Raw genomic sequence first — 113069 nt, forward strand, 5'->3', positions numbered from 1 at the left:
GGTACCGTAAGGTGCGGGGTTTTTTGCTTTTGTTTTCTCCCTCTCCCTAGGGGAGAGGGACGAGGTGAGGGCATCAAACCGCACCATCCCCTCCTTGAAACTTTCTCACCTTCGACTTGCAGACTCGACATTTATACCGTTTCTGGGTATCGTTAGCTGTCTGGATGTCTAAACGTTTATACGTATGCTGTGAGGATTTAAGGTTATGCCGATTCGGGTGCAGGACGAGCTACCAGCCGTCAATTTCTTACGTGAAGAAAACGTCTTCGTGATGACGGCTTCACGCGCCACAGGTCAGGAAATTCGCCCGCTGAAGGTGCTTATTCTCAATCTGATGCCTAAGAAGATCGAAACAGAGAACCAGTTCCTGCGTCTTCTGTCGAACTCCCCTCTGCAGGTTGATATTCAGCTGCTGCGGATCGATGCCCGAGAGTCACGCAATACCCCGTCTGAGCATCTGAATAACTTCTACTGTAACTTTGACGATATCCGTGATGAGAACTTCGATGGCCTGATCGTCACCGGTGCGCCGCTCGGCCTGGTTGAATTCAACGATGTGGCCTACTGGCCGCAGATCAAACAGGTGCTGGAGTGGGCAAAAGATCACGTCACATCCACATTGTTTGTCTGTTGGGCGGTACAAGCCGCACTGAATATTCTTTATGGCATTCCCAAACAAACCCGCAGCGACAAGCTTTCAGGCGTATACGAACATAACATTCTGCATCCCCATGCGCTGCTGACGCGCGGTTTTGATGATTCTTTCCTGGCCCCGCATTCTCGCTATGCCGATTTCCCGGCCCAGCTGATTCGTGATTACACCGACCTCGAGATTCTGGCTGAAACGGAAGATGGCGACGCCTACCTGTTTGCCAGTAAAGACAAACGCATCGCGTTCGTGACCGGACATCCTGAGTACGATCCGCATACCCTTGCGTCAGAGTATTTTCGTGATGTCGAAGCGGGTCTCAATCCCGATGTTCCGTACAACTATTTTCCGAAAAACGATCCGCAAAACACGCCTCGGGCAACCTGGCGCAGCCACGGAAATCTGCTGTTCACCAACTGGCTCAACTATTACGTCTACCAGATTACGCCATACGATCTTCGCCACATGAATCCTACGCTGGAATAATCGTCTGCACTAAACGATCCTAAAGCGTTTCAGCTGTTCACATCAGGCACCTTCGGGTGCCTTTTTTATTTCCGAAATTCCGCTCAACATCCGATAAAACTTTAATTTCTTATTAATCATAATGTTGCATTTCAATTGTCATTAAAATGGAAATTGTTTTTGATTTTGGAAAAATTATGGATAGTCTTAATTCTGCTGAGCGAAAACTACACAACGATCTTTCGCTCGCATCGGGGGCGTGATTTTGGATCTTTGATGAGGAGCAGAGTAATGACTCAACAGGCAACGACGGTCGATGAACTGGCCTTTACCAAGCCGTACGGCGAGCAAGAACAGCAAGTTTTGACGGCGGAAGCGGTAGAGTTTCTGACTGAACTGGTGACACGCTTTACGCCGCAGCGCAACAAGCTGCTGGCGGCACGCATTCATCAGCAGCAGGAAATTGACGATGGCAAGTTGCCTGGTTTCATTTCGGAAACCGCTTCCATTCGTCGTGGTGAATGGAAAATCCGCGGCATCCCTGAAGATTTACAGGATCGTCGCGTTGAGATCACCGGTCCGGTAGAGCGCAAAATGGTGATCAACGCCATGAATGCCAACGTTAAGGTCTTTATGGCGGACTTTGAAGACTCGCTGGCGCCGGACTGGAACAAAGTTATCGACGGACAGATCAACCTGCGCGATGCCGTGAACGGCACCATCAGCTACACCAACGAAGCCGGCAAAATTTACCAGCTCAAACCCAATCCGGCGGTGCTGATCTGTCGCGTGCGCGGCCTGCACCTGCCTGAAAAACATGTCACCTGGCGTGGGGAAGCTATTCCGGGCAGCCTGTTTGATTTCGCACTCTATTTCTTCCACAACCATAAAAGCCTGCTGGCAAAAGGCAGCGGTCCCTATTTTTACCTGCCAAAAACGCAGTCCTGGCAGGAAGCGGCCTGGTGGAGTGAAGTGTTCAGCTACGCCGAAGATCGCTTTGACCTGCCGCGCGGCACCATCAAGGCCACGCTGCTGATTGAAACGCTCCCCGCGGTATTCCAGATGCATGAAATCCTGCATGCCCTGCGCGACCACATTGTAGGTCTGAACTGCGGACGCTGGGATTACATCTTCAGCTACATCAAGACCCTGAAAAATCACGCCGATCGCGTGCTCCCGGATCGTCAGGTTGTGACCATGGACAAGCCGTTCCTGAGCGCCTACTCGCGTCTGCTGATTAAAACCTGCCACAAGCGCGGTGCGTTCGCGATGGGCGGCATGGCGGCCTTTATCCCGAGCAAAGACGCTGAGCGCAACAATCAGGTGCTCAACAAGGTAAAAGCCGACAAAGAGCTTGAAGCACTTAACGGCCACGACGGCACGTGGATTGCCCATCCCGGCCTGGCCGATACGGCGATGGAGGTCTTCAACCGCGCACTCGGCGACAGCAAAAACCAGTTATCCGTCACTCGCGAGGACGATGCGCCAATCGCAGAAGAACAGCTGCTGGCACCGTGTACGGGGGAGCGTACGGAAGAGGGCATGCGTGCCAATATCCGCGTTGCGGTTCAGTACATCGAAGCGTGGATCTCTGGGAACGGCTGCGTACCGATTTACGGGCTGATGGAAGATGCCGCGACGGCGGAGATCTCTCGCACCTCCATCTGGCAGTGGATCCACCATCAAAAAACGCTCAGCAACGGCAAGCCGGTGACCAAATCTCTGTTCCGCCAGATGCTGGCCGAAGAGATGCGCGTGATCCAGGACGAACTGGGCGAACACCGCTTCAGCAGCGGACGTTTTGACGACGCTGCGCGCCTGATGGAGCAAATCACCACATCAGATGACTTAATCGACTTCCTGACCCTGCCGGGCTACCGCTTCCTGGCGTAACTCACCACATAACAATATGGAGCATCTGCACATGAAAACCCGTACCCAACAAATCGAAGAGTTAAAGAAAGAGTGGACACAGCCGCGCTGGGAAGGCATTCGTCGTCCGTACAGCGCAGAGGAAGTGGTGAAATTACGCGGCTCGGTCAACCCGGAATGCACGCTGGCACAGAACGGTGCGGCGAAAATGTGGAAGCTGCTGCACGGTGGCTCCAAAAAGGGCTACATCAACAGCCTCGGCGCGCTGACCGGCGGTCAGGCGCTGCAGCAGGCGAAGGCCGGAATTGAGGCTATTTACCTCTCCGGCTGGCAGGTCGCGGCGGACGCCAACCTGGCCTCCAGCATGTACCCGGATCAGTCGCTCTATCCGGCCAACTCCGTGCCGTCGGTGGTGGATCGGATCAACAACACCTTCCGCCGTGCGGATCAGATCCAGTGGGCCGCCGGTATCGAACCCAACGATCCGCGCTTTACGGACTATTTCCTGCCGATCGTCGCGGATGCGGAAGCGGGCTTCGGCGGCGTGCTGAACGCCTTCGAGCTGATGAAATCGATGATTGAGGCCGGTGCAGCGGCCGTACACTTCGAAGACCAGCTGGCGTCAGTGAAAAAATGCGGACACATGGGCGGTAAGGTGCTCGTTCCGACTCAGGAAGCGATTCAGAAGCTGGTTGCCGCGCGTCTGGCTGCTGACGTGCTCGGCGTGCCGACGCTGGTGATTGCCCGTACCGATGCGGACGCGGCGGACCTGATCACCTCTGACTGCGACCCGTACGACAGCGAGTTCATTACCGGCGAGCGTACCAGCGAAGGCTTCTACCGCACCCATGCCGGCATTGAACAGGCGATCAGCCGCGGGCTGGCGTACGCGCCTTACGCGGACCTGGTCTGGTGTGAAACCTCCACGCCGGATCTGGCGCTGGCAAAACGCTTTGCCGACGCCATCCACGCGAAATACCCGGGCAAGCTGCTGGCCTACAACTGCTCGCCGTCCTTCAACTGGCAGAAAAAGCTGGATGACAAAACCATCGCCAGCTTCCAGCAGCAGCTGTCCGACATGGGCTACAAATACCAGTTCATTACCCTGGCAGGCATCCACAGTATGTGGTTCAACATGTTCGACCTGGCGCACGCCTACGCGCAGGGTGAGGGCATGAAGCACTACGTTGAGAAGGTGCAGCAGCCGGAGTTTGCCGCGGGCAAAGACGGCTATACCTTCGTGTCTCACCAGCAGGAGGTGGGAACTGGCTACTTCGATAACGTGACGACCATCATTCAGGGTGGCACATCCTCCGTCACCGCCTTAACGGGTTCAACGGAAGAAGCACAGTTCTAATCTTTTCCCCCTCTCCCCCCTCGGGGAGAGGGTTGGGGTGAGGGGGAATATATGTCGCGTGGCCTGGAATTACTGATTGCCCAAACTATTTTGCAGGGCTTCGACGCCCAGTATGGTCGTTTTCTTGAAGTGACATCCGGCGCGCAGCAGCGCTTCGAACACGCCGACTGGCATGCGGTTCAGCAGGCCATGAAGCAGCGTATCCATCTCTATGACCATCACGTGGGCCTGGTGGTGGAGCAGCTGCGCTGCATTACCGACGGTAAAAGCCCGGACGCGGATTTTTTACTGCGCGTGAAAGAGCATTACACTCATCTGTTACCCGACTACCCTCGCTTCGAGATTGCGGAGAGCTTTTTCAACTCCGTCTATTGCCGGTTATTTGACCACCGCTCGTTATCTCCTGAGCGGTTATTTATCTTCAGCTCCCAGCCCGAGCGACGCTTTCGAACCATTCCGCGTCCGCTGGCGAAGGATTTCTTTCCCGATCGCGGATGGGAAAAGCTCCTGCACCGCGTGCTAACGGATCTGCCGCTGCGCCTGCCCTGGGAGAATAAAGCCCGGGATATCGGCTATATTCACGCGCATCTCAACGAAACCTTCGGCGCGGAGGTGCTCAACCACAGCCACCTGCAGGTTGCCAACGAGCTTTTCTACCGTAATAAAGCCGCCTGGCTGGTGGGCAAACTGGTGACGCCATCGGCCGTTGTGCCGTTTCTGCTGCCCATTCACCGCACCGACGACGGGGAACTGTTTGTCGATACCTGCCTGACCACCAGCGCCGAGGCCAGCATCGTGTTTGGCTTCGCCCGCTCTTACTTCATGGTGTACGCCCCGCTGCCTGCCGCATTGGTGGAGTGGCTGCGCGAGATCCTGCCGGGTAAAACCACTGCCGAACTGTATATGGCGATTGGCTGCCAGAAGCACGCCAAGACGGAAAGCTACCGGGAGTACCTGCGCTATGTCACCACGGCCGATGAGCAGTTTATCGAAGCACCAGGCATTCGCGGTATGGTGATGCTGGTCTTTACGCTGCCGGGCTTCGACCGGGTCTTTAAGGTGATTAAAGACAGATTCGCGCCGCAGAAAGAGATGACCGCCGCGCACGTTCGCGCCTGCTATCAGCTGGTGAAAGAACACGATCGCGTCGGGCGCATGGCAGATACCCAGGAATTCGAAAACTTTGTGCTGGAGAAGCAGCAGATCGACCCGGCGCTCATGGCGCTTTTGTTGCAGGAAGCGCCGGCGAAAATCACCGATCTTGGCGACAAAATCGCGATTAGCCATCTTTACATTGAACGCCGCATGGTGCCGCTGAATATCTGGCTGGAGCAGTCCGACGGTCAGGCTTTAAGAGATGCTATTGAAGAATACGGCAACGCGATTCGTCAGCTTGCCGCCGCCAATATTTTCCCGGGCGATATGCTGTTTAAAAACTTTGGCGTGACCCGCCACGGGCGGGTGGTGTTCTACGATTACGATGAAATTTGCTACATGACCGAGGTGAACTTCCGCGATATCCCACAGCCCCGCTACCCGGAGGATGAGCTGTCCAGCGAGCCGTGGTACAGCGTCTCGCCGGGCGATGTGTTTCCGGAGGAGTTTCGCCACTGGCTGTGCGCCGACCCGCGCATCGGGCCATTATTTGAAGAGATGCATGAGGATCTGTTCCGTGCCAGCTACTGGCGCGAACTACAAACGCGGATCAAAAATGGGCATGTCGAAGATGTGTATGCCTACCGCCGCAAGCAGCGTTTTTGCATAAGATTTTCTCCCTCTCCCTGTGGGAGAGGGCCGGGGTGAGGGCATCAGGCCGCAATCAACCTTAACGGATCCCACCATACGCCAGCGTCACCTCTTTCGCCGCCTTAATCACCAGCGCGCCCAGCTCGGTCACGCGGTCGTCGGTCATGCGCGAAATCGGCCCGGAGATGGAGATAGCCGCGAACGGCTCGCGGTGCTCGTCAAAAATACAGGACGCCAGGCAGCGCAGGCCCAGGGCATGTTCTTCATCATCAAACGAATAGCCGCGCTTGCGGGTCAGGGCCAGGTCTTCTTTCAGATGCACGGGCGACACCAGCGTGGCGTGGGTATAGGCATGCAGCCCTTTACGGTGCAGCAGCCCCGTCACCTGCTCCTCGCTCAGCTGTGAGAGAAACGCTTTCCCCGCCCCGGAGGCGTGCATCGGCAGCTTGCCGCCAATCGGCGCCGACATGCGCATCAGCTGCGTGCACTGCACCTGGTCGATAATAATCGCCTGGTGGTCGCTCTGGTCCAGCACCGCCAGGTTTACCGTCTCGCCGGAATCTTCCATCAGCTTGCGCAGAATCGGGTGCACAATCGCCAGCAGGTTGCGGCTCTGCAGGAAGCTGCTGCCAACGATAAACGCGTGCGCGCCCACCGCCCAGTGCCCCAGCTCGCCGACCTGGCGGACAAAGCCCAGCTGCTGCATGGTGGTCAGCAGGCGGTGCGTCGTGGAGTTCGGCAGGCCAGCCTGCTGGGCCAGCTCCGTCAGGGCCACGCTGCCGTGCGATTCGGCTATCCACTCCAGCAGCTTCAAACCGCGCGTGAGCGATTGAACCTGTCCGCCAGGCTGTGCAGCGGTGGTGGCAGCAGGTTTTCTGCCGCGTTTGGCGGGAACGGTTGCGACCATGACGATCTCCTTTTTCTGTATCGTGGAAATCATTTTCGTTTTATTTGGTGAATTTGCAACCGCTTTCATGACTGATCGGAGGAGTGATGGTGAACATGTCTCATGTTACCGCCGTGTGACTTTTCCACCCAGCGAGATTGTGCCAGTATGGAACGCAGCCTTTTGGCCTTGTTGAGCGTTGTCGGGAGCAAGTGTGAGCAGCAAAGTAGAGCAACTGCGTGCGCAGTTAAATGAACGAATTCTGGTGCTGGACGGCGGCATGGGCACCATGATCCAGGGCTATCGTCTCAGTGAAGACGATTTCCGAGGCGAGCGTTTTGCCGACTGGCCCTGCGACCTGAAGGGTAACAACGACCTGCTGGTGCTCAGCAAGCCGTCCGTTATTAAGGATATCCACAACGCCTACTTCGAAGCGGGTGCGGATATCGTTGAGACCAACACCTTTAACTCGACAACCATCGCCATGGCGGATTACCAGATGGAATCCCTGTCGGCGGAAATCAACCTGGAAGCCGCGAAGCTGGCGCGCGCCTGCGCCGACGAGTGGACGGCCCGCACGCCGGACAAGCCGCGCTACGTTGCCGGGGTGCTTGGCCCGACGAACCGCACCGCGTCGATTTCACCGGACGTCAATGACCCGGCGTTCCGCAATATCACCTTTGACCAGCTGGTGGCCGCGTATCGTGAGTCCACTAAAGCGCTGGTGGAAGGCGGTTCCGACCTGATCCTAATTGAAACCGTATTCGACACCCTCAACGCCAAAGCCGCCATTTACGCGGTGAAAGAGGAGTTCGAGGCGCTGGGCGTTGACCTGCCGATCATGATTTCCGGCACCATCACCGATGCCTCGGGCCGCACACTGTCCGGCCAGACAACCGAAGCGTTTTATAACTCCCTGCGCCACGCCGAAGCCCTCTCCTTTGGCCTGAACTGCGCGCTGGGGCCGGATGAACTGCGCCAGTACGTGCAGGAGCTTTCCCGTATCGCGGAATGCTACGTCACCGCACACCCGAACGCCGGCCTGCCAAACGCGTTCGGTGAATACGATCTCGATGCTGACACCATGGCGGCGCAAATCCGCGAGTGGGCCGAGTCTGGCTTCCTGAACATCGTCGGCGGCTGCTGCGGCACCACGCCGGAGCACATCGCGGCCATGAGCAACGCCGTCGCCGGGCTGCCGCCGCGCAAGCTGCCCGAGCTTCCGGTTGCCTGCCGCCTTTCCGGCCTTGAGCCGTTGACCATCGGCGACGACAGCCTGTTTGTGAACGTGGGTGAGCGTACTAACGTCACCGGTTCGGCAAAGTTCAAGCGCCTGATCAAAGAAGAGAAGTACAACGAAGCGCTGGACGTCGCCCGCCAGCAGGTGGAAAGCGGCGCGCAGATAATCGATATCAACATGGATGAAGGGATGCTCGACGCCGAAGCGGCGATGGTGCGTTTCCTCAACCTGATTGCCGGTGAGCCGGACATCGCTCGCGTGCCGATCATGATCGACTCCTCCAAGTGGGAAGTCATTGAAAAAGGGCTGAAGTGCATCCAGGGCAAAGGCATCGTTAACTCCATCTCGATGAAAGAGGGCGTTGATATCTTTATCCACCACGCGAAGATGGTCCGCCGCTACGGTGCTGCCGTGGTGGTGATGGCCTTTGACGAAGTGGGCCAGGCCGATACCCGCGAGCGCAAAATCGAGATTTGCCGCCGCGCGTACAAAATTTTGACCGAAGAGGTGGGCTTCCCGCCGGAAGACATCATCTTCGACCCGAACATCTTTGCCGTCGCGACCGGTATCGAAGAGCACAACAACTATGCCCAGGACTTTATCGGGGCATGTGAAGACATCAAGCGCGAGCTGCCGCATGCGCTGATCTCCGGCGGCGTGTCGAACGTGTCGTTCTCGTTCCGCGGCAACGACCCGGTGCGTGAAGCCATACACGCCGTGTTCCTCTACTACGCCATCCGCAACGGCATGGACATGGGGATCGTTAACGCCGGGCAGCTGGCGATTTACGACGACCTCCCGGCCGAGCTGCGCGATGCCGTCGAGGACGTGATCCTTAACCGCCGCGACGACGCCACCGAGCGCATGCTGGACCTGGCGGAGAAATACCGCGGCAGCAAGTCGGATGAGGCGGCAAACGTTCAGCAGGCCGAGTGGCGTTCCTGGGACGTGAAAAAGCGTCTGGAATACTCGCTGGTTAAAGGCATCACCGAATTTATCGAGCTCGATACCGAAGAGGCGCGTCAGCAGGCCGCCCGCCCGATTGAGGTGATTGAAGGCCCGCTGATGGACGGCATGAACGTGGTCGGCGATCTGTTCGGTGAGGGCAAAATGTTCCTGCCGCAGGTGGTAAAATCCGCCCGCGTGATGAAGCAGGCGGTGGCGTATCTCGAACCCTACATCGAAGCCAGCAAGGAGAAAGGCTCCAGCAACGGCAAAATGGTCATCGCCACCGTGAAGGGTGACGTTCACGACATCGGCAAAAACATCGTCGGCGTGGTGCTGCAGTGCAATAACTACGAAATTATCGACCTTGGCGTGATGGTCCCGGCGGATAAAATCCTCAAGACCGCGCGCGAGGTGAACGCTGACCTGATTGGCCTTTCCGGGCTGATCACCCCGTCCCTGGACGAAATGGTCAACGTGGCAAAAGAGATGGAGCGTCAGGGCTTTACCATTCCGCTGCTGATTGGCGGGGCGACCACCTCGAAAGCGCACACGGCGGTGAAAATCGAGCAGAACTACAGCGGCCCGACGGTGTACGTGCAGAACGCCTCGCGCACCGTGGGCGTGGTCTCCGCGCTGCTCTCCGACACCCAGCGCGACGATTTTGTGGCGCGCACCCGTAAAGAGTACGAAACCGTCCGCATCCAGCACGGCCGCAAGAAGCCGCGCACCCCGCCTGTTTCGCTTCAGGCGGCGCGCGACAACGATCTGGCCTTCGACTGGTCCAGCTACACGCCGCCGGTGGCGCACCGTCTGGGCGTGCAGGACGTGACGGCCAGCATCGAGACGCTGCGCAACTACATCGACTGGACGCCGTTCTTTATGACCTGGTCGCTGGCGGGCAAATATCCGCGCATCCTGGAGGATGAGGTGGTAGGCGAGGAGGCAAAGCGCCTGTTCAAGGATGCCAACGACATGCTCGACGCGCTGAGCGCAGAGAAAACCCTTAACCCGCGCGGCGTGGTGGGGCTGTTCCCGGCTAACCGCGTGGGCGACGACGTAGAAATCTACCGCGATGAAACCCGCACCCACGTGCTGGCGGTCAGCCGCCATCTGCGCCAGCAAACGGAGAAAGTGGGCTTTGCCAACTACTGCCTGGCCGATTTCGTCGCGCCGAAGCTAAGCGGTAAAGCCGACTATATCGGTGCCTTCGCCGTGACCGGCGGCCTGGAAGAAGATGCGCTGGCGGACGCGTTCGAAGCGCAGCACGACGATTACAACAAAATTATGATCAAAGCGCTTGCCGACCGCCTGGCGGAAGCCTTCGCCGAGTACCTCCACGAGCGCGTGCGCAAGGTCCACTGGGGCTACGCGGCGAATGAAAACCTCAGCAACGAGGATCTGATCCGCGAAAACTACCAGGGCATTCGCCCGGCGCCGGGCTATCCGGCCTGCCCGGAACACACCGAGAAAGGCACCATCTGGCAGCTGCTGGACGTGGAAGCGCATACCGGGATGAAGCTCACCGAGTCGTTCGCCATGTGGCCAGGCGCGTCCGTCTCCGGCTGGTACTTCAGCCATCCGGACAGCAAGTATTTTGCCGTGGCGCAGCTGCAGCGGGATCAGATCGAAGATTACACCCTGCGCAAAGGGATGAGCGTGTCTGAAGTGGAGCGCTGGCTGGCGCCGAATTTAGGCTACGACGCCGACTAAAATCACTTTTCCTTACAACAAACAGGGCGCTCATGGGGCGCCCTGTCTCTTTCTTACGTTTAAACCCTTATACTGGAAGAAGGTTATTGCCATTTTGCCCGGCGGCGCTGCGCTTGCCGGGCCTACGCGTAGGCCGGATAAGGCACCGCCGCCATCCGGCAGGACAACGCGCAACAAGCCTCAGGAATACACATAACGATAAGGAGGAAAACCTTCCGTGCTGACCCTGTTACACCTGCTTTCTGCAGTCGCACTGCTGGTATGGGGCACCCATATTGTCCGTACTGGCGTGATGCGCGTTTACGGCGCGCGTTTACGTACCGTCCTCAGCAGCAGCGTTGAGAAGAAGCCGCTCGCCTTCTGCGCGGGCATCGGCGTCACGGCGCTGGTGCAAAGCAGTAACGCGACCACCATGCTCGTCACCTCGTTCGTGGCGCAGGATCTGGTCGCGCTCGCGCCGGCGCTGGTGATCGTTCTCGGCGCTGACGTGGGGACCGCGCTGATGGCGCGCGTCCTGACCTTCGACCTCTCCTGGCTGTCGCCGCTGCTCATCTTCATCGGCGTTATCTTCTTCCTTGGCCGCAAGCAGACGCGTGCCGGGCAGCTGGGCCGCGTCGGCATCGGCCTTGGCCTCATCCTGCTGGCGCTTGAGCTGATCGTGCAGGCAGTCACGCCGATCACCCAGGCCAACGGCGTGCAGGTCATTTTTGCCTCGCTGACCGGCGATATTATGCTGGATGCGCTGATCGGCGCGGTGTTTGCCATCATCAGCTACTCCAGCCTGGCGGCGGTCCTGCTGACGGCGACCTTAACCGCCGCGGGGGCGATCTCCTTCCCGGTGGCGCTGTGCCTGGTGATCGGTGCTAACCTCGGCTCCGGCCTGCTGGCAATGCTCAACAACAGCGCCGCCAACGCAGCGGCCCGCCGCGTGGCGCTCGGCAGCCTGCTGTTTAAGCTGGTGGGCAGCCTGATTATTCTGCCGTTCGTTCACCCGCTGGCGAACCTCATGGACAATCTCCCGCTGGCGAAGGCGGAGCTGGTGATCTATTTCCACGTCTTCTACAACCTGGTGCGCTGCCTGGCGATGGTGCCGTTTGCCGCGCCGATGGCCCGCTTCTGTGAGCGCCTCATCCGCGACGAACCGGAGCTTGATGCGCGCCTGAAACCGAAGCATCTGGACACCTCAGTGCTCGACACCCCGGCGCTGGCCATCGCCAATGCCGCACGCGAAACGCTGCGCATGGGCGATGCGATGGAAACCATGCTTGAAGGGCTGCAGAAGGTGATGCACGGCGAGCCGCGCGAAGAGAAAGAGCTGCGCAGGCTGGCGGACGATATCAACGTGCTGTACACCGCCATTAAGCTTTATCTGGCGCGTATCCCCCAGGACGAGCTGGCGGAAGAGGAGTCCCGCCGCTGGGCGGAGATTATCGAGATGTCGCTTAACCTTGAGCAGGCCTCGGATATCGTTGAGCGCATGGGGAGCGAAATCGCCGACAAATCCCTGGCCGCGCGTCGTGCGTTTTCAGGTGAAGGCCTCAAGGAGCTGGAAGCGCTGCATGAACAGCTGGTCAGCAACCTGAAGCTGGCGATGTCGGTCTTTTTCTCCAGCGACGTGCCGAGCGCGCGCCGCCTGCGCCGCAACAAGCATCGTTTCCGCATTCTGAACCGCCGCTACTCGCACGCCCACGTTGAGCGTCTGCACCAGCAGAACGTGCAGAGTATCGAAACCAGCTCCCTGCACCTGGGGCTGCTGGGGGATATGAAGCGTCTCAACTCGTTGTTCTGTGCGGTGGCGTACAGCGTGATGGAACAGCCGGATGAAGACGACGAGCGGGACGAGTATTAATCTCCGGCGTGTTTGATTGTTAGCCCAAGACCCAATGCTTTCATGACCGCCAGCGTGGTTTTGAGCGTTGGGTTCCCCTTATCGCTGAATGAACGATAAAGCTGTTCTCGTGATAGGCCAGTTTGCTGTGAAATGGCCGACATTCCTTTCGCGCGCGCGATGACGCCCAGAGCTTTAGCAATATACGCAGAGTCGCCCGTTTCTAATGCATCAGCCATAAACACGGCGATTTCCTCGTCATCCACCAGCGCGTTGGCTGGATCGTAGGGTGTTAATTTATGCATGCTCATTCACTCCTGCCATTGGGATACATTGCTCAGCATTTTTGCCATAAGTATGTCTCTGGCCTGGCTGCTTTTGTCACCACCACACAACAGCACGATGATGCAATTGCCCTGGTCTTTAAAATAGATTCTGTAGCCCGGACCATAGTGGATCCTCAGCTCACTTATACCTTCCCCAACGGGTTTAATGTCCCCCGCTAAACCATTTGCCAACCGAAAGAGGCGGGAAGCGATAATGGTTTTCGCTCGCCGATCTTTTAAATTTTGCTCCCAGCGTTGGAAGGATTCTGTCTGAACAATCTCCTTCATATTACTCCCTGTAATTTATAAACTACAAATTAATTGTTTCTGGAGAGTAAACTAAAAGGAGTTAGCACAAGGATAAATGGCCTGACGCTAAATCCTGAAAGCGTCTCGCAAACTAAAAAACCCGCTTCAGTTACCGTCGGCTAACCTTTTTTTTCGGCCCAAACCTAAGGTATATTTCGCCCTTCACAGGAGAAACTATGCTGCTAACTCAATCAACCCGATTAAACAAATACATTAGCGAGAGCGGGATCTGCTCACGTCGCGAGGCTGACCGTTACATTGAACAAGGTAACGTGTTTCTTAACGGCAAACGCGCCACCATCGGCGATCAGGTGGCCCCTGGCGATGTGGTTAAAGTGAATGGTCAGGTCATCGAACCGCGTGATGCTGAAGACCTGGTGTTTATCGCGTTGAACAAACCGGTTGGCATTGTCAGCACCACGGAAGACGGTGAGCGGGACAACATCGTTGATTTCGTGAACCACAGCAGCCGCATTTTCCCGATTGGCCGTCTGGATAAAGATTCTCAGGGTCTGATTTTCCTCACCAACCACGGCGATCTGGTCAACAAAATTCTGCGTGCCGGTAACGATCACGAGAAAGAGTACATTGTGACGGTGAACAAGCCGGTCACGGACGAATTTATTCGTGGCATGGGCGCAGGCGTTCCCATTCTTGGTACCGTCACGAAGAAGTGTAAGGTCAAAAAAGAGGCGCCGTTCGCGTTCCGCATAACGCTGGTGCAGGGCCTAAACCGCCAGATCCGCCGTATGTGCGAGCACTTCGGCTATGAGGTGACGAAGCTGGAACGCACGCGCATCATGAACGTCAGCCTGTCGGGCATTCCGCTGGGCGAGTGGCGTGATTTAACGGGCGACGAGCTGATCGAGCTGTTCAAGCTTATCGAGAACTCATCCTCTGAAGCGAAGCCGAAGGCAAAAGCCAAACCGAAAACCCAGGCAATCAAGCGCCCGGTAGTCAAAGCGCCGCAGGCGGAAGAGAAAGGACGGGGCAAACCGGCCAACGGGAAGCGCTTTGCCCAGCCGGGGCGCAAAAAGAAAGGGCGCTGATTAGCGCCTTCCACGGGTAGAGGTAGTGGCTGACCAGGAGAAGGTCGCCTCTGCATCCGGTTTATAAGCCTGCTCTTTTTTCAGCTTGCGGGCTTTTTTCGCCGCAGCCTCACGCTGCGCCATCAGTTTGTCGATGTACTCTTTTTTCACCTGATTGGTTTCGGCGTTCGTCAGCGTGCGGCCATGCGCGATGCGGGCGCGGTCGAGAAGCGTTTTCAGTTCGCGCTGCTCGGCTTCGGTCATGTCTTTCTGGGTCAATCGTGGTATAGCCATTGCTGAAGCCTCCTGATAGGGAGGCTTCAGTGTAAAGCAAGCCGCGTAAATTAACCCTGCTTCACCGCATCTTTTTTCGCTTGCTCATCAATCGGTTTGCCGGACCAGTAGCCTGCCAGCAGCGAGCCGGACAGGTTATGCCAGACGGAGAACAGCGCGCCCGGCAGGGCCGCCAGCGGTGAGAAGTAGATTTTACCGAGCGCCGCCGCCAGGCCGGAGTTCTGCATGCCCACCTCAATCGCCAGCGTGCGGCAGGTAGATTCGTCAAAGCCAAACAGCTTCCCGCCCCAGTAGCCGCCCAACAGGCCGATGGTGTTATGCAGCACCACCGCGATGATGACGACAAAGCCCACGGAGGCAATGTGCGATGCGGAACCGGCCACCACGGCGCTGATGATTGCCAGAATACAGACCATCGAAAACGCCGGCAGGTAAGGCTCAACGGCCTTCACCACGCGCGGGAACAGGTGATGGATCACAAGCCCCAGCGCAATCGGGATCACCACGATTTGCAGAATGCTCAGCAGCATCCCCATCACGTCCACCTGGATATGTGCGTCGACGTACAGGCGGGTTAACAGCGGCGTGGCGACCACGCCCACCAGCGTGGAAACGGACGAGATGGTGACTGAGAGCGCCACGTCGCCTTTCGCCAGGTAGATCATGACGTTGGACGCGGTGCCGCTGGCGACACTGCCCACCAGCACCATCCCGGCGGAGAGGTCCGGCGGCATCTTAAAGGCCATCGCCAGCAGCCACGCCGCGAGCGGCATCACCAGATAGTGCAGAAAAATCCCTGCCGCGACGGGCGCAGGGCGAGACAGCACGCGTTTAAAGTCGTCGATCTTCAGGTGTACGCCCATGCCGAGCATGATCAGCATCAGCAGCGTGGTGACCCACGGCCCGATGCCGGTGAAGGTGGTGGGGGTGTAATACGCGAGTACGGAGAGCAGCAGCGCCCATAGCGGGAACAGCCGGGTGATGGCGGATAACATAGGTAGTCCTTGCGATTGTGTTGTGTTTAGTTATGAAAAAGCCGGGTCTGTGCCCGGCTTATAGGTATTGTTTATCGTGCTAACGAATTTTATTCAAACAAATTCTGATGAAGTTTCTGCACGACCTTCTCGGCCTGATCGGCAGGGACCAGGAAGCAGAGGTTATAGCTGGACGCGCCGTAGCAAATCATGCGGATGCTGAACGGGTCGAGCACGCCGAACACCTCTTTACCCACGCCGCAGGCGCGCGACAGCTTGTTGCCGATAATGGCGACCAGCGCCAGATCTTCTTCCACCTCAACGCGGCACAGTTCGGACAGCTCAATCAGCAGCGACTGCGTCAGCAGGGTATCGCCGGTGGAGGTAGAGCCGGTCGTATCCAGCGTCAGCGCAATGCTCACTTCCGACGTGGTGATCAGATCTACGGAGATATTGTGGCGCGCCAGAATGCCAAACACTTCCGCCAGGAAGCCGCGAGAGTGCAGCATATTATGGCTGTGCAGCGTCACCAGCGTCTGCTTGCGGCGCAGGGCCAGCGCGCGGAACAGCGGCGGATTCTCGGTTTTCTTGCAGACCAGCGTCCCGCCCGCTTGCGGATCTTTACTGGAGCCGACGAACACCGGAATGTCGCTGCGTACCGCCGGCAGCAGCGTGGCCGGGTGCAGCACTTTGGCACCGAAGGTAGCCATTTCAGCCGCTTCTTCGAAGGCTATCACGTCAATACGTTTTGCCGCAGACACCACGCGCGGGTCGGTGGTGTAGATGCCCGGCACGTCCGTCCAGATATCCACGCGGGTGGCGTGCAGGGCTTCGCCCAGCAGCGCAGCGGTGTAATCGCTGCCGCCACGGCCCAGCGTCGTCGTGCGTCCTTTGGCTTCGCTGCCGATAAAGCCCTGGGTGATCACGATGCCTTCTTCCAGGCGCGGCGCCAGCTGCTGGTTGGTCAGCTCGGCCAGCGCTTCCACGTCCGGCTCGGCGCGGCCAAAGCGGTCGCTGGTGCGCATCACTTTGCGTACGTCAAACCACTGCGCCTGAATGTTACGCTCGCGCATGATCTCGACAAACAGCAGGGTCGACATCAGCTCGCCGTGGCTGACCAGCTCGTCGGTCAGGGCGGTGGAGGTTGCCAGCGAAGCGGCTTCTGCGAGGGTGGTGATATTTTCCAGCAGACGTTCCACTTCCTCACGGATCACGTTCGGGTTTTGCAGACGCTCAAGGATGTCGAACTGAATTTTGCGCAGTGCGTCCAGCTTTACGAAACGTTCTGTCGCTTCCAGTCCTTCAGACAGAGAAACCAGCAGGTTCGTCACGCCCGCGGATGCAGACAGCACCACCAGGCGGGTATTCGGATCGGCCAGCACCACATCGGCGCTGCGGTTCATGGCATCGTAGTCTGCCACACTGGTGCCGCCAAACTTGGCGACCACAAAACTCGTCATAACAACCTCGTGTCAGGGAATGAATAAGCGACCATGGCACAAGAGTGAAGCGAGAACAGGTGCAGGCGCAAAATACGGCCCTATAAATAAAATGTGGGGGAGGTCCTGTCAATGCTGGGATTATGCGGATTTTTCATGGGGGGGTACCCCTGAGAAACAGGACTTATAACAGGCCCATATTTTATGCTCCTTTTTAGCCTGTTTTGACCCACATTTCGCCACCGCAGGAGGCCACGTCAGCAGCTATACTTTTCGGGTCTTTTCACCTGCGTTTGATGCAGGCCAGGGCAATGGCATAAAAACCATCACAATTTTTATTTGCAGGCGCTACAATCGACCGCAGTCACAATTCTCAAATCAGAAGAGTATTGCTAATGAAAAACATCAACCCAACGCAGACCGCTGCCTGGCAGGCACTACAGAAACATTTTGATGAAATGCAAGACGTCACCATCGCGGACCTGTTCGCGAAAGATGCCGATCGTTTCGCTAAATTCTCCGCGACCTTCGATGACCTGATGCTGGTGGATTTCTCCAAAAACCGCATTACCGAAGAGACGCTGGCAAAACTGCAGGATCTGGCGAAAGAGACTGAGCTGGCCGACGCCATCAAATCCATGTTCTCCGGTGAGAAGATCAACCGCACCGAAGACCGCGCCGTACTGCACGTCGCGCTGCGTAACCGTAGCAATACCCCAATTATCGTTGACGGCAAAGACGTGATGCCGGAAGTGAACGCGGTGCTGGAAAAGATGAAAACCTTCTCTGAGGCGATCATCTCCGGGAGCTGGAAAGGCTATACCGGCAAAGCGATCACCGACGTGGTAAACATCGGTATCGGCGGCTCTGACCTCGGCCCGTTCATGGTGACCGAAGCGCTGCGCCCGTACAAAAACCACCTGAACATGCACTTTGTGTCTAACGTCGATGGTACCCACATCGCCGAAGTGCTGAAAAAAGTGAACCCGGAAACCACCCTGTTCCTGGTCGCGTCCAAAACCTTCACCACCCAGGAAACCATGACCAACGCCCACAGCGCGCGCGACTGGTTCCTGAAAACGGCTGGCGACAACAAGCACGTGGCGAAGCACTTCGCGGCCCTGTCCACCAACGGTAAAGCGGTGGGCGAGTTCGGCATCGACACCGCGAACATGTTTGAGTTCTGGGACTGGGTTGGCGGCCGCTACTCACTGTGGTCTGCGATTGGCCTGTCCATCATCCTCTCCGTGGGCTTCGACAACTTCGTTGAGCTGCTTTCCGGCGCGCACGCGATGGATAAACACTTCTCCACCACCGCACCAGAGAAAAACCTGCCGGTGCTGCTGGCGCTGATCGGTATCTGGTACAACAACTTCTTCGGCGCTGAAACCGAAGCAATTCTGCCGTACGACCAGTACATGCATCGCTTTGCTGCCTACTTCCAGCAGGGCAACATGGAATCTAACGGTAAATACGTTGACCGTAACGGCAACGCCGTGGACTACCAGACCGGCCCAATCATCTGGGGCGAGCCGGGCACCAACGGCCAGCACGCGTTCTACCAGCTGATCCACCAGGGCACCAAAATGGTACCGTGCGATTTCATCGCGCCGGCTATCACGCACAACGCCCTGTCCGATCACCATCCGAAGCTGCTGTCTAACTTCTTCGCTCAGACCGAAGCGCTGGCGTTCGGTAAGTCTCGCGAGGTGGTTGAGCAGGAATACCGCGACCAGGGTAAAGATCCGGCCACGCTGGATCACGTTGTGCCGTTCAAAGTGTTCGAAGGCAACCGTCCAACCAACTCCATCCTGCTGCGTGAAATCACGCCGTTCAGCCTGGGCGCGCTGATTGCCCTTTATGAGCACAAGATCTTCACTCAGGGCGCTATCCTGAACATCTTCACCTTTGACCAGTGGGGCGTTGAGCTGGGCAAACAGCTGGCAAACCGCATTCTGCCAGAGCTGGGTGATGATAAGGCGATCGACAGCCACGACAGCTCGACAAACGGTTTGATTAACCGCTATAAAGCATGGCGTGCGTAATTAATATGTCATGAAAAATGCCGGCTATATGCCGGCATTTTTTTATCGGATAATTCCTGATGTCTGTTAGTTAACTCAAATTCCGGTTATGAGTTTTATCTGAAAAAGGCGCTTAACCCGTTAATCACTGCGGTTTATTTTAGGAATATACGGATAAGCCTCTTATTGCCATTTAATTTTATCTTGTTGATTTTAATTGGTTATATATTTATTTAATTATTCTTATATTTCAATTTTATCCAATAGTCTGAAAACCCTTCCTCTATTTCTCAGCACGGCAATCCCGCTGCTTTAGTTGTGTATACTCGATTCCGCCTGAAATTCTTTTTAGGCAAATCTCCATTCATTCATTGAAGGGAAATTGTTATGAAGAAAGTACTGTATGGCATTTTTGCCATATCTGCGCTTGCGGCGTCGTCTGTCTATGCAGCTCCGGTTCAGGTCGGAGAAGCGGCAGGTTCGGCGGCTACGTCTGCGTCTGCGGGGAGTTCTACCGCAGCCAGCACCAGCACCGTAAGCTCAGCCGTGGGTGTCGCGCTGGCGGCAACCGGTGGCGGTGATGGCTCCAATACCGGAACCACGACCACTACGACGACCAGCACCCAGTAATACCGGGTGTTTTAATCATAACCACACTTCGGTGTGGTTATTTCGCCCCTTCGGAGAAGAGTCGTGAAGCGACCTGCAATCATCCTGATTTGCCTGCTGCTGCAGGCGTGCTCAGCCACCACTAAAGGGCTGGGAAACTCACTGTGGGACAGCCTGTTCGGCACGCCGGGCGTACACCTGACCGATGACGAACTGCAGAACATGCCGTATGCCAGCCAGTACATGCAGCTCAACGATGGCCCGCAGCTGTTTGTGGTGCTCGCTTTCGACGAAAACGGGCAGCAGAAATGGGTGACGCAGGATCAGGCCACCATCGTGACGCAGCATGGCCGCATTGTGAAAACCCTGCTCGGCGGTGACAACCTGCTTGAGGTGAACAACCTCGCCGAAGACCCGCTTATCAAACCGAATCAAATTACCGACGGCGCAAGCTGGACGCGCACCCTGGGCTGGACAGAGCACAACCAGGTGCGCTACGCCACGGCGCGTTCCACGTTCCGCTGGGACGGCACCGACAGCGTCAGCGTAGGTAGCGATGAAACTCAGGTTCGGGTGCTGGATGAAGAGATCGTCACCGACCAGGCGACCTGGCATAACCGCTATTGGATCGACGAGGAAGGGCAGATCCGCCAGTCCCTGCAGTATCTCGGTGCTGGTTTCTTCCCGATGAAAACCACCCTGATCAAGGCGGCGAAATCATGAAAACGCTCATCCACGTTGCGCTTCTTGCCAGCCTTACCGCGCCGCTGGCGTGGTCTGCAGGGACGGTAAAGGTCTACACGCCGGACGATGAAAAACCGAAAACCCTGACCAATGCCGGGCACCTGCTCGATCTTGTCGGCCAGCCACGGCTGGCTAACAGCTGGTGGCCGGGAGCGGTTATCAGCGAGCGCCAGTCAACGGTGGCGGCAGAACAAAAACATAAGGCGCTGCTCGCCCGGCTGACGGGGTTAGCCGCGCAGGAAGACGGCGACGATGCGGCGGCCATTAACAGCGTTCGCCAGCAGCTTCAGGCAGTGAAAGTGACAGGGCGTCAGAAGGTGAATCTGGACCCGGACGATGTCCGCGTGGCAGAAAATGGCAATCCGACTCTGGAAGGCGACTACACGCTCTGGCTTCCCGCCCGGCCCGCTACCGTTACCGTGATGGGGCTTATCAGCAGTCCGGGTAAAAAGTCCTTCACGCCCGGCCGCGATGTGGCGAGCTATCTCGACGAACAGAGCCTGCTGAGCGGGGCGGATAACAGCTACGCCTGGGTGGTTTATCCTGACGGGCGTACGCAAAAAGCACCGGTAGCGTACTGGAATAAACGCCATATCGAACCCATGCCTGGCAGCATCATTTTTGTCGGTTTTGCCGACCATTTCTGGACGAAGGCATATGACGGGCTTAACGCCGATATCCTTCTCTCCCTGATACAGCGGATACCGGATTGATGAAAAGAACCTATCTCTACAGCATGCTGGCGCTGTGCGTCAGCGCTGCCTGCCACGCAGAAACCTATCCGGCACCCATTGGCCCGTCTCAGTCAGACTTTGGCGGCGTCGGTTTACTGCAAACGCCCACCGCGCGCATGGCGCGGGAAGGGGAGTTGAGCCTTAACTATCGCGACAACGATCAGTACCGCTACTACTCCGCCTCCGTTCAGCTGTTCCCGTGGCTTGAAACCACGCTGCGCTATACCGACGTGCGTACCAAAGCGTACAGCAGCGTCGACGCCTTCTCCGGCGACCAGACCTACAAAGATAAAGCCTTCGATCTTAAGCTGCGCCTGTGGGAAGAGAGCTACTGGATGCCGCAGGTGTCCGTCGGGGCGAAGGATATCGGCGGGACCGGCCTGTTTGACGCGGAATATATCGTGGCCAGCAAAGCCTGGGGACCGTTTGACTTCTCGCTCGGCCTGGGATGGGGCTATCTCGGCACCAGCGGTAACGTGAAAAACCCGTTCTGCTCCTACAGCGACAAATACTGCTATCGCGATAACAGCTACCAGAAAGCCGGTTCCATCAACGGCGACCAGATGTTCCACGGTCCCGCCTCGCTGTTTGGCGGCGTGGAGTATCAGACCCCGTGGCAGCCGCTGCGCCTGAAGCTGGAGTATGAAGGCAACGACTACTCGCAGGACTTCGCCGGTAAGATTGAGCAGAAGAGCAAGTTTAACGTCGGCGCCATTTACCGCGTCACCGATTGGGCCGACGTTAACCTCAGCTACGAGCGCGGCAATACCGTGATGTTTGGCTTCACGCTGCGCACCAACTTCAACGACATGCGTCCGCACTATAACGACAACGCGCGGCCAAAATACCAGCCGGAGCCGCAGGATGCGATCATCCAGCACTCCGTGGTGGCGAATCAGCTGACGCTGCTGAAATACAACGCGGGCCTTGCCGATCCGAAAATTCAGACCAAGGGCGATACGCTGTACGTCACCGGCGAGCAGGTGAAATACCGCGACTCCCGCGAAGGGATCGAGCGCGCCAACCGGATCGTGATGAACGATCTGCCGGAGGGGATCCGCACGATCCGCGTGACGGAGAACCGCCTCAACCTGCCGCAAGTCACCACCGAAACGGACGTCGCCAGCCTCAAGCGCCACCTTGAAGGCGAACCGCTTGGGCATGAAACCGAGCTGGTGCAAAAACGGATTGAGCCCGTGGTGCCGGACTCTACCGAGCAGGGCTGGTATATCGACAAATCGCGCTTCGATTTCCACATCGATCCGGTGCTGAACCAGTCCGTCGGCGGGCCGGAAAACTTCTACATGTATCAGCTGGGCGTGATGGCGACGGCGGATCTGTGGGTCACCGACCACCTGCTGACCACCGGCAGCCTGTTCGGCAACATCGCCAACAACTACGACAAATTTAACTACACCAACCCGCCGAACGACTCGAAGCTGCCGCGCGTGCGTACCCGCGTGCGTGAATACGTGCAGAACAACGCCTACGTGAACAACCTGCAGGCCAACTACTTCCAGTACTTCGGCAACGGCTTCTACGGCCAGGCGTACGGTGGCTATCTGGAGACCATGTACGGCGGCGCGGGTGCGGAGGTGCTTTACCGCCCTGTCGACAGCAACTGGGCGTTTGGGATTGACGCCAACTACGTGAAACAGCGTGACTGGCGCAGCGCGCAGGACATGATGAAATTCACCGATTACAGCGTCAAAACCGGCCACCTGACCGCCTACTGGACGCCGTCGTTCGCGCAGGACGTGCTGGTGAAAGCCAGCGTCGGCCAGTACCTGGCAGGCGATAAGGGCGGTACGCTGGACATCTCCAAACACTTCGACAGCGGCGTCGTTGTGGGCGGCTACGCCACCATCACCAACGTCTCGCCGGACGAGTACGGGGAAGGGGACTTCACCAAGGGCGTATACGTGTCGATTCCGCTGGATCTGTTCTCGTCAGGCGCAACCCGCAGCCGTGCGGCGATTGGCTGGACGCCGCTGACGCGCGACGGCGGCCAGCAGCTTGGACGTAAGTTCCAGCTGTATGACATGACCAGCGATAAGAACATTAACTTCCGCTGATGCCCCTCACCCTAACCCTCTCCCCAAAGGGGAGAGGGGATCGCTCGGCGCTATCTTTCCCCCTCGCCCCTTTGGGAAGAGGGCCGGGGTGAGGGGAATCCTCTCGATTGCGCCAAACATAAACAAAAAATATAGATCCCCGTCACATTTTTGCGTTATACAGGAACCTCGCCCTGGAGAATGAGGTGCTGTATGACATCCCTGACTCGCCCGCGCGTTGAGTTTATCTCAACGATCCTCCAGACCGTGCTGAACCTCGGTCTGCTGAGCCTTGGCCTGATACTGGTCGTCTTTCTCGGAAAAGAGACGGTGCATCTGGCGGATGTGCTGTTCGCCCCCGAGCAAACCAGCAAATACGCGCTGGTTGAAGGGCTGGTGGTCTACTTCCTCTACTTTGAATTTATCGCCCTGATTGTAAAGTACTTTCAGTCCGGCTTTCACTTCCCGCTGCGCTATTTTGTCTACATTGGGATCACCGCGATAGTGCGGCTGATCATCGTCGATCATAAGTCCCCGCTCGACGTGCTGATCTACTCGGCGGCGATCCTGCTGCTGGTGATCACCCTCTGGCTGTGCAACTCGAAGCGGCTGAAGCGCGAATAAAAAAAGGGCGCTCCGGGGAGCGCCAAACAACAGTCACAAGATGGGTCAATACAATACGTCTAAAGTTGAGGGTTGCAGTGGCATAACAAATGAAACTTAACCTTTCACACCGCCCGCCGTCAGGCCGTTGACCAGCCAGCGCTGGGCCAGCAGGAACACCACGGTAATCGGGATGGCAGAAAGTACGGCCGCCGCGGCAAAGTCGCCCCACAGGTAGTTTTGCGGGTTGAGATATTGCTGCATTCCCACGGCCAGGGTGTAGCTGTTCACGTCACGCAGTAACAGTGAGGCAACCGGTACTTCGGTGATCGCAGCGATAAACGACAGAATAAACACCACCGCCAGGATAGGCACCGACAGCGGCAGCAGCACCAGGCGGAACGCCTGCCACGGGGTTGCGCCATCCAGCGCGGCCGCTTCTTCCAGCGAGCCGTCGATGGTTTCGAAATAGCCCTTGATGGTCCATACATGCAGTGCGATGCCGCCAAGGTAGGCGAAGATCACGCCGCCGTGGGTGTTCAGCCCGATGAACGGCACGTACTGGCCCAGACGGTCAAACAGGGCATACAGTGCCACCAGCGACAGCACCGCCGGGAACATCTGAAAAATCAGCATCCCTTTCAGGAGTGCGGCCTTGCCCGGGAAGCGCATGCGGGCGAAAGCGTAGGCGCAGGTGGTGGAGAGCGTCACAATGCCAATCGCGGTGATCCCGGCGATTTTCACCGAGTTCCACAGCCACAGCAGCACCGGGAACGGCGGCGGCGTGACGCGGCCATCGGCGTGTTCAACGCTGAAGCCCAGCGCGAGCTTCCAGTGCTCCCAGGAGATTTCGTCCGGGATCAGGCTCCCGGTCGCGAAGTTACCCGAGCGCAGGGAGATGGCGATAACCATCAGCAGCGGGAACATGATCGCCGCGATAAACATCAGCAGCCCCAGGTGCGTTGCGAAGAGGCGCAGCTTCTGTGATTTGGGTTGGACCATAGACATAATCAGTGCCCTCCTTAGTCAAATTTCATTCGTGTGGCTTTCAGGTTCACAATCGCCAGCGCGCCAACCAGCAGGAAGATCAGGGTGGCAATCGCCGCCGCCAGGCCGAAGTCCTGACCGCCGCCGCCCTCGAAGGCGATGCGGTAGGTGTAGCTCACGAGCAGGTCGGTATAGCCTGCTGGCGTGGTCGTACCGAGTCGGTCCGGGCCGCCGTTGGTCAACAGCTGGATCAGCACGAAGTTGTTAAAGTTAAAGGCGAAGCTGGCAATCATCAGCGGCGTCAGCGGCTTAATGAGCAGCGGCAGCGTAATCTTGAAGAAGTTCTGGAACGGCCCCGCGCCGTCCATCGCCGAGGCTTCGTACAGATCGTCCGGGATAGCCTTCAGCAGGCCCATGCACAGGATCATCATGTACGGATAGCCCAGCCAGGTATTCACGATGATAATCATCGAGCGGGCGGTGGTCGGGTCGCTGAACCAGGCCGGTTTGATGCCGAACAGCGCGCTCAGCATCATGTTGATTTCACCGAAGCTCTGGTTGAACAGCCCTTTGAAAATCAGAATCGAGATAAACGACGGTACGGCGTACGGCAGGATCAGCAGCACGCGGTAAATGGCTTTGCCTTTGAGGGATTCCCACTGGACCAGACAGGCCAGCACCATGCCCACGGCAACGGTCAGGATCACCGTCAGCACCGAGAAGACCACCGTCCAGACGAAGATGGCGAAGAACGGTTTCTGAATGCCTTCGTCGGTAAACACGCGGGTAAAGTTGTCCCAGCCGATGGTGACGGTGTAGCCAGGGCTGAGCTTGTCATCACCCCATTTGCCGTCTGCGTTCACCGACTGATAGAAACCGATATCGTTGTTCGGACGGTACTTCACGCCGCTCTGGTTGTTGGTCAGGGTGCCGTCATCTGCGAGTGCGTACAGCGGCTGCGTGCCGGAGAACTGGCGCAGCGAGCTCATGGTCACTTTGCTTTCGTCTGGCAGCACGGCGGTGAGCTGGGTCAGCGCCTGGCGGTTCTGGGTAATGATGCGCAGGTTGGCACGTTCACCTTCCGGCAGGGCCGCAGCCTCTTTTAAGGACAGCTTCTGCTCGCCGCCAAATTTGAACGCGTCGGAAATGAAGTTTTTGCCGCTCTCACCGTCAGTGAGCGCTAACTTCCACTCGTCACCCGCAGGGTACAGGCCAAAGTTAAAGGTTTTACCCGCCTGATAAGAGCGGTCCAGAAGCACCTGAGTGGCGCGCTCCTGTGCGAGCTGGTTGGTGCTGCTGTAGTTGGTGAAGGCAATGGCGATGGTACAAATCAGCGGGAACAGGACAAACAGCCCCATCCCGGCCACGCCCGGGTAGACATAGCGCCAGGCATAGGCTTTACGGTTGGCGAAAATATACAGGCCAGCAGAGCTTAAAATCAGCGTCATGATGGCGAACAGATATTCCCCTTGTACGTACATTAAAACAACAAGGTAACCCACCAGCAGGCACAGCAGACCTATCACTGACCACTTCAGCGCGTCGCTTTGCCACCAGCGTTTCTTTTTAATGACATCCATGGGGTTCTTCCTCTACAACGTTTGATCTTTTCTCCCTCTCCTGGGGGAGAGGGCCGGGGTGAGGGCGTGCCGATAGCGACAACCCTCACCCTAACCCTCTCCCAAAGGGAGAGGGAACTACGTCATTACTTAGTAATACGACCCTGAGCATCTTTCAGCGCGGCATCGACAGTCTGGCGACCGCTTGCTGCGTTGATCACCGCGGTACGGGTGGCGTACCAGAACGCGGCCATCTGTGGGATGTTCGGCATGATTTCGCCTTTCTGGGCGTTATCCATGGTGGCCGCGATGCGTGGGTCTTTCGCTAACTGATCCTGGAAGGATTTCAGCGCAACGGCACCCAGCGGTTTGTCCTTGTTCACTTCCTCCAGACCCTGATCGGTCAGCAGGTAGTTTTCCAGGAACTCTTTCGCCAGCTCTTTGTTCGGACTGGCGGCGTTGATGCCCGCGCTCAGCACGCCCACGAACGGTTTAGACGGCTTGCCGTTGAAGGTTGGCAGCAGGGTCACGCCGTAGTTGATTTTGCTCTTGTCGATGTTGGTCCAGGCCCACGGACCGTTGATGGTCATCGCGGTTTCGCCCTTGTTGAACGCCGCTTCCGCGATGGAGTAGTCGGTATCCGCGTTCATGTGTTTGTTCTTAATCAGGTCAACCAGGAAAGTCAGGCCCGCTTTCGCGCCAGCGTTGTCCACGCCCACGTCTTTCACGTCATATTTGCCGTTTTCAAACTTGAACGCGTAACCGCCGTCGGCGGCAATCAGTGGCCAGGTGAAGTACGGCTCTTGCAGGTTGAACATCAGGGCGGATTTACCTTTCGCCTTCAGCTCTTTATCCAGTTTCGGGATCTCTTCCCAGGTCTTCGGCGGGTTTGGCACCAGGTCTTTGTTGTAAATCAGGGAAAGGGCTTCAACCGCGATTGGATAAGCGATCAGCTTGCCGTTATAGCGAACGGCGTCCCAGGTGAACGGGAACAGCTTGTCCTGGAAGGTTTTATCCGGTGAGACTTCAGCCAGCAGGCCAGACTGTGCGTAGCCGCCGAAACGGTCATGCGCCCAGAAGATAATGTCCGGACCGTCGCCCGTTGCGGCTACCTGCGGAAATTTCTCTTCCAGCTTGTCCGGGTGTTCTACGGTGACTTTAATACCGGTGTCTTTCTCGAATTTTTTACCCACTTCGGCCAGGCCGTTATAGCCTTTGTCGCCGTTAATCCAGATAACCAGCTTACCTTCTTCAATTTTGGCGAGAGCCGGTGCGGAAATCATCATTGCTGCCAGGGCGGACAATGCGAAAACGCGTGCGCCAGTCTTGATCTTCATATCTGCCATCCTTTTTTGGTGATGTGCTCGTGGATACACTGAGGTGGTTCAACGTGACTCAGTCTCCTTATTTGACATCCTCTTTCCATCCTCCTGAGCCCTACGCCCCACCCCCCGTTTGTGTGATCTGTGTTGCATAAATTTAAGTTATGAGTGCTGGCGCACATAAAAACCCACCGAATTTTGCAGGCGGCTTCACGAATTTCGCCTCAGCCCTGCTGACGCGGTCGCAGAGCCTGCTCTCTCATCCTCCCATCTCCTCCCCCATCAAAAAGCCGGGGGGTGGAGGATTCACAGAAGTAATGGATACCCCATAGTGAACTTATCTTGAATGTTTCTGTCGGTGACAGGTTGTAACGAAGGGAGAAGGGCATGGCGAGCGTACAGCTGCGTAATGTAACGAAAGCCTGGGGCGACGTAGTGGTGTCTAAAGACATCAATCTGGATATCCACGAAGGTGAGTTCGTGGTGTTCGTTGGCCCATCAGGCTGCGGTAAATCTACTCTGCTGCGTATGATTGCCGGACTTGAAACGATCACCAGCGGCGATTTGTTTATTGGTGAGACCCGCATGAACGACATCCCACCTGCCGAACGCGGCGTGGGCATGGTGTTCCAGTCTTATGCACTTTATCCCCACCTCTCCGTTGCTGAGAACATGTCCTTTGGCCTGAAGCTGGCGGGGGCGAAAAAAGAGGTGATTAACCAGCGCGTCACTCAGGTGGCGGAAGTGTTGCAGCTGGCACACCTTCTGGAGCGTAAACCGAAAGCGCTCTCCGGCGGTCAGCGTCAGCGCGTGGCAATTGGCCGTACGCTGGTGGCGGAACCGCGCGTGTTCCTGCTTGATGAACCCCTTTCTAACCTGGACGCCGCCCTGCGCGTTCAGATGCGCATTGAAATCTCCCGTCTGCACAAACGCCTTGGCCGCACGATGATTTACGTCACCCACGATCAGGTCGAAGCGATGACGCTGGCCGACAAAATCGTGGTGCTGGATGCCGGCCGCGTGGCGCAGGTAGGTAAGCCGCTGGAGCTGTATCACTACCCGGCAGATCGCTTTGTTGCGGGCTTTATTGGCTCGCCGAAGATGAACTTCCTGCCCGTCAAAGTGACCGCGACAGCCATTGAACAGGTACAGGTGGAGCTGCCAAACCGCCAGCAGGTCTGGCTCCCGGTCGACAGCGCCAACGTACAGGTCGGGGCAAATATGTCCCTGGGTATCCGCCCTGAACATTTACTCCCAAGCCACATCGCGGATGTGACGCTGGAAGGTGTCGTTCAGGTCGTCGAACAGCTTGGTCACGAAACACAGATTCATATCCAGATCCCCGCCATCCGTCAGAACCTGGTCTACCGCCAGAATGATGTGGTGTTGGTAGAAGAGGGTGCCACATTCGCTATCGGCTTGCCGCCAGAGCGTTGCCATCTGTTCCGTGAGGATGGCACTGCATGTCGTCGGCTGCACAAAGAGCCAGGCGTTTAAGCAATCCCAAAAGAAGACACGAAGCCGACAGGTGAAGTGTTCAAAGAAAAGCAATGATCTCAGGAGATAGAATAATGATTACTCTGCGCAAACTTCCTCTGGCAGTTGCCGTCGCAGCGGGCGTAATGTCTGCTCAGGCACTGGCTGTGGATTTCCACGGTTATGCTCGTTCTGGTATCGGCTGGACGGGTAGTGGCGGCGAACAACAGTGTTTCCAGGCAACCGGTGCCCAAAGTAAATACCGTCTTGGTAACGAATGTGAAACCTATGCGGAATTGAAACTGGGCCAGGAAGTGTGGAAAGAAGGTGATAAGAGCTTCTACTTCGACACCAACGTAGCGTACTCCGTTGCGCAGCAGAACGACTGGGAAGCCACTGACCCCGCGTTCCGTGAAGCCAACGTGCAGGGTAAAAACCTGATTGAATGGCTGCCAGGCTCCACCATCTGGGCCGGTAAGCGCTTCTATCAGCGTCATGACGTCCACATGATCGACTTCTACTACTGGGATATTTCCGGTCCTGGTGCGGGTCTGGAAAACATCGACGTAGGCTTCGGTAAACTGTCCCTGGCGGCTACCCGTTCTCAGGAAGCCGGCGGTTCGTATATCTTCACCAGCAACAATACCTATCATAACTTCAAAGACACGGCGAACGACGTCTTCGACGTGCGTTTAGCGCAGATGGAAGTCAACCCAGGCGGCACGCTGGAGTTGGGTGCTGACTACGGTCGTGCTAACAAAACCGACGGTTATAGCTTCGCTGACGGCGCATCCAAAGATGGCTGGATGTTCACCGCTGAACACACCCAGAGCATGCTGAAAGGCTACAACAAGTTTGTTGTCCAGTACGCTACCGATGCAATGACCACCCAGGGTAAAGGTCTTTCTCAGGGTTCCTTCACCGGCAACGACTATAACAAAGACACTGAAATCGGTGTTGTAGATAACAAGATTAACAACAATGGTTCTCTGGTTCGTATTCTTGACCACGGCGCAATCTCCCTTGGCGACAGCTGGGATCTGATGTATGTCGGTATGTATCAGGATATCGATCGCGACGACAACAACGGTACCACCTGGTACACCGTGGGTGTGCGCCCAATGTACAAATGGACGCCAATCATGAGCACCCTGCTGGAAGTGGGCTACGACAACGTCAAATCTCAGAAAACTGACGATACCAACAACCAATACAAAATCACCCTTGCTCAACAGTGGCAGGCTGGCGACAGCATCTGGTCTCGTCCGGCTATCCGCGTGTTCGCAACCTACGCTAAGTGGGATGAGAAATGGGGTTATGACAACGGCATCGCGAAAAGCGATACCAAAGCAACAACCTACAGCCGCGGCGACAACGACGAGTGGTCCTTCGGCGCCCAGATGGAAATCTGGTGGTAATCCCGTCTTAATCTGACGTAATGACCAAACTGAGGGGCGCAAGCCCCTCAATCCTTGGGACGGCGCGCTATTGCCTGGCTACCGCTGAACCTGTGCATTTTGAGGTGATAACAATGAAAATGAACAAAACTCTCCTTGCCCTTTGCTTATCCGCAGGGCTGCTGGCAAGCGCGCCTGCAGTGACGCTCGCCAATGTGAATTTCGTCCCGCAAAACACCACGTCTGCGCCAGCCATTCCGGCGGCGGCGCTGCAGCAGCTGGTCTGGACGCCTGTCGACCAGTCTAAAGCGCAAACTACCCAGCTCTCAACGGGGGGGCAAACGCTGAATGTCCCGGGCATCAGCGGTCCGGTTGTGGCCTACAGCGTGCCTGCGAATATCGGCGAACTGACGCTGACGCTGTCGAGTGAAGTAAACAAACAAACCAGCGTGTTTGCACCGAATGTGCTGATACTTGATCAAAACATGACGCCATCTGCATTCTTCCCAAGCGAATACTTCTCATATCAGGAACCTGGTGTGATGAGTGCCGATCGTCTTGAAGGGGTGATGCGCCTGACGCCAGCACTGGGGCAGCAGAAACTCTACGTTTTAGTGTTCACCACTGAGAAAGATTTACAGCAAACTACGACGCTTCTCGATCCGGCTAAAGCCTATGCCAAAGGGGTAGGTAACGCGGTACCGGATATTCCCGATCCGATCGCCCGACATACCACCGATGGCGTTGTGAAGCTGAAAGTTTCAACCAGCAGCGCGTCCAGCGTCCTGGTCGGCCCGCTGTTTGGCTCCTCTGGAGCAGGCCCTGTGACCGTTGGCAATACCGCTGCACCTGCCTACACCGCTCCAGCAGCTACGGCCGCTGCGCCTGCAGTCACCGCAGCCCCGGTGAAACCATCCGAGCCGGTGCTGAACGACACCGAAACTTACTTTAACAACGCCATTAAGCAGGCAGTGAAAAGCGGCGACGTCGACAAAGCGCTGAAGCTGCTTGATGAAGCCGAACGTTTAGGTTCAACCACTGCCCGTTCCACCTTTATCAGCAGTGTAAAAGGCAAGGGGTGACCGTCTCCCCACAGTGCTGATTTGTTAGTAGTTTGGTGCGCCTGAGTGGGCGCACTTTTTTTGGTATTCCCCGCGCTGTTGCGCCGTTGTTGCGATAGTGATCGAGAAATAACGTTTGGCCGCCCTCAATGTGCTTTTCTGCGATACAATGCCATTACGTTATGTATCGGAGAGTCTGGCATGTCACACCCCGCGCTAACGCAACTGCGTGCGCTGCGCTATTTTGACCAAATACCCGCGCTTGACCCGGAGCAACTGGACTGGCTGCTTCTTGAAGATTCTATGACTAAACGTTTTGAGCAACAGGGCAAAACGGTCACGGTGACGATGATTCGGGAGGGCTTTGTCTCTTCTGATGAGATTGCCAGCGAGCTGCCGCTGCTGCCGCAAGAAGAACGCTACTGGTTACGTGAGATTTTACTCTGTGCTGACGGTGAACCCTGGCTCGCCGGGCGGACGGTTGTGCCAGCGTCTACGCTGTCCGGACCCGAACTCGCATTACAGCGCCTCGGGAAAACGCCGCTGGGGCGCTACCTGTTCACGTCGTCTGAACTTACCCGTGATTTTATTGAGATTGGCCGCGATGCCGATCTGTGGGGGCGTCGTTCCCGTCTGCGCCTGAGCGGCAAGCCGTTAATACTGACGGAGCTTTTTTTGCCGGCATCGCCGTTGTACTAAGAGGAAGAAAAAATGGAGTGGAGCCTGACGCAGAATAAGCTGCTGGCCTATCACCGCTTAATGCGCACAGATAAACCCATCGGTGCGTTGCTGTTGCTGTGGCCGACGTTATGGGCGCTGTGGGTTGCCACCCCAGGGTTGCCACCGCTGTGGATACTGGGCGTATTTGTTGCTGGCGTCTGGCTGATGCGCGCGGCGGGCTGCGTGGTCAATGATTACGCCGACCGGAAATTCGACGGGCATGTAAAACGTACCGCCAACCGTCCTTTGCCAAGCGGGCAAGTCACCGAGAAAGAAGCGCGCAACTTGTTCATCGTGTTGGTATTGCTCTCTTTCCTGCTGGTGTTGACGCTGAACACCATGACCATCCTGCTCTCCGTCGCGGCGCTGGCGCTGGCCTGGGTCTATCCGTTTATGAAGCGGTATACGCATCTGCCGCAGGTTGTGCTGGGCGCGGCGTTTGGCTGGTCGATTCCGATGGCGTTTGCGGCAGTCAGCGAGTCTGTTCCGCTGAGCTGCTGGCTGATGTTCCTGGCTAACATTCTTTGGGCCGTGGCCTACGACACACAGTACGCGATGGTCGATCGCGACGATGACCTGAAGATTGGCATTAAGTCGACGGCTATACTGTTCGGCCGTCAGGACAAGCTGATCATCGGTATTTTGCAGGTCGCGGTACTGGCGCTAATGGTGGCGATTGGCCGCCTGAACGGGCTGAACTGGGAGTTTTACTGGTCCGTGCTGGTGGCGGGGCTGCTGTTTGCGTATCAGCAGAAGCTGATTGCGAAACGCGAGCGTGAAGCCTGCTTTAAAGCGTTTTTGAATAATAACTACGTCGGTCTGGTGCTGTTTTTGGGGCTGGCGATGAGCTATTTTGGCTGAAAAAAAAGCCCGGTGGCGCTGACGCTTACCGGGCCTACATGTTGTGCAGGACTGTAGGCCGGGTAAGGCGAAGCCGCCACCCGGCTTTTTTACATCACTCGTCCTGCGTCGCGCTTTCGATCGTTAAACGCACGTCCGAGGTAATCAGCTCGGCCAGCATCTGGTAAATCTTGAGCGTCTCTTCCGGCTCGGCATCGCCCGTATCGCTGATAAACCCTTCATCACGCAGCGTCAGTACCAGTGAGCTGAATACCGCTTTGTCGAAGAACTCCGGTGCGTTGATGCCGTGCAGAACGGACAGGCGCTGTGCCAGCGTCCGGCTCTCTTTTTCCAGCGTACCGCGATTGATAGACGGATTGGCGCTCAGCAGCCAGAAGGTGATGGCGTAGCGCTGCAGCGTTTCACGCGCACCGGCGGCCAGCAGCTGCAGGGTGCGAGAACGCGCTGGGTTGATATGCAGCTCGTCATTATTCAGGGTAATCAGCCCCTGACGACGCATCTCTTCCGTCATTTTATCCAGCTCTACCGCCAGCTCATCCTTACTCCAGCGCAGGAACAGCTCCGCTTTCAGCATCGGGTAGATGGCCTCGAGATGGCGCAGCAGTTCCTGACGTGAAATACGGCGATGCTGGGTAATAATGGCCGCCATCAGCGACGGCAGCATCAGCATGTGCGTGATGTTGTTGCGATAGTAGGTCATCAGCACGGCCTGCTCGCGAGGCAGAATAATGATGTCGCCGATAGTGTCTTTCTCGACTTCGAACTTGTTCATCTGCAGCGCGTGATCGATAAGCTCGCTGGCGGTGGCAGACGGCACGGTTGAATCAACCGAGTACGGCACGTTGCGCATAATGTCCAGGTAGCAGTCGATCTGCTCGGTCAGCTGCTCGCGGGTCAGGGAACGCTGGCGGGAGGCCAGCAGCGCGGTACAGCACAGGTTCATGGCGTTCGCCGCACCTGCATTGTTAATCCGCACCATCAGCTCGGCGGCGATACCGTTCACCGTCGGCGTCAGCCATGCCGGACGTACCGCTTCGATAGGGTCGATAGACTCGCGCCACTCCGGAACATGGTTGTTCAGGTACGTCATCAGCGGCATCGGTTCGCCAAAGTTCACGTAGCCCTGACCGAGATTACGCAGCTTGCTCAGGCCGCGCAGCATCTGCGGCAGGCTCTCTTTCTCTTTGGTCGCACCGCGCAGCTCTTTCGCGTAGGTGCCCACTTCCATCACGTGTTCATAGCCGATGTAAATCGGCACCAGCGTGATCGGACGCGTACCGCCGCGCAGCATGGCCTGGATGGTCATCGACAGCGTGCCGGTCTTCGGATCGAGCAGACGACCGGTACGGGAACGACCGCCCTCCACGAAGTACTCCACGGAATACCCGCGGCTGAACAGCTCGCCGAGATATTCACGGAACACGGTGGAATAGAGCTTGTTGCCCTTAAAGGTACGGCGAATAAAGAACGCGCCCAGGCGGCGGAAGATCGGGCCGGCTGGCCAGAAGTTCAGGTTGATACCCGCCGCAATGTGCGGTGGCACCAGCCCCTGGTGATACAACACGTAGGAGAGCAGCAGGTAGTCCATGTGGCTACGGTGGCAGGGCACATAGACAATTTCGTGGCCGTCATGCGCCAGCTGGCGCACGCGCTCGGCGTTGTGGACGTTAATGCCCTGATAAAGGCGGTTCCACGTAAAGCTCAGAATACGGTCAGACAGGCGAATCATCTCGTAGGAGAAGTTCGCAGCGATCTCTTCCATCAGCGCGATAGCATTCTGCTGGGCTTTTTCGTGCGAAATCTTCTTGCTGCGCGCTTCGTCTTCAACGGCGCGTGCGATGGCTTTGGAGGCCAATAGCTTGTTGAACAGATCCTGACGCGCCGGGAGACGTGGCCCAACGGCGGCCAGACGCTGACGAGCGAAGTGCATACGCGCCACGCGCGCCAGTTTTTGCGCGATGATCTTATCGGTACCGTGTTCGTCCGCCATGCGGCGCAGAGAAACGGAAGGGGAGAAGCGCACAAAGCTGTCGCGCCCCAGCCAGGACACGGCAAAGAATTTCTGGATACCGTTGAGCATGCGCAGCGGCGGATTCTCTTCGCCTTTTTCGCGACCTGGTCGACGACCAAACATGACCGAAACCGGCACCATCTGCACATCCAGATCGGGATTGCTGCGGTGCAGGTCGAGATAGTCATGGAACAGCTTGATGGACTCTTCTTTCGGCGTGTAATAGGTAAACACGCGCGGCCCGCCGTGAATGAACACGTAGCGCGGCAGCAGAGTACCGTCGATTTCCAGGGGTTCAAGTGGGTCAGGTAAATCATGCGCCAGGCACTGGGCGCGCAGCGTCAGCAAGTCTGCCTTCGAGTTGTAAGGCAAAACGTACATAATAGGGCGTGACGTATCGAGCCCTAATTCCAGCGCGGGTTCTGCTGGGATAGACTTGCTTTTTACCAGGACGCTTAATGGTAAATTAAGTAATTTGTAGTAAATTCGTGGCCAGCCGGACATAAACGATGTAAAGCCTCTGGTTAATAATGCAATTGCGGCGCAAGGATAACAGAAAGCGCGCAAAATTTCTGTTGTTACCCGTCATACTTCAGGCTACAGCGAAACGCGCTGGTGCTAGAGTTACTGACGCTATTTCCAATAAAAGGTTCTATTAATGGCCAATAATACCACTGGGTTAACTCGAATCATCAAAGCTGCCGGCTATTCATGGAAAGGTTTCCGGGCCGCGTGGGTCAATGAAGCCGCGTTTCGCCAGGAGGGCGTTGCCGCGATCGTCGCGGTTATCATCGCCTGTTTCCTTGATGTTGATGCTATTACCCGCGTTCTTCTCATTGGCTCCGTCCTTTTGGTGATGATAGTGGAAATTCTCAATAGCGCTATTGAAGCTGTTGTAGACCGCATTGGTTCTGACTTCCATGAGCTTTCTGGCCGTGCCAAAGACATGGGTTCTGCCGCTGTGCTGCTGGCGATTATCACCGCCGCCATAACCTGGGTCACGTTGCTCTGGTCACATTTCCGATGAGCCTCGAGAAATAATTAAGTCCCTGGTTTTTTGTGCAGTTTTTGGTTCCAAAATCACCTTTGACTGTATATACTCACAGCATAACTGTATATACACCCAGGGGGCGGAATGAAAGCGTTAACGACCAGGCAGCAAGAGGTGTTTGATCTCATCCGGGATCACATCAGCCAGACGGGTATGCCACCCACGCGTGCAGAAATCGCGCAGCGTCTGGGTTTCCGCTCGCCGAATGCTGCCGAGGAACACCTTAAAGCGCTGGCGCGTAAAGGCGTGATCGAGATTGTTTCTGGCGCTTCACGCGGCATCCGTCTGCTGGTGGAAGAAGAAACCGGCATTCCATTGATTGGCCGTGTCGCAGCAGGTGAACCCCTGCTGGCGCAACAGCATATCGAAGGCCACTATCAGGTAGATCCTGGTATGTTCAAGCCGAGTGCGGATTTTCTGCTGCGCGTCAGCGGTATGTCGATGAAAGATATTGGTATTCTCGATGGCGATCTGCTGGCGGTTCACAAAACTCAGGACGTGCGCAACGGTCAGGTTGTCGTTGCGCGCATTGATGATGAAGTCACCGTTAAGCGACTGAAAAAACAGGGTAATACCGTTCAGCTTCTTCCGGAGAACAGCGAGTTTACGCCGATTCTGGTGGATCTCCGCGAGCAGAGCTTCTCTATTGAAGGGCTTGCTGTCGGCGTTATTCGTAACGGTGAATGGCTCTAATCTCTTTCTGACGGGCTACGGGGTCTCCGTAGCCTGCTTCATTTTCCGGTCCCGGTATTTCTCATGTCACTGCTGACGGCTTCTGATAAGGCATTGTGGCGTCTTGCTCTGCCAATGATTTTCTCCAATATCACCGTTCCTTTGCTGGGACTGGTGGACACGGCTGTTATTGGTCATCTGGATTCTCCCGTTTATCTGGGCGGCGTTGCGATCGGCGCAACGGCGACCAGCTTCCTCTTTATGCTGCTGCTGTTCTTGCGCATGAGCACAACTGGCCTGACGGCGCAGGCGTATGGCGCCAGGGACCCACTGCGGCTGGCGCGAGCGCTTGTGCAGCCATTAATTTTGGCGCTGGGTGCGGGTGCGCTAATTGTTTTACTGCGCACGCCGCTGATCGATCTGGCGCTCCATATTGTGGGCGGTAGCGAGGCGGTGCTTGAGCAGGCGCGGCGCTTCCTTGAAATTCGCTGGCTAAGCGCTCCGGCCTCGCTGGCAAACCTGGTTCTTTTGGGTTGGCTACTTGGCGTACAGTACGCTCGCGCGCCGGTTATCCTGCTGGTGGTGGGAAACCTCCTGAACATCGTGCTCGATCTCTGGCTGGTGATGGGGCTGCACATGAACGTGCGGGGCGCGGCGCTGGCGACGGCCATTGCGGAATACGGCACGTTTGTCATCGGCCTGTGGATGGTGTGGCGCGTTCTGGCGATGCGCGGGATCTCTCTCGCGATGCTGAAAACGGCCTGGCGCGGCAACGTCCGCAAGCTGCTGGCGCTCAACCGCGACATTATGCTGCGCTCGCTGCTGCTCCAGCTCTGTTTCGGGGCGCTAACCGTCTTTGGTGCCCGCCTCGGGCCTGAGATCGTCGCGGTTAATGCGGTACTGATGACGCTGCTGACCTTTACCGCCTACGCGCTGGATGGCTTTGCCTACGCCGTTGAAGCGCATTCCGGGCAGGCATACGGTGCGCGCCAAAGCGGACAGCTTCAGGAAGTATGGCGGGCGGCCTGTCGCCAGTCGGGTCTGGTGGCGCTGGCGTTTGCGCTGATCTATGCCTTTTTTGGCGAGCATATTATTGCGCTGCTGACCTCGCTCCCGGCGCTTCGCGAACTGGCGAGTCATTACCTCATATGGCAGGTGATCTTACCGGTGGTGGGGGTCTGGTGTTACCTCCTGGACGGCATGTTTATTGGCGCGACGCGCGGGGCGGAGATGCGCAACAGCATGGCCGTTGCGGCGGCGGGTTTTGGTTTGACGCTGCTGACGTTGCCGTATCTGGGTAACCACGGTTTGTGGCTGGCTCTGGCGGTGTTTCTCTCCCTGCGAGGCCTGTCGCTGGCATTTATATGGCGGCGCCACTGGCGCAACAACACCTGGTTTCCTTCCCGCGCCGATATATCGTGACGGTTAAAGATTCCGAATATGAAAATGACTGCCGAATCCTTCACTACAATTATTATCACGTCCAGCAGAAAAGAACGTAACGGACGTTACGACCCAACGCTTAACTATGAGGACACGATGATGAATAAAGACGAAATCGGCGGCAACTGGAAGCAATTCAAAGGTAAAGCGAAAGAACAGTGGGGTAAGCTGACGGATGACGATATGACCGTCATCGAAGGTAAACGCGATCAGCTGGTGGGTAAAATCCAGGAACGTTATGGCTATGAAAAAGATAAAGCCGAAACGGAAGTGAAAGACTGGGAAACCCGTAATGATTACCGCTGGTAATCGTCAGTAAGCTAGTATCCCTCTGAGGGCGGCCATGGGCCGCCTTTTCTTTTGCCGTTAACGCGGCTTTTTCTTCACCAGAATAGAGTGGTCGTGCTGGCATTCGCCCTGATGGCTGCAGGATTCCACTTCCACGCAGGCAGAGCACAAGCCGTGCGCTTCAATCACGTTGTGACGCAGGGCAAAGCCCATTTTCGCTGCCAGCGTATGCATAATGTCTTCTACGCCTTCCGCGCCTTCTTCTTTTACTACGCCACAGCGGTCGCAGATAAACATGGCCGACGTGTGGGTTGGCTGGTCAAACAGATGGCACAGCACGTAGCTGTTTGTCGACTCCACCTTATGTACAAAGCCTTGTTCCAGCAGAAAATCCAGCGCGCGATAGACGGTGGGGGGCTTAGCCTGGGGTTCACTTACCCGCAGCAGATCGAGGAGATCGTACGCGCTTATCGCTCCCTGCTGCAGGCTCATCAGCCGCAATACCTCAAGGCGCTGCGGAGTCAGGCGCACATTGCGTTGCACGCATAGCTTTTCAGCTTGCGCTAGCAGCTCTTTTGTGGACTTATCCATTTAGCACCTCGGATGTTTTTAGAGTGGGAAACCGTCACTTTATCATGTTCTGCTAAAAACACCGAGATCCACCGGGCTGTGCTATACCTGGCGCATCGTATTTGGGGAAAAGATAATGAAAAGACCTGACTGTATCCGTCACTGGCGCGACGTGGAAGGCGCAGATGATTCGACCTATCCCGACAGCAATGAGCTTTTTTCCATCGGCGCACCGCTGGCCCGCAGGCTGGGTCTGGGGCGTATTGGTATTCATCATGAACGTTTACCCCCAGGGCGTCGTACCTCCTATCCTCACGCGGAAAGCGATGAAGAGGAGTTTATCTACGTCCTTGAAGGTTACCCGGAGGCCTGGATTAACGGCTATCTGTGGAAGCTGGAGCCCGGAGACAGCGTAGGCTTCCCCGCCGGCACCGGCGTCTGCCACACCTTCATTAACAATACCGAAGAAGAGGTGCGGCTGCTGGTGGTAGGCGAGGCCAACAAAAAGCAAAACCGCATCTACTACCCGCTGAATCCGGTGTATGCCGCCACGCGTGAAGACCGCTGGGTAGACCATCCGCCGCAGTTTTTTGGCCCGCACGATGGAAAACCTGGGAAAAAATAATTTCCTCTTCTATAAATATTGAGGGCCGTCACAAAATATAACAGGCCGTAAGGGAGTTTTACTTAGGGACAGAAATAGCGGGTCTTTTACTACTTATTCACAGCAATAGTTCGTTCCTGTTTGGGTGATAACAGACAGGGGTTATTTCATAACAGACTATAACGGGCATACTGTGAAAAAACATTTTAAATTTTCGGTGGTTAGCATCGCTGTCTCCCTTTTTATGGCAAATCAGGCGGGAGCAGCCAATACCTGGACAGAATCACGTAGCGACGCAATGGGTGGTACCGGCGTTGCATCCGGCAGCTATGGCAGCGGGGCGTTAATCAACCCCGCACTGCTGGCAAAGGCAAAACCTGATGATGACGTCACGGTGATTTTACCTTCCGTCGGCGCGCAAATTACGGATAAAGACAATCTTCAGGACGAGATTGATAACATCAATGACAAAATCAATCACTATCAGGATGTGATTGATAATCTTACTCCCGGTGAAATCATCACCAATCCGCTAGGTTCAATCAACCAGTTCCAGGGCGCGGCGAAAGATCTCGCGGATGAACTGGACTACCTCAAAGGTAAAACCGCGCGCGCCACGGCAGGCGCGGGGATTGCAGTCAGTATCCCTAACGACGTCCTTTCCGTGGCCTTTATGGCGAAAGGCTACGCCCACGGGCGCGTTAGCTCCTCTATCGATCAGCAGGATATTGATTACCTGCGCGGTATTCAAAAGAGCGATGCGGTAGCCGCTGGCGTGGCGCTGGACGCTGCGCTGAACGGCACCGATCAAATCACCAAAAACCTCAACTCAACGGCATCTGGACGGGCGGCGATTGTCTCCGACTATGGTATTGCGGTGGCCCGCCAGTTCGATCTGGGCGGCGTTCCGGTTTCCGTGGGCGTGACGCCAAAGCTGCAAAAAACCTGGGTCTATAACTACACCACCTCAATTTACGATTACGACAGTAACAAGTGGAACGACAGCCGCTACCGTACCGACGACACCGGCTTCAACGTCGATACCGGTATCGCCGCCGATTTAGGTGAAAACTGGACGCTCGGCCTGAGCGGACAAAACCTGATGTCGCGCGATATCGACACGAAAGATGTTCGCATTCGCAACGGTCGCACGGGTGAAGTTGTTAGCTACAAAGATACCTACCAGATCCGTCCGCTGGTGACCGCAGGCGCGGCCTGGCACAACGATCTGGTGACCCTGACCGCTGATGGCGATCTGACGGAAACCAAGGGCTTCAAAAGTGAAGATACCTCTCAGTACGCTGGCGTAGGTGCCGAGGTCACGCCGCTGAGCTGGCTGGCCGTTCGCGCCGGTTTCCGTGCGGATATGAAAGGGAATGACAGCAACGTCTTTACCGGCGGTGTCGGCTTTGCACCGTTTAACACCGTCCATGTTGACCTGATGGGCCTGTATGGTGAGGACGAAACCTGGGGTGCAGGCGCACAGCTGAGCATGACGTTTTAAAGTAGACCGGAGGCGCTGCGCCTCCGGCTTTTCTTTGTGCTATAGTAGCGCCCCTTTTCCACCAGATGCTTAAAACTTCGCCATGTCGTCAGAATTACAGACCGCTTTTCCCGCACACCGTTTCTCCATTGCGCCGATGCTCGACTGGACGGACAGACACTGCCGCTACTTCCTGCGCCAGCTCTCCCGCCATACGCTGCTGTACACCGAAATGGTGACCACCGGGGCGATTATCCACGGGAAGGGAGACTATCTGGCGTACAGTGAAGAAGAACATCCGGTTGCCCTGCAGCTGGGCGGCAGCGATCCGGCCGCGCTGGCGCAGTGCGCGAAGCTGGCGGAAGAACGCGGCTACGACGAAATTAACCTGAACGTGGGCTGCCCGTCCGATCGCGTGCAAAACGGCATGTTCGGCGCGTGTTTAATGGGCAACGCACAGCTGGTGGCGGACTGTATCAAGGCGATGCGCGACGTGGTTTCCATTCCGGTCACGGTCAAAACCCGTATCGGCATTGACGATCAGGACAGCTACGAATTCCTGTGTGATTTCATCAATACCGTTGCCGGAAGGGGCGAATGCGAGATGTTTATCATCCACGCGCGTAAAGCCTGGCTTTCCGGCCTCAGCCCGAAAGAGAACCGCGAAATCCCGCCGCTGGACTACCCGCGCGTGTACCAGCTGAAGCGTGATTTCCCGCACCTGACGATGTCAATCAACGGCGGCATCAAGTCGCTGGAAGAGGCCAAAGCGCACCTGGAACATATGGATGGCGTGATGGTTGGACGCGAGGCGTATCAAAACCCGGGCATTCTGGCGACGGTCGATCGTGAAATTTATGGCACTGGAGGCGCCGATACCGACCCGGTTTCGGTGGTGCGGGCCATGTATCCGTATATTGAGCGCGAGCTGAGCAACGGCACCTATCTTGGCCACATTACGCGCCATATGCTTGGCCTGTTCCAGGGTATTCCCGGCGCGCGTCAGTGGCGTCGCTATCTGAGCGAGAATGCGCATAAAGCCGGAGCCGATATTGACGTGCTGGAGCACGCCCTGCGCCTGGTCGCGGATAAGCGATAAATTTCGCTAAAAGTTCGTCAAATTCGCCACGCCCTGCAAGTGATTGCGGGGCGTTTTTCTTTAATAACAATGGGTTATTTTTGGCATGATTCTTGTAATGATCGCTGCATCATTCGGGAACTCGTGGGAGAGCACCATGCTGGAACTTCTTTTTGTGATTGGCTTTTTTGTCATGCTGATGGTGACGGGCGTGTCGCTGCTCGGCATTCTTGCCGCGATTGTCGTGGCGACGGTGGTGATGTTTATCGGCGGGCTGTTTGCCCTGACGATCAAGCTCCTGCCGTGGCTACTGCTGGCCATTGCGGTCGTGTGGGTAATACGGGCGATTAAATCGCCAAAAGTGCCCAATTATCAGCGCAATAACCGCTTCCGTTACTAAGGTATTGAGGTGTTCGTCACATACCTGCAACTTTTCCGGCAGCATGGCTTAGAACGGAATAGGATTTACTTATCGAATCTGTCACTATGACTGCCGCAAAAGAATTCATCGAGCTGTACCCTACATACAGCCGAACTAAAAAAAGAAAGGGCTTCCCACGGGAAGCCCAATTTCTTTTTAGGGCCTAGGGGATCAGCAGGCTTGAGCCCTGCGTCGCCCGGCTCTCCAGCACCTCATGCGCGCGCTGCGCATCGGTCAGCGCATACTTCTGCGCATCCGCAACGTCCACTTTGATTACGCCGCTGGCGATCAGCGAGAACAGCTCGTTGCTGGCTTCTACCAGTTCTTCCCGGTTGGTGATGTAACCCTGCAGGGAAGGGCGCGTTACGTACAGCGAACCCTTCTGGTTCAGAATGCCCAGGTTCACGCCGGTGACCGCGCCCGAGGCGTTACCGAAGCTTACCATCAGCCCACGGCGCTGCAGACAGTCCAGCGACGCTTCCCAGGTATCTTTCCCCACCGAGTCATACACCACGCGCACTTTTTGACCGTGCGTGATCTCTTTTAGCCGCTCAACAATGCTCTCTTCACGGTAGTTGATCGCCTGCCATGCCCCCGCATCCAATGCGCGCTGCGCTTTCTGCGCGCTGCCCACGGTACCGATAAGCTTCGCGCCCAGCGCTTTCGCCCACTGACAGGCGATCAGCCCCACGCCGCCCGCAGCGGCATGAAACAGGAACTGCTCATCGGGTTTGATCTCATAGGTTTTGCGCAGCAGATAATAGACGGTCAGTCCTTTAAGGAACGAGGCGGCAGCCTGCTCAAAGGAGATGGCGTTAGGCAGCAGGGCGGCTTTATCCGCCGGAACGTTATGAACGGAGCTGTAGGCGCCCAGAGCTGATTGCGCATACACCACGCGATCGCCTTCTTTAAAGTGCTTAACGGCGCTGCCCACTTTACTTACCACCCCCGCAGCCTCGGTTCCCAGGCCGCTCGGCATAGACGGAGGCGGATAGAGGCCGCCGCGAATATAGGTATCAATGTAGTTAATGCCAATCGCTTTGTTTTCAACCTGAACTTCATTTTCACCAGGCGCGGCGGGGGTAAATTCCACCGCTTTGAGAACGTCTGGTCCACCGTGTTTCTGGAATTCAATGCGCGTTGCCATGCTCCCTCCGTAAGAAAAATATGGTAATCTTTCGACCCACTCTTTATCTCGGTAACTCCATTCACTATGGCAGGAAACAAACCCTTCAACAAACAGACTGAACCCCGCGAACGTGATTTCCAGGTCGCCGGGTTAAAAGTCCCGCCGCACTCGATTGAAGCGGAACAGTCGGTGTTGGGCGGTTTAATGCTGGATAACGAACGCTGGGACGACGTCGCCGAACGCGTCGTGGCGGAAGATTTCTATACCCGCCCGCACCGCCACATCTTTACCGAAATGGCGCGCCTGCAGGAGTCGGGCAGCCCGATCGACCTGATTACGCTCGCGGAATCGCTTGAGCGCCTGGGGCAGCTCGACAGCTGCGGCGGGTTTGCCTATCTGGCAGAGCTTTCAAAAAACACGCCAAGTGCGGCAAACATCAGCGCTTACGCCGATATCGTGCGTGAACGTGCCGTTGTGCGCGAGATGATCTCGGTAGCGAATGAGATCGCCGAAGCGGGCTTTGACCCGCAGGGTCGCTCCAGCGAAGATCTGCTCGACCTTGCCGAATCCCGCGTCTTTAAAATTGCCGAAAGCCGTGCAAATAAAGACGAAGGCCCAAAAAACATTGCCGATGTGCTCGACGCCACCGTCGCGCGTATCGAACAGCTGTTCCAGCAGCCGCATGACGGCGTCACCGGCGTAAACACCGGCTATGATGATTTGAATAAGAAAACCGCCGGCCTGCAGCCGTCGGATTTGATCATCGTCGCCGCGCGTCCGTCGATGGGTAAAACCACATTTGCGATGAACCTCGTCGAAAATGCGGCGATGCTGCAGGATAAGCCGGTGCTTATCTTCAGTCTGGAGATGCCCTCCGAGCAGATCATGATGCGTTCTCTGGCGTCGCTGTCGCGCGTGGATCAGACCCGCATTCGTACCGGCCAGCTTGATGATGAAGACTGGGCGCGTATCTCAGGCACCATGGGCATTCTGCTGGAAAAACGGAACATCTACATCGATGACTCCTCCGGCCTGACGCCGACGGAAGTGCGCTCCCGCGCGCGCCGTATCGCCCGCGAACACGGCGGCATCGGCCTTATTATGATCGACTACCTTCAGCTGATGCGCGTGCCGTCGCTCTCCGACAACCGTACGCTGGAAATTGCAGAGATTTCCCGCTCGCTCAAGGCGCTGGCCAAAGAGCTGCACGTGCCGGTGGTGGCGCTGTCGCAGCTTAACCGCTCCCTGGAACAACGTGCCGACAAGCGCCCGGTCAACTCCGACCTGCGTGAATCCGGCTCCATCGAGCAGGATGCCGACTTAATCATGTTTATCTACCGTGATGAGGTTTATCACGAGAACAGCGACCTGAAAGGGATCGCCGAAATCATTATCGGTAAGCAGCGTAACGGCCCTATCGGTACGGTGCGTCTGACCTTTAACGGACAGTGGTCGCGTTTCGACAACTATGCCGGTCCTCAATATGATGATGAGTAATTTCTAAGGAATTCAAATGCAAGCGGCAACTGTTGTTATTAACCGCCGCGCTCTGCGACACAACCTGCAACGTCTGCGTGAACTGGCGCCCGCCAGCAAGCTCGTTGCAGTCGTGAAAGCGAACGCTTACGGACACGGTCTTATTGAGACCGCGCGAACGCTCCCCGATGCCGACGCTTTTGGCGTCGCCCGTCTTGAAGAAGCTCTCCGCCTGCGCGCGGGCGGGATTACCCAACCGATTCTGCTCCTTGAAGGCTTTTTTGAAGCGTCGGACCTGCCGACCATTGCCGACCAGCATCTGCACACGGCGGTCCACAACGAAGAACAGCTTGCGGCACTCGAAGCCGCCGAGCTGAGCGAGCCGGTGACCGTGTGGATGAAGCTTGATACGGGCATGCACCGTCTGGGCGTGCGTCCGGAAAGTGCCGAGGCGTTTTACCAGCGCCTGTGCCAGTGCAAAAACGTGCGCCAGCCGGTCAATATCGTCAGCCACTTCGCCCGTGCCGATGAGCCGGAGTGTGGGGCGACCGAGCAGCAGCTCGATATCTTCAACACCTTTTGCGAAGGCAAGCCGGGCATGCGCTCACTCGCGGCATCCGGCGGCATTCTGCTGTGGCCGCAGTCTCACTTCGACTGGGCGCGCCCGGGCATAATCCTTTACGGCGTATCGCCGCTGGAGGGCAAGCCCTGGGGGCCGGATTTCGGTTTTCAGCCGGTGATGTCTCTCGTGTCCAACCTGATTGCGGTGCGTGAGCACAAAGCGGGTGAACCGGTAGGCTACGGCGGCACCTGGACCAGCGAGCGCGATACGCGTCTGGGCGTGGTGGCGATGGGCTATGGCGACGGCTATCCCCGCGCCGCGCCATCGGGTACGCCGGTGCTGGTAAACGGCCGTGAAGCGAAGATTGTTGGCCGCGTGGCAATGGACATGATTTGCGTCGACCTGGGGCCAGAGGCGCAGGACAAAGCGGGCGACGATGTGGTGATGTGGGGCGAAGGCCTGCCCGTTGAGCGCATTGCTGAAATCACAAAAGTAAGTGCTTACGAACTTATTACGCGGCTCACGTCGCGGGTTGCAATGAAGTACATCGACTAAGATGCCAATGGAGTGAGGTATTTCACCTCACTCCCACTTTATTAACATCCCCTCGACCTTCTTCCACTTCCGGTTTATTGTTGAATTCCCTGCCTCATCGAATTCCGGAGAATCATCGCGTGTTTCAGAAAGTTGACGCCTACGCCGGCGACCCTATTCTCTCCTTAATGGAGCGTTTCAAAGAAGATCCTCGCAGCGACAAAGTGAACCTCAGCATTGGCCTGTATTACAACGAGGATGGCATCATTCCTCAATTAAAAGCCGTGGCCGAAGCCGAAGCGCGCCTTAACGCGACCCCGCACGGCGCTTCTCTCTATCTGCCGATGGAAGGGTTAAATACCTATCGCAACACCATTGCGCCGCTGCTGTTTGGTGCCGATCACGCGGTGCTTGCGCAAAAGCGCGTGGCGACCATCCAGACGCTGGGCGGCTCGGGTGCGCTGAAGGTCGGCGCTGACTTCCTGAAAAAATACTTCCCGGATTCCGGCGTGTGGGTCAGCGACCCAACGTGGGAAAACCACGTTGCGATCTTCGAAGGTGCGGGCTTTAAGGTCGCAACCTATCCGTGGTTCGACAGCGAAACCAACGGCGTACGCGTCGATGCGCTGCTGGAAAAACTGAACACCCTGCCGGCGCGCAGCATCGTTCTGCTGCATCCGTGCTGCCATAACCCGACCGGCGCCGATCTCACCAATGCCGAGTGGGATGCATTGATTGAGGTGCTGAAGGCGCGTGACCTGATCCCGTTCCTCGACATTGCCTACCAGGGCTTTGGCGCAGGGATGGAAGAGGACGCCTACGCGATCCGCGCGATTGCCAGCGCCGGCTTGCCTGCACTGGTCAGCAACTCCTTCTCTAAAATTTTCTCCCTTTACGGCGAGCGCGTGGGCGGTCTGTCGGTGGTGTGTGACGATGCCGACGCGGCTGGCCGCGTGCTGGGCCAGCTGAAAGCGACGGTTCGCCGTATCTACTCCAGCCCGCCTGCATTCGGGGCTCAGGTGGTAGCGACCGTGCTCGGCGACGACCAGCTGAAAGCAACCTGGCTTGCGGAAGTGGAAGCAATGCGTAAGCGTATTCTGTCCATGCGTCAGGCGCTGGTTAACGTGCTGAAAGAGGCGGTGCCGGAGCATAATTTCGACTACCTGCTCAAGCAGCGCGGGATGTTCAGCTACACCGGACTGAGCGCGGCGCAGGTCGATCGTCTGCGCGACGAGTTTGGCGTCTACCTCATTGCCAGCGGCCGTATGTGCGTAGCCGGTCTGAACGCTAACAACGTCCAGCGCGTGGCACAGGCGTTTGCTGCTGTAATGTAAGTGCTCACTTACCCGCCCTCTCCCCGTGGGAGAGGGCGGGGGTGAGGGCATCAGGCCGCACAAAAACGTTGCCCGGCATTCTGTGATCTTCTTCTTTTTATTCAGATTCATAAGCAAAAACTCCTTCCCTTCACCTCCCGCTGGGGTTAAGGTCGGATAGTTTTTTGACCATTCACTCAAAATAAAACGATAACAAACTGAATATTCAGGGGAAAATATGCGCAAGATCACACTGGCGCTCAGCGCCGCCTGCTTATTGTTCTCGCTTAATAGTGCCGTCGTGGCGCGAGCTTCCGCACCTACGCCGCTTTACACCGGAACCACCGCCGCCATTCTTGCCGAGCAGGCACCTATTCACTGGGTTTCCGTGGCACAAATTGAAAACAGCCTGATGGGCCGCCCGCCGATGGCCGTAGGCTTCGACATTGATGATACCGTGCTGTTCTCAAGTCCTGGATTCTGGCGCGGCAAAAAAACGTACTCGCCGGACAGCGAAGCCTATCTGAAGAACCCGGAATTCTGGGAAAAGATGAACAACGGCTGGGACGAGTTCAGCATCCCGAAAGAGGTGGCCCGCGCGCTGATCTCCATGCACGTTAAGCGTGGCGACAGCATCTATTTCGTCACCGGCCGCAGCCAGACCAAAACCGAAACCGTTTCCAAAACGCTGCAGGATGATTTCCTCATTCCGGCGGTCAGCATGAACCCGGTCATTTTTGCGGGCGATAAAGAAGGGCAAAACACCAAAGTTCAGTGGCTGGAACAGAAAAATATCAAAGTGTTCTACGGCGACTCTGATAACGACATCACCGCCGCGCACGACGTGGGTGCCCGGGGTATCAGGGTGCTACGCGCCTCTAACTCGACCTACCGACCGCTGCCGATGGCCGGGAAGTTTGGTGAAGAGGTGATTGTGAATTCCGAATACTGAGATATGCTGGTTTTTTGAACAAATCAATCCTGCCGGGTTTACCTTTTGTCGTCTTGCTGCACACTTAAAAGAGGCAGGCACGCAGATCGCGTTCAACCTATTTACAGGGGAGCAAAGATGACAATTTCGGAGATACTTCAGTACTGCATGAGCAAGCCCGGCGCGGAGCAGAGCGTCCACACCGACTGGAAAGCCACGCAGATTAAGGTCGGTGACGTATTGTTTGCGATGGTGAAAGAGGTGGAAGGCCGCCCGGCGGCATCGCTGAAAACCAGCCCTGAGCTGGCCGATCTCTTACGTCAGCAGCATGATGACGTAAGGCCGAGCAAGCATCTCAATAAGGCGCACTGGAGTACCGTCTATCTGGACGGATCTATCCCTGGCTCGCAAATCTACTATCTGGTGGATGCGTCCTATCAGCAGGCGGTTGAGCTGCTGCCGGAAACCACCCGACAACAGCTCTCCGTGTAACGATTACAGCAGCGGCTTAAGGAAGCGCGCAGTGTGCGAGGCTTCGCACTCTGCAACGGTCTCTGGCGTGCCGGAGACGAGGATTTCACCGCCGCCGCTGCCGCCTTCCGGGCCTAGATCCACAATCCAGTCCGCGGTTTTAATCACATCCAGGTTGTGCTCAATCACCACAATCGTGTTGCCCTGATCGCGCAGCTGGTGCAGCACGTCGAGCAGCTGCTGGATATCGGCAAAGTGCAGGCCGGTGGTTGGCTCATCCAGAATGTAGAGCGTCTGACCGGTGCCGCGTTTGGACAGCTCGCGCGCCAGCTTCACGCGCTGGGCTTCACCGCCGGACAGCGTAGTGGCGGACTGCCCCAGACGAATGTAGGTCAGACCCACGTCCATCAGCGTCTGCAGCTTACGCGCCAGCGCAGGCACGGCGTCGAAGAACTCGCGCGCTTCTTCGATGGTCATATCCAGCACTTCGTGGATGGTCTTGCCCTTGTACTTGATCTCCAGCGTTTCGCGGTTATAGCGCTTGCCTTTACACTGGTCGCACGGCACGTAGATATCCGGCAGGAAGTGCATCTCAACCTTGATCACGCCGTCGCCCTGGCACGCTTCGCAGCGGCCGCCGCGCACGTTAAAGCTGAAACGTCCTGGCGTATACCCGCGTGAACGGGATTCCGGTACGCCCGCAAAAAGCTCACGTACGGGCGTAAAGACGCCGGTATAGGTTGCAGGGTTAGAACGCGGCGTACGGCCGATCGGGCTCTGGTCGATGTCGATAACCTTATCGAAATGCTCCAGCCCCTGAATGTCACGATACGGCGCTGGTTCGGCCAGCGTTGCGCCGTTCAGCGCCGTCTGCGCAATCGGGAACAGCGTATCGTTGATCAGCGTCGATTTACCGGAACCGGACACGCCGGTGATGCAGGTAAACAGGCCAACCGGCAGCGTCAGGGTGACGTCTTTCAGGTTGTTGCCGCGCGCGCCGGTCAGCTTCAGCACTTTTTCCGGATCTGCCGCCACGCGCTGTTTTGGCACTTCAATCTTGCGCTTGCCGCTCATGTACTGACCGGTCAGCGACTCGGGCACCGCCATGATGTCCTTCAGCGTCCCTTCCGCCACCACCTGACCGCCGTGCACGCCAGCGCCTGGACCAATGTCGATCACGTGGTCAGCCGCGCGGATCGCATCTTCGTCGTGCTCGACCACGATCACCGTGTTGCCGAGGTTACGCAGGTGCACAAGCGTGCCGAGCAGACGCTCGTTGTCGCGCTGGTGCAGGCCGATGGACGGCTCGTCCAGCACGTACATCACGCCGACTAAGCCCGCGCCAATCTGGCTCGCCAGACGGATACGCTGGGCTTCACCGCCGGAGAGCGTTTCTGCCGAGCGGGAAAGCGTCAGGTAGTTCAGGCCAACGTTTACCAGGAACTTCAGGCGATCGCCGATCTCTTTCAGCACTTTTTCGGCGATTTTTGCGCGCTGGCCGGAGAGCTTCAGGTTGTTGAAGAAGTCCATCGCGTGGCCGATGCTCATGTCTGAGATGGTCGGCAGCGCCGTGTTTTCCACAAACACGTGGCGCGCTTCGCGACGCAGGCGCGTGCCTTCACAGGTGGCGCAGGAGCGGTTGCTGATGAACTTCGCCAGCTCCTCGCGCACCGCGCTGGATTCGGTCTCTTTGTAGCGGCGCTCCATGTTGTGCAGCACCCCTTCGAACGGGTGGCGACGCACGGAGGTATCGCCGCGATCGTTCATGTACTTGAACTCGATGTTCTCTTTGCCGGAACCGAACAGGATCACTTTGTGCACGTTCGCGCTCAGGCTGGCCCACGGGGCTTCAACGTCGAACTTGTAGTGCTCCGCCAGCGATTTCAGCATCTGGAAGTAGTAGAAGTTACGCTTGTCCCAGCCGCGAATGGCACCGCCCGCGAGGGACAGCTCCGGATTCTGGATCACGCGGTCCGGGTCGAAATATTGTTGAACGCCCAGGCCGTCACACGTCGGGCAGGCACCCGCCGGGTTGTTGAACGAGAACAGACGCGGCTCCAGCTCGCGCATGCTGTAGCCACAAATCGGGCAGGCGAAGTTGGCGGAGAAGAGCAGCTCTTCCGCCTTCGGGTCGTCCATGTCGGAGACGACGGCCGTGCCGCCAGAGAGTTCCAGCGCCGTTTCAAAAGATTCTGCCAGGCGCGTCGCCAGGTCTTCACGTACCTTGAAGCGGTCAATCACCACCTCGATGGTGTGCTTCTTCTGCAGCTCCAGCTTTGGTGGGTCCGACAGGTCACACACTTCGCCGTCAATACGGGCGCGGATATAGCCCTGGCTTGCCAGGTTCTCCAGCGTTTTGGTGTGCTCGCCCTTACGCTCTTTAATGATCGGCGCCAGCAGCATCAGGCGTTTGCCTTCCGGCTGCGACAGCACGTTGTCCACCATCTGGCTCACGGTCTGGGCCGCGAGCGGGACGTCGTGGTCCGGGCAGCGCGGCTCGCCTACGCGCGCATACAGCAGACGCAGGTAGTCGTGAATTTCGGTAATCGTCCCGACCGTTGAGCGCGGGTTATGCGAGGTGGACTTCTGCTCAATAGAGATAGCAGGCGATAACCCTTCAATGTGGTCAACATCCGGTTTTTCCATCAGCGACAGGAACTGACGCGCGTACGCAGAGAGTGATTCAACGTAACGACGCTGTCCTTCGGCATACAAAGTGTCGAAAGCCAGTGAGGATTTGCCAGACCCCGAAAGCCCGGTCACGACGATGAGCTTGTCGCGAGGGATTATGAGGTTGATATTCTTGAGATTGTGGGTGCGGGCGCCCCGAACTTCGATCTTATCCATTCACCTTTCCCGGTTGGAACACGGATTGCCTGATTTGTTTGAAGGACAAACGGCTGTCAGAAACGGCTAATTATGACACAAAATGACCTGTTTGAATATACAGTATTGGAATGCAATTTCCGATTAGCTGTGTAACAATGTCGAGTTCGCGAGAGATTTCTGAACCGACTACGCAACTATGCAAATTGCCGCGTGGAAATGGTACACTCGCGCGTTTACACTATTAAGAAACGTATTCAGGAGACACGAACATGGCCAGCAGAGGCGTAAACAAGGTGATTCTCGTCGGTAATCTGGGCCAGGACCCGGAAGTACGCTACATGCCGAGTGGTGGCGCAGTTGCCAACATTACGCTGGCTACTTCCGAATCCTGGCGTGATAAAGCGACCGGTGAGATGAAAGAGCAGACCGAATGGCACCGCGTTGTGCTGTTTGGCAAACTGGCAGAAGTGGCCGGTGAGTATCTGCGTAAAGGTTCTCAGGTTTATATTGAAGGCCAGCTGCGTACCCGCAAATGGACCGATCAGTCCGGCGCTGAGAAATACACCACGGAAGTGGTGGTCAACGTTGGCGGCACCATGCAGATGCTGGGTGGCCGTCAGGGCGGTGGCGCACCGGCAGGTGGCGGCCAGAGCCAGCAGCAGGGCGGTTGGGGTCAGCCTCAGCAGCCGCAGGGCGGCAACCAGTTCAGCGGCGGCGCGCAGTCTCGCCCGCAGCAGCAGTCTGCACCGGCCCCGTCCAACGAACCGCCAATGGACTTCGACGACGATATCCCGTTCTAAGACCTGTTCCGGTAAGCATAAAAAAGCCCCTTTCGGGGCTTTTTGTTTTTCAGCGGCTATAGCGCTGAAGGAATCCGGCGAACTCGCTGAAGCAGAGCGGCTTTGAGAAAAAATATCCCTGCAAGCAGTCAATGTGGTTCGTTCTGAGATACTCGACCTGATAGTCATACTCAACCCCTTCCGCCGTGGTGAGTATGTTCATCCGTCTGGCCATATCAATTACGCAGTCAATCAGCGGCGTTGCCGCCTCCCTTGAGATCTGGCGAATAAACATGCGGTCGATCTTAATGCTGTCAGGGTTCAGATTGGCAATAAAGGCCAGGTTAGAAAAACCGGTCCCAAAATCATCCAGCGCAATCTTGATGCCGCTACGTTTAATGTGCGCAATTTTTTCTACGATATCGTCGTTAATATCGATGTTCTCGCGCTCGGTGATCTCAAAGACCAGGGTAATGCCCAGGGCTTCAAATACCGGTGCCCAGTAATCTATGAACAGATGAAAGCTGCTGTCCACCACGTGCGCATGGCTGATGTTGAGATTGAGCTTAAAACCTGGCGGGAATGCCGCAATACCCTGCTGGAGATCGTCAACAACCTGTTCCAGAAGGCTTTCGGTCAGGTTAATAATCAGCCCGGTGCTCTCGGCGACAGGAATAAAAACGTCGGGCGGAATAAAGCCCAGCTCATCGTGATGCCAGCGCGCCAGCACTTCAGCACCCGAGACGGCATTGCTTTGTGCGCAGATGAGCGGCTGATAGTGAGGATGGATCTGATGCTGACGTATAGCCCGCGCCAGCTGTGAGTAAAGCGAATGCCGCCGGGCAGCCATAAACCATGTGACTAGCGCTGCGACCAGCGGAACCAGCAAAATAAAGCCTACGCTCAACAGGGAAGATAATGCAGAGAGCGCGCTGGCGCTCATGCTTTGGATCTTCCATGCCATAACGCTGGTCATCACCAGGGCGAGCATAAAGACAAAAACTGCCGCGCGTACCCGGTTTTTCTTCTTGCGCAGAAGGTGCTTACGATACATATCCGATAAGCCTTATGCGCGCTCTGGCTGCATGTATTGCTGATGGAACGCTTCCTTACTGACGGGGCGTGAAAACAGGAATCCCTGGCCATACTGAACGCCATGGCGCAGCATCGTCGACACGTGGGTGTAGTTTTCGATGCCTTCTATAATGACGTCGACATCCCACTGCTGCAGGTGTTCAAGCATTGCGTAGGTATGTTCAAGCTTATCGGAGGACAGACAGCTTCGATCCAGCTTCACGTAATCAGGCATATAAAGCGTCAGCCTCGACTGCAGTTTTTCCAGACAGTCGATGCTGTCCCAGGCCACATTAATTCCCGCCTCACTCAAGAAGCCGAGGTTTTGGCTCACCGTATCGTTGGGCTGGCCGCTATCCGTTATCTCAAAGACAATATGGCGCGGCGAGAGTTTATATTCAGACAGTAACGCTAACGTGCGGGCCGAGAAGTGAACATCCTGCAGCTGAACCCAGGAAATATTGAGTGTAAAGAGCTGCTTATCGCGTACTTCTGGCGTCTGGCTGGCAATATAGTGAAAAGCCCGGGCCATGATGTAATCGCCCATTGAAACAATGCCGCCGTTTTTTTCCAGCTCGCCGATAAATAAGTGAGGCGGAACGACATGACGACGATGAGTTCCACGAACCAGCACTTCGCCGCCAATGCAGACGAATCGCGAGAGATCGAAAATAGGTTGAATGACAAAATCGATGCCCGCATCGAGTTTATTTTTTTCGACACACTGCATCACAAAATGTGTACTTTTTTCCATGCCAGCCTCGGAGCCACAACAATACTACGTAAAACGACACAAACACCGCCGAACTTAAGCCAGCGGTGAATGTCATTTCGTCGAAATTAGCTGGCGATGATTTTATTCTTGCCTGTTTTTTTCGCCTGATACAGGAGCTTATCAGCACGCGCAATGACTTCTGGAAGAGAAGCGCCCCCCATTCGTACAAGTCCTGCGCTGAAAGACACTTTTAAATTATTTTCTCTGAAATTGCGGGTGTTAATCGTCATTCGCCACTTTTCGAGATAGCTTTGCGCTTTTTCTTGTGAAAGGCCGTTAAACAGCACGGCAATTTCTTCCCCGCCGTAACGATAGAGCGTGATATTTTCCAGACCCCGCAGGCGCAAACCAACTTCAGCGATAGTTTTAAGCACGACGTCCCCCACGGTATGGCCCCAGGTATCGTTAATCGTTTTGAAATTATCGATATCAATCATGGCAATGTGGGTCTGGAGTTCACTGTTGTAGCGTAAGGCATCGGCATCAAACGCGCGACGATTCTTCAGCCCGGTTAAGCCATCCGTTAATGCCTCGTGGGCAATTTTTTCGTGTCGCTGCTGCGATCGGTGTATTTCATTGAAAATAAGTTCTTCAACGGCGGCAGGCTTGATTGCGCCTCCGCTAATGCTGGTGGCGATGCGCATAAAAATCGTGTTCATTGCCGCGCGGGTTGCCCACCAGCAGAAAAACAGCACGACCAGCGTAAACAGCATTCCCCACAAAATATTGATGCATTGCGCCCAGATCAGGTTGTTAAGTTCATTTTCATCTACCTCATGTACCACCAGCCAGGACTGGGAGGCGATCGCGCGATAGGCGTAGTAGTTTGAATCCAGCGAAAAATCACCGCGATACTCGCGCGCAAGGCGAGCAATCGCCTTTAGCTTATCAGGCGCTATCGGGTAGCCAGGGTTAAGGATCAGCTCTCCATCGCGCGTCATGACAAAGGTTCTGCTTTTCATTGGCGGCAGCGCGTTGTTCAGAATATCGATGCTTTTATCGACGTCCAGATTCAACGCCAGCACGCCGTTGTTTGAACCATCCGAGCCGTTAATGATGGGCAGAGAGATAGTGATGACTCGCTCTTTGGTGGCAAAGGGATCCCTGCTAATGCTGAAATGCGCTTCGTCGGAATCCTCAATTGAGATCGTGAACCAGGGCTCTTTGCGGGGATCCCAGCTGGCGGTGCCACCGGCATTCGGTATGCGAATGAAGTGCCCTTTGCTGTCGGCATGAACGATTGAGATCCCATCCGGCATGATGCGCAGGCGCTCGATCAGCCAGTTTTTCAATGAAGGGCTGTTGTCGGGGGTGACGTCAAACTTATGCTGGTCGGCAGCGATACGCGCCATCTCCCTCACGCTGCCTTCATACCCGTCCAGGTATTTGTCCAAAGATGACGCTACGTTATTGATATACAGGCGGTTCTGTCGTTTATAAATGTCCTGTGTTGCAGTCCATTGTGAATGGGCAATCAGAAGCCCGACAAAAATAAACGTCACGGCCAGAACAGCGAAGCAAATGTTAAGCGGCCTTCTGAAGTTTAAACTTTCGATCACTGACGACTCCGGAACTCTCTGGTGAAACCAACTGCGAGGGATTAAATGTTGGTTTATATGCGCTGCATATTGATGAACTGTTAAAAATGAAAATGATTTGCAGTTTTTAATATGAAAATTACGTTATCAAATAAAGGATGTAGCCTGTTAAATAATAGTCTATCGCTACCCTTTTTGATTGTCAAAGTCGATCGAATAATACTTATCGATCGATGAAATCAATCTGCCATTCATGGGGGAGACATTAACTGCATAATTATCAGTTGATTATAAATCCGTGCGCGAGAGCAAGCGTGCAGGGGGGCGGGATAAATAAAAGAGCGGGAAATGTAATTTCCTTGCTAAAAGGGAAGAAACATTTCCCATATATAAAATGTGGTCAATTATTCATTTTTTAAATCGTATTCTATGAGGGTCCAGTTAACCGGATAGCCATTTTGCCAGGGCAATTGTTCACCTTTTTTAACATTGACGACATTCTTTACCGCTGGGTTAGCAATTTGCCAATAGCCGCTTTGCGGGCAAATATTCCCGCTGGTGCGCCTGATACCTAATGGGCTACGGGCGGGTTCGGTTAGCGAAGCGTAAGCAGAAGCCGTCGCAACGGTGAGGTTGCTACTATCAATTTTCATTTTCATGCATCCTTATCAATACATTCCTTTATTGATCGCGACAAATTAAGAACATTACTTAACATTTTATTTATTCCGATCATTTATAGAGCAGGCGTTTAGGGTTTATATTGCAATAATGAATGCCATTGGCCACAATAGCCGCCCCCTGGATGAAAGTTGAACAAAATGACGCGTCGCATTTTTAGCAGCCTGTTTTTCCTCCTCTTATTTATCAGTGGAAGTACGCTTGCGGTGAATTGCCAGCGAGCGGTCACGCCTCTGGAAAATACCATCTGCAATAACGACAACCTGCACTGGCTGGACAGCACCCTGTCGGTTGTTTATCACCAGGCGCTTCAGCATGAAGGCGTGGAAGACAGCAATAAAAAATACGACGAATGGGAAAAGCTGCTGGAGAAATGCACCTCTGATGCCTGTATTGAACGCGCTTACTACGCGGGCATTAGCGCGTTGTCAGATACCAACCGCGATTTCAAGTGGGAGGGCAAATGGTGGAACATGCTGGCACCGAACATGAGCGGCGGCGTGATTCAGTTCAGCCGTAACGCCCAGTGGAGCGCCACGCTGGACATCCGCGCGTGGGCGGGCCTGAATAAGGACGAATTTACCGCTGAAGCGCGCAGGCTGTACGGTATGCTCGTCGTGGAAAAGGTGGCAGAAACCAGTAACTGTAAGCTGCTGCTGATCCCGAAAAAAGACGGTTCGCTGCAGGTTTACAGTAATTCCGACTGGGGCTGTCGGTTATCCATGCCGACGGGGGCCTTCCTGGACGGCGCGTATAAACTCTCCGATGTTGACCCGCGACCAAAACCCACGCTGCTGTCGCTCGGGATTTTTGCCGATAGCGCGATGGATCAGAAATTCCGCGAACTGGTGAAGGACGATTACCAGAACTTCGTCGACAGCGCGAACGTCTACATCTATCAAAATGATATCGATAACATCGGTGCCCGCGTGCTCTCAATGTGGGTACAAGGGGCGGCCAACAGCAGGACGGCGATTATCATGTACACGCCGAAGGGCGAAATCTGGGCGGGAAGGATCTCCCCTGCGAAAGGCGGTGGGCTGGAGCTGCATTACTACAGCACCGACGGCAGCGACCAGCGCAAAATGCCGCGAACGCTGGCCGCCTGGAAATTACGTTTTTTAGATAACTGATGGCGCTGGCATTACGCCAGCGTTCCCACGATGGTTAAATCACTGTCATCCGGCACTTCGTTATATGACAACACGTGAAGGTTGCTGGCAAACAGGCGGCCATAGCGTGAAATGAGCGGCCTCAGCTGCGGCGTGACCAGCAGCAGCGGCGGCATGCCTTTCGCTTTCATTTGTTCCTGAATGACCGGCATCGTATTTTGCAGCTGCGTCAGAATGTTCGGGTCGACGGCAAAACTGTCCAGCGCCACTTTCCCCGCCTGCTGGGACTGGTTCAGCGCGCCGAGCAAAATATTCTCCAGCGCATTATCAATGGTATAGGCGGCCAGCTTTTGCCGGTCGCCGTTAATCGAATGGATGATGGCCCGACGCAGCGCGTAACGCACGTCCGAGGTGAGCAGAATCGGATCTTTGGTGACCGCGGAACTTTCAAGGAGCGTCGAGGCGATGGTCACAATATCCTTGAGCGACACCTGCTCCAGCAGCAGCTGGCGATAAATGCGCAGCAGCAGGCTGAAGCTAAGCGCGTTGGTCAGATCCTCCGCCAGCTTGGGCGCCTGCGATGCCAGTCGCGCATGCAGGTGCGTGATGTCGTCGTAGTTAAACAGGTCGGGCAGATTTTCGCGGGCAACCTTGTTCACGTGCGTGGCGACCACGCTCGCGCAGTCCACCACCTGATAACCCAGGTTTAGCGCTTTGGCTTTTTGCTCCGGGTCGATCCAGACGATCGCCATGCCGTAGGCGGGATCGGTATCCAGCACGCCGTCAATTTCACCGTAGAGTTCAGCCCCGGGGATCGCCATCAGCTTCTCGGCGTACACTTCGCCGAGCGAGGTGCGTATGCCGTTGATGTAGATGGCGTACTGGGCGGGTTTGAGGCGGAAGTTTTCGCGTATCCTGATTTCAGGCAGCAGCACGCCGCACTGTTCCGAAACCACCTGGCGCACCCCGCGAATGCGTTGTGAAAGCGGGCTGCCCTTGGCTGAATCAATCAGCGTCACCAGCTTGTACCCCAGATTCAGCCCAATCGGCTCCACCAGGGGAATGCTGTCCCAGTTAATCGTCGGAGTAGCATCCGTGGACAGCGCCTCGTTGATGGCATCGTAATCCGTCTCCTCTTCGGCAGGCTTAACCGCCTTGCTCTGACGCCAGGCCGCAAACAGCAGCAGCGCGGTGAAGCACAGGAAGGCAATGTGCGGCATACCGGGCACGATCGCCAGAATAAACATGACGAATGCGGCGGTGTACAGCACCTGCGGCTTGGCCAGCAGCTGCGTTTTAATCTCGTCGCTAACGTCATCACCGTCGCTGACGCGGGTGACGATAATCGCCGCTGCGGTTGCCAGCAGCAGGGAAGGGATCTGGGCGGCCAGGCCATCACCGATGGTGAGCAGCACGTACTGCTGGAAGGCGTGGCTGGCATCGAGATCGTATTTAAAGATACCGATACAGATACCGCCGATCACGTTGATGATCAGCACCATGATCCCGGCGATGGCATCCCCGCGAACAAACTTGGAGGCCCCGTCCATTGCGCCGTAAAAATCTGCCTCTTTGGACACCTCTTTACGGCGGTCACGCGCCTGATTCTGGTTGATCAGCCCGGCGTTGAGATCCGCGTCGATCGCCATCTGTTTGCCCGGCAGGGCATCCAGCGTAAAGCGGGCGGACACCTCGGAGATACGCTCTGCACCCTTGGTCACCACCACAAAGTTGATGATCATCAGGATGATAAAGACCACGAAGCCGACGACGAAATCGCCGCCGATCACCACCTGGCCGAACGCCTCAATGACCTTACCCGCCGCCCCTTCGCCTTCATGCCCGTGCAGCAACACCACGCGGGTGGAGGCTACGTTCAGGGTCAGGCGCATTAGCGTGGTGATCAGAAGCAGCGTCGGGAAGACGGCAAAGTCCAGCGGACGCTGCATGTTCACCGCAACCAGCAGCACCACGACCGCCAACACGATGTTGAAGGTAAACAGGATATCAAGCATCAGCGGCGACAGTGGCAGCATCACCATTGCCAGCACGCTGAGAAGCAATATCGGAACGCCTATGTGTCCTTTACGGAGTATGGCAAGCGTTTGATGTAACTTACTGTTCGCCATCGGCTTTTAAGACCTCTTTTGGAATGGTTATTTGCCTGTTCAGGCGGGGTTTTTGTTCAAGCTGGCCGGTGCGCCAGGATTTAATCTGCATGACGTAGGTCAGCACGTGCGCAATGGCGCGAAACAGCTGGGCCGGTATTTGCTGGTTGACGCGCGTCGTGTGATACACCGCGCGGGCGAGCGGCGGAAACTCCACGATTTCAATCTGATGCTGGCGGGCCACGTCGCGAATGTGCAGGGCGATGTCGTCCATCCCTTTGGCGACGATGTACGGCGCTTCGGCTTTATTCGGATCGTATTTCAGCGCCACCGCGTAGTGCGTCGGGTTAGTGATAATCACATCGGCATCGGGCACGGTACGGCTAATCTGACCCATTGCCATCTGGCGCTGGAGCTGGCGAATGCGACCCTTAATCTGCGGATTACCGTCGTTATTCTTGTACTCTTCCTTCACCTCCTGCTTGGTCATGCGCATTTTTTTGGTGAACATGAACCTGGCCAGCGGCACGTCAAGCAGGGCAAAAATGACAATCACGGAAATAAAGTAGACCAGCACATGGTGAAGAATGCCGAAGCCCTGATGGATCGCCTGATTCAAATTCAGCCGCTGCAGATGCAGCAGCGGGTTTAGCGAGCTGTGTACCATGGTGTACAGCACCGCAAGAATAATGCTGCACTTGAGCATCATCTTGCCGACATCGACGAAGTGGCTGCTGGCAAACAGGCGTTTTACGCCGCTAATCGGGCTTAGTTTTTTTAAGTCCGGCTTGAGCTTTGAGAGGGTAAAAACCCAGCCGCCGGGGATCAGGCTTGCCACGATGCAGGCCACAGGGATTGGTACCAGCGTGGCGATAAAGCGCACAATGACCCAGACGTTGAGCATCAAAAACTGGCTTAACACCCCTTCGTCGTCCACCCGCCCGGCCATCATGCCCACCGCGGTAAACGATTCCCCCACCAGCTGTTGGTAGTAGGGGAAAAATGTCCCCATGGTGATAAACGAGGTAAGCAGGCCAACGGCCATGGTGAGGTCTTTGGAACGCGGAAGATCGCCCTTGTCGCGCGCTTTACGCAGCTTTTGCGCTGTGGGTTTTTCGCTTTTATCTCCACCGGAAGCCATCAGTGGCTCCTTACGGCTTCGAGCCTGGCCAGAATGTCATTGGTCAGGTTGAGATAGTGGTCGGGAATGTTGGTCATCATCATCGAAATACAGAGCAGGCCAAACAGCATGCTGATAGGGAAGCCGAGTGAAAACAGGTTCAGCGTCGGGGAGACGCGGTTCAGTAGCCCAAAGCCGCCCTGCACAATCAGCATGACAAACGTTGTAGGGAGGGCGATAAGCGTCGCCGAGGACATAATCCAGCCCAGGCTCTGTACAATCAGCAGCAGGGTGGGTTTGTTAATCGCCTGTCCGATGGGCCACCAGACGAACCCCTTGTAGAGGATGGTGACCACCAGCAGGTGCCCGTCCATCACGAAAAAGAGCAGGCCGCAAAAGGTGTAAATCATCTGCGAAATCACGGTTGTCGAGCTGCCGTTTACCGGGTCATTCATCATCGCCATGCCCAGGCCCATATTCATCGACAGAATGTGTCCCGCGGTTTGCAGCGCAACAAACACCAGCTGCATCGCCATGCCAAACAGCATCCCCCACAGCAGCTGTTCGCCGGTGAGCAGGATAGTTCGCATAGACATCAGTTCGGTCAGCAGGACTTTCTCCGGCAGCATCGGCGTGATGATGACCGCCAGCGCCAGGGCCAGCACCGTTTTAATCCGTCGGCTAAAGGCGCGGTTATCCAGCACGGGGCAGAAGTGCAGGAACGCCAGAATGCGAAAGAACGGGAAGACTAACGCCAGCAGCGGGTTAATCAGCGCATGAATATCGATACCCATAGCCTGCTAACCCACCAGCGCCGCCGCCTGCTGGAAAATAGTGACGGTGAAATCCACCAGCTGGGTAAGCATCCATTTACCGCCAATAATTAACACGGCCAGCGTCACCAGGAGGCGGGGCAGGAAGCTCAGCGTTTGTTCATTAATTTGCGTAGTGGCCTGGAAAATACTGACGCACAGCCCAACGATCAGGCTGGGTATAATCGCGACGGCAGAGATGACGAGCACCAGCTTAATACCGGTCGCCATAATATCCCCGGCGATGTCCATGGTGACCATTGCTAAAGCCCCTGCACGCTGGAGGTGAGCGTGCCGACGATGAGCGTCCAGCCGTCACACAGCACAAACAGCATCAGCTTGAAGGGCAGCGAAACGATCAGCGGCGACAGCATCATCATCCCCATCGCCATTAAAATACTGGCGACGATCAGGTCGATGACCAGGAAGGGGATGTAAATCATAAAGCCGATCTGGAACGCCGTTTTCAGCTCGCTCAGCAGATAGGCTGGCGTCACGACCGTTAAATCCTGCTCCTTTGGCTCGCCCGTCACCCCCGCAATCGTCATCATCTGCGACATCGCCTTATTGCTGGTTTGCGCCAGCATAAAGTGCTTGAGCGGCACCTCGGCCTTGCCGAACGCCTGCTTCATGGTGATTTCATCGTTCTGAAACGGCACGACGGCGTCCTGATAGATGGTGGTCCACACCGGGCGCATCACCAGCAGCGTGAGCGCCAGCGCGATCCCGGTCAGGATTTTGTTTGGCGGACTCTGCTGCAGACCCAGTGCCTGACGCAAAATCGCCAGTACGATAATGAAGCGCGTGAAGCAGGTCATCATCATCAGCATCACCGGCAGCAGGCCGAGCAGGGTCATCAGGATCAGGATTTCAATTTTGACGTTGTAATCCTGGCCGCCATCGGTGGTTGCCGAGCTGAACAGCGTAATATCGCCGTTGGCCGCTAAAAGCTGCGGGGAGAAGAGCAAACCGCCCAGCAGAAGCCAGGGCAGCGCGGTGCGAAAGCGGGCGATCATGGCGTCAGTTCGCCCAGCTCTTTGCTGTTGAACTCCAGAATGCGCAGGCCGTATTTGTCGTTCAGCACCACGGCTTCGGCTTTGCCAAAGAGGATCCCGTTGACCTTGATGTCCAGCGGCTCACCCGCCATTTTATCAAGCTCAATCACGGAATCGTGTCCAACGGTCAGAAGATCGGCCAGCGAGACTTCAACCGAGGCCACTTCCAGCGTCAGCGTCACCGGAATGCGGCTAAACAGCGCCATTTTGCGCAGATCGTTGATGCCTGAAGAGGTTTCGGGTTCAGCCTGGAGATCCAGACGAATGTTGCCTTCGACGGTCTCTTCGCGCGGCATCTCCGTGAGATTCAGGTCGCCAAAATCCAGGGACTGGCTCAGGTCTTGTTGCTGATCACTCATATTGCTTCTCGATGGTTCTGTCATTAAATTCACAGAGTAGTAACTTGCCGCGATCTTCAGCGATTTTGGCGTCAAAAATCTGTTCTTTACCGATATAAACCGGGATGGTTTCGTTAATCGTTACCGGAATAATGTCTCCCGGCACAATCTTCGCCAGCTGGGCGACGGTCAAATTCAGGCTGCTAACATGCCCGCTAAACTTCAGCGGCATGCTGTAAAACAGGCGTTCTATTTGTGACGGCGTCGGCGATGTTTGCTTGCTGGCAAGCTGTTCGCGCTCGGGCGATCGCAGCGCGGCCAGCATCTGGTCAACATGCGCGTTATCAAACAGCAGCGTAAAGCTGCCTTCCTCATACCCTTCCAGCGTGAACGTGACGCACCACGACCACTGGTTAATCACCGTGGTGTTATCGCTTTTAATCTCGACGTCCTTACCAAAAATCTCTTCATCGATAAGCAGTCGCGTCAGATCCAGACCTATTTTATTTTTCAGCCTGTCTTCCGTTTTGGTGACGGGCTGATTGACATCCAGGGATTTATTTCGGCTCTCTTTTCCCAGACCGTAATAATCATGAAGGATCTGGAGTAACAGCGTGCGCTCAATACTGAACGCGATAGAGCCAAAAGGGGTCGTAAAGAGCTGCGTATTTTTATAGTTCTGATCGATAGCAAAATGCATCGACTTTAACGCAACGTTAACGCGTAGTTTTTTCAAAAAATAAATGCTTAACCGTGCATCGAATATATCAAAGCTGTCGTTCATTAATTTGGGCAGCTTATGCCATGGGCGCCCGAGCTTACTCACATCGAGCTTTACCATATCGGGGAGTTCCTGACTCTGGTAGATTTTTATTCTCTGAGGAGTTGCTGACATAGGGTCTTCCGCATAACGATCGCCTTAAGCAAATGCCGTAAACGGAAAGGCATTTGCTTATCGGCAGAAAAAAATATTTAAGTTCTGTTTAACCGTGTCGCTTTGATAAGTGAGTCGGCTAACGGCACCATAAAGGTCTTGCGCGAAGAGCTTTATTAGGGACAAGAATTAGACGCTGTTTAGCGTCCGTAATCAAGACGCTAAAGATTATTAATTCTTTATTTCAGGACGATTAATCACCATTAATATTTCTCCTAACCATATGAAATATAAAGGTTAAGATTTTAATACCCATTAAAAACAAGACAATTCCTAACGTACCGTTATAATACGCGAAATTCATGAATTTCCGTGTTTTATAGACATTCGGTTAATTCATATTGCCCCTACCGAATACTTGCCTTTTTTACATGTGCCAGCGATGGTGCATTAGGCCCGTATGCGCTTCAGGCTAACAATTAGCTTAAATGTTGGTGAGTTGTTATGAGTATTGTTATTGAACATGATGTCCGTAATGAAAATGGATTTGTTGCCAGTGCGCCAGAAAGCGTAAATGTATTTTCATTAGCACGCCGTGTTGCTAAATATAATGTATCGGTACTTATTACAGGTGAGACGGGTACAGGCAAAGAGTGCGTTTCGCGTTACATCCATGAAAATGCATTGGGTGCCGATGCGCCCTATGTTGGGGTGAACTGTGCAGCCATTCCTGAAAGCATGCTGGAAGCCATTTTATTCGGCTACGAAAAAGGCGCCTTTACCGGTGCGGTAACGGGCGTGGCCGGTAAATTTGAGCAGGCGAATGGCGGCACCCTGCTGCTGGATGAAATTGGCGATATGCCCCTGGCGCTTCAGGCTAAATTATTGCGCGTATTGCAGGAGCAGGAAGTTGAACGTCTGGGAAGTCATAAAAAAATACCTTTAGATATTCGACTGGTGGCGTCGACCAATAAAGATCTCCAGCAGGAAATTGCGGAAGGGCGTTTCCGCCAGGATCTGTTTTACCGTATTTCCGTCGTGCCGATTCATATTACGCCGCTGCGCGAACGCCGCCTGGATATTATTCCGATGGCGCTGCGTTTTATTGCCAAATACAAAGCCTTTCACAAAGGCAATATTCGCCTGAGCGATGAGGCCCGCCACGCGCTGCTGGCCTATGACTGGCCGGGCAACGTTCGCGAGCTGGAGAATGTTATCCAGCGCGGAATGATTTTGAGCAACGGGGAAGAGATTGCCGCCCAGGACTTCGGCTTACCCGTACCGGCGTCGTTAACGCCCGTATCCGCAGTCGATCTGATGCCGGCGTACCGCGAACAGCAGGCGGCACCGGCGGCCATTGGCAACGTCAAGCTTCATGGGCGCATGGCGGAGTATCAGTACATCATTGAGTTACTCAAACGCCATAACGGCAACAAGTCCAAAACGGCCGCTTTCCTCGGCATTACCCCGCGTGCGTTACGTTACCGACTCGCTTCAATGCGCGAGGAAGGTATCGATATCGAATGCTACTCCTGACGCCCGCAAGAGATTAACAACATGGATAACATTACCGCCATCGGTATGCAGGCCCGCCAGCAGGCGATGCTGGACAGAATGCACAATACGGCTGCCGTTGCGTCTTCAGGGGCATTGAGCACCACCCCGCTCATTGCGCCGGGCGCGTCTCTATCCGGCATCACGGGGGCGTCTCAGCCTTCCTTCTCGCAGGTCCTGAATAGCGCCATCGACAACGTCGATGCCGCACAGCACGCCGCCGGGGCAAAACAGAAAGCCATAGAGCTGGGTCAGAGTGACGACCTGGCCGGGGCCATGATCGAATCGCAAAAAGCCAGCGTGGCGTTTTCCGCCATGATGCAGGTGCGTAACAAGCTCACCACTGCGCTCGACGAAGTGATGAATACTCCGCTGTAAGGTTTCCCTCGTGCTGACAAAGATAAAAGATAAATTTTCCTCACTCTCCCTCCCGCAGGGGCGCCTCAAGCCGCAATGGCTCATTGCGGCTGGCGCCGTGCTGCTGACGGGGGCGATTGTATTTTCACTCTGGCGCAGCAATCAGGGCTACGTGGCGCTGTACGGCAGCCAGGAGAAATTGCCCGTCGCCCAGGTTGTTGAGGTCTTAGGCGCGGAATCTATCGCTTACCGCATTAACCCCGACAACGGGCAGATCCTCATTCCCGAAGATAAACTGCCGCGCGCGCGTATGGCGCTGGCGGCAAAAGGCATTACCGCCGTGATGCCGGACGGCTACGAGCTGATGGATAAGGAAGAGATGCTCGGCAGCAGCCAGTTTGTCCAGAACGTGCGCTACAAGCGCAGCCTGGAAGGCGAGCTGGCCCGCAGCATCATGGCGCTCGATCCGGTTGAGAACGCGCGCGTACACCTGGGCTTAAGCGAGTCCAGCTCCTTCGTGATGACCAACAAGCCGCAAAGCAGCGCCTCGGTCATGCTGCAGCTGCACTATGGCAAACATCTTGATGAGCAGCAGGTGGCGGCGATTGTTCAGCTGGTGGCGGGGAGCGTGCCCGGCATGCAGGCCGCCAGCGTGCGCGTGGTGGATCAGGCCGGGAATCTGCTCTCGGAAAACGGCCAGCAGAACGGTAGCAACATGGCGAGCATCCGCCAGGGCCGCGACGTTATTGAGCGGATCAAAAGTGAAACCATCAACAACATCACCAGCCTGCTCACTCCGCTGTTCGGCAGCGATAACTTTCGCATCAGCGTGACGCCAACCGTCGACATGAGCAGCGTGGAAGAGACGCAGGAGCGCCTGGGCAAAGAGCCGCAAATCAGCGATGAGAATATCTCACGTGAAAATACCACCAACGAACTGGCTATCGGCATTCCGGGCTCGCTGAGCAATCGCCCGGTCAATCAGCCCGCGCAGCCCGTCACGCCGCCGCTGGCAGCGAACCAGCAGACCGCGCAGACGCAAACCAGCAATCCGTCTTCACTTTCCAGCCGCAGCCAGGAGCAGCGAAAATACGCCTTCGACCGCGATATTCGCCATATCCGCCATCCGGGCTACAAGCTCGAAAAACTGCGCGTGGCGGTGGCGTTAAACCAGGCTGCGCCACCGCTTGCCAGCATGACGCCAGAGCAGCTCACCGCCCTGACCCGGCTGGTGGAAGATGCCGCGGGGATCGAGAAAGCGCGCGGCGACTCCCTGACGCTGGACAAGCTGGCCTTCGTGGAAAGAACCGTTGATGGCCTGCCGGAGCTGAAGTGGTGGCAGGACCCGAACATCCAGTACTGGGGACAAAACGGTGGGATCGGCATGCTGATCCTGCTCACGCTGCTGTTTGGCCTGCGCCCGCTGGCGCAGCGATACGGTCGACGCGAACCGTCTGAGCTTGTCGCGATTGAGGGCAGCGCCCAGAAGGATGCAATTGAGAGCGACCTGGTGACGACGGAAGCCGGTCTGGCCGGCCTTCCTGGCCCGGCATTTAACCAGGATACGGAGCTGCCGCCGCAAAGTTCCGGCCTGGAAACGAAGGTCGAATACCTGCAAATGCTGGCGCAAAACGAAACTGAACGTATGGCCGAAGTACTGAAACAATGGATCAACAGCAATGAGCGAACTGACAGCAAGTCATAGCAGTAAAGGTAGCGTGAAAACAGGGCGCAGCCGGCTGGAGCAGGCCGCCATTCTGTTGCTCAGCGTGGGTGAAGAGGCTGCCGCCAAAGTGATGCAGAAAATGAACCGCGACGAGGTGATCCTGCTGAGCGACACCATGGCGCGCCTCCACGGCGTGAAGGTCGATCACGCGCGCCATGCGATGAATAATTTTTTCGATGATTACCGCGAGCAGAGCGGCATCAACGGCGCATCCCGCAGCTACCTGCGCGGCATTCTTGAAAAAGCGCTGGGGGGCGAAATCGCCAGCAGCGTGATCAACGGTATTTACGGGGATGAGATCCGCCACCGCATGGCGCGCCTGCAGTGGGTCGACGTTCCGCAGCTGGCGGCGCTGATTGAGCAAGAGCACCTCCAGCTTCAGGCCGTGTTCCTGGCCTTCCTGCCGCCGGACGTGGCGGCGGGCGTCCTCAGCGCGCTCTCGCAGGAGCGCCAGGATGAAATCGTCTGGCGTATTGCGCGCCTGGATGACGTCAACCGCGACGTCATCGACGAACTGGACAGATTGATTGAGCGCGGCGTGGCGGTGCTTTCCGAGCATGGTTCGAAAGTGGTTGGCATCAAGCACGCGGCGAACATCGTTAACCGTATCCCCGGCAACCAGCAGCAGCTGCTGGAGCAGCTGCGCGAACGCGATGCCGACGTGGTGGACGAGCTGGAACAAGAGATGTACGAATTCTTCATCCTCAGCCGCCAGACGCCAGCCACCCTGCAGCGCCTGATGGAAGAAATTTCCATTGAAGAGTGGGCGATTGCCCTTAAGGGCACCGAGCCGGTGCTGCGTCAGGCGATCTTCAACGTCATGCCCAAGCGCCAGGTCACCTTGCTGCAATCCACCACCACGCGCCTTGGCCCTGTGCCGGTCAGCCGCGTCGACCACGTGCGTAAAGAGATCATGGCCACGGTGCGCCAGCTGGCGGAAGAGGGCGAAATTCAGGTGCAGCTCTTCGCCGAGCAGACCATGGAGTAACCCATGTACAAAAAACAGAGCTTACCCTTAAGCGCGCTGACCAACAGCCGCCAGGCGGTGATTAAACCCCGCCTGCATAAGTTTCCGCCGCTGCGCAAGCGTCGCACGGCGCAGAGCCTGCCGCAGGAAGGCCATCCGCTGATGGACGACGCGGCGCTTCAGGCCCAGCTTCAGCAGGGTTTTCAGGATGGGCTGAACAGCGGCTTTGCGCAGGGGCTGGAAGAGGGCAAAAGCGAGGGCTATCAGGAGGGGCTGCGCCTCGGCTTTGACGAGGGCGTGCGTAAAGGCCGCTCCGAGGGCACCGTGCAGGCGCGCCAGCAGTTTCTGGAAGCCGCCCATCCGCTCGACAGCATCATTGCATCAATGGAATCGTTTATGGCGAACTACGAACAGCGTCGCCGCGAGGAGCTGCTGCAGCTGGTGGAAAAAGTTACGCGTCAGGTGATCCGCTGCGAGCTTTCCCTGCATCCCACGCAAATCCTCACCCTGGTGGAAGAGGCGCTGAGCGCGCTGCCGCAGCAGCCGGAACAGGTCAAAGTGCTGTTAAACAGCGACGAGCATCGGCGCATCAGCGAGGCTGAGCCTGAAAAAGTGGCGCACTGGGGGCTGACCGCCGATCCCGATCTCCCGCCGGGCGAATGCCGGGTGATCACCAATACCACCGAAATGGACGTCGGCTGTCAGCATCGTCTCGATCAGTGTATGGACGCCCTGAAGGCCAGCCTGCTGCCGGAAGCGCACGATGAGTGACCACGACTTCGAGCAGGTCTTACGCTCGCTGGAAAACATCAACCTGGCGCGCGTGGCGGGCCGGCTGGTGCGGGTAACGGGTATTCTGCTTGAGTGCGTCGGCTGCCGCCTGGCCGTTGGGCAGCTTTGCCAGGTCGAGGATGGCGAAGGGGCGTTGATTGAGGCGCAGGTCGTCGGCTTCGATCGCGACGTCACCTTTTTGATGCCCTTTAAGCAGCCTGCCGGGCTGATGGCGGGCGCGCGCGTCTACCCGATGGATAAGCAAAGCGGCGTGCTCATTGGCGACCAGTGGCTGGGGCGCGTGGTTAACGGCCTCGGCGAGCCGATTGATGATAAAGGCAAACTGACCGGCGACACCGTGCTGCCGCAGCAGCTGCCGCAGGTGCATCCCCTGAAGCGCCAGCCGGTTGAGGCGCCTCTTGATGTGGGCGTCAGGGCGATTAACGGCCTGCTGACCATCGGCAAAGGGCAGCGCGTGGGGCTGATGGCGGGCAGCGGCGTCGGTAAAAGCGTCCTGCTCGGGATGATCACCCGCTACACCCAGGCAGAAGTGGTGGTGGTTGGGCTTATCGGCGAGCGCGGGCGCGAAGTGAAAGAGTTTATTGACCACTCCCTGGGCGAAGCCGGACGGCGCAAATCGGTCATCGTCGCCGCGCCTGCGGATGAATCGCCGCTGATGCGCATAAAGGCGACGGAGCTGTGCCACACCATCGCCAGCTACTATCGCGACAAAGGCAAAGATGTGCTCCTGCTGGTGGATTCCCTCACCCGCTATGCCATGGCGCAGCGTGAAATCGCGCTCTCGCTGGGCGAACCGCCCGCCACGAAAGGGTATCCGCCCTCGGCGTTTGGGCTGATCCCAAAACTGGTTGAAAGCGCCGGCAACAGCGAAAGCGCCGGCTCCATGACCGCCATTTACACCGTGCTGGCGGAAGGCGACGACCAGCAGGACCCGATCGTCGACTGCGCGCGCGCGGTGCTGGACGGGCACATCGTGCTGTCGCGGCACCTGGCGGAGGCCGGGCACTATCCGGCCATCGACATCGGGCAGTCCATCAGCCGCTGCATGAGCCAGGTAACCGGGCGCGATCACCAGCGCGCAGCCCGCACCCTCAAGCAGCTTTATGCCGAATATCAAAGCATTAAACCGCTGATCCCGCTCGGCGGCTACGTGGCGGGTGCCGATCCGCTGGCGGATAAAGCCGTCAACCTCTCTCCGGCGATTACCCGCTATCTGCAGCAGGAAGTGCAGGACGCGGCTCCGCTCGATAAAACCATTGCCGATCTGAACGTACTGGCCCAGGCAGGATGATGAACGATGAAAAAAATCATTACGACACTTGAGCAGCTTCACCTGATGCGTAACCGCGCGGTGCAGGATCTTAGCGCCCGGCTGGCCTCACAGCAGCAGCTGTGCCAGCGGCTGGAGAAGAACATTCACGCCCTCTCGAATCTGGCGACCAGCCCGATCCAGGAGATGGCGGGCGGCGCAACCATGCTCTGCAATCAGTCGGTCTATAAGCGCCACATTCAGCGCGTGATCGACTGGCAAAAGCAGGAGCAGGCCCTGGCGAGCGTAGAAGCCCAGAAGCTGCAGGGGAACCTGCTGGCGGCATCCCGCAGGGAGAAAAGCCTGGAGCGGGTGCTGGATGAACGCCGCAGCGCGCAGCGCCTGGCGAACGAGCGGCGGGAACAGAAAACAACCGATGCGATATCAGCCCAGTGCTGGCTTCGACAGCAGCAGGCGCAGCGGCAGCGATAAGATGACCACGAATCTCATGCAAAACCTGCTGAAGCGCCAGCAGCAAAAACGATCGCACGCCACGCCGTTCGTCAGCGTCGTGTGCCCCACCTGGAACCGCCGGGCGTTTCTGCCCTATCTGCTCTATATCTTCCAGTATCAGGACTATCCTGCGGACAAGCGCGAGCTGATTATCCTGGATGACTCAGAGCAGAGTAACGAAGACCTGATCGCGATGATGGTCGATCCGGCGGTCTGCACGGTGCGCTATGTCCACAGCCCCGAGCGCCTCGATTTGGGCAAAAAGCGCAACATGCTCAACGAGATGGCGCAAGGGGAGTACATCATCTGCTTTGACGATGATGACTACTATGCGCCGAACAAGATCAGCGCGCAGGTGGCGGAAATGCAGAACAATAACGCCCTGTTTTCCGGCAGCGACACGATTTACATCTGGTACAGCCATCTGGATAAAATCTACCAGACCCATTCGTTCGGCGAACGCCACGCGCTCAACGGCACGTTCGGCTATCACCGCAACTTCCTGAAAAACCATCGCTATGAAGACACGGCAACGCTCGCGGAGGAGCAGGCGTTTCTGAACAACTTTACGACGCCGATTCAGCAGATCGATCCGCGTCAGGCGATCCTCTGTATTTCCCACAGCGCCAACACCTACGACAAAGATTTTGTCCTCGGCTCCTCGAAGCCGGTGGATTTAACGCTGGAGGATTTCGTCACCGACCGCAGCCTGCTGAGCCACTACCGTCGCCTGAGCCAGGCGCCGCTGAGTGCCTCGGTGGAGTGGCAGGCTTTTGAGAAGGTGGTGGTGCTTTACGATCCACAGGCGGATGCGCTTGCCTCGCAGGTGGAGTCGCTCCTTTCTCTGGGGCTGAAGCGCGAACGGCTGGTGCCGCTGGCGGTCAACCCGGCGGATAGCGAGCTGGAGCAACATTGTCAGGCGCTTGAGCTGGCCCAGCGCGAGGCGTGGAGCAGCGTGCTGCTGCTGGATGCCTCCGTGAAGTTTGTGCGCAAAGAGATGTCCCTCAAAACGGTTAACCAGCTGTTGACGCGCCTGCCGCATATCGACTGGCAGGTGGTATTGCTGGGGGGGCGCTACAACAGCATTTCACCCCTCAGGACGCTGCCCGGCGTGGCGCGGGTACTCGATGCGGGCTGCGGCTGTGCCTATGCGGTCAACGGCTCCTATATCCCAACGCTGCTTGCGCACTACCGACAGGCGAAAAGCCTCGATGCCTGCTGGCCAGCGCAAATGCAGTCGCACTGCTGGCTGGGGATGCAGCCGAGCTTCGCCTTTTTACCCGAAATAAAAGACCCGACGACGGGGGCAGGCATTGACTGTACCCACTGGTTCTTCCGTAAAAACTTTCAATGATAAACGCCGCCACAGCAGCGGCTGGAGCAGTCTGTATGGAATTAATCGAACATTACCAGCCTGAATACGTTCTCCGTTTCCGGGCGCGCGAAGCCGCCTGCACCTGTTTGGCCTGTCAGGCCGCCACGGGCAACTGGCCCCATACGAGCACGTCGTTGGGTAACCAGCAGCGTGACAGCCTTAACGCGGCCTGTGAAAGCGCAGCGCGGGACATACTTCTGGATCCGGACGCGTTCGTGCTGCACGCGGGCGAAGCCGCATCCGTCGGCGAACGTGAAGATAACCAGTGGAATGAAGTCCTCAACCAGCAGTGCATCAATATGGCCGTTCACCCGTCGCTGTCGCTGCAAAGCAGCCTGTATGCCATTGGCGTATTGCTCAGCAAGGCGCAGCGCTACGTGGATGAAAAACAGTGCGAACCGCAGCATCTGGTCACGATGGGCGAGCAGCTTTCTCAGCTGGCGGAGAATGGCATTCTCAATGAACAGTTCGCCATGCTGCCGACGATTGAGGTGAACCGCGTCGAAGCCCTGGGTGACATGGGGGCGATGCGCCTGAACCTGAATCTTCCGCCCATGCAGAAGATGATGTTCATGCTGAAGCTCAGCGAGCTGGCGGTGATGGAGCCTGCGAGGCTGCAGGACCGCCTGCGCGAGCTGGATGCCAGGCCGATCCCCCTACTGGAGGCGCAGCCGCATATTTTGCGTAATATGCTGATTTATCGCCTGTACGGGGAGTTCTTCCCGTGCGCGGCATTTGATAACTACGGCGAAGCGCTTATGTCGCTGACGCGTCAGTTCTTCCAGGTAAAAATGCTGTGCGCGATGTGGCTGGAGGATAACGCCGAGCTGACGGAAGACGATTTTATCAGCCTGGTAAGCGCCTGGTATGGCTGGCAACAGCAGGCGACGCCGGGGAACGAGAGGGTGAACACGGCTGATTACACCCTGCTGTGTGGGTTATCACTGATTTAACGAAAGGCGGCCTGTGCCGCCTTTTTACTCCGTCATGTATTCAGAATAAAGTCTTCAGAGTTAATAAAGCGCTCTATATGCTCCCACCAGTCCGCGTCGGAAAACTGCGCCAGGCACGCATATTTTTTGGCGTTGGGACACCACTCGGAAAATTGCTGGCTTGTTGGATGTGCCCACTTTTTATGCAGGGTATGTTTAAAGAAATTCTCGTTCATGATCAGATGCCCACACTGCCCAAACTGGCAGCCAACGTTTATACCCTGCGCATTCCACCCCAAAATATTATGGCGATAGGGAAGACGGTACTGAGACGGAATAATCGAATAAAGCGCCGAGATGGCGATCTCCGTATAGCCGGCCAGCGCGACGGGACCAGAATCGCAGGCCACCAGCAGCTGGCACAGGCTCATTAAGTAGACGGTCTGCGTGATGGTAAACGCGTTCATGCCGTTGATAACGCCCGGCATGTCAATGTGCATGGTTTTCTTATTCTGGAATTTATTATTGTCGCTGCCGATAAGAATGACCTGCCATCCTGCGCGAATAAAGCGTTCAGCAAGTTTCTTCCAGTGCTGTTCCGCCCACGTTCTGTTGGGTGAGCCAATGTTGGGGTGAAGTAAAACGACCTTGCCGCGGGTGATGTTATGAACGCGCATGAAGCGATCGACGGGGTCTTTATCAATCTTTTCAAAATCAAGCCTTGCGCGCTTGTGCGTATCGAACGTGTCGGGCGTCACTTCGCTGATGAATGCGTCCGTCATGTGTGAAGGTGCGACAATCTGCTCCCATCGTTCAAAGAAGTGAAGCCGGGAAAAGCGATTTGCAAGCTCGATCTGAAAGCGTTGATCGGCGGTGAGCGCATGGATATCCCAGTGCTCAACCTCTGCGGTACTATTGTCTATTAATTCGGCGTACAGCTTATTCGTAACAAAAACGAACGCATCCTCCGGGTAACGGGTTTTTAACGCATGAATGGCGCCCAGGCCATACACGATATCGCCCATTGATGCCGAAGAGTAAAAGATGCGTTTGACGTGCCCTTCACGGTGATACGTCGCCAGTTCGTCAGCGTAGCGAACAGCGTCAGGTGACAGATTAAACGTCGCGAGCAACTCGCTTTCGGGAAGGCATAATTCCTCTTTTGCCGTCATAGATATGATATAGCGGTTTGAAGGATTATTGAGGGTGGTCAGCTCGTCCCGGAATGATGAGATAACGTTTTTTGGCGTTATACCGAGCCATTGCATGGCGGAAAATGGCAGGCAGGGCGGGAGTTGATAAAAATGGTCGCTGGCCGCCCGCAAAACGCCAGCATCGTTATCATTATGCGATAGCAGGAAGAATTTGTGTCCTGTATGTCGTTGGCGAATATCCAGCAGTTGCTCTGCAAACACTCTCTTGTGCGTATCGGCGAGCGAAGGGTGTCGCGGTGCGATGTGTGAGCAATAATAAACATCGTCCTGGGCAAAAAAATCGCGGATAACCGCGATCATCGAGTCGGGTATACACAGAAAATTCGAGAAAACCTTTTTTTGCTCTTCCGTTAAGGGGGCAATAAACCGTACCGGTAAATCGGCGCTGTTAATGTTTTCATCGGTAATGTAATAAGCCGCATCGGTGAAATGATGCCACGCATAGCCGCACGCCATCAGCTCTTCGATGCTGCCGACAAAGCCCGCATGACCATTCAGGGCCGCAGATAATTTTTTATATAATTCAGCGTTATTTTGGGACTGAGATCTTAACGCGTAATCCCTCACGCTCGTTTCATAGATGTGAGGCTTGATGCAGTGCATGTTGTCTTTGAAAACAGAGCAAAAAATCAGCAGCGCAAGGCTGGCCGTGCTCGCTTCAACGTGCACCTCAATTTCATTAAGATTGTGCTGATGAAGAATGTTCGCCAGCGAGGTCAGCGTATTTTTCAGCTCGCCGTCAGCGTAATGTATTTCTGAAATATCAAGCGATGCAAAAGGTTGCGGATTAACCTTTGTATTTTTCAAAACAAAAATCGTTTTGCACGCCTCTTTTGCGACAGAGTGAATGTGGTTCGCCACCTGATGGCAAAAGTTAGCACGAGTTGTTTCAATGTATATTTTTGTTTTCACGGGATATAGGGCGTTAATTTTGCCTGATCGTTTCGATAATTGACGTGGTGGAGATGGTGGGTGTTCGGGCCAGATAAACAACCTCACACAGCGGGGAGAGATGATCAAACCTGCCTTTCCAGTCATCGCCCATCACCAGCGTTTGCGCGTTAAAGCGTCTGATATAATCCGCTTTTAGCTCGAGCCACTCCTCCAGGAACACCTCATCTACGCACCTTAACGACTCAATAATGTGCATTCGCTCATTCTGAAGATAGACCGGGAGGCGCGCCTTTTTTTGCAGATTCAGCTCGTCTGAAGAGATGCCGACCACCAGGCGATCCCCCAGGGCCCTTGCGCGCCGTAAGATATTAAGATGGCCGATATGAAAAACATCAAAAGTGCCAAATGTGATAATCGTTTTCATCATTGCTTTCTGTTATCAGGATGAAACCGCTTATCCCGACGTCGCCTCGTCAATAATTTCCGCAGCGCGTAAACCCGCGTTCCCGTCATTAAACGCATCGCAATATTCCGTTCTGATAAAATCCAGCTCGGCGGCATTTTTATGCCACGGATAGTCTTCGGAGAGGAACGTGCGAAGATCGGCCATATCCCGCGCGTCGGGAAGGAGCTTTCGGATCTGCTGCTCGGGGCTTTCGATGGTGCTGTACGATCTATTTTTTGTCAGCAGGTCGTCCATCTCATCCCAGCGCAATAAAATCACGCGTTTTTCGGCATTAACCGCATCGAAAATAAAACCGCTGTTGTCGCTTATCACATAGTCAGCGTGTTCCAGAAGCGCAAAGGTCGACGTATTATCCGTGACGATATTCTTTAAAAAACGTCTGGCGGCCTTCAGGCTTTGCTGTTCTTCTTTTCTGTATAACGTACCGTGGTGTAGCTTGCAGATAATGTTGTATTCGCCGCTCAGCCGGCCTAATTTTTCTGCCCAGTGCGGTAAAGAGCTAAGCTCTCCGTATGTCGGCGCATAGAGCAAGGTCGGTTTTTGAGGATCTAACGTAATGTGGGAAGGCAGTGCCTGCGGATATTTTTTGCTATGCCAGGCATCAAAGCGAGGGTTTCCCACCACCTTAACGCGTGAGGCGAGGTCGAGCGCTTTGGCCGTGTAGTGGCTGTAACATAAAATATAATCATATTTGCCGTTCCACGCCGCATGATTCCATTCATTTTTAGCCAGGCCATAAACCGTACGGACGTGTATCGGCGCAATTTTCTCGGCATAGGAAAGGTAATAGGGCGTAACAAGACAGCTGTAGACCTGCTCATGTTTTAACACGGAAGATAAAAGCATAAAGCGCAGCCCGGGAACATTCACCGTTCCCAGGAAATTGACCATGTTATTCACATATTCGGCTTCTATCACGTCATTAATAATGATATCGCAGGGAATATTTTTATTGAGAAGCGCAGTAATAATATTGATGTAGACGTCGTAGTGAAAAGAGGTTTCCATCAGGAAGCCAATGTAGCGCGTTTTATGGCTCGTTTTCAAAGACATATTATGTATTTCCCTCAGCAGCACGCCCGCTTAAATTTGCTCATAAAGCCAGTTTTCCGGCTCGCTAATATTCAGCAGGTTTTGCAGGATCTCCTGCTGCATTGAGAGTACGGCGATGTTGCTGTCGTTAAGCGCCTTGCACTCTGCAGCCACCTTTTCAAGGGAATCCCAGAGCGCGTTGAGCTGTTGCTGATGCTGAGCGGGAAGACGGGAAAAAAGCGTGCGCAGGCCGGGCGAGCCGACGGGGATACCAAGCTGGGTAAGCAGCTGATAGCGCTGCTTGCTGTTCTGGGACAGCGTCTCGTAATGCGCAATAAGCTGCGGGTTGAGGATATCCAGCCGTGCTGCATCACGTGCGATAAGCCACTGGCGCTGATCGGCAAGAAGGGTTTTCAGGCTTGCGTAGGTTTCACGGTCTTCCACCATGCCCTGTACCAGCGTTTTGACGCACTGAGCGGCGTTACTCATTGTTACCTCTGATAATATTTCTCGATAGCGCTGGTCAGCGAGTCGATATCGACGCTGATTTTCCCATTCGCAATCGCTTCTTTCATGCTGGCGACGCGCGCCATATCGACTTCTGGCAAGGCGGCCAGCTGGGTCTGCGCATCACCAAGAACGGGGTCGATGGCAGCGGTTCGGGTGGTTTTCATCTCTTCAGTGCCTGCGGTGCGCGTCGGGGTCGTGGAACTGGCCTGATTGACTGCGCTCGTCATTGCGTACTGGGTGGATGTCACTTTCATCGCGGTACTCCATCTTCGGAATTTTTATTGGTCGTTTTCGCCAGGGGGATGCAAAGCGGAAAAAGGTTTTCCTGACGCCTTACCAGGGTAAAGCGACGCATCAATACGAAAACTTAAACGGGGCGTCATATTTTTATCGACCGGCGGTAAAGCCGGTTCTGACCACGCCCATGTCCACGACGGTCGCAGAAACTTCCCGCTCGCTGCTTTCGTTTTTCACCTTGATCATCTCGCCTTTGCGCCCCTTTTTGCTGGCAATGCCCATCGTGCGCGCTTCGACGCCATCCTGGACGGCAATCATCAGCACGCGCTGGCCGCGCTCCACCATTACCGGTGAATCAAGCTGGCTTTGGCTAATCGGCTGCAGCTCGCGAACGCGGCGCTTCAGGGTTAACCCCACCACCTCGTCCGGACGGGTGATATAGCCGCTGCGCAGGTTGCTGATGTTGAATTTTCGGCGCGTGAGATCGGAGGCGGCAAGCACGTGACCGCGCTCAAGCGTCTCTTTCGCCATCAACACCTGCAGATAGATATCGGGTTTGACCGTCACCGCCACGTCCCAGCCGCTTCCGGCCTCGCAGCGCACGTCAAAGCGCAGGCGACGTAAATCAAGGTGTTCACCGCCCGGCATGCTCACGCTGAGCGGCGCGGGGCAGGGCGCGTATTGCGAAATCTCGGAGGGGATAAACAGGTTCAGCTTCGCCTGATAATCCTCCCAGCGGTTGCGTTCCGCTTCCTGGCGAATGGCCTCTGCGGCCTGCTGCTGAACGCGGGCATAAACCTGCTTGCGCGCGGTGGACGGCTCAGGCTGAGCCTCCGCCGGAAGCGCAATAACGCCGAGTAGCGCCGCGAAAACAGACCAGCGGAAAAATACCTTCCCTTTTGGACGGCATATTGCTGAAAAACGTATTGAATTCATGATGTTAAAAACCTGGCACGATAGTTGCTTTAAATGCTGTAGCAACACGGACTATCGCAGGTGTCCATCATCAGAAAGGAGTGAGCTGTGAGTATTACTTTTGATAAGGCATTGGGCGTTCATCCGCAGGCTGTAGCACTTCGACTTTCCAGGGCGGAACTGCTTTCAGCAAATCTGGCTAACGTCGATACCCCCAATTTCCAGGCTAAAGATATTGATTTTGCCGCGGAGATGCAACGTTCACAGCGGGATTTCTTTCCCGGGTCTGCGCCGCAGGAGATGTATCGCGTGCCGTACCAACCCTCCTCGGACGGCAATACCGTTGCGCTGGACGTGGAGCAGGCGGAGTTTTCAAAAAACGTGCAGGACTATCAGATGAGCCTGGCGTTTTTAAACATGAAATTCACTGGCCTGAAAAAGGCAATTGAAGGTAAGTGATTGAATCAGGTAACTAAAAATGGCTTTTAGCGATATTTACCGCGTTTCGGGTTCGGCGATGACGGCTCAAACCGTCCGCCTGAACACCATCGCCAGTAACCTCGCCAACGCCGAAACCCCGGCGGTGGATGAAGGCAATGTGTACAAAGCGCGCCGCCCGGTCTTTGCCGCGGTGTACCAGAACGACCAGCTGATGAGCGACAAAGCGCTAACCGGCGCGCGCGTTCAGGTGCTGGACGTGGTCTCGACGGGCAATGCCGTGCAGCGCTACGAGCCGCATCACCCGATGGCAAATGCGGACGGTTACGTCTGGTACCCGGACGTCAACGTGGTGGAGGAGATGGCCGACATGATGTCCGCGTCGCGTAACTTCGAAACCAACGTGGATGTTCTTAACAATGTAAAAAGCATGCAGCAAAGCCTGCTGCGTCTTGGAGAGGCGTAATACATGAGCGTGAATGGCGTATCCAACCAATCCGGTACCACGACCTACGACAGCGGCGTGTCGGGGAATGACAATACGGCGGCAGGCATGAACAACCTGTTTATGCAGCTGCTGGTCGCGCAGATCCAAAATCAGGACCCGCTTAACCCCACCGACGGTACCGAGTATGTCGGCCAGCTCGCGCAGCTGACCCAGGTGCAGTCCATGGAAACCATGTCACAGCTGATGGCGAACAACGCCGTGCTGATGGACAACCTTCAGACCCTCACCACGGGCAACCTGGTCGGGCAAAAAGTGATGGTCCAGACCGACACGGTCGAAACCGACGGCAGCACCAGCATTGATGGCCGCCTGACGCTGGATCATGCCGCCAATACCGTCACGGTGATCGTGAAGGATGAAAGCGGCAACGAGACCAAAATCGAGCTGGGCAAACAGGAAAAAGGAACGGTGGATTTCAGCATCGATCCCGAAGCGCTGGGCTTAAAAGAGGGTAAATACAGCCTGTCCGTGGTGACGGATACCGAAGAGACCAAGGTGCCGATTGAAGTCGGCGGCGTGGTGAACAACGTGCGCATTCCGCTCGACGGCAGCCCTACGGTGCTGAACATCACCGGGATTGGCGAAGTCGCTTACAACAATATTACGCAGTTTGGGCAGTCGAGTGACAAAAACCCAAAGGGATTAATGAGTTAATCAGGAACAATTATGAGCTTTGACATTGCAATTTCGGGCTTGAATGCCATTAACCAGCAGCTGGGCGCGATCTCCAACAACATCGCTAACTCCGGCACCGTGGGCTTTAAGTCAGGCCGCGCGGAGTTTGCTTCTCTGTATGCCGAAGGCCAGCCTTTGGGCGTGGGCGTGACCGGTATTGCGCAGAGTATTTCCAAAAGCGGAAGTATTTTTTCCTCTGCCAGCAGCCTCGACCTGGCGATCAACGGCGACGGCTTCTTCGTGATGCGCGACAGCGCGGGCAGCACGGCGTATACCCGCGCGGGCTACATGCAGACCGACAGCCTCGGCAACCTGATCAACAACCAGGGCATGTACCTGCAGGGCTATCCGGTGGATGCCAACGGCGTGATCCAGACCGGTACGGTCGGGAATCTGACCATCAGCAGCGGTTCGCTTCCGGCTAAAGCAACCAGCTCGCTCGACTTCACGGCAAACCTTAACGCCAACGAAAAGCTGCCCAAAACCGCCACCTTCGATCCTACCGACGAAACGTCGTATAACCACACCTACGCGACGCAGGTGTACGACTCGCTGGGCCGTGAGCACACGCTGAAGCAGTATTTTGTTAAAACCAGCGATAACGAGTGGGAAGTGCACTACTACATGGATGACCAGGATATGGGCACCACGCAGAAGATGACCTTCACCGAGCAGGGCGTGCTGGAAACGCCTAACGGGGCCGTCAACATTAAGGCCGATATTCCTGGCGCGGAAGGGATCGAACTGGCGCTGAGCTACAACGGCACCACGCAGTTTGGGTCTGATTTTTCCGTCAGCAAAAACAACGGCAACGGCTATGCCTCCGGCGAACGCACCGGACAGACCATCGACAAAGACGGCAGCGTGTACGCCACCTTCTCTAACGGTGAACGTCTGCTGCAGGGCCAGGTGATTCTGGCGACCTTCGCGAACCCAAATGGCCTCTCGTCGCAAAACGGCACCACCTGGACGCAAACCGCCAGCTCCGGCGCGCCGCTGACCGGCACGCCGGGCACGGGCCTGCTGGGCGCGCTGACCTCTAACACGCTCGAAGGCTCTAACGTTGACCTGACGGCCGAGCTGGTGGGGCTGATGACCGCCCAGCGTAACTACCAGGCCAACACCAAAGTGATCAGCACCAACGACAGCATGATGACGGCGCTGTTCCAGGCGGTGTAATGGATCACTTAATTTATACCGCCGTCAGCGGCGCCAGCCGAAGCCTGTCGCAGCAGCAGATCCACGCCAATAACCTGGCGAACGTGAACACCCAGGGGTTCCGTCACGATCTGGATAGCGCCCTGTCGCAGCAGATCCAGGGTGAGGGTTACGCCTCGCGTTTCCTGGTACAGCAGCAGCAGGGCGGCGTGGACCTGACGCCGGGCGCAACGCGTGATACCGGACGCGATCTGGACGTGGCTATCAAAGGCAGCGGCCTGATTGCGCTGGTGAGCGGCAACCGCGAAGTCTATACCCGCAACGGCCAGATTGAAGTGGGGCCGGAAGGGGATCTGACCATCGACGGTTTGCCGGTGTCCGGCGATAACGGCCCGATCGTGCTGCCGCCGTTTTCCTCCATCAGCATTGCCGATGACGGGGTGATCTCCATCGTGCCGGATGACGGCAACGTGGCCGCGCCGATGGAGGTCGATCGCATCAAGCTGGTGGATATTCCCGCCGCCCAGCTGAGCAAAAACAGCGCCGGGTTTATGGTCACCACCGCCAACGTCAACCCGCGTACCGAAGAGGTCGAGCTGGTAGCGGGCCATCTTGAAAGCTCCAACGTCTCGGCGATAAGCGAGATGGTGTCGAGCATTGCGCTCAACAGACAGTTTGAAGCGCAGATCAAGATGATGAAGGCGGCGGAAGATCTGGCCACGGCGGGCAACCGCCTGTTGCGTAATACCTGATTGAGTAAGGAATAACGATGAATCCCGCTTTATGGATCAGCAAAACCGGCCTTGCCGCGCAAGACGCCAAGATGAGCGCCATCTCCAACAACCTGGCGAACGTCAACACCACCGGGTTCAAGCGCGATCGCGTGATGTTCGCCGATCTGTTTTATCAGAATCAGCGCACGCCGGGCGGCCAGCTAGACCAGAACAACACCTCGCCGACCGGCATTCAGTTCGGTACCGGGGTAAAAATCGTCGGCACGCAGAAAGAGTTCTCGACCGGCAATATTCAGAACACCGGGCAGAAGATGGATGTCGCCATCACCGGTCAGGGCTTTTTCCAGGTTGAAACCAGCGATGGCGACATTGCCTACACCCGCGCGGGTAACTTCCAGAAGAACCCGGACGGCCTGCTGACCAACGCGCAGGGGCTGCCGCTGGTACCGCAAATCGAGCTGCCGGACAACGTGAAGGATATCCAGATCGGCAAAGACGGCACCGTTACCGCCACGGTTGCGGGCGAAACGGAGCCGGTTGAGCTTGGGCAGATCACCCTGGTGAACTTTGTGAATCCAGCCGGACTTGAGGCCATCGGCGGCAACCTGTACCGCGAAACCGCAGCCAGCGGGGAAGCGGTTGAAGGCGTCGCGGGCGAAGAGGCGTTCGGCCAGCTTGAGCAGGGATCGCTGGAAGGCTCCAACGTTCAGGTAGTGGAAGAGATGGTCGATATGATTACCGTCCAGCGCGCCTACGAGATGAACGCCAAAATGGTCTCTGCCGCAGACGATATGTTGAAGTTTGTCACGCAGCAGATGTAACGCGTGAAGTGAAGTGAACAAAAAATGAAAAAGCAGTTAGTTACCGGCTTTTTTGTACTTCTGCTGGCCGGGTGTGAAAGCCCGGCCCTGCTGGTACATAAAGACGATGCGGCCTACGCGCCGCCGGAAGATTTTGCCATGCCGCCTGCCGAAACGAAGGGCGGCGGTCTGTACAACGCCAATTACAACTGGTCGCTGACCCAGGACCGTCGCGCCTATCGCGTGGGCGATATCCTGACCGTGAAGCTGGATGAATCAACCCAGGCCAGCAAGCAGGCGCGCACCAACTTCGGCAAGAAAAACGATGTCTCCATCGGCATTCCGGAGGCCTTCGGCCATTCCGTCGACAAGCTCTCCGGCTCGATCGACGGCAATCGCAACTTCAACGGTAATGCCACCTCGCAGCAGCAGAACAGCCTGCGCGGTGCCATCACCGTTGCGGTCTATAAGGTGCTGCCCAACGGCGTGCTGGCGGTGCGCGGTGAGAAGTGGCTGACCCTCAACCAGGGCGACGAGTATATGCGCGTCACGGGGCTGGTGCGTGCGGAGGATATTGAGCGTGATAACTCCGTCTCTTCCCAGCGTATCGCCAACGCGCGTATCTCCTATGCGGGACGCGGCGCGCTAAGCGATGCCAACTCCGCAGGCTGGCTGACGCGCTTCTTTAACCATCCGCTGTTCCCAATTTAATGGAGTCTGCCATGCAAAAAGTCATGCTGTTTCTGATGCTGCTGTGGACCACCGGCGCGGCGGCGGAGCGCCTGGGTAACGTCGTGGATATTCAGGGCGTGCGCGGTAACCAGCTGGTGGGCTACAGCCTGGTCGTGGGCCTTGACGGCACGGGCGATAAGAACCAGGTGAAATTCACCAGCCAGTCGGTGACCAACATGCTGCGCCAGTTTGGCGTCCAGCTGCCGACCAAAATCGATCCTAAAGTGAAGAACGTCGCCGCCGTGGCCATCAGCGCCACGCTGCCGCCGGGGTACGCGCGCGGGCAGGCGATTGACGTGACCGTCTCGTCGATTGGCGATGCCAAAAGCCTGCGCGGCGGTACGTTACTGCTGACGCAGCTGCGCGGGGCCGATGGCGAAGTCTATGCCCTGGCGCAGGGGAACGTGGTGGTGGGCGGCGTGAAGGCCGAAGGCAACAGCGGTTCCAGCGTGACTATCAACACGCCGACCGTCGGGCGCGTGCCGAACGGCGGTTCCGTTGAGCGTGAAATCCCGTCCGATTTTCAACAGAACAATCAGGTGATTTTAAACCTCAAGCGTCCGAGCTTTAAAACCGCCAACAGCGTTGCCGTCGCCCTTAACGGCGCCTTTGGCTCGGGCACAGCCACTGCGCAGAGCGCGACGAACGTGGTGGTTAACGCCCCGCAGTCTGCGGGCGAGCGCGTGGCCTTTATGTCGATGCTGGAAGATGTGCAAATCAACGCTGGCAAGCAGCCGCCTCGGGTGGTGTTTAACGCCCGTACCGGCACGGTGGTGATTGGCGATGGCGTGGTGGTCCGTGCCGCGGCGGTATCCCACGGGAACCTGACCGTGACCATCCGCGAATCGTCCAACGTCAGCCAGCCGGGCGCGTTCAGCCAGGGACAAACCGTGGTTACGCCGGAAAGCGACGTCAGCGTCGACAGGGGCCGTGGGCAGATGGTGACGGTGGCGGCGGGTACCAGCCTGCGCAGCATCGTCAATACGCTGAACAGCCTCGGCGCATCGCCGGATGACACCATGGCCATTCTGCAGGCGCTGCATGAAGCGGGCGCGCTGGATGCTGAACTGGTGGTGATTTAAGGAGCCGCTATGCTGAACGCCATTACCTCGAATACCGCCATGCTGCCCGGGGATATGACCGGGCAGGTCAAACCGCAAAATCTGGAACAGGCCGCCGAGCAGTTCGAAGCCATGTTCCTGCGCTCGCTGATGAAGGAGATGCGTAAGGCGTCGCAGGCGCTGGTGGACGATAACCCGTTCGACAGCAAGCAGCAGCGCATGATGCAGGAGTTCTACGACGACAAGCTGACCTCGCAGCTGGCGTCGCAGCGCAGCACGGGCATTGCGCAGATGATTATCACCCAGCTTGGCCCTCAGGAGCGCGCGTCGCTTAAGAACGCGCAGGGTATGGTCGCTTTACAAGAACATCCTCAGCAATTAACGCCCCCCGTCGTACCGGCAGTACGCCGTGGGCAGGAGTAACCGATGAACATGATCAACATTGCCTGGAGCGGCCTGCAGGCGGCGCAGTTTGGGATGAGCGTGACCTCCATGAACATCTCCAACGTGCTGACGCCGGGCTATAGCCGCCAGGGCATTATTCAAAGCTCGGTGGTGACGATGGGCCAGGGCGGGATGTCCGCCGGGGCCGGCGTTCAGGTCGACAGCATCCGCCGCGTTTCCGATCAGTACCTGACCAACCAGGTGTGGCAGAGCAACAGCAAAGCCAACTACTACGGCATCAACAATCAGTATCTCGGTTCGCTGGAGAAGGTGATCGGCACGGATTCAACCAGCCTGGGAACGGGGCTGGATGATTTCTTTTCAGCGCTGAGCGCGCTCACGAAAGAGCCGGAAAGTGAAGCCAACCGCCAGCAGCTGCTGAATCAGGCAGACTCCCTGGCGACGCGCTTCAATAACATGAACGACTTTATCAATAGCCAGAAGACGTCGATCGCCAACCAGCGCGACACCATGGTGGGGCAGATCAACAGCCTGACCGCCGGGATCGCGGATTACAATAAAAAAATCATGGAGATGGACTCCACGGGCGGCAACAGCAACGTGCTGCGCGACCAGCGCGACGAGCTGGTGAAGCAGCTGAGCACCTATGCCGACGTGAAGGTGGTAGAGGACAGCAACGGCAGCTATTCCGTTTCAATGAAAAACGGCCAGCCGCTGGTGAGCGGTAAAGTGGCCGGGGAGCTGAGCAGCAGCCTTGACGGCAGCGGTAACCCGGTGCTGAGCCTGAACTTTTCCAACACCACGTTCTCTCTGAACCCGTCGACGGGCGGACAGCTCGGCGCACTGTACGACTATGAGACCGGCGACCTCGCCGAGATGCAGGCCTCCGTGCAGGGCATGGCGGAAGCCGTTGCCACGCTGTTTAACGATCAGCTGGCGCAGGGCTTTGATAAGAATGGTAATAAGGGCAAACCGCTGTTTACCTTCGACCTGACCAATCCAACCGGGATTTTGCAGGTTAACGATCTCAAGCCCGACGAGCTGGCGTTATCCGGCAAGCCTGACGAGCAGGGGAACGGCGACAACCTGCAGCTGCTGATCGACCTGAAGAACAAAAAGGTCGATATCGGCGGAATGGGCAATATGAGCCTCAACGAAGGCGCTGCGGCAATCATCTCAAACGTGGGTATTGCCAGTAAAAAATCCCAGAGCGAGCTGGAAGCCGCGCAGGGGGTTTACGACCAGGCACAGCTTCAGCGCAATAATCTCAGCGCGGTAAACCAGGACGAAGAGGCCATTAACCTGCAGGTTTACATGCAGGCGTACCAGTCGAACGTCAAGGTGATTGCCACCGGAAACCAGATTTTCAACGACCTGTTAGGCCTGTTTTAACCGGCGTTAAGGAACACACTTATGCGAATCAGCAGTCTCTATAACTCCGACGCCATGATGGCGCAGCTTGGCACCAACGGAACGCGCATCAGCAAGCTGATGGAGCAAATGGCCACCCAGAAGCGAATTAACGTTCCTTCGGACGATCCGGTTGCGGCCACGCGTCTGGTGCAGTTGAACCGCGAACAATCCGCGATCCAGCAGTATCAAAACAATATTAAAGGCCTGAGCGGTTCGCTTTCCAGCCAGGAAGCGAACGTCACTGCCATGAAAGATCAGCTGCTGGCGCTGAACGATAAGCTCGTATCGGCGGCAAACGGCGGCGCGCTGAGCGATGAAGACATGGCCAGCTATGGCAATGAGCTTTCTTCCATGCTCGATTCGCTGGTGGCCTCGCTGAATGCCCAGAACGAAAGCGGCGGCTATCTCTTCTCCGGCACCAAAACCGATACCAAACCGGTTGTCTGGGATGAGTCGCAGGGAAAATATGTCTATCAGGGCAATAACGGCACGCGTGAAACCACGGTGGCGAACGGCGTAAACGTGACGGAAAACACCAGCGCGGTTGGGGCGTTTTCCGGCAACGGTGACGATCTGGAAATGCTCAACAAGCTGAAGGCCCTGAGCGATAAAATGCAGGACCCGGCGCTGTCGGTAACGGATTATCAGGACGATCTTAACGAGATGCTGACGCTGTCGGGCCAGTCTCGCGATAAGGTTGCCGGGTTACTGACCGATCTGGGCGGTCGTCAGAACCGCCTGACCATGCTTGACGATGCCCATACGGACGTCAGCATGGCGAACGATCAGGTGGTTCGCGATCTGTCCGATACCGACTGGGCGACCACCAGTATTAATCTGCAGCTGTATACCAACTCCGTGCAGATCACCAACAAAGCGTACAGCATGATCAGTCAGCTTTCGCTCTTCAGCATGTTGTAATCGTTATGCAAGTCGGCTTAAAAACGAACTCGTTATCCACGACTCAAACCCCGGTCAGAACCACGCCGGGGGCAGCTTCGCCCATTGCGCGAACGGAACATCTTGATAAAACCCGGCGCAGCGCGCCGGTATTCCCGGAGTCGGCGCTGCTTTCGCGACGCCCTTTGCGCTATAACGTTCAGCTTAACCAGCAGCTGACGGCGGTACAGAAGGCGGAAGATTATCTCTCCGAAGCGGAAAACCAGCTTCTGGTGCTACGCCATCAGGCCATGCGCGGCAACGGCGATGAGCAGGCCGCGACGGTGCATAGCCTGCTCCAGCAGCGCAGCAGGCTGTCGGGCGGTACGGTCGATCGCAACTTCAACGTGACGCTGCAGCAAAAGAGCAAAGTGAACTTTTCGCTGCCGGGCATGGAGAAGGTGCTGGAGCAGACGCCGGGCGAAACCCTGGTGTTCGCGCTCGGCGGCAGCAAGCGGGAGCTTACCGCCGTTGCCATTCCGGCAGAGGCGACCCCGCGTCAGGCGCTGGTCCACCTGAACGTGGGGCTGGGTCGTCTGGGCATTCACGCATCGTTAGGCGATGACGGCAGCGCGGTTTTTCAGGTGGATGAAGCCCGCTGGGGGCGGGTGAGCCAGCATTTGAGCGTGCGGGGGGAAGGGCAACAGTTCCCGGCGGATGCGTTTACGCTGCTGGCGCCGCGGGCCGAAGCGAGCCGCGAAGATGATATTAGCCAGATCGGCAGCCAGTGGGAGCGGGGGGCAAGCGGTAAGCTTCAGCAAACGCTGGAGCAAATTACCCGCGAACGAAGCAAATTGCATCAGCACCAGGAGCGCGTGTCGTCGCGCATTCAGGACATGGCTACGGCGTACAGCCCCCGCGAGGCGCTGGAGACTTCGCGCGCGCTCAGCGGCGCGCTGGCAAAGAGCGGTAACCAGTACGGTCTGCTGTCGAAAGCCCTGGCGGCGCAGGGAAATATTTCGCTATCGACGGTGAAGAATCTGCTGGGGTAACGCCTCTCCCGCGGGGCTAATGCGAGCAGTGAACAATCCCCTCGCCCCGCCGGAGAGAGGGTTAGGGTGAGGGCAGAGTGCGGGCGAGAAACGTCTCATTTGCGCAGCGGGTAGAGGAAAATGGCGCCGCTTTGCCCGACAACCAGCGGCTGATTGCCGACATAAACGGGCTGCATCCAGAAATCGATGTGCATTAGCATATCCACCAGACCATCAATCATCAGCCCTTTTTGCGCCGCGCTGTAGTAAATAGGCGTGTAGGAGAAGAACCGCTTGCCGTGCTGCTCGTTGATTTCGGTGAATTTCCCCTTCAGCACAAACCGGTTATCGTTCGGGTTGGTGATGGTCGTTAAAATGGCGTGGTTAACGGTCTGCATATGCGAATCGTAAATCTCTTTACGGCGCGACATCAGATCGTAGAAACCCAGCTGTAAAAAACCTTCGACATCCGCCTGTGGGGCAGCGGATGGGGTTAAAAACCGCACCCCTGAAAATACTGCCCCAGCGATCAGAAGGTATGACAAGAGCCATTTCCAGTTAAGAACAGACTTCCATCTCACTGATTTTCCTCCTCGTTTCACGCAATATCAGGTTGTTTAACTGTGTCGGGTCAATTCGCCAGTGGTAGATCGCCATCACCAGCTGTTTTTTGTCACACGGGCTTCGGAGCGCGAAGGTGTAGTTCAGCGTCTGGTCCACGCTCTGGTAAAAGATCGTCATGGTGATGGACTGGGACTTGTTCTGCTGGTTGATGGCATACAGCGTATCTTTGATCTTGCTGTAAAAGTCCTCTTTGTTCATCGCCAGTCGATTGGCTTCTGAAATCTCATAGATGCGGATATTGCTGTAAACCCCGGGCTCCTGCTCGGTGGCGACCAGCCTTGAGCCATGCGAGTTGGCGTACTGCCATCCGGCGACCGCGCTGGCGACGACCACCGCAACGAAAAGCAAAAGCATCATCATGCGCTGATGCAGGCGCGATCGCGCGTGTTCCTGCGGTGCCACTGCCTCCTGCGTCAAAACCGGGGCATCTGGCTCGGGCAGTTCAGCTGGTTCTATTTCGGCAGGGAGGAGAGCGGTCTCTTCAGCACGTTCTTCTTCGACGTCCGCTGGGATTGCGCTAGCGGATTGATCCGTCTCGTCACTTTCATGCTCAACGAAGCGACACCAGGCCTGCTCCAGCAAATACCCCTTTTTGGGAACCGTTTTTATTATTTTCTGTTTTTTTCCATCATCTTCCAGCGCCGTGCGCAATGCGTGTATCGCATTGGGAAGACTGTTATTTCCTATCACCCGACGTTCCCAGACGAGGGTAGTCAGTTCTTCGCGAGTGAGTATTTTCCCGGCGTTTTCCGCCAGGACGTCGAGCAGCTTTAATTGATACTCACCGAGTCTTTTGCGTTCGCCGGAAACAAGGCTGATGATAGATCCTGAAGGTAAATCTATTAACCAGTTATTGACCGCGTAATATGTTTTAGTCATGGCAAGTGATGGTAACGACCCACTCCTGAAGCATTTAATTTGCCCGGCATCGCGCGCTAAATGCACGAAATGCTTAATGTAAATTAATGATTAAATCCGTTTAAAATTCATAGAGAATTGCCGCTTGCCTGCGGAAAGAGTGCAAAGAAAAGGCGTGTCAGGGGGATGAAATATGAAAAATCCTGCATTTTAGCGGAAGTTTCACCTGGCAAATCAGGCCAATTCTTAGGCTTGTTTAGGAAGTTTCACTTCCGAGGCACATTTTTACGCTATAAAAGTGTGATGTGCAACAAATTATTAAGTTAATAATTCGAATCTGTATTAAGACGATTCGTTAAAAGTTAAAGGGTGTAGCGTGTTGATCGTTTATTTAACAACTGACCTTGGCTTGTAAATGGAATGTTTTTTAAGGACGGCGTGCGAATGAGATTCTTTTCATTATTAAGATTAAAACGTAAGAAAATGTAATGTCATTTAAGAAGCGGCGTACTTGTGTCGCTTTAAATCCCCTTCTTTTTTTTAATGTTATTTCAATCCTTCTTTATTGCTGCTCTTATAAATAGCCATCAGCAGAAAAAAATAATTTTTTTTCGTCTTCGATTTAATTCGCGGGTGGGGTGTGTCGTTTTACTTGAGTACCAGAGAGAAGAACCTGACAGACAGGTTCATAAGGAGAATTCTAAAATGGCACTTTCTATTTTCACTAACGCTTCATCCATGGCTTCCGTTAACGCGCTGAATAAATCTAACAGCATGCTGTCCACCGCAATGGAGCGTCTGGGTACCGGTAAACGCATTAACTCTGCCGCTGACGATGCTGCAGGCCTGCAGATTGCAACCCGCCTCCAGGGCCAGACCAACGGCATGGCGGTTGCACAGCGCAACATCTCTGACGCAACTGCGCTGCTGCAGACCGCTGAAGGTGCTTTCGACGAAGTAAGCAACATCATGTACCGCATGAAAGACCTCGCCACCCAGGCAGCGAACGACACCAACGGCCCTGAAGATCGTAAAGCGCTGCAGTCTGAAATGGACGAGCTGAACAACGAGCTGAACAACATCATGGGTAACACCAAATACGCGGGTGAAAGCCTGTTCGCAAGCGGCGGTAAATTCGCAAGCGCGATGAACTTCCAGATCGGTGCATCCGAAGGTGAGAGCCTGGAAGTTAACGTGAGCACAGATCTGGCAGCGGTGAAAGGCGCAAGCGGCCTGCAGGCGCTGACCGCATCTGGCGGTATCACCAGCGTTTCTGGCGCTCAGGGCATGATCACCAAAATCGAAGGCGCGATTTCTCAGGTTGGTACCCTGCGTTCTAAACTGGGTGCGAACATCAACCGTCTGGGCCACACCGCGGCTAACCTGGCGAACATGAAGGACAACACCGACCTGGCGCTGGGCAACATCCGCGACGCTGACTTCGCGTCAGAGGCGTCAAGCATGACCCGTAACCAGATGCTGGCACAGACCAGTATGTCCATGCTGAAACAGTCCAACAGCATGTCCGGTATGGTGATGTCCCTGCTGGGCTAATCCACCGCACCGTTTAAAAAAACACCGCTGTAAGGCGGTGTTTTTGTTTGCGGCGTTTCCCTTCCTTTATTTCCCCCTGGGGGAAAGTCGCCTTCCTTCATAATCGTAACTACCTGAATTTTAAAAACATAAAAGTTGGCACGGTGTTTGCTTAATACGCTCATGGTTTAGCAACAGGTGCGAAAGGAGAAAACAAAATGGCAGATTTCAGCAGTATTGATCCCGCGACGCTGGCCAAGCAGCTGGCGACCTACGACATCGCATCGTTGCAGAACCAGATAACGAGCAAAACGTCGACCATGAATGCGCAGAAAAAAGCGCTCGACGCGTTAAAAACGGCGCTGACCGACTTCCGCACGGCGATGAGCGGGCTGAACAAAACCGGCGAAGGGATGCTGAAAAACATCGCCAGCATGAGCCGCGAAGGCGTTGCGAACGTGACGGCAGGCTCCAGCGCGCTGAAGGGAACCTACAACATCGAAGTGGATCAGCTGGCATCTGCCCACCAGATCGGCTTCGAAAAAATGACCGACGACGCCATTAAAAATGCCTCCGGTACGATGGATATCACGCTCGGCGAAGGTTCTGCGGCCAAAACCATTACCGTTGACCTGACGGACATGGAGAGCCTGAGCGATCTGACAAAAGCCATCAACGGCGACAAGGATAACCCAGGCGTCACGGCGTCGCTGATTCGTACCGACGGCGAAGTCACGCTGATGCTGAGCAGCGATGAGAGCGGATCGAAAAATAAGATTTCCGTCACCAGCCCGAACGGTCTGGATTTTTCCGCCCCGAAAGAGATTTCGAAAGCCGCCGATTCCATCATCAAGATGGGAGAGATGACCTTCACCAACAGCTCTAACACGCTCGATAAGCTGATTGACGGCGTGACCATCGAGCTGACGTCGGTCACGGAAAAAGACAAACCGCTGACCATCTCTGTGAGCACCGATAACGCGGGAACAAAAGAGCAGCTTCAGACCTTTATTGACTCTTATAACACCCTGCAGGACACGCTAAGCAAGCTGACGAAAAGCGGTAATGGAGACGACGAAACCCGCGGTGCGTTTGCCGGTGACGCCACCATGTCATCGCTGGATCGCGAACTGAACGACGTTATGCGCCAGGTGTTCGGCGACAAGCATATGTCTGATTTTGGCATCACCGCCGACCGTGAAGGAAAGCTGCAGATAGACAGTAAAAAGCTGGATGCTGCGATCAAAGCCGATCCGCAAAAGCTCAACGATCTGTTCAACGGCAAAGAGGGAATGCTGACGGCGGTGGATAAAACGCTCGACCGTTACCTCAACTCAACGTCTGGCCTGCTGAAAGGGCGCCAGGAAGTGCTGGATCGCCAGCAGAAAGACATTGATACCAAAACCGAAGCCATGAATGCCCGCTTCGACTCCTCTCAGGCGCGCTATCTGAAGCAGTTTACCCAGCTGCAAAAAGCGATGGCGCAGATGAACAACACCATGGGCATGTTTGGTTTAGCTTAAGGAAATAACCGCGTTTATGTACGGGAACGAACAGCAGGGCTACGGCCACTATCAGCAATCCGATCTGGCGATTCAGGCCGCCGCAGCAAATCCGCATCAGCTGGTGCTTATGCTGTTTAACGGCCTGATGGACGAACTGGTGCGCGCAAAAAGCCACATCGCCGCGCGTCGCTACGACCGCAAAGTGCAGAGCGTGAATAAATGCATCGACATCCTCAATGCATTGACCAGCTCGCTGGACTTTGAAAAGGGCGGCGAGCTGGCGCTGAGCCTGGCCAATCTTTACGACTACTGCGTCTATCGTCTCTACGATGCCAGCCACAAGCTCTCGGTCGCCAGCGTGGAAGAAGTGGAGGTGATCCTCCGCAATCTTCAGGACGGCTGGGAAAAAATGGGGCAGCAGAATGGATGATATTCAGGTTATGCGTTTTCTGGCGCGTTCCCTGGAGCATGCGGCCAGTCAGCACGACTGGCCGAAAATGCAGGAGGTTGATGCTCAGATTGCCGGGCTGCTGACGTCGCTGAAAGGGCAGGCGCTGAGCGCGGACAAACGCGACGCGCTTGCTGCGCTTCAGCAGACACATACCCGGGTCAGCCAGTTTTGTCAGGTACAAAGCGAGGCGCTGGAAAAACAGATTGCCCGCACGCGTCGCAATCAGGAAGGGGCAACGGCCTACGCGCTGTTCTCCAGCGAAGAGGATTTTGGGCAATGAACCTGATGCTTTCGCAAATGACCCAGCTTCCCGTTGCGGCCGAGCCCGCCGAAACGCCAGCCGTGTTGCCCGCGGTGAGCGCGGCAGGTGACATGCCGGTGGATACCGGCGCCAGCGTCGAGGCGCAACCGGCGTTTAATGATGCGCTGCTTAACATTATTAACTCCCTGATGGGGGGAGAGCAGCAGCGCGATACGGCTATGGTGCTGGCGGACGTGAAATCTACCGACGATGACGATAAGCCCGAGCATCACGCCGACGCCAGGCCGCGCGTTGAGGATCTTATTGGCTCTCCGCAGCAGCTGCTGGACGCGCTGTTGGCGGCAAGCCAGCTGCCCGTCAAAACGCTCAACGCCACGACGAACAGCGTACCGCTGGCGGGCGACGCGCTGAAAATGCAGGGCGTCAACGCGGGGCAGCCGTCAATGACGGCACAGCCGCAGCCCGCGCTGACCAGCGTCGTACCCGAGCCGGTGACGGATGCGGTAAAACCCGCGATCGCGGACGTTGCTAAACCGCTGATGTCGGTTGTCCCTGCGGTTGGGCAACCCGCCGTGGCGCAGACGTTTACCAGCACACTTGAAAAACAGACGGTCAATCTTCCGTCCATCAAGATGGATGCGGATGAGGCGAAGTGGGCGCAGCAGCTGCACGGCGCTCTCAGTGACCGCCTGCAGCTGCAGGTCAAAAACCAGGTGCAGCATGCCACCATCCGCCTCGATCCGCCGGAGATGGGCAAAGTTGATATCTCGCTGCAAATCGAGAACGGACGCATGCAGGTGCATATCAGCGCCAGCAACGGTGAAACCTACCGCGCACTGCAGCAGATAAGCAATGAGCTGCGCCAGAGCCTGACGGAACAGAATTTCGTGCAGGTGAACGTGCAGGTTTCTTCCCAGTCAGGGCAATCGCAGCAGGGGCGCGGGCAGCAGCAGATGAATGCGCCGCAGGATAACCCGGCGGCGGGCGCGGAGATTGCCGCAGACCAGACGCGGTCGGCATTCAACCAAGACGATTCAGTATTACTTACGGTGTAAACAAAACCACATGACCATAAAGACATTTTCATTGGGGCTGGTGATTGCCTTAATCGCCGCCATTTTTGCCGCCGTTCTCACCGTCCTGGGAACGCATCTCCTGAGTCAGGATGAGGGCAAGCTTTCTGCCATCAGCAGCATGTTCTCCTCCACAGAAGAGAGCTCGGTGGAGTTTGTAGAGATCAAGAACGTGGTCGTGACCCTGAAAAGCCACGGTGATTCAGAGCGCTACCTGCTGCTGGAGCTGGCGCTGGCGACCCATTCGGCGAACGATACCCGCCGTGCGGAAGAGCTTTCGCCCGCCATTCGCGGGGCGACGGTGAACCTGCTGTCGTCCATGGAATACGACACGGTGCGCGCCATGAGCGTGGAGCTGCTGCACGACAAGCTGATGCAGGCCTACGAGGAGCGTTTCCAGAGCCTCAACACGCGGATGCCGTTTAAGGACGTGATCATCAGCAAAATGGTTTTCCAGTAAGTCGCGGCAGCTGATGGAAATGATGGATTTTATTGCTGATGACTCGCTGACCCCGGCGGATGAAGCGCGTTACGTCAACGCTTATCTGCCGCTGGTGCACCGGATAGTGAAGCAGCTTTCGTGGCAGACCAGCAGCGTGATGGATAAAGAGGACATGGAGCAAATTGCGCTGATGGGGCTTTTGACGTCGCTTCGGCGCTACGGTCATCCCGACGAGCAGTTTGGGGCCTATGCGGCACAACGCATTCGCGGTGCGGTCCTTGATGAGCTGCGCGAGCTGGACTGGCGCCCGCGCCGGCTGCGTCAGAAAAGTCACAAGATCAATGACGCCATCCGGGAAGTGACGCGCAAACTCGGCAGAACGCCGAGCTTTGAGGATCTCAGCGAACATCTTTCTATCACTGCAGAGGAGTACCACGAGTATTTGCTGCTGGACTGCGCGAAGACGCTGGAGAGTCTTGATGATTTATTGGGTGAAGATGCCCTGAATGGCACCCTGAATAGCCGTTCGCTGGAGGACGAAATGGTCACCAGCGGGACGTTACGGGCTGCGCTGGCAAGCCTTGATGAGCGTGAGCAGTTGATTCTCACCCTCTATTACCAGCAAGAGATGAGCTTAAAAGAGATTGCGTTAGTCCTCGACCTTACCGAGGCGCGCGTCTGTCAGCTCAATAAAAAGATCGCTCAGAAGATCCAGTGTTTTTTCCAGAAGTGAAAGGTATATGCAAAAGTTTCTCGGTATTTTCATTATTTTCGCCTGCGTCGTAGGCGGTTTTCTTATGTCCGGCGGGCGCCTGGCCTCGTTCTGGCAGCCCGGTGAGATCATCATTATTCTCGGCGCCGGTATGGGGGCGATGGTGCTTGCTAACCCTAAAGCGGTTCTGGCGGAGATGTACCGCCAGTTTCGCGGCATTATGCGCAAAAACGAATATACCGATGAGTACCAGCGCCAGCTGCTGATGCTGCTGTATGAACTGCTCGAGCTGGTGCAGGACGGCGGCCTGAAGGTGCTGGATGAGCATATCGAAGTGCCGGAAAGCAGCCCGCTGTTCCAGAAGTACCCGCTGATCCTGCAGAACAAAGCGATCATCACCTTTATTGCCGATAACTTCCGCCTGATGGCGATGGGTAAAATCAACGAGCACGAGCTGGAGGGCATCCTCGAGCAGGAGCTGGTGGCGATGGAAGAAAACCTTCTGCAGCCGTCCCGTTCCCTGCAGCGTACGGCAGAGGCGATGCCGGGCTTCGGCATCTGCGCGGCGGTACTGGGGATCATTATTACCATGCAGTCCATTGACGGCTCCATTGCCGTGATCGGCGTAAAAGTGGCGGCCGCGCTGGTGGGCACCTTCCTCGGCGTCTTCTTCTGCTACTGCCTGATGGACCCGGTGGCGAACGCCATGGAGCAGCGCACCAAAAAGCAGATGGCGGTTATCGAATGCGTGCGTACCGTGCTGGTTAATCATGTGGCGGGTAAACCGACGCTGCTGGCGGTGGATGCCGGGCGCAAAATGCTGCCGCTGGATTCGAAGCCAACCTTCGCCACGCTGGACGGCTGGGTGAATCAAATGACGGGTGAATCCTGATGCGGGGCAATCGCGGAAAAGAACACACCACGATCATCAAACGCTCCTCGCGCAAAAGCCATGATGCCTTTCATGGCGGCGCGTGGAAGGTGGCGTTTGCCGACTTTACCCTGGCCATGATGGCGCTGTTTATGGTGCTGTGGATCATGGGGTCGGTAACCGAAGAGGAGCGTAAAGAGATCGTCTCCCAGCTAAACGGCCAGTCGATTTTCGATGGACAAACGCTGTCGCCTATCACCCAGCCGCACGGGATGGGCGGCAAGATTGCCGTGACCGAAAAACGCGATACCGACGCGCAAAAGAACAAGCACCATAAAGAGGCCGCTACGCCAGCCGCTATGGCGAAAAGTGAAAGCCTGGACGATGTGAAATCGCGTTCTCAGAACGAGATTGAAGATCTCGCCCGCATCATCATGAAAATCACCTCAGCCTATGATGCACAGTCAAACCTCAAAATTGAGATTGTGCCGCAAGGGTTGCGCATCCTGATCACCGACGATCGGAAGCGAGAGATGTTCCAGCGCAGCAGCGCGATCCTGACGCCGTTCTTCAAGCGGCTGTTAACGGAGTTCGCCCCCGCGCTGAACAAGATCGACAACAAGATCATCATTACCGGACACACGGATGCGACCCGCTTTCGCGATCAGGATCTCTACAACAACTGGAACCTGTCGGGAGAGCGCGCCATGCAGGCCCGCAAGGTATTAACCCATGCCGGTCTGGATCAGAGCAAAGTGCTGCAGGTCAGCGGGATGGCGGATCAGATGCTGATCGACCCTGATAATCCCCTTAGCTCATCGAATCGACGCATTGAGATTATGGTGCTCACCCAGTCTGCCAGCGAATCGCTGTATCAATTCTTTGGCCAGCACGGTGAAAAAGTGATTAAGCCGATAGTCGACAGACTCTCGCAGCAGAATTAAACGGTTTTACGATGTCCACCTTTATTCAAATCCAGAAGCTGGCGTGTCTGGCCCTTATCGTCGGGCTGATGATGGCGTTGAGTGCGCCCGTCGAGGCGGCCCCGCGCAGCCAGATAAAAACCGAGGCGGAAAAGGAAAAAGCCTCGAAGGCCAGAATGCGTAATAAAGCACTGCTGCTAAAAAAAACGCAGCTGCGCGTGACGGTCGTGCCCTTAACGCCGGAACAGAAGCGACGTGAAAGCGAAAAGCGACGCCTTGAACGGGCGGAAAACCGCGAATGGCTGGCGATGCACAAGCGCTGGCAGCCGGGCAGGTTGTCCACCGATATGATCTGGGAGCCGCTGCCGGGAGAGAAAATCAGCCCACGGCTACAGGCCTCGTTAAAGAAGGTGATCTTTCAGCTGCAAAAGCAGATAGGAAAACCCTACGTCTGGGGCGGGCAAACGCCTGAAGAGGGGTTTGACTGCAGCGGCCTGGTCTTTTACGCCTTTAACCCCGTGCTAAGCCGCAACCTGCCGCGTACCGCTAACGGTATGTTCCAGGATAGAACCTTACGCCCGATACGGCAGGAAAAACTGCGCCGTGGCGACCTGGTCTTTTTCAACATCAACCAGCGGCCTGGGGCTGACCACGTCGGCGTTTATATCGGCGAAGGGCAGTTTATCGAGGCCCCGCGCACCGGGCTGACTATCCGCGTAAGCCAATTATCCGACGCTTTCTGGCAGGACCACTACCTCGGTGCCCGCCGGATATTAACTGAAGAGGCCGTGCTGTGACGGCCTGACGCTGAATACCCCCTCAAGGTATGCGCCGCCAGGGATGGCCCCCTTATTCAAGAGTGACTGAGAACCTTTTTATGAACCAGATGCGTAAAAAATTCGCCATTGATGATGGCTCCACCAACGTAAAAATCAGCTGGATTGAGAACGGCACGCTGAAAACCGTCGTCTCCCCGAACTCCTTCCGCAAAGACTGGAAGAGTGCGGCCCTGCTGCGCGGCCAGGCGGTGCATAACTACACCATCGGCACCACCAAATACACCTACGACGCCACCTCCGATAAGGCTCTCTCCACGACCCATATCGACTACCAGTACGACGATTTAAACCTGCTGGCGGTGCACCACGCCCTGCTGCAAACGGGCGTTGAACCGTGCGACGTGGAGGTTATTGTTACGCTGCCAATTACCCAGTTCTACAACCCGGACGACTGCCAGCGTAACGAGGAGCGCATCGAGGCGAAGCGCAAAAACCTGATGCGCGACATTACGCTGAACAAAGGTGAACTGTTCCGCATTGTCGACGTACAGGTAATGCCGGAAAGCCTGCCCGCCGCGCTCTCGCACCTTCTCAACTCGAACGTGAATGAATTTACGAAGTCGCTGGTGATTGACTGCGGCGGGACCACGCTGGATATGGGCGTGATTGTCGGTGAATTCGACGACGTGTCGGCGATTTACGGTAACAACGAGATCGGCGTGGCGATGGTGACGGATGCTACCCGCAAGCTGCTGGCCGCTGCGGACAGCGATTCCAGCTATCTGGTGGCAAACGAGCTGATCAAGCGCCGTCACGATCTCGATTTTGTACGCAGCGTGATTAACGATGAGTCCCGCATCGACGAGATCCTGGAGAAGATTGCCATCAAGATCCAGGAGCTGGGCGACCAGGTGGCCTACGAAGCGAAGAAATTCGCCAAGAACCCGAACCGCGTCTATCTGGTCGGCGGCGGCGCGCACCTGATTGAAGGGGCGATCCGCGAGGTGTATGCGACGCTCGGTGACCGCGTTGTCAGTATCGATAACCCGCAGAGCGCGCTGTCCCGCGAAATTTGCCTTTATCACTCCGAATCAGGGGCGCAGAGCGTAGAAGAACCCCTGATGGCAGAGGTGGGTGAGGATGCGTAAGGGGCAGATTCGCCGCGTCAATCTGTCTCTTCACCTGACGCCGGAGCAGTCGCATGCGGATCTGCGTGCGATGCAGCAGCTCCAGCAGTGGCACCAGTCGGTGAATCAGTCGGCAAGCGTTGATGATTCAAATATGGAAATTCGCGCGTTTCATCGCGACGTCTACCTGGCGGGGCTGCAGCTGTTTCTGATGGACCCCGCGCTTTGTCACCATGTGGCCGAGTCGCTGGGGCGCGAAAATCTCACTCTTGAGACGTTGCTGAGTGAACTTCAGCCCGAGTTGAAGCCGGATGCGCCGTCGGCGCAGCTGGAGGAGCTGCAAAAAATTCGCGACGAAGTGGCTGCGCTCAGGCCGCTGATGGAACAGCACAAGCTGGCGCTGCAGCAGCTGCGGCTGGCGGCGAAAAACGTCAGTGCGCCAGCGCCGGAGCGCGATAATATTGAAGTGAGCAAGGTTGACGCGCCGGTAGAAAAAATGCAGAAAATTCGCCAGAAAGGGATTTTCTGAAGCGGTCATTTGCCCGGTTGCGCTGTGCTAACCGGGCAGGAACAGATCGAACGCTATCAGGTAATGACCATCGGCCAGTCTGGGGGCGTGTGGCTCATTGCTTCAACCATCACCACTTTAATGTTTTCCCACACGGCGGCGATATCCAGCAGGGTAATTCCCAGCAGGCCGGTCGCGAACCAGCAGGCTGCGCCAACGCCCAACAGGGTACTGATCACCGCCAGGCCGGCGTAGTCAGATTTACGAAACTGAATGTTCAGCGTGCTGGCTAAAAACATCAAAACCGCGCTGAATAATGGCCAGCGCAGGAGAACCATGCTGGTGGTAATGGTTGCCATAGAACCCATCCTCAACAAAACAGACGAACTGGAATGAAACGGTGTTTTTCGTTACATAAGATGTGTGAACTATATCACACTTGCTGTTTTATTCGCCAGTGTCTGAGAAGGGGGTCATCTGCCCTGGGTGTGGCGTGGCAGATTTTCTTGCCGGTGTTCAGCAGGCGCAACGCTCTCGCTCATGGCGTCTGATTATTTATAAATCAACGCTAAAAATAGCCGCGAGGAAATAGCAGAAAATTTCATGTTCATGTTGTACTTTTTTCATGCTGCGAGAAGTATGGCTTAATCAAAGATCCTCTGTTGTGTTATCTTAAAACCTCCTGTCCATGCTGGATAATTATTTTCCTTAATTGAAACGGAACGAATACTTTCAGTTTAGCTTACGGGAAAATATTATCGTCATAACTAAAATTAAGATTTTTAATACCAAAAGTCAGTTGCTAACTTCGTATGATTCATGCAACGTAATCACCTCTTTAACTAAGCATCCGGCCTTCATAACTACAGGCGTACAAAGTGCAGGGATATAGGGCGGGAAATGAATCGTAGCGCGCGGCGCAAGATGCTCAGGATCGTAGGGATTATCATGGTAGTGATGCTACCGGTGATGCTTGCGCTATGGTTTGCCCAGCTAAGAGCCGTGTCCGAAACAAGCGCCCAGCTACGCACCTTCGCTGAACTGGCTTTAGATAAAACAGAGCTGGTTATTCATCAGGTTGATCTGGCTCGGGACGACGCCGAAAAATATCAGGGTAAACTTTGTACGCCGGACCATCGTCAATATATGTTGAACGTTGTTCGGGGCCGTCTTTTTGTCGCCGATTTAATTTATGCCGAAGGTCAGAATTTTCTTTGTTCGACCGCGATGACGCCCGATCGCCCTTACGCAATTCCTGCCGCGAATTACAAACGTAAACCCGACGTTGCCATCTATTATTATCGCGATACGCCATTTTTTACTGGCTATAAAATGACGTATATGCAACGCGGCAATTATGTCGTCGTGGTTAATCCGCTTTCATACAGCGAAGTGATGTCGTCCGATCATTCACTCGCGTGGGGTGTCTATGACACGGTGACCAACGCCTTTTTTTCCGTGAGTCAGACAACCAATGCCGCTTTATTAAATTCGATGATTCGACATAAGGAATCGTCATTTCAAAAAGATGGCCGCTTTTATACGGTCGTGAATTCCGGCAAACGTCCCATTGCTGCCATTGTATCGACGTCCAATAAGCGCTTTTATGAAATCCTCTATCACCAGGCCACATTGACGCTGCCGCTGGGGATGATCTGCAGCATCATTATTCTGCTGGTGTGGTCGCGTACCCATCGTGAGCTTAATTCGCCGGGACGTTTGCTGCACAGGGCGCTAAACAAGCGCCAGCTTTGCGTACACTATCAGCCGATTATCGATATCAAGAATAATCAGTGCGTTGGGGCGGAAGCCCTGCTGCGCTGGCCAGGCTTTAACGGACAGGTGATGAGCCCGGCGGAGTTCATTCCGCTGGCGGAAAAAGAGGGGATGATTGAGCGCATTACGGACTATGTCGTTGAGGAAGTGTTCAGCGACCTGGGGCATTTTCTGGCCGCCCATCCGCATCTGTATATTTCAATCAACCTGTCGGCCTCTGATTTCCACTCCTCACGCCTGATCGCCATGATATCCGACAAAGCGCGGCACTACTCGGTGCGCGCGCAGCAAATCAAAATAGAGGTGACGGAACGCGGGTTTATCGACGTGCCTAAAACCACGCCGGTCATTCAGGCTTTCCGCCAGGCTGGGTATGAGGTGGCGATCGATGATTTCGGTACGGGGTACTCTAACCTGCACAACCTCTACTCGCTGAACGTCGATATCCTGAAAATCGACAAATCCTTCATCGACACCTTAACGACCAACAGCACCAGCCATCTGATTGCTGAGCACATTATCGAGATGGCGCAGAGCCTGCGGCTTAAAACCATTGCGGAAGGTGTCGAAACGGCTGAGCAGGTGAGCTGGCTGTTAAAGCGCGGCGTGCAGTTCTGTCAGGGATGGCACTTTGCGAAAGCGATGCCGCCCCAGGAATTTATGACCTGGCAGCAGCAACCTTTGCGCTGATACGCTTTAGTTCAGCTGATGGCGGTAATCGCTCGGCGTGCGGTCAAACTCGCGGCGGAATACGCGGGAGAAGGTTTGTTGCGACACGTAGCCCAAATCCATCGCGATGTCGAAAATCGGCCGCTGCGTCGATCGCAGCGCCTGCGCCGCCAGCAGCAGCCTGCGCTGGCGAATGTACTCGCCCAGCGTCTGATGCATGACGGTGCGGAACATTCTCTGTAAATACCACTTCGAATAGCCCGATTTTTTAGCGACCACATCAATGTTCAACGGTTGGTCGATATGTTCATCAATCCATTCAATAAGCGTCTGAATAATCTGCTGATGCGACATAAGGTTGCCCCTCTGTAGATACAACTATCTCTGTTGATTCGTCGTTTTGTCTGCGGGGGAGTATAATTCCTCAAGTTAACTTGAGGTAAAGAGGTTTTATGGAAAAGAGATTGCCGCGAATAAAAGCGCTGTTAACCCCGGGCGAAGTGGCGAAGCGAAGCGGCGTGGCGGTATCGGCGCTCCACTTCTATGAAAGCAAAGGATTAATTAAAAGTATCCGTAATGCCGGCAACCAGCGGCGCTACACCCGCGATGTGCTCCGCTACGTGGCGATTATCAAAATAGCGCAACGCATCGGGATCCCCCTGGCGACCATTGGCGATGCGTTCGGCGTTCTGCCGGAGGGGCATACGCTGAGCGCGAAGGAGTGGAAACACCTTTCTTCCCAATGGCGGGAGGAGCTTGACCGCCGTATCCACACGCTTGTGGCGCTGCGCGACGAGCTGGACGGCTGCATCGGCTGCGGGTGTTTGTCGCGCAGCGATTGTCCGCTGCGTAACCCGGGCGACAGGCTGGGCGAGCAGGGGACGGGGGCGCGGCTGCTGGAGGAGGACTGAATGTGCGGCCGGTTTGCCGGGTGGCGGCTGCGCCTTACCCGGCCTACAAAACCGAGAACGTAGGCCGGGTAAGCGAAGGGTCACCCGGCAAAAAGCATTATAAAGAACTAAAGCGCCACAAAGGGCGCTTTAGTTTTTCCCGGTCTTTGTCTTTCTCTCTATCCCGCTGGTTCACGGGAGGGTTTCCCCCGACATCAGCACCCCTCGTGTCGAGCTGGTTGATGAGGTTCCGGTTTGTGCTGACACTTTAATTCTATGCAGCCCCCGAATTTTCGCCAGCGCGAACGACTGCTTTTTAGCCAAAATTTTTTCGCGATGTTATTCGATTTTCTATAGTTAAGAAGTATGAATCACAGGAGAACACCATGCTAAAGGTCCACCATCTCAACCAGTCGCGCTCGCACCGGGTGATCTGGGCGCTTGAAGAGCTTGCCCTTCCCTACGAGATCGTCCGCTACCAGCGCGAAAAAACCATGCTGGCTCCTGAATCGCTTAAAAAAGTGCACCCGCTGGGCAAATCGCCGGTGCTGGAGGACAACGGGCTGATCCTCGCCGAGTCCGGCGCTATTCTGGAATATCTTCAGGAAACCTACGATCCCGAATCCCGACTCAAGCCGTTAGATCCTGCGCATAAGGTGCAGTACCGCTTCTGGCTGCACTACGCCGAAGGTTCCCTGATGCCGCTGCTGCTGATGAAATTAGTGTTCAGCAGCCTGGGTAAACCGCCCGTGCCGTTTGGCATGAGAACGCTGGGTAAAGCGCTGGGGCAGGGCGTACAAAAAGCGTACCTCAACCGCCAGCTGGAAACGCACGCCCGCTTTATTGAATCGCATCTTGCTGAAAACAGCTGGTTTGCAGGCGAAGCGCTCAGCATGGCGGATATTCAGATGAGTTTCCCCATCTTTGCCCTGCTGGCGCGCGGCGGAATTGAAAACTTGCCGCATACCCAGGCGTGGAAGACGAAGGTTGAGAACAGCCCAGGCTGGCAGAGAACGCTTCAACAGGGCGGTCCGCTCACGATCCCCGGTGAAGGGTAAACCGTAACGAAATTGCGCATGGACGATAACGTTTGCGCATCCTCTGATTATTTCTTCATCGCCATAAGGGAATTTTAGCGAAAAACGAGAAAGTTCAGTTGAAAAGGGCGGGTATTAGGCTAGATAATCGTTTGCCTAAAATTGACCACCCGTTTTGTAAGCGCGGAGCTAAACGTTTGCTTTTTTTGTGACGCCCCTTTCGTCGCAAACGCAGCACAAGGATTAGACGTTTTGCTGGCAGTGGAGTCTCCACCACGCTTGCGGACTTTCTATAAAAACTCTCAGGGGATGTTTTCTATGTCTACGCCATCTGCGCGTACTGGCGGTTCGCTTGACGCCATGTTTAAAATTTCTGCTCGCGGCAGCACCGTGCGTCAGGAAGTCGTTGCCGGTCTGACAACGTTTCTGGCGATGGTGTACTCCGTTATCGTGGTGCCGGGCATGCTGGGTAAAGCGGGCTTCCCGCCGGCTGCCGTCTTTGTCGCCACCTGCCTCGTCGCCGGCGTGGGCTCCATCGTGATGGGCCTGTGGGCGAACCTGCCGTTGGCGATCGGCTGCGCCATCTCTCTGACCGCGTTTACCGCGTTCAGCCTGGTATTGGGCCAGCACATCAGCGTGCCGGTTGCGCTGGGCGCCGTGTTCCTGATGGGCGTATTGTTTACCGTAATTTCCGCCACCGGCATCCGCAGCTGGATTTTGCGCAACCTGCCGCAGGGCGTGGCGCACGGTACGGGCATTGGTATCGGCCTGTTCCTGCTGCTGATCGCCGCGAACGGCGTGGGTCTGGTCATTAAGAACCCGCTGGACGGCCTGCCGGTTGCGCTGGGCCACTTCGCGAGCTTCCCGGTGATCATGTCGCTGGTGGGGCTGGCGGTGATTATCGGGCTGGAAAAACTGAAGGTGCCGGGCGGCATTTTGCTGACCATTATCGGCGTCTCCATCGTTGGCCTGATCTTCGATCCAACCGTCCACTTCTCCGGTATTTTCGCCATGCCGTCGCTGAGCGATGACAAAGGCAACTCCCTGATTGGCAGCCTGGACATCGTGGGCGCGCTGAACCCGGTGATCCTGCCGAGCGTGCTGGCGCTGGTGATGACGGCGGTGTTTGACGCCACCGGCACCATCCGCGCGGTGGCCGGCCAGGCGAACCTGCTGGATAAAGACGGCCAGATTATCGACGGCGGCAAAGCGCTGACCACCGACTCCCTGAGCAGCGTCTTCTCGGGCCTGGTGGGCGCGGCGCCTGCGGCGGTGTACATCGAGTCCGCAGCGGGCACGGCGGCAGGCGGTAAAACCGGCCTGACGGCGATCACCGTCGGCGTGCTGTTCCTGCTGATCCTGTTCCTCTCGCCGCTCTCTTACCTGGTCCCGGCTTATGCAACCGCACCGGCGCTGATGTACGTTGGCCTGCTGATGCTGAGCAACGTGGCGAAAATCGACTTTGCGGACTTCGTTGACGCGATGTCTGGCCTGATCACCGCGGTATTTATCGTGCTGACCTGCAACATCGTGACCGGCATCATGATCGGTTTCGCCTCGCTGGTGATTGGTCGCCTGGTGTCCGGTGAATGGCGCAAGCTGAACATCGGCACCGTCGTTATCGCTATCGCACTGGTCGCGTTCTACGCGGGCGGCTGGGCAATCTAAGTTGACCATTGATGCGAAAACGGGTGGCTCAGGCCGCCCGTTTTTATTTTCCGGACTCATCCCGTTGCCTTTTGCGTTACTCTGGAGAGGATAGAATAAGAGGCACGACGCCTTAGGTTTGGCTTATAAGCAATACAGCAAACAGGGAACGCATGGAAATCTTCTTCACAATACTCATCATGACCCTTGTGGTCTCGCTATCCGGGGTGGTTACACGCGTACTGCCCTTTCAAATTCCCCTGCCATTAATGCAAATTGCCATCGGCGCGCTGCTGGCGTGGCCGACGTTTGGCCTGCACGTCGAGTTCGACCCGGAACTGTTCCTCGTGCTGTTTATTCCGCCGCTGCTGTTTGCCGATGGCTGGAAAACCCCCACGCGCGAATTTCTGGAGCATGGCCGGGAGATCTTCGGCCTGGCCCTGGCGCTGGTGGTTGTTACCGTGGTCGGGATTGGCTTCCTGATCTACTGGATGGTGCCGGGCATTCCGTTAATACCCGCCTTTGCGCTGGCAGCCGTGCTGTCGCCAACCGATGCCGTGGCGCTTTCCGGCATTGTGGGCGAAGGCCGTATTCCGAAGAAAATCATGGGCATTTTGCAGGGCGAGGCGCTGATGAACGACGCCTCTGGCCTGGTGGCCCTGAAGTTTGCCGTGGCGGTTGCCATGGGCACCATGGTCTTTACCGTCGGCGGCGCGACCCTGGAGTTCTTCAAGGTGGCGATCGGCGGCATCCTGGCCGGCTTCGTGGTGAGCTGGCTGTACGGTCGCTCGCTGCGCTTCCTCAGCCGCTGGGGCGGCGATGAGCCCGCCACGCAGATCGTTCTGCTGTTCCTGCTGCCGTTTGCTTCGTACCTGATTGCTGAACACATCGGCGTGTCGGGCATTCTGGCGGCGGTAGCGGCAGGGATGACCATCACCCGCTCCGGCGTAATGCGCCGCGCGCCGCTGGCGATGCGCCTGCGTGCCAACAGCACCTGGGCGATGCTCGAGTTCGTGTTTAACGGCATGGTGTTCCTGCTGCTGGGCCTGCAGTTGCCCGGCATTCTGGAGACCTCACTGGTGGCGGCAGAGGCCGACCCGAACGTTGAAACCTGGCTGCTGTTCACCGATATCGTGCTGATCTATATGGCGCTGATGCTGGTGCGTTTTGGCTGGCTGTGGACGATGAAGAAGTTCAGCGTGCGCTTCCTGACCAAAAAGCCGATGGAGTTCGGTTCATGGTCAACGCGTGAGCTGCTGATTGCCTCATTTGCGGGGGTGCGCGGGGCCATTACCCTTGCCGGTGTGCTCTCTATTCCACTGCTGTTACCGACGGGGGACGTCTTCCCGGCGCGCTACGAGCTGGTATTCCTGGCGGCAGGCGTGATTCTGTTCTCGCTGTTCGTTGGCGTGATCATGCTGCCTATTCTGCTGCAGCACATTGAGGTGGGCGACTCCTCTCAGCAGCACAAAGAGGAACGCATTGCCCGCGCCGCGACCGCCGAAGTGGCGATTGTGGCGATCCAGAAGATGGAAGAACGCCTGGCCGCGGATGCGGAAGAGAACATCGACAATCAGCTGCTGACGGAGGTCAGTTCCCGCGTGATCGGTAACCTGCGCCGCCGCGCGGACGGGCGTAACGACGTGGAAAGCTCGCTGCAGGAGGAGAACCTTGAACGCCGGTTCCGCCTGGCGGCGCTGCGCTCCGAGCGCGCCGAGCTGTACCACCTGCGCGCCACGCGGCAGATCAGCAACGAGACGCTGCAAAAGCTGCTGCACGATCTGGACCTGCTGGAAGCGCTGTTGATAGAGAATCAGTAGCGCTTTTGCCCCTCACCCCAACCCCTCTCCCCACAGGGGCGAGGGGCTCGATCGGTTCCCTCTCCCCTGTGGGGAGAGGGTTAGGGTGAGGGGTCAGGGCACCCAAAACCCTTCACAGCACTGCAGCCACGCCTGCGCGCTGTGCGACAGATACACCCCTTCGCGCCAGATCATCCCCAGCTGCCAGTGCAGGTCGCTCTCAAGCGGTATCCAGCGCAGCGTGTTTTTATCCAGCCGCTCGCAGATAGGCTGCGGCAGAATGGCAATCCCCACGCCTGCCTGCACCATCGCCGCCAGAAAATCCCACTGGCCGCTGCGCACCGCAATGCGCGGCTTGACGTTGTGGTGGTTAAACAGCGCCATCAGCTGGCGGCTTAAGGCGAAATCTTCGTTGTAAATCAGCAAAGGATGTTCGCCCAGCAGCTCGGGCTTCACCGAGTCTATCGTCAGCCAGTCGCCGGATCGCGGCACCAGCACGCACAGCGGGTGGCTAAAGAGCGGCAGCGTCGCCAGCCCGCTCTCTTCCTCAACGGGTAACGCGGTCATGGCTACGTCCAGTTCGCCGTTAGTGACCGCCTGCTGTACGGTTAAGCCGCCAAACTCGGAAATCTTCAGCTCAACGCCGGGATAGCGCTGGCGAAACAGGCCAATGGGACCGGCCATCATCATGCCGACCATCGGCGGAATGCCGAGGCGCAGCAGGCCTTTCGTCAGGTGATTGATGTCGCCAAGCTCGGCCTCCAGCTGGCGAAACTCCGCCAGGATCGCCAGCCCGCGCTCGAATACCACGCGCCCGGTATCGGTCAGCAGCAGCCTGCGCCCGTCGCGGATCAGCAGGGTGCAGTTCAGTTCATCTTCGAGGTTTTTCAACATCTTGCTGATGGTGGGCTGGGTAACAAACAACTTCTCCGCTGCACGGGTAAAACTTTGCTGGCGAACCACCTCGACAAAATAGCGCAGCGTTCTTATGTCCATGATTATTCCTCGAAACTATACCTTCGATGATTTTAATTCATTTCAGTCCACACCGTGCGGTCTCTATACTGGCGCCTCGTCTCATTTTTGAGGAAAACCCCCATGGCCGTGGCGTTAGGTCGTGTTACGCCTACCGTTGTGCAACGACTCCAGGTACCGGTTCAGGTACTGCTCTACGCGGGACTGTTTGTTTTCGCAGAATATCTTGTCGGCTGGCTGCATCTGCCTCTGCCCGCCAACCTTGTCGGCATGGTGCTGATGCTGACGCTCATTCTGTGTCGCGTTATTCCCCTTCGCTGGGTACGCGCCGGGGCGCGCTGGCTGCTGGCGGAGATGCTGCTGTTCTTTGTGCCCGCCGTGGTGGCGGTGGTGAACTACGCGCAGCTGCTGATGGTCGACGGCTGGCGCATCTTCGCGGTGATCGCCCTAAGCACGCTGATGGTGCTGGGGGCGACCGCCTGGGTGGTGGATAAAGTGTATCGCTTTGAAATCAGCAGGCAGAAGCATGACTAACTTTCAGATTAGCGTGCTGTGCCTGGCTGCCACGCTGATTATCTACTTTGCCAACAAGCGGCTGTACCGCCGCTTTCACGCCTTGCCGCTGATGCCGCTGGTGTTCACGCCGATCCTGCTGGTGCTGATGCTGGTCTTCGGGCATATCTCCTGGCAGAACTACATTGGTGAATCCCACTGGCTGCTGTGGCTGCTCGGCCCGGCGACCATCGCCTTTGCCGTCCCTGTCTATGACAACCTCGCCATTATCAAACGCCACTGGATGTCGCTGAGCGCGGGCGTGATTACCGCCACGGTGGTGGCGGTGTGCAGCTCCGTCTGGCTGGCGCGGCTGTTCACCCTGTCTGATGAAATCCAGCGCAGCCTGGCCGTGCGCTCGGTGACCACGCCGTTTGCGCTGGCTGCCGCCAAACCGCTCGGCGGGCAGCCGGATCTGGTGGCGCTGTTTGTGGTCGTCACGGGCGTGTTCGGCATGGCGGTCGGCGATATGCTGTTCCTGCGCCTGTCGATCCGTGAAGGGATGGCAAAGGGGGCTGGGTTCGGCGCGGCGTCGCACGGCGCGGGAACGGCGCGTTCGTATGAGCTGGGCCAGCAGGAAGGGGTGGTTGCAAGCCTGGTGATGATGCTTTCAGGCGTGGTGATGGTGCTGATTGCGCCGCTGGTGGCGTGGGTGATGTTTTAAGCTCCCCGGCCAGAATGACCGGGGAGGTCAGTCGATTAATGCGCTCGGCCCTGATCGATGCCTAAGCCCGTTTGAGAACGGATAAACTGGGCGCGGAATTTCTCACGCTCCAGGTTACCCTCCGGCGAGTTGTCGGTAGCGGAGAAGAACCAGATCCCGATAAACGCCACGGCAATGGAGAACAGCGCCGGGTATTCGTACGGGAAGATAGCGCTTTCGTGACCGAGGATCTGCACCCAGATGGTCGGCCCCAGAATCATCAGGATCACCGCCGTCAGCAGCCCCAGCCAGCCGCCAATCATCGCCCCACGGGTGGTCAGTTTCGACCAGTACATGGAGAGCAGGATGATCGGGAAGTTACAGCTTGCCGCAATCGAGAAGGCCAGCCCCACCATAAAGGCGATGTTCTGCTTCTCGAACAGAATGCCTAACAGAATCGCCACAACGCCCAGCACCAGCACGGTGATTTTCGAGACCTTTAGCTCATCGCGCTCGCTTGCGCCTTTGCGGATGACGTTGGCGTAGAGGTCATGCGACACCGCAGACGCGCCGGCCAGCGTCAGCCCTGCAACCACCGCAAGAATGGTGGCGAAGGCCACGGCGGAGATAAAGCCGAGGAACAGGTTACCGCCGACGGCATCAGCCAGATGCACCGCCGCCATGTTGTTACCGCCAATCAGCGCGCCCGCCGCGTCCTTAAACGCCGGGTTCGCCCCCACCAGCATGATCGCGCCAAAGCCGATGATAAAGGTTAGGATGTAGAAATAGCCCATGAAACCGGTGGCGTAGAAGACGCTCTTGCGCGCTTCACGCGCATCGCTCACGGTAAAGAAGCGCATCAGGATATGCGGCAGGCCCGCGGTCCCGAACATCAGGCCCAGACCGAGCGAGAGCGCCGATATCGGGTCTTTCACCAGCCCGCCCGGGCTCATGATCGCTTCCCCTTTCGGATGGACAGCCATCGCTTCGGTAAACAGGTTATTGAAGCTGAAGCCGACGTGTTTCATCACCATAAAGGCCATAAAGCTGGCACCGAACAGCAGCAGGACGGCTTTGATGATCTGCACCCAGGTGGTGGCGAGCATGCCGCCAAACAGGACGTACATCACCATCAGCACGCCGACCAGCACCACGGCGACGTGGTAGTTCAGGCCGAACAGCAGTTCGATAAGCTTGCCTGCGCCCACCATCTGGGCGATCAGGTACAACGCGACGACCACCAGCGAGCCGCAGGCGGAGAGGGTGCGAATCGGCCCCTGCTTCAGGCGGTAGGACGCCACGTCAGCGAAGGTGTAGCGTCCCAGGTTGCGCAGGCGCTCGGCAATCAGGAACAGAATGATCGGCCAGCCAACGAGGAAGCCGAGGGAGTAAATCAGGCCGTCGTAGCCGGAGGTATAGACCAGCGCGGAGATCCCGAGGAAGGAGGCGGCAGACATAAAGTCGCCCGCAATCGCCAGCCCGTTCTGGAAGCCGGTAATGTTGCCGCCCGCGGTGTAGTAATCGTTACGCGAGCGCACGCGTTTCGACGCCCAGTAGGTGATATACAGCGTCAGCAGCACGAAAATGAGGAACATGATGATTGCCTGCCAGTTGGTTGGCTGGCGCTGTACCTCGCCGGTAATGGCATCAGCCGCGTTGGCGGCAAACGGAAGGGCGGCGGCAAGCGCCGTCAGGACTCGCTTCATGATGCTTTTACCTCGCGCAGGACTTCTTTATTAAGACGATCGAATTCGCCGTTCGCGCGCCAGACGTACACGCCGGTCAGCACAAAGGAAATGATAATGACGCCGATGCCAATCGGAATACCCCGCGTGACGCTGGTGCCCGCGTGCAGCGGCGTGCCGAGCCAGTGCGGGGCAAAGGCGATCAGCAGAATAAAGCCGACGTAGATAACCAGCATGATGATGGAAAGGATGAAGGCAAACCGTTGCCGTTTTTCGACGAGCTCCCTGTAGTGCGCACTATTCTCTATCTGCTGACAAATATGGTCATTCATCACAGAGTCTCCAAAGGTAAGGTTGGTTTGTTTTATCCCCTCTCCCCTATGGGGAGAGGGTTAGGGTGAGGGGAGAGGGAGAAAAGGTTACGATGGCATTGCGATGGCCTGCTTCTCTTCGAGCAGTTTGTCCACCACGCCAGGATCGGCAAGCGTTGAGGTATCGCCGAGGTTGCTGGTATCGCCCGCGGCGATTTTGCGCAGAATACGGCGCATAATTTTGCCGGAACGGGTTTTTGGCAGCGAGTCGGTCCAGTGCAGCACGTCCGGCGTGGCGAGCGGGCCAATCTCTTTACGCACCCAGTTGCGCACCTCGGCGTACAGCTCTGGCGACGGCTCTTCGCCATGGTTCAGGGTGACGTAAGCATAAATCGCCTGGCCTTTAATGTTGTGCGGAATGCCCACAACGGCGGCTTCGGCAATCTTCGGATGCGACACCAGCGCGGACTCAATCTCCGCCGTGCCCAGACGGTGG

General features: G+C 56.3%; 111 protein-coding genes and 1 pseudogene (1 of these 112 running past the window's edge). 74 read left to right on the top strand and 38 right to left on the bottom strand.

The window, feature by feature from the left end; genetic code table 11:
* The first annotated feature begins 205 nt into the window (after positions 1-205).
* From metA to aceK, 4 genes are all read left to right on the top strand, one after another.
* Complete coding sequence (gene metA, locus E0L20_RS19355) at positions 206-1135, top strand: homoserine O-acetyltransferase MetA (protein WP_131635361.1); 930 nt, start codon at positions 206-208, stop codon at positions 1133-1135.
* A 270-nt stretch (positions 1136-1405) separates the two neighbouring features.
* Positions 1406-3007 (top strand): malate synthase A, encoded by a 1602-nt coding sequence (gene aceB / locus E0L20_RS19360; protein ID WP_131635362.1) that lies wholly within the window; start codon positions 1406-1408, stop codon positions 3005-3007.
* 31 nt (positions 3008-3038) lie between these two features.
* A complete protein-coding gene (gene aceA, locus E0L20_RS19365) occupies positions 3039-4343 on the top strand; it encodes an isocitrate lyase (RefSeq protein WP_059347311.1) in 1305 nt (434 codons plus the stop codon).
* 51 nt (positions 4344-4394) lie between these two features.
* Positions 4395-6146 carry a bifunctional isocitrate dehydrogenase kinase/phosphatase gene (aceK, locus tag E0L20_RS19370; RefSeq protein WP_131635363.1) on the top strand — a complete coding sequence of 584 codons (1752 nt, stop codon included), beginning with the start codon at positions 4395-4397 and terminating at the stop codon, positions 6144-6146.
* 22 nt (positions 6147-6168) lie between these two features.
* Here aceK and iclR read toward each other — a convergent pair whose 3' ends face one another.
* Entirely contained in the window at positions 6169-6996 is an 828-nt protein-coding gene (gene iclR, locus E0L20_RS19375; RefSeq protein WP_131635364.1) for a glyoxylate bypass operon transcriptional repressor IclR, read from the bottom strand.
* Between the two features lie 193 nt (positions 6997-7189).
* Here iclR and metH point away from each other — a divergent pair, with 193 nt between their 5' ends.
* Positions 7190-10873, top strand: coding sequence for a methionine synthase (gene metH / locus E0L20_RS19380; protein WP_131635365.1), 3684 nt, complete (start codon positions 7190-7192; stop codon positions 10871-10873).
* Between the two features lie 217 nt (positions 10874-11090).
* Positions 11091-12722, top strand: a complete 1632-nt coding sequence (locus E0L20_RS19385; RefSeq protein ID WP_131635366.1) for a Na/Pi cotransporter family protein — start codon at positions 11091-11093, stop codon at positions 12720-12722.
* On the opposite strand, the gene E0L20_RS19390 is transcribed toward E0L20_RS19385, so the two are convergent.
* Together E0L20_RS19390 and E0L20_RS19395 are read right to left on the bottom strand one after the other, a co-directional pair.
* Complete coding sequence (locus tag E0L20_RS19390) at positions 12719-13006, bottom strand: addiction module antidote protein (RefSeq protein ID WP_119937959.1); 288 nt, start codon at positions 13004-13006, stop codon at positions 12719-12721. The genes E0L20_RS19385 and E0L20_RS19390 overlap by 4 nt on opposite strands.
* 6 nt (positions 13007-13012) lie before the next feature.
* On the bottom strand, positions 13013-13315 hold the full coding sequence (locus E0L20_RS19395) for a type II toxin-antitoxin system RelE/ParE family toxin (protein WP_039264167.1): 303 nt from the start codon (positions 13313-13315) through the stop codon (positions 13013-13015).
* 197 nt (positions 13316-13512) lie between these two features.
* On the opposite strand from E0L20_RS19395, the gene rluF reads away from it, so the two are divergent.
* Positions 13513-14385, top strand: coding sequence for a 23S rRNA pseudouridine(2604) synthase RluF (rluF, locus tag E0L20_RS19400; protein ID WP_131635367.1), 873 nt, complete (start codon positions 13513-13515; stop codon positions 14383-14385).
* Here rluF and E0L20_RS19405 read toward each other — a convergent pair whose 3' ends face one another.
* The 3 genes from E0L20_RS19405 to lysC form a co-directional block, all read right to left on the bottom strand.
* Positions 14386-14658 (bottom strand): YjbD family protein, encoded by a 273-nt coding sequence (locus tag E0L20_RS19405; RefSeq protein ID WP_131635368.1) that lies wholly within the window; start codon positions 14656-14658, stop codon positions 14386-14388.
* Positions 14659-14708: 50 nt separating this feature from the next.
* Positions 14709-15653 carry a ketopantoate/pantoate/pantothenate transporter PanS gene (panS, locus tag E0L20_RS19410; RefSeq protein ID WP_131635369.1) on the bottom strand — a complete coding sequence of 315 codons (945 nt, stop codon included), beginning with the start codon at positions 15651-15653 and terminating at the stop codon, positions 14709-14711.
* An 89-nt stretch (positions 15654-15742) separates the two neighbouring features.
* On the bottom strand, positions 15743-17092 hold the full coding sequence (gene lysC / locus E0L20_RS19415) for a lysine-sensitive aspartokinase 3 (protein ID WP_131635370.1): 1350 nt from the start codon (positions 17090-17092) through the stop codon (positions 15743-15745).
* Positions 17093-17466: 374 nt separating this feature from the next.
* Between lysC and pgi the strand changes: the two genes are divergently transcribed.
* The 6 genes from pgi (at position 17467) to psiE (ending at position 23860) form a co-directional block, all read left to right on the top strand.
* Positions 17467-19116 (top strand): glucose-6-phosphate isomerase, encoded by a 1650-nt coding sequence (gene pgi / locus E0L20_RS19420; protein WP_131635371.1) that lies wholly within the window; start codon positions 17467-17469, stop codon positions 19114-19116.
* A gap of 366 nt (positions 19117-19482) precedes the next feature.
* On the top strand, positions 19483-19725 hold the full coding sequence (gene yjbE / locus E0L20_RS19425) for an exopolysaccharide production protein YjbE (RefSeq protein WP_119937937.1): 243 nt from the start codon (positions 19483-19485) through the stop codon (positions 19723-19725).
* A gap of 63 nt (positions 19726-19788) precedes the next feature.
* Positions 19789-20427 (top strand): YjbF family lipoprotein, encoded by a 639-nt coding sequence (locus E0L20_RS19430; protein ID WP_131635372.1) that lies wholly within the window; start codon positions 19789-19791, stop codon positions 20425-20427.
* A complete protein-coding gene (locus E0L20_RS19435) occupies positions 20424-21161 on the top strand; it encodes a capsule biosynthesis GfcC family protein (RefSeq protein ID WP_131635373.1) in 738 nt (245 codons plus the stop codon). The genes E0L20_RS19430 and E0L20_RS19435 overlap by 4 nt, the downstream gene beginning before the upstream one ends.
* Positions 21161-23257 (top strand): YjbH domain-containing protein, encoded by a 2097-nt coding sequence (locus tag E0L20_RS19440; protein ID WP_131635374.1) that lies wholly within the window; start codon positions 21161-21163, stop codon positions 23255-23257. The genes E0L20_RS19435 and E0L20_RS19440 overlap by 1 nt, the downstream gene beginning before the upstream one ends.
* Before the next feature lie 192 nt (positions 23258-23449).
* On the top strand, positions 23450-23860 hold the full coding sequence (psiE, locus tag E0L20_RS19445) for a phosphate-starvation-inducible protein PsiE (RefSeq protein WP_000202963.1): 411 nt from the start codon (positions 23450-23452) through the stop codon (positions 23858-23860).
* 96 nt (positions 23861-23956) lie between these two features.
* Here psiE and malG read toward each other — a convergent pair whose 3' ends face one another.
* The 3 genes from malG to malE all read right to left on the bottom strand — a co-directional run bounded on the left by malG (position 23957) and on the right by malE (position 27722).
* Entirely contained in the window at positions 23957-24847 is an 891-nt protein-coding gene (gene malG / locus E0L20_RS19450; RefSeq protein WP_131635375.1) for a maltose ABC transporter permease MalG, read from the bottom strand.
* Between the two features lie 14 nt (positions 24848-24861).
* Positions 24862-26406: a maltose ABC transporter permease MalF gene (malF, locus tag E0L20_RS19455; RefSeq protein ID WP_131635376.1), complete on the bottom strand. Its 1545-nt coding sequence runs from the start codon at positions 26404-26406 to the stop codon at positions 24862-24864.
* A gap of 125 nt (positions 26407-26531) precedes the next feature.
* On the bottom strand, positions 26532-27722 hold the full coding sequence (malE, locus tag E0L20_RS19460) for a maltose/maltodextrin ABC transporter substrate-binding protein MalE (protein WP_131635377.1): 1191 nt from the start codon (positions 27720-27722) through the stop codon (positions 26532-26534).
* 372 nt (positions 27723-28094) lie between these two features.
* Here malE and malK point away from each other — a divergent pair, with 372 nt between their 5' ends.
* The 5 genes from malK (at position 28095) to ubiA (ending at position 33222) form a co-directional block, all read left to right on the top strand.
* A complete protein-coding gene (gene malK, locus E0L20_RS19465; protein ID WP_131635378.1) occupies positions 28095-29204 on the top strand; it encodes a maltose/maltodextrin ABC transporter ATP-binding protein MalK in 1110 nt (369 codons plus the stop codon).
* 71 nt (positions 29205-29275) lie between these two features.
* Positions 29276-30601, top strand: coding sequence for a maltoporin (locus E0L20_RS19470; protein ID WP_131635470.1), 1326 nt, complete (start codon positions 29276-29278; stop codon positions 30599-30601).
* Between the two features lie 113 nt (positions 30602-30714).
* On the top strand, positions 30715-31662 hold the full coding sequence (malM, locus tag E0L20_RS19475) for a maltose operon protein MalM (protein WP_131635379.1): 948 nt from the start codon (positions 30715-30717) through the stop codon (positions 31660-31662).
* Between the two features lie 180 nt (positions 31663-31842).
* Positions 31843-32340 carry a chorismate lyase gene (gene ubiC, locus E0L20_RS19480; RefSeq protein WP_131635380.1) on the top strand — a complete coding sequence of 166 codons (498 nt, stop codon included), beginning with the start codon at positions 31843-31845 and terminating at the stop codon, positions 32338-32340.
* 12 nt (positions 32341-32352) lie between these two features.
* Positions 32353-33222 carry a 4-hydroxybenzoate octaprenyltransferase gene (gene ubiA, locus E0L20_RS19485; protein WP_131635381.1) on the top strand — a complete coding sequence of 290 codons (870 nt, stop codon included), beginning with the start codon at positions 32353-32355 and terminating at the stop codon, positions 33220-33222.
* 94 nt (positions 33223-33316) lie between these two features.
* Here ubiA and plsB read toward each other — a convergent pair whose 3' ends face one another.
* Complete coding sequence (gene plsB, locus E0L20_RS19490) at positions 33317-35737, bottom strand: glycerol-3-phosphate 1-O-acyltransferase PlsB (protein ID WP_131635382.1); 2421 nt, start codon at positions 35735-35737, stop codon at positions 33317-33319.
* A gap of 154 nt (positions 35738-35891) precedes the next feature.
* On the opposite strand from plsB, the gene E0L20_RS19495 reads away from it, so the two are divergent.
* The 5 genes and pseudogenes from E0L20_RS19495 (at position 35892) to E0L20_RS19510 (ending at position 38708) form a co-directional block, all read left to right on the top strand.
* Complete coding sequence (locus E0L20_RS19495) at positions 35892-36260, top strand: diacylglycerol kinase (protein WP_014830281.1); 369 nt, start codon at positions 35892-35894, stop codon at positions 36258-36260.
* A 108-nt stretch (positions 36261-36368) separates the two neighbouring features.
* A complete protein-coding gene (gene lexA / locus E0L20_RS19500; RefSeq protein ID WP_131635383.1) occupies positions 36369-36977 on the top strand; it encodes a transcriptional repressor LexA in 609 nt (202 codons plus the stop codon).
* Between the two features lie 63 nt (positions 36978-37040).
* A complete protein-coding gene (dinF, locus tag E0L20_RS19505) occupies positions 37041-38378 on the top strand; it encodes an MATE family efflux transporter DinF (RefSeq protein WP_131635384.1) in 1338 nt (445 codons plus the stop codon).
* Positions 38375-38449 (top strand): annotated as a pseudogene (locus tag E0L20_RS24210) (hypothetical protein); the annotation flags it as partial. The gene dinF and the pseudogene E0L20_RS24210, both read left to right, overlap by 4 nt.
* A 49-nt stretch (positions 38450-38498) precedes the next feature.
* Positions 38499-38708: a CsbD family protein gene (locus E0L20_RS19510; protein WP_112012120.1), complete on the top strand. Its 210-nt coding sequence runs from the start codon at positions 38499-38501 to the stop codon at positions 38706-38708.
* A 57-nt stretch (positions 38709-38765) separates the two neighbouring features.
* Here the strand turns inward: E0L20_RS19510 and zur are convergent, their stop codons facing one another.
* On the bottom strand, positions 38766-39278 hold the full coding sequence (zur, locus tag E0L20_RS19515; RefSeq protein ID WP_131635385.1) for a zinc uptake transcriptional repressor Zur: 513 nt from the start codon (positions 39276-39278) through the stop codon (positions 38766-38768).
* Between the two features lie 115 nt (positions 39279-39393).
* On the opposite strand from zur, the gene E0L20_RS19520 reads away from it, so the two are divergent.
* The 4 genes from E0L20_RS19520 (at position 39394) to pspG (ending at position 42822) form a co-directional block, all read left to right on the top strand.
* Positions 39394-39882, top strand: coding sequence for a cupin domain-containing protein (locus E0L20_RS19520; RefSeq protein ID WP_131635386.1), 489 nt, complete (start codon positions 39394-39396; stop codon positions 39880-39882).
* Between the two features lie 223 nt (positions 39883-40105).
* Entirely contained in the window at positions 40106-41365 is a 1260-nt protein-coding gene (locus E0L20_RS19525; RefSeq protein ID WP_427854513.1) for a conjugal transfer protein TraF, read from the top strand.
* An 82-nt stretch (positions 41366-41447) separates the two neighbouring features.
* Complete coding sequence (dusA, locus tag E0L20_RS19530; RefSeq protein WP_131635388.1) at positions 41448-42443, top strand: tRNA dihydrouridine(20/20a) synthase DusA; 996 nt, start codon at positions 41448-41450, stop codon at positions 42441-42443.
* A 136-nt stretch (positions 42444-42579) separates the two neighbouring features.
* Positions 42580-42822, top strand: a complete 243-nt coding sequence (gene pspG, locus E0L20_RS19535) for an envelope stress response protein PspG (protein WP_131635389.1) — start codon at positions 42580-42582, stop codon at positions 42820-42822.
* Between the two features lie 184 nt (positions 42823-43006).
* Here pspG and E0L20_RS19540 read toward each other — a convergent pair whose 3' ends face one another.
* On the bottom strand, positions 43007-43990 hold the full coding sequence (locus tag E0L20_RS19540; protein ID WP_131635390.1) for a quinone oxidoreductase: 984 nt from the start codon (positions 43988-43990) through the stop codon (positions 43007-43009).
* 66 nt (positions 43991-44056) lie between these two features.
* Between E0L20_RS19540 and dnaB the strand changes: the two genes are divergently transcribed.
* From dnaB to E0L20_RS19565, 5 genes are all read left to right on the top strand, one after another.
* The gene (dnaB, locus tag E0L20_RS19545; RefSeq protein ID WP_042718383.1) at positions 44057-45469 is read left to right on the top strand and encodes a replicative DNA helicase; all 1413 of its coding nucleotides are present in this window, start codon (positions 44057-44059) and stop codon (positions 45467-45469) included.
* 16 nt (positions 45470-45485) lie between these two features.
* Positions 45486-46565, top strand: coding sequence for an alanine racemase (gene alr / locus E0L20_RS19550; protein ID WP_131635391.1), 1080 nt, complete (start codon positions 45486-45488; stop codon positions 46563-46565).
* 119 nt (positions 46566-46684) lie between these two features.
* Entirely contained in the window at positions 46685-47878 is a 1194-nt protein-coding gene (gene tyrB, locus E0L20_RS19555; RefSeq protein ID WP_131635392.1) for an aromatic amino acid transaminase, read from the top strand.
* Between the two features lie 217 nt (positions 47879-48095).
* On the top strand, positions 48096-48809 hold the full coding sequence (gene aphA / locus E0L20_RS19560) for an acid phosphatase AphA (RefSeq protein WP_131635393.1): 714 nt from the start codon (positions 48096-48098) through the stop codon (positions 48807-48809).
* A gap of 117 nt (positions 48810-48926) precedes the next feature.
* Complete coding sequence (locus E0L20_RS19565; protein ID WP_131635394.1) at positions 48927-49280, top strand: MmcQ/YjbR family DNA-binding protein; 354 nt, start codon at positions 48927-48929, stop codon at positions 49278-49280.
* Between the two features lie 3 nt (positions 49281-49283).
* Here E0L20_RS19565 and uvrA read toward each other — a convergent pair whose 3' ends face one another.
* Entirely contained in the window at positions 49284-52106 is a 2823-nt protein-coding gene (gene uvrA / locus E0L20_RS19570; RefSeq protein ID WP_131635395.1) for an excinuclease ABC subunit UvrA, read from the bottom strand.
* 251 nt (positions 52107-52357) lie between these two features.
* Between uvrA and ssb1 the strand changes: the two genes are divergently transcribed.
* Positions 52358-52888 carry a single-stranded DNA-binding protein SSB1 gene (gene ssb1 / locus E0L20_RS19580; RefSeq protein WP_023310055.1) on the top strand — a complete coding sequence of 177 codons (531 nt, stop codon included), beginning with the start codon at positions 52358-52360 and terminating at the stop codon, positions 52886-52888.
* 49 nt (positions 52889-52937) lie between these two features.
* On the opposite strand, the gene E0L20_RS19585 is transcribed toward ssb1, so the two are convergent.
* From E0L20_RS19585 to E0L20_RS19600, 4 genes are all read right to left on the bottom strand, one after another.
* Positions 52938-53921 (bottom strand): EAL domain-containing protein, encoded by a 984-nt coding sequence (locus tag E0L20_RS19585; RefSeq protein WP_131635396.1) that lies wholly within the window; start codon positions 53919-53921, stop codon positions 52938-52940.
* Positions 53922-53933: 12 nt separating this feature from the next.
* A complete protein-coding gene (locus E0L20_RS19590; protein WP_131635397.1) occupies positions 53934-54695 on the bottom strand; it encodes an EAL domain-containing protein in 762 nt (253 codons plus the stop codon).
* 86 nt (positions 54696-54781) lie between these two features.
* Positions 54782-56275 carry a sensor domain-containing diguanylate cyclase gene (locus E0L20_RS19595; protein ID WP_131635398.1) on the bottom strand — a complete coding sequence of 498 codons (1494 nt, stop codon included), beginning with the start codon at positions 56273-56275 and terminating at the stop codon, positions 54782-54784.
* A gap of 383 nt (positions 56276-56658) precedes the next feature.
* A complete protein-coding gene (locus E0L20_RS19600) occupies positions 56659-56907 on the bottom strand; it encodes a hypothetical protein (RefSeq protein ID WP_131635399.1) in 249 nt (82 codons plus the stop codon).
* A 159-nt stretch (positions 56908-57066) separates the two neighbouring features.
* On the opposite strand from E0L20_RS19600, the gene E0L20_RS19605 reads away from it, so the two are divergent.
* Positions 57067-58068: a lysozyme inhibitor LprI family protein gene (locus tag E0L20_RS19605; RefSeq protein ID WP_370967284.1), complete on the top strand. Its 1002-nt coding sequence runs from the start codon at positions 57067-57069 to the stop codon at positions 58066-58068.
* An 11-nt stretch (positions 58069-58079) separates the two neighbouring features.
* Here E0L20_RS19605 and E0L20_RS19610 read toward each other — a convergent pair whose 3' ends face one another.
* The 7 genes from E0L20_RS19610 to E0L20_RS19640 are packed head-to-tail and all read right to left on the bottom strand — an operon-like array spanning position 58080 to position 64216.
* A complete protein-coding gene (locus E0L20_RS19610; protein WP_131635401.1) occupies positions 58080-60176 on the bottom strand; it encodes a flagellar biosynthesis protein FlhA in 2097 nt (698 codons plus the stop codon).
* The gene (flhB, locus tag E0L20_RS19615; protein ID WP_165500732.1) at positions 60163-61299 is read right to left on the bottom strand and encodes a flagellar biosynthesis protein FlhB; all 1137 of its coding nucleotides are present in this window, start codon (positions 61297-61299) and stop codon (positions 60163-60165) included. The genes E0L20_RS19610 and flhB overlap by 14 nt, the downstream gene beginning before the upstream one ends.
* The gene (fliR, locus tag E0L20_RS19620; protein WP_131635403.1) at positions 61296-62069 is read right to left on the bottom strand and encodes a flagellar biosynthetic protein FliR; all 774 of its coding nucleotides are present in this window, start codon (positions 62067-62069) and stop codon (positions 61296-61298) included. Before fliR ends, flhB begins: the two co-directional genes overlap by 4 nt.
* 6 nt (positions 62070-62075) lie before the next feature.
* Positions 62076-62348 (bottom strand): flagellar biosynthesis protein FliQ, encoded by a 273-nt coding sequence (gene fliQ, locus E0L20_RS19625; protein ID WP_131635404.1) that lies wholly within the window; start codon positions 62346-62348, stop codon positions 62076-62078.
* Positions 62349-62350: 2 nt separating this feature from the next.
* A complete protein-coding gene (fliP, locus tag E0L20_RS19630; RefSeq protein ID WP_131635405.1) occupies positions 62351-63103 on the bottom strand; it encodes a flagellar type III secretion system pore protein FliP in 753 nt (250 codons plus the stop codon).
* Positions 63100-63501, bottom strand: coding sequence for a FliM/FliN family flagellar motor switch protein (locus E0L20_RS19635; protein WP_131635406.1), 402 nt, complete (start codon positions 63499-63501; stop codon positions 63100-63102). The genes fliP and E0L20_RS19635 overlap by 4 nt, the downstream gene beginning before the upstream one ends.
* Entirely contained in the window at positions 63494-64216 is a 723-nt protein-coding gene (locus tag E0L20_RS19640; protein ID WP_242673420.1) for a FliM/FliN family flagellar motor switch protein, read from the bottom strand. The genes E0L20_RS19635 and E0L20_RS19640 overlap by 8 nt, the downstream gene beginning before the upstream one ends.
* 642 nt (positions 64217-64858) lie before the next feature.
* Here E0L20_RS19640 and E0L20_RS19645 point away from each other — a divergent pair.
* Genes E0L20_RS19645 through E0L20_RS19685 form a run of 9 tightly spaced genes read left to right on the top strand, consistent with a single transcriptional unit; the run spans position 64859 to position 73840 of the window.
* Positions 64859-65890, top strand: coding sequence for a sigma-54 interaction domain-containing protein (locus E0L20_RS19645; protein ID WP_131635408.1), 1032 nt, complete (start codon positions 64859-64861; stop codon positions 65888-65890).
* A gap of 21 nt (positions 65891-65911) precedes the next feature.
* Positions 65912-66286 carry a flagellar hook-basal body complex protein FliE gene (fliE, locus tag E0L20_RS19650; RefSeq protein WP_131635409.1) on the top strand — a complete coding sequence of 125 codons (375 nt, stop codon included), beginning with the start codon at positions 65912-65914 and terminating at the stop codon, positions 66284-66286.
* Positions 66287-66296: 10 nt separating this feature from the next.
* On the top strand, positions 66297-67970 hold the full coding sequence (fliF, locus tag E0L20_RS19655; RefSeq protein ID WP_131635410.1) for a flagellar basal-body MS-ring/collar protein FliF: 1674 nt from the start codon (positions 66297-66299) through the stop codon (positions 67968-67970).
* Positions 67945-68979, top strand: coding sequence for a flagellar motor switch protein FliG (locus E0L20_RS19660; RefSeq protein WP_131635411.1), 1035 nt, complete (start codon positions 67945-67947; stop codon positions 68977-68979). The genes fliF and E0L20_RS19660 overlap by 26 nt, the downstream gene beginning before the upstream one ends.
* Positions 68980-68982: 3 nt before the next feature.
* Entirely contained in the window at positions 68983-69729 is a 747-nt protein-coding gene (gene fliH, locus E0L20_RS19665; RefSeq protein ID WP_131635412.1) for a flagellar assembly protein FliH, read from the top strand.
* Positions 69722-71041, top strand: coding sequence for a flagellar protein export ATPase FliI (gene fliI / locus E0L20_RS19670; RefSeq protein ID WP_131635413.1), 1320 nt, complete (start codon positions 69722-69724; stop codon positions 71039-71041). Before fliH ends, fliI begins: the two co-directional genes overlap by 8 nt.
* Before the next feature lie 6 nt (positions 71042-71047).
* Positions 71048-71491 carry a flagellar export protein FliJ gene (gene fliJ / locus E0L20_RS19675; protein ID WP_131635414.1) on the top strand — a complete coding sequence of 148 codons (444 nt, stop codon included), beginning with the start codon at positions 71048-71050 and terminating at the stop codon, positions 71489-71491.
* Complete coding sequence (locus E0L20_RS19680) at positions 71436-72866, top strand: glycosyltransferase family 2 protein (RefSeq protein WP_242673421.1); 1431 nt, start codon at positions 71436-71438, stop codon at positions 72864-72866. Before fliJ ends, E0L20_RS19680 begins: the two co-directional genes overlap by 56 nt.
* A gap of 35 nt (positions 72867-72901) precedes the next feature.
* Entirely contained in the window at positions 72902-73840 is a 939-nt protein-coding gene (locus tag E0L20_RS19685; RefSeq protein WP_207389460.1) for a hypothetical protein, read from the top strand.
* Between the two features lie 32 nt (positions 73841-73872).
* Here E0L20_RS19685 and E0L20_RS19690 read toward each other — a convergent pair whose 3' ends face one another.
* From E0L20_RS19690 to flgA, 6 genes are all read right to left on the bottom strand, one after another.
* Entirely contained in the window at positions 73873-75945 is a 2073-nt protein-coding gene (locus E0L20_RS19690; RefSeq protein ID WP_165500728.1) for a glycosyltransferase family 9 protein, read from the bottom strand.
* 13 nt (positions 75946-75958) lie between these two features.
* Positions 75959-76351, bottom strand: a complete 393-nt coding sequence (locus E0L20_RS19695; protein ID WP_131635417.1) for an FAD synthase family protein — start codon at positions 76349-76351, stop codon at positions 75959-75961.
* 30 nt (positions 76352-76381) lie between these two features.
* On the bottom strand, positions 76382-77470 hold the full coding sequence (locus tag E0L20_RS19700) for a CDP-glycerol glycerophosphotransferase family protein (RefSeq protein WP_131635418.1): 1089 nt from the start codon (positions 77468-77470) through the stop codon (positions 76382-76384).
* A 6-nt stretch (positions 77471-77476) separates the two neighbouring features.
* The gene (locus E0L20_RS19705; protein ID WP_131635419.1) at positions 77477-77914 is read right to left on the bottom strand and encodes a flagellar protein FlgN; all 438 of its coding nucleotides are present in this window, start codon (positions 77912-77914) and stop codon (positions 77477-77479) included.
* Positions 77915-77916: 2 nt separating this feature from the next.
* Positions 77917-78189, bottom strand: coding sequence for a flagellar biosynthesis anti-sigma factor FlgM (gene flgM / locus E0L20_RS19710; RefSeq protein WP_131635420.1), 273 nt, complete (start codon positions 78187-78189; stop codon positions 77917-77919).
* A gap of 133 nt (positions 78190-78322) precedes the next feature.
* Positions 78323-79108 carry a flagellar basal body P-ring formation chaperone FlgA gene (gene flgA, locus E0L20_RS19715; RefSeq protein ID WP_131635421.1) on the bottom strand — a complete coding sequence of 262 codons (786 nt, stop codon included), beginning with the start codon at positions 79106-79108 and terminating at the stop codon, positions 78323-78325.
* Between the two features lie 87 nt (positions 79109-79195).
* Here flgA and flgB point away from each other — a divergent pair, with 87 nt between their 5' ends.
* Genes flgB through E0L20_RS19775 form a run of 12 tightly spaced genes read left to right on the top strand, consistent with a single transcriptional unit; the run spans position 79196 to position 88942 of the window.
* Positions 79196-79546 carry a hypothetical protein gene (flgB, locus tag E0L20_RS19720; RefSeq protein WP_006177433.1) on the top strand — a complete coding sequence of 117 codons (351 nt, stop codon included), beginning with the start codon at positions 79196-79198 and terminating at the stop codon, positions 79544-79546.
* A 19-nt stretch (positions 79547-79565) separates the two neighbouring features.
* Positions 79566-79991 (top strand): flagellar basal body rod protein FlgC, encoded by a 426-nt coding sequence (gene flgC, locus E0L20_RS19725; protein WP_119937888.1) that lies wholly within the window; start codon positions 79566-79568, stop codon positions 79989-79991.
* Between the two features lie 3 nt (positions 79992-79994).
* Positions 79995-80687 carry a flagellar hook assembly protein FlgD gene (gene flgD / locus E0L20_RS19730; RefSeq protein WP_131635422.1) on the top strand — a complete coding sequence of 231 codons (693 nt, stop codon included), beginning with the start codon at positions 79995-79997 and terminating at the stop codon, positions 80685-80687.
* 12 nt (positions 80688-80699) lie between these two features.
* The gene (gene flgE, locus E0L20_RS19735; protein ID WP_131635423.1) at positions 80700-81887 is read left to right on the top strand and encodes a flagellar hook protein FlgE; all 1188 of its coding nucleotides are present in this window, start codon (positions 80700-80702) and stop codon (positions 81885-81887) included.
* Positions 81887-82618, top strand: coding sequence for a flagellar basal body rod protein FlgF (locus tag E0L20_RS19740; protein WP_131635424.1), 732 nt, complete (start codon positions 81887-81889; stop codon positions 82616-82618). The genes flgE and E0L20_RS19740 overlap by 1 nt, the downstream gene beginning before the upstream one ends.
* A gap of 17 nt (positions 82619-82635) precedes the next feature.
* Complete coding sequence (flgG, locus tag E0L20_RS19745; protein ID WP_131635425.1) at positions 82636-83421, top strand: flagellar basal-body rod protein FlgG; 786 nt, start codon at positions 82636-82638, stop codon at positions 83419-83421.
* A gap of 24 nt (positions 83422-83445) precedes the next feature.
* Entirely contained in the window at positions 83446-84111 is a 666-nt protein-coding gene (flgH, locus tag E0L20_RS19750) for a flagellar basal body L-ring protein FlgH (protein ID WP_119937883.1), read from the top strand.
* Positions 84112-84122: 11 nt separating this feature from the next.
* Positions 84123-85214 carry a flagellar basal body P-ring protein FlgI gene (locus E0L20_RS19755; RefSeq protein ID WP_165500729.1) on the top strand — a complete coding sequence of 364 codons (1092 nt, stop codon included), beginning with the start codon at positions 84123-84125 and terminating at the stop codon, positions 85212-85214.
* A gap of 9 nt (positions 85215-85223) precedes the next feature.
* Positions 85224-85616: a rod-binding protein gene (locus E0L20_RS19760; protein ID WP_131635427.1), complete on the top strand. Its 393-nt coding sequence runs from the start codon at positions 85224-85226 to the stop codon at positions 85614-85616.
* A 3-nt stretch (positions 85617-85619) separates the two neighbouring features.
* Positions 85620-86990, top strand: a complete 1371-nt coding sequence (gene flgK, locus E0L20_RS19765) for a flagellar hook-associated protein FlgK (protein ID WP_131635428.1) — start codon at positions 85620-85622, stop codon at positions 86988-86990.
* Positions 86991-87011: 21 nt separating this feature from the next.
* Entirely contained in the window at positions 87012-87932 is a 921-nt protein-coding gene (gene flgL / locus E0L20_RS19770) for a flagellar hook-associated protein FlgL (RefSeq protein WP_131635429.1), read from the top strand.
* 5 nt (positions 87933-87937) lie between these two features.
* Positions 87938-88942, top strand: a complete 1005-nt coding sequence (locus E0L20_RS19775; RefSeq protein WP_165500730.1) for a hypothetical protein — start codon at positions 87938-87940, stop codon at positions 88940-88942.
* Positions 88943-89037: 95 nt separating this feature from the next.
* Here the strand turns inward: E0L20_RS19775 and E0L20_RS19780 are convergent, their stop codons facing one another.
* On the bottom strand, positions 89038-89466 hold the full coding sequence (locus E0L20_RS19780) for a hypothetical protein (RefSeq protein ID WP_242673422.1): 429 nt from the start codon (positions 89464-89466) through the stop codon (positions 89038-89040).
* A 13-nt stretch (positions 89467-89479) separates the two neighbouring features.
* Entirely contained in the window at positions 89480-90424 is a 945-nt protein-coding gene (locus tag E0L20_RS19785; RefSeq protein WP_131635432.1) for a winged helix-turn-helix domain-containing protein, read from the bottom strand.
* 684 nt (positions 90425-91108) lie between these two features.
* On the opposite strand from E0L20_RS19785, the gene E0L20_RS19790 reads away from it, so the two are divergent.
* From E0L20_RS19790 to E0L20_RS19845, 12 genes are all read left to right on the top strand, one after another.
* Positions 91109-91957, top strand: coding sequence for a flagellin N-terminal helical domain-containing protein (locus E0L20_RS19790; RefSeq protein ID WP_131635433.1), 849 nt, complete (start codon positions 91109-91111; stop codon positions 91955-91957).
* Positions 91958-92154: 197 nt separating this feature from the next.
* Positions 92155-93459, top strand: coding sequence for a flagellar filament capping protein FliD (gene fliD / locus E0L20_RS19795; RefSeq protein ID WP_131635434.1), 1305 nt, complete (start codon positions 92155-92157; stop codon positions 93457-93459).
* A 16-nt stretch (positions 93460-93475) separates the two neighbouring features.
* Positions 93476-93871, top strand: coding sequence for a flagellar export chaperone FliS (fliS, locus tag E0L20_RS19800; protein WP_119937873.1), 396 nt, complete (start codon positions 93476-93478; stop codon positions 93869-93871).
* Entirely contained in the window at positions 93864-94172 is a 309-nt protein-coding gene (locus E0L20_RS19805) for a hypothetical protein (protein ID WP_131635435.1), read from the top strand. The genes fliS and E0L20_RS19805 overlap by 8 nt, the downstream gene beginning before the upstream one ends.
* Positions 94169-95209 (top strand): flagellar hook-length control protein FliK, encoded by a 1041-nt coding sequence (locus E0L20_RS19810; protein ID WP_242673423.1) that lies wholly within the window; start codon positions 94169-94171, stop codon positions 95207-95209. Before E0L20_RS19805 ends, E0L20_RS19810 begins: the two co-directional genes overlap by 4 nt.
* Positions 95210-95219: 10 nt before the next feature.
* Positions 95220-95687 carry a flagellar basal body-associated FliL family protein gene (locus E0L20_RS19815; protein WP_131635436.1) on the top strand — a complete coding sequence of 156 codons (468 nt, stop codon included), beginning with the start codon at positions 95220-95222 and terminating at the stop codon, positions 95685-95687.
* A gap of 13 nt (positions 95688-95700) precedes the next feature.
* Positions 95701-96402: a FliA/WhiG family RNA polymerase sigma factor gene (locus tag E0L20_RS19820; protein WP_131635437.1), complete on the top strand. Its 702-nt coding sequence runs from the start codon at positions 95701-95703 to the stop codon at positions 96400-96402.
* 7 nt (positions 96403-96409) lie between these two features.
* Positions 96410-97273, top strand: coding sequence for a flagellar motor stator protein MotA (gene motA / locus E0L20_RS19825; RefSeq protein WP_131635438.1), 864 nt, complete (start codon positions 96410-96412; stop codon positions 97271-97273).
* The gene (gene lafU, locus E0L20_RS19830; protein ID WP_131635439.1) at positions 97273-98196 is read left to right on the top strand and encodes a putative lateral flagellar export/assembly protein LafU; all 924 of its coding nucleotides are present in this window, start codon (positions 97273-97275) and stop codon (positions 98194-98196) included. Before motA ends, lafU begins: the two co-directional genes overlap by 1 nt.
* A gap of 11 nt (positions 98197-98207) precedes the next feature.
* The gene (locus E0L20_RS19835; protein WP_131635440.1) at positions 98208-98972 is read left to right on the top strand and encodes a C40 family peptidase; all 765 of its coding nucleotides are present in this window, start codon (positions 98208-98210) and stop codon (positions 98970-98972) included.
* Positions 98973-99052: 80 nt separating this feature from the next.
* Complete coding sequence (gene parM, locus E0L20_RS19840; protein WP_131635441.1) at positions 99053-100102, top strand: plasmid segregation protein ParM domain-containing protein; 1050 nt, start codon at positions 99053-99055, stop codon at positions 100100-100102.
* The gene (locus E0L20_RS19845; RefSeq protein ID WP_131635442.1) at positions 100095-100610 is read left to right on the top strand and encodes a hypothetical protein; all 516 of its coding nucleotides are present in this window, start codon (positions 100095-100097) and stop codon (positions 100608-100610) included. The genes parM and E0L20_RS19845 overlap by 8 nt, the downstream gene beginning before the upstream one ends.
* A 56-nt stretch (positions 100611-100666) precedes the next feature.
* Here E0L20_RS19845 and E0L20_RS19850 read toward each other — a convergent pair whose 3' ends face one another.
* On the bottom strand, positions 100667-100948 hold the full coding sequence (locus E0L20_RS19850; RefSeq protein ID WP_131635443.1) for a YjcB family protein: 282 nt from the start codon (positions 100946-100948) through the stop codon (positions 100667-100669).
* A gap of 541 nt (positions 100949-101489) precedes the next feature.
* Between E0L20_RS19850 and E0L20_RS19855 the strand changes: the two genes are divergently transcribed.
* Positions 101490-103055, top strand: a complete 1566-nt coding sequence (locus E0L20_RS19855; RefSeq protein WP_131635444.1) for an EAL domain-containing protein — start codon at positions 101490-101492, stop codon at positions 103053-103055.
* 6 nt (positions 103056-103061) lie between these two features.
* Here E0L20_RS19855 and soxS read toward each other — a convergent pair whose 3' ends face one another.
* On the bottom strand, positions 103062-103388 hold the full coding sequence (gene soxS / locus E0L20_RS19860) for a superoxide response transcriptional regulator SoxS (RefSeq protein ID WP_013095071.1): 327 nt from the start codon (positions 103386-103388) through the stop codon (positions 103062-103064).
* Positions 103389-103486: 98 nt separating this feature from the next.
* Between soxS and soxR the strand changes: the two genes are divergently transcribed.
* The 4 genes from soxR (at position 103487) to E0L20_RS19880 (ending at position 108428) form a co-directional block, all read left to right on the top strand.
* Positions 103487-103945 carry a redox-sensitive transcriptional activator SoxR gene (gene soxR / locus E0L20_RS19865; protein WP_131635445.1) on the top strand — a complete coding sequence of 153 codons (459 nt, stop codon included), beginning with the start codon at positions 103487-103489 and terminating at the stop codon, positions 103943-103945.
* Between the two features lie 365 nt (positions 103946-104310).
* Positions 104311-104982 (top strand): glutathione S-transferase family protein, encoded by a 672-nt coding sequence (locus E0L20_RS19870; RefSeq protein ID WP_131635446.1) that lies wholly within the window; start codon positions 104311-104313, stop codon positions 104980-104982.
* Positions 104983-105279: 297 nt separating this feature from the next.
* On the top strand, positions 105280-106629 hold the full coding sequence (gene ghxP / locus E0L20_RS19875) for a guanine/hypoxanthine transporter GhxP (protein WP_131635447.1): 1350 nt from the start codon (positions 105280-105282) through the stop codon (positions 106627-106629).
* Between the two features lie 152 nt (positions 106630-106781).
* Positions 106782-108428, top strand: coding sequence for a Na+/H+ antiporter (locus E0L20_RS19880; protein ID WP_131635448.1), 1647 nt, complete (start codon positions 106782-106784; stop codon positions 108426-108428).
* Positions 108429-108521: 93 nt separating this feature from the next.
* Here the strand turns inward: E0L20_RS19880 and E0L20_RS19885 are convergent, their stop codons facing one another.
* Entirely contained in the window at positions 108522-109403 is an 882-nt protein-coding gene (locus tag E0L20_RS19885) for a LysR family transcriptional regulator (protein WP_131635449.1), read from the bottom strand.
* A gap of 102 nt (positions 109404-109505) precedes the next feature.
* Between E0L20_RS19885 and E0L20_RS19890 the strand changes: the two genes are divergently transcribed.
* Together E0L20_RS19890 and E0L20_RS19895 are read left to right on the top strand one after the other, a co-directional pair.
* Positions 109506-109916, top strand: coding sequence for a CidA/LrgA family protein (locus E0L20_RS19890; RefSeq protein ID WP_131635450.1), 411 nt, complete (start codon positions 109506-109508; stop codon positions 109914-109916).
* A complete protein-coding gene (locus tag E0L20_RS19895) occupies positions 109909-110598 on the top strand; it encodes an LrgB family protein (RefSeq protein WP_131635451.1) in 690 nt (229 codons plus the stop codon). Before E0L20_RS19890 ends, E0L20_RS19895 begins: the two co-directional genes overlap by 8 nt.
* Positions 110599-110633: 35 nt before the next feature.
* Here the strand turns inward: E0L20_RS19895 and actP are convergent, their stop codons facing one another.
* The 3 genes from actP to acs form a co-directional block, all read right to left on the bottom strand.
* A complete protein-coding gene (gene actP, locus E0L20_RS19900) occupies positions 110634-112283 on the bottom strand; it encodes a cation/acetate symporter ActP (RefSeq protein WP_131635452.1) in 1650 nt (549 codons plus the stop codon).
* The gene (locus tag E0L20_RS19905) at positions 112280-112594 is read right to left on the bottom strand and encodes a DUF485 domain-containing protein (RefSeq protein WP_131635453.1); all 315 of its coding nucleotides are present in this window, start codon (positions 112592-112594) and stop codon (positions 112280-112282) included. The genes actP and E0L20_RS19905 overlap by 4 nt, the downstream gene beginning before the upstream one ends.
* Before the next feature lie 87 nt (positions 112595-112681).
* Positions 112682-113069, bottom strand: the 3' end of a protein-coding gene (gene acs, locus E0L20_RS19910) for an acetate--CoA ligase (protein WP_131635454.1). The gene runs 1571 nt beyond the window's last position; only the last 388 of its 1959 coding nucleotides appear in the window; the start codon falls outside the window, past its right edge; its stop codon occupies positions 112682-112684.

The sequence above is a fragment of the Enterobacter wuhouensis genome (assembly GCF_004331265.1).
GTDB lineage: Bacteria > Pseudomonadota > Gammaproteobacteria > Enterobacterales > Enterobacteriaceae > Enterobacter > Enterobacter wuhouensis.

What these genes read in the sequence shown, in the direction of transcription:
- E0L20_RS19645 (WP_131635408.1), top strand. Translation starts at nt 64,859, where the DNA reads ATGAGTATTGTTATTGAACATGATGTCCGTAATGAAAATGGATTTGTT.
- parM (WP_131635441.1), top strand. Translation starts at nt 99,053, where the DNA reads ATGAACCAGATGCGTAAAAAATTCGCCATTGATGATGGCTCCACCAAC.
- E0L20_RS19815 (WP_131635436.1), top strand. Translation starts at nt 95,220, where the DNA reads ATGACCATAAAGACATTTTCATTGGGGCTGGTGATTGCCTTAATCGCC.
- flgA (WP_131635421.1), bottom strand. Translation starts at nt 79,108, where the DNA reads ATGAATTCAATACGTTTTTCAGCAATATGCCGTCCAAAAGGGAAGGTA.
- E0L20_RS19890 (WP_131635450.1), top strand. Translation starts at nt 109,506, where the DNA reads ATGGCCGTGGCGTTAGGTCGTGTTACGCCTACCGTTGTGCAACGACTC.
- alr (WP_131635391.1), top strand. Translation starts at nt 45,486, where the DNA reads ATGCAAGCGGCAACTGTTGTTATTAACCGCCGCGCTCTGCGACACAAC.
- E0L20_RS19695 (WP_131635417.1), bottom strand. Translation starts at nt 76,351, where the DNA reads ATGAAAACGATTATCACATTTGGCACTTTTGATGTTTTTCATATCGGC.
- E0L20_RS19775 (WP_165500730.1), top strand. Translation starts at nt 87,938, where the DNA reads ATGCAAGTCGGCTTAAAAACGAACTCGTTATCCACGACTCAAACCCCG.
- E0L20_RS19590 (WP_131635397.1), bottom strand. Translation starts at nt 54,695, where the DNA reads ATGGAAAAAAGTACACATTTTGTGATGCAGTGTGTCGAAAAAAATAAA.
- E0L20_RS19855 (WP_131635444.1), top strand. Translation starts at nt 101,490, where the DNA reads ATGAATCGTAGCGCGCGGCGCAAGATGCTCAGGATCGTAGGGATTATC.
- E0L20_RS19835 (WP_131635440.1), top strand. Translation starts at nt 98,208, where the DNA reads ATGTCCACCTTTATTCAAATCCAGAAGCTGGCGTGTCTGGCCCTTATC.
- ubiC (WP_131635380.1), top strand. Translation starts at nt 31,843, where the DNA reads ATGTCACACCCCGCGCTAACGCAACTGCGTGCGCTGCGCTATTTTGAC.
- fliR (WP_131635403.1), bottom strand. Translation starts at nt 62,069, where the DNA reads ATGGGTATCGATATTCATGCGCTGATTAACCCGCTGCTGGCGTTAGTC.
- flgM (WP_131635420.1), bottom strand. Translation starts at nt 78,189, where the DNA reads ATGAAAGTGACATCCACCCAGTACGCAATGACGAGCGCAGTCAATCAG.
- E0L20_RS19850 (WP_131635443.1), bottom strand. Translation starts at nt 100,948, where the DNA reads ATGGCAACCATTACCACCAGCATGGTTCTCCTGCGCTGGCCATTATTC.
- fliE (WP_131635409.1), top strand. Translation starts at nt 65,912, where the DNA reads ATGGATAACATTACCGCCATCGGTATGCAGGCCCGCCAGCAGGCGATG.
- fliS (WP_119937873.1), top strand. Translation starts at nt 93,476, where the DNA reads ATGTACGGGAACGAACAGCAGGGCTACGGCCACTATCAGCAATCCGAT.
- E0L20_RS19680 (WP_242673421.1), top strand. Translation starts at nt 71,436, where the DNA reads ATGCGATATCAGCCCAGTGCTGGCTTCGACAGCAGCAGGCGCAGCGGC.
- plsB (WP_131635382.1), bottom strand. Translation starts at nt 35,737, where the DNA reads ATGTCCGGCTGGCCACGAATTTACTACAAATTACTTAATTTACCATTA.
- ghxP (WP_131635447.1), top strand. Translation starts at nt 105,280, where the DNA reads ATGTCTACGCCATCTGCGCGTACTGGCGGTTCGCTTGACGCCATGTTT.
- malG (WP_131635375.1), bottom strand. Translation starts at nt 24,847, where the DNA reads ATGTCTATGGTCCAACCCAAATCACAGAAGCTGCGCCTCTTCGCAACG.
- flgH (WP_119937883.1), top strand. Translation starts at nt 83,446, where the DNA reads ATGAAAAAGCAGTTAGTTACCGGCTTTTTTGTACTTCTGCTGGCCGGG.
- E0L20_RS19660 (WP_131635411.1), top strand. Translation starts at nt 67,945, where the DNA reads ATGAGCGAACTGACAGCAAGTCATAGCAGTAAAGGTAGCGTGAAAACA.
- E0L20_RS19805 (WP_131635435.1), top strand. Translation starts at nt 93,864, where the DNA reads ATGGATGATATTCAGGTTATGCGTTTTCTGGCGCGTTCCCTGGAGCAT.
- malM (WP_131635379.1), top strand. Translation starts at nt 30,715, where the DNA reads ATGAAAATGAACAAAACTCTCCTTGCCCTTTGCTTATCCGCAGGGCTG.
- iclR (WP_131635364.1), bottom strand. Translation starts at nt 6,996, where the DNA reads ATGGTCGCAACCGTTCCCGCCAAACGCGGCAGAAAACCTGCTGCCACC.
- E0L20_RS19635 (WP_131635406.1), bottom strand. Translation starts at nt 63,501, where the DNA reads ATGAGTGATCAGCAACAAGACCTGAGCCAGTCCCTGGATTTTGGCGAC.
- rluF (WP_131635367.1), top strand. Translation starts at nt 13,513, where the DNA reads ATGCTGCTAACTCAATCAACCCGATTAAACAAATACATTAGCGAGAGC.
- zur (WP_131635385.1), bottom strand. Translation starts at nt 39,278, where the DNA reads ATGGATAAGTCCACAAAAGAGCTGCTAGCGCAAGCTGAAAAGCTATGC.
- E0L20_RS19905 (WP_131635453.1), bottom strand. Translation starts at nt 112,594, where the DNA reads ATGAATGACCATATTTGTCAGCAGATAGAGAATAGTGCGCACTACAGG.
- fliJ (WP_131635414.1), top strand. Translation starts at nt 71,048, where the DNA reads ATGAAAAAAATCATTACGACACTTGAGCAGCTTCACCTGATGCGTAAC.
- fliD (WP_131635434.1), top strand. Translation starts at nt 92,155, where the DNA reads ATGGCAGATTTCAGCAGTATTGATCCCGCGACGCTGGCCAAGCAGCTG.
- aceB (WP_131635362.1), top strand. Translation starts at nt 1,406, where the DNA reads ATGACTCAACAGGCAACGACGGTCGATGAACTGGCCTTTACCAAGCCG.
- malE (WP_131635377.1), bottom strand. Translation starts at nt 27,722, where the DNA reads ATGAAGATCAAGACTGGCGCACGCGTTTTCGCATTGTCCGCCCTGGCA.
- lysC (WP_131635370.1), bottom strand. Translation starts at nt 17,092, where the DNA reads ATGACGAGTTTTGTGGTCGCCAAGTTTGGCGGCACCAGTGTGGCAGAC.
- fliP (WP_131635405.1), bottom strand. Translation starts at nt 63,103, where the DNA reads ATGATCGCCCGCTTTCGCACCGCGCTGCCCTGGCTTCTGCTGGGCGGT.
- E0L20_RS19880 (WP_131635448.1), top strand. Translation starts at nt 106,782, where the DNA reads ATGGAAATCTTCTTCACAATACTCATCATGACCCTTGTGGTCTCGCTA.
- lexA (WP_131635383.1), top strand. Translation starts at nt 36,369, where the DNA reads ATGAAAGCGTTAACGACCAGGCAGCAAGAGGTGTTTGATCTCATCCGG.
- aphA (WP_131635393.1), top strand. Translation starts at nt 48,096, where the DNA reads ATGCGCAAGATCACACTGGCGCTCAGCGCCGCCTGCTTATTGTTCTCG.
- E0L20_RS19790 (WP_131635433.1), top strand. Translation starts at nt 91,109, where the DNA reads ATGGCACTTTCTATTTTCACTAACGCTTCATCCATGGCTTCCGTTAAC.
- fliI (WP_131635413.1), top strand. Translation starts at nt 69,722, where the DNA reads ATGAGTGACCACGACTTCGAGCAGGTCTTACGCTCGCTGGAAAACATC.
- dinF (WP_131635384.1), top strand. Translation starts at nt 37,041, where the DNA reads ATGTCACTGCTGACGGCTTCTGATAAGGCATTGTGGCGTCTTGCTCTG.
- ubiA (WP_131635381.1), top strand. Translation starts at nt 32,353, where the DNA reads ATGGAGTGGAGCCTGACGCAGAATAAGCTGCTGGCCTATCACCGCTTA.
- E0L20_RS19540 (WP_131635390.1), bottom strand. Translation starts at nt 43,990, where the DNA reads ATGGCAACGCGCATTGAATTCCAGAAACACGGTGGACCAGACGTTCTC.
- E0L20_RS19760 (WP_131635427.1), top strand. Translation starts at nt 85,224, where the DNA reads ATGCTGAACGCCATTACCTCGAATACCGCCATGCTGCCCGGGGATATG.
- uvrA (WP_131635395.1), bottom strand. Translation starts at nt 52,106, where the DNA reads ATGGATAAGATCGAAGTTCGGGGCGCCCGCACCCACAATCTCAAGAAT.
- yjbE (WP_119937937.1), top strand. Translation starts at nt 19,483, where the DNA reads ATGAAGAAAGTACTGTATGGCATTTTTGCCATATCTGCGCTTGCGGCG.
- flgK (WP_131635428.1), top strand. Translation starts at nt 85,620, where the DNA reads ATGAACATGATCAACATTGCCTGGAGCGGCCTGCAGGCGGCGCAGTTT.
- E0L20_RS19705 (WP_131635419.1), bottom strand. Translation starts at nt 77,914, where the DNA reads ATGAGTAACGCCGCTCAGTGCGTCAAAACGCTGGTACAGGGCATGGTG.
- pgi (WP_131635371.1), top strand. Translation starts at nt 17,467, where the DNA reads ATGAAAAACATCAACCCAACGCAGACCGCTGCCTGGCAGGCACTACAG.
- fliQ (WP_131635404.1), bottom strand. Translation starts at nt 62,348, where the DNA reads ATGGTCACCATGGACATCGCCGGGGATATTATGGCGACCGGTATTAAG.
- fliH (WP_131635412.1), top strand. Translation starts at nt 68,983, where the DNA reads ATGTACAAAAAACAGAGCTTACCCTTAAGCGCGCTGACCAACAGCCGC.
- lafU (WP_131635439.1), top strand. Translation starts at nt 97,273, where the DNA reads ATGCGGGGCAATCGCGGAAAAGAACACACCACGATCATCAAACGCTCC.
- E0L20_RS19440 (WP_131635374.1), top strand. Translation starts at nt 21,161, where the DNA reads ATGAAAAGAACCTATCTCTACAGCATGCTGGCGCTGTGCGTCAGCGCT.
- E0L20_RS19885 (WP_131635449.1), bottom strand. Translation starts at nt 109,403, where the DNA reads ATGGACATAAGAACGCTGCGCTATTTTGTCGAGGTGGTTCGCCAGCAA.
- psiE (WP_000202963.1), top strand. Translation starts at nt 23,450, where the DNA reads ATGACATCCCTGACTCGCCCGCGCGTTGAGTTTATCTCAACGATCCTC.
- flgG (WP_131635425.1), top strand. Translation starts at nt 82,636, where the DNA reads ATGAATCCCGCTTTATGGATCAGCAAAACCGGCCTTGCCGCGCAAGAC.
- malF (WP_131635376.1), bottom strand. Translation starts at nt 26,406, where the DNA reads ATGGATGTCATTAAAAAGAAACGCTGGTGGCAAAGCGACGCGCTGAAG.
- actP (WP_131635452.1), bottom strand. Translation starts at nt 112,283, where the DNA reads ATGAAGCGAGTCCTGACGGCGCTTGCCGCCGCCCTTCCGTTTGCCGCC.
- E0L20_RS19435 (WP_131635373.1), top strand. Translation starts at nt 20,424, where the DNA reads ATGAAAACGCTCATCCACGTTGCGCTTCTTGCCAGCCTTACCGCGCCG.
- flgE (WP_131635423.1), top strand. Translation starts at nt 80,700, where the DNA reads ATGAGCTTTGACATTGCAATTTCGGGCTTGAATGCCATTAACCAGCAG.
- soxR (WP_131635445.1), top strand. Translation starts at nt 103,487, where the DNA reads ATGGAAAAGAGATTGCCGCGAATAAAAGCGCTGTTAACCCCGGGCGAA.
- motA (WP_131635438.1), top strand. Translation starts at nt 96,410, where the DNA reads ATGCAAAAGTTTCTCGGTATTTTCATTATTTTCGCCTGCGTCGTAGGC.
- E0L20_RS19785 (WP_131635432.1), bottom strand. Translation starts at nt 90,424, where the DNA reads ATGACTAAAACATATTACGCGGTCAATAACTGGTTAATAGATTTACCT.
- dusA (WP_131635388.1), top strand. Translation starts at nt 41,448, where the DNA reads ATGTCGTCAGAATTACAGACCGCTTTTCCCGCACACCGTTTCTCCATT.
- E0L20_RS19820 (WP_131635437.1), top strand. Translation starts at nt 95,701, where the DNA reads ATGGAAATGATGGATTTTATTGCTGATGACTCGCTGACCCCGGCGGAT.
- E0L20_RS19585 (WP_131635396.1), bottom strand. Translation starts at nt 53,921, where the DNA reads ATGTATCGTAAGCACCTTCTGCGCAAGAAGAAAAACCGGGTACGCGCG.
- flgL (WP_131635429.1), top strand. Translation starts at nt 87,012, where the DNA reads ATGCGAATCAGCAGTCTCTATAACTCCGACGCCATGATGGCGCAGCTT.
- E0L20_RS19495 (WP_014830281.1), top strand. Translation starts at nt 35,892, where the DNA reads ATGGCCAATAATACCACTGGGTTAACTCGAATCATCAAAGCTGCCGGC.
- E0L20_RS19755 (WP_165500729.1), top strand. Translation starts at nt 84,123, where the DNA reads ATGCAAAAAGTCATGCTGTTTCTGATGCTGCTGTGGACCACCGGCGCG.
- E0L20_RS19600 (WP_131635399.1), bottom strand. Translation starts at nt 56,907, where the DNA reads ATGAAAATTGATAGTAGCAACCTCACCGTTGCGACGGCTTCTGCTTAC.
- flgD (WP_131635422.1), top strand. Translation starts at nt 79,995, where the DNA reads ATGAGCGTGAATGGCGTATCCAACCAATCCGGTACCACGACCTACGAC.
- E0L20_RS19610 (WP_131635401.1), bottom strand. Translation starts at nt 60,176, where the DNA reads ATGGCGAACAGTAAGTTACATCAAACGCTTGCCATACTCCGTAAAGGA.
- soxS (WP_013095071.1), bottom strand. Translation starts at nt 103,388, where the DNA reads ATGTCGCATCAGCAGATTATTCAGACGCTTATTGAATGGATTGATGAA.
- E0L20_RS19895 (WP_131635451.1), top strand. Translation starts at nt 109,909, where the DNA reads ATGACTAACTTTCAGATTAGCGTGCTGTGCCTGGCTGCCACGCTGATT.
- pspG (WP_131635389.1), top strand. Translation starts at nt 42,580, where the DNA reads ATGCTGGAACTTCTTTTTGTGATTGGCTTTTTTGTCATGCTGATGGTG.
- aceK (WP_131635363.1), top strand. Translation starts at nt 4,395, where the DNA reads ATGTCGCGTGGCCTGGAATTACTGATTGCCCAAACTATTTTGCAGGGC.
- E0L20_RS19405 (WP_131635368.1), bottom strand. Translation starts at nt 14,658, where the DNA reads ATGGCTATACCACGATTGACCCAGAAAGACATGACCGAAGCCGAGCAG.
- malK (WP_131635378.1), top strand. Translation starts at nt 28,095, where the DNA reads ATGGCGAGCGTACAGCTGCGTAATGTAACGAAAGCCTGGGGCGACGTA.
- flgC (WP_119937888.1), top strand. Translation starts at nt 79,566, where the DNA reads ATGGCTTTTAGCGATATTTACCGCGTTTCGGGTTCGGCGATGACGGCT.
- E0L20_RS19395 (WP_039264167.1), bottom strand. Translation starts at nt 13,315, where the DNA reads ATGAAGGAGATTGTTCAGACAGAATCCTTCCAACGCTGGGAGCAAAAT.
- ssb1 (WP_023310055.1), top strand. Translation starts at nt 52,358, where the DNA reads ATGGCCAGCAGAGGCGTAAACAAGGTGATTCTCGTCGGTAATCTGGGC.
- E0L20_RS19845 (WP_131635442.1), top strand. Translation starts at nt 100,095, where the DNA reads ATGCGTAAGGGGCAGATTCGCCGCGTCAATCTGTCTCTTCACCTGACG.
- metA (WP_131635361.1), top strand. Translation starts at nt 206, where the DNA reads ATGCCGATTCGGGTGCAGGACGAGCTACCAGCCGTCAATTTCTTACGT.
- E0L20_RS19740 (WP_131635424.1), top strand. Translation starts at nt 81,887, where the DNA reads ATGGATCACTTAATTTATACCGCCGTCAGCGGCGCCAGCCGAAGCCTG.
- aceA (WP_059347311.1), top strand. Translation starts at nt 3,039, where the DNA reads ATGAAAACCCGTACCCAACAAATCGAAGAGTTAAAGAAAGAGTGGACA.
- E0L20_RS19520 (WP_131635386.1), top strand. Translation starts at nt 39,394, where the DNA reads ATGAAAAGACCTGACTGTATCCGTCACTGGCGCGACGTGGAAGGCGCA.
- panS (WP_131635369.1), bottom strand. Translation starts at nt 15,653, where the DNA reads ATGTTATCCGCCATCACCCGGCTGTTCCCGCTATGGGCGCTGCTGCTC.
- dnaB (WP_042718383.1), top strand. Translation starts at nt 44,057, where the DNA reads ATGGCAGGAAACAAACCCTTCAACAAACAGACTGAACCCCGCGAACGT.
- E0L20_RS19565 (WP_131635394.1), top strand. Translation starts at nt 48,927, where the DNA reads ATGACAATTTCGGAGATACTTCAGTACTGCATGAGCAAGCCCGGCGCG.
- E0L20_RS19870 (WP_131635446.1), top strand. Translation starts at nt 104,311, where the DNA reads ATGCTAAAGGTCCACCATCTCAACCAGTCGCGCTCGCACCGGGTGATC.
- E0L20_RS19685 (WP_207389460.1), top strand. Translation starts at nt 72,902, where the DNA reads ATGGAATTAATCGAACATTACCAGCCTGAATACGTTCTCCGTTTCCGG.
- E0L20_RS19510 (WP_112012120.1), top strand. Translation starts at nt 38,499, where the DNA reads ATGAATAAAGACGAAATCGGCGGCAACTGGAAGCAATTCAAAGGTAAA.
- E0L20_RS19525 (WP_427854513.1), top strand. Translation starts at nt 40,106, where the DNA reads ATGGCAAATCAGGCGGGAGCAGCCAATACCTGGACAGAATCACGTAGC.
- E0L20_RS19810 (WP_242673423.1), top strand. Translation starts at nt 94,169, where the DNA reads ATGAACCTGATGCTTTCGCAAATGACCCAGCTTCCCGTTGCGGCCGAG.
- E0L20_RS19390 (WP_119937959.1), bottom strand. Translation starts at nt 13,006, where the DNA reads ATGCATAAATTAACACCCTACGATCCAGCCAACGCGCTGGTGGATGAC.